Source organism: Xanthomarina sp. (genome assembly GCF_035306605.1).
GTDB lineage: Bacteria > Bacteroidota > Bacteroidia > Flavobacteriales > Flavobacteriaceae > Xanthomarina.
The window spans coordinates 1-115,343 of record NZ_DATGNR010000035.1 but is presented as its reverse complement, the minus strand read 5'-3'; the positions used below and the strand labels follow the sequence as shown (position 1 = coordinate 115,343).

General features: G+C 32.5%; 96 protein-coding genes and 1 tRNA gene (1 of these 97 running past the window's edge). 66 read left to right on the top strand and 31 right to left on the bottom strand.

Annotated elements, in window-relative coordinates:
• Nucleotides 1-1,572, top strand: the 3' portion of a protein-coding gene (locus tag VKY41_RS05650) for a S41 family peptidase (RefSeq protein ID WP_500813463.1). 66 nt of this gene lie to the left of the window's left edge; 1,572 of the gene's 1,638 nt are visible here — the last part of the coding sequence; its start codon lies off the left edge, out of view; the stop codon is at nt 1,570-1,572.
• Between the two features lie 66 nt (nt 1,573-1,638).
• Entirely contained in the window at nt 1,639-2,478 is an 840-nt protein-coding gene (locus tag VKY41_RS05645) for an OmpA family protein (RefSeq protein ID WP_500813462.1), read from the top strand.
• Nucleotides 2,479-2,483: 5 nt separating this feature from the next.
• Here VKY41_RS05645 and VKY41_RS05640 read toward each other — a convergent pair whose 3' ends face one another.
• Nucleotides 2,484-2,927, bottom strand: coding sequence for a GNAT family N-acetyltransferase (locus VKY41_RS05640; RefSeq protein ID WP_500813461.1), 444 nt, complete (start codon nt 2,925-2,927; stop codon nt 2,484-2,486).
• Between the two features lie 310 nt (nt 2,928-3,237).
• Nucleotides 3,238-3,672 (bottom strand): ribose 5-phosphate isomerase B, encoded by a 435-nt coding sequence (gene rpiB, locus VKY41_RS05635; RefSeq protein ID WP_500813460.1) that lies wholly within the window; start codon nt 3,670-3,672, stop codon nt 3,238-3,240.
• A gap of 896 nt (nt 3,673-4,568) precedes the next feature.
• Between rpiB and VKY41_RS05630 the strand changes: the two genes are divergently transcribed.
• The 3 genes from VKY41_RS05630 (at nt 4,569) to VKY41_RS05620 (ending at nt 8,315) form a co-directional block, all read left to right on the top strand.
• Entirely contained in the window at nt 4,569-6,803 is a 2,235-nt protein-coding gene (locus tag VKY41_RS05630) for a ribonuclease R family protein (protein WP_500813459.1), read from the top strand.
• Between the two features lie 34 nt (nt 6,804-6,837).
• On the top strand, nt 6,838-7,512 hold the full coding sequence (locus tag VKY41_RS05625) for a head GIN domain-containing protein (RefSeq protein WP_500813458.1): 675 nt from the start codon (nt 6,838-6,840) through the stop codon (nt 7,510-7,512).
• A 116-nt stretch (nt 7,513-7,628) separates the two neighbouring features.
• A complete protein-coding gene (locus VKY41_RS05620) occupies nt 7,629-8,315 on the top strand; it encodes a LysE family translocator (protein ID WP_500813457.1) in 687 nt (228 codons plus the stop codon).
• Between the two features lie 78 nt (nt 8,316-8,393).
• On the opposite strand, the gene VKY41_RS05615 is transcribed toward VKY41_RS05620, so the two are convergent.
• From VKY41_RS05615 to VKY41_RS05600, 4 genes are all read right to left on the bottom strand, one after another.
• Nucleotides 8,394-8,936: a lipocalin family protein gene (locus VKY41_RS05615; RefSeq protein ID WP_500813456.1), complete on the bottom strand. Its 543-nt coding sequence runs from the start codon at nt 8,934-8,936 to the stop codon at nt 8,394-8,396.
• 181 nt (nt 8,937-9,117) lie between these two features.
• Nucleotides 9,118-9,188: transfer RNA gene (locus tag VKY41_RS05610), tRNA-Cys, on the bottom strand.
• Between the two features lie 105 nt (nt 9,189-9,293).
• A complete protein-coding gene (folB, locus tag VKY41_RS05605) occupies nt 9,294-9,656 on the bottom strand; it encodes a dihydroneopterin aldolase (RefSeq protein ID WP_500813455.1) in 363 nt (120 codons plus the stop codon).
• 66 nt (nt 9,657-9,722) lie between these two features.
• The gene (locus tag VKY41_RS05600; RefSeq protein WP_500813454.1) at nt 9,723-9,932 is read right to left on the bottom strand and encodes a zinc ribbon domain-containing protein; all 210 of its coding nucleotides are present in this window, start codon (nt 9,930-9,932) and stop codon (nt 9,723-9,725) included.
• A gap of 100 nt (nt 9,933-10,032) precedes the next feature.
• On the opposite strand from VKY41_RS05600, the gene VKY41_RS05595 reads away from it, so the two are divergent.
• Together VKY41_RS05595 and VKY41_RS05590 are read left to right on the top strand one after the other, a co-directional pair.
• On the top strand, nt 10,033-12,051 hold the full coding sequence (locus VKY41_RS05595) for a glutamine--tRNA ligase/YqeY domain fusion protein (protein WP_500813508.1): 2,019 nt from the start codon (nt 10,033-10,035) through the stop codon (nt 12,049-12,051).
• Nucleotides 12,052-12,253: 202 nt separating this feature from the next.
• Nucleotides 12,254-12,463 carry a hypothetical protein gene (locus VKY41_RS05590; protein WP_500813453.1) on the top strand — a complete coding sequence of 70 codons (210 nt, stop codon included), beginning with the start codon at nt 12,254-12,256 and terminating at the stop codon, nt 12,461-12,463.
• 54 nt (nt 12,464-12,517) lie between these two features.
• Here the strand turns inward: VKY41_RS05590 and VKY41_RS05585 are convergent, their stop codons facing one another.
• The gene (locus tag VKY41_RS05585; protein WP_500813452.1) at nt 12,518-13,441 is read right to left on the bottom strand and encodes an SPFH domain-containing protein; all 924 of its coding nucleotides are present in this window, start codon (nt 13,439-13,441) and stop codon (nt 12,518-12,520) included.
• A gap of 76 nt (nt 13,442-13,517) precedes the next feature.
• Between VKY41_RS05585 and VKY41_RS05580 the strand changes: the two genes are divergently transcribed.
• Complete coding sequence (locus tag VKY41_RS05580) at nt 13,518-14,201, top strand: hypothetical protein (protein WP_500813451.1); 684 nt, start codon at nt 13,518-13,520, stop codon at nt 14,199-14,201.
• Between the two features lie 48 nt (nt 14,202-14,249).
• Here the strand turns inward: VKY41_RS05580 and gltX are convergent, their stop codons facing one another.
• Nucleotides 14,250-15,767, bottom strand: a complete 1,518-nt coding sequence (gene gltX / locus VKY41_RS05575; protein ID WP_500813450.1) for a glutamate--tRNA ligase — start codon at nt 15,765-15,767, stop codon at nt 14,250-14,252.
• A 190-nt stretch (nt 15,768-15,957) separates the two neighbouring features.
• On the opposite strand from gltX, the gene VKY41_RS05570 reads away from it, so the two are divergent.
• From VKY41_RS05570 to VKY41_RS05550, 5 genes are all read left to right on the top strand, one after another.
• Nucleotides 15,958-19,359, top strand: coding sequence for a DUF4175 family protein (locus VKY41_RS05570; protein ID WP_500813449.1), 3,402 nt, complete (start codon nt 15,958-15,960; stop codon nt 19,357-19,359).
• Nucleotides 19,352-19,771: an rRNA maturation RNase YbeY gene (ybeY, locus tag VKY41_RS05565; RefSeq protein WP_500813448.1), complete on the top strand. Its 420-nt coding sequence runs from the start codon at nt 19,352-19,354 to the stop codon at nt 19,769-19,771. Before VKY41_RS05570 ends, ybeY begins: the two co-directional genes overlap by 8 nt.
• A 125-nt stretch (nt 19,772-19,896) precedes the next feature.
• On the top strand, nt 19,897-21,768 hold the full coding sequence (gene mnmG / locus VKY41_RS05560; protein WP_500813447.1) for a tRNA uridine-5-carboxymethylaminomethyl(34) synthesis enzyme MnmG: 1,872 nt from the start codon (nt 19,897-19,899) through the stop codon (nt 21,766-21,768).
• Between the two features lie 75 nt (nt 21,769-21,843).
• Nucleotides 21,844-22,719 (top strand): class I SAM-dependent methyltransferase, encoded by an 876-nt coding sequence (locus VKY41_RS05555; RefSeq protein WP_500813446.1) that lies wholly within the window; start codon nt 21,844-21,846, stop codon nt 22,717-22,719.
• A 225-nt stretch (nt 22,720-22,944) separates the two neighbouring features.
• Complete coding sequence (locus tag VKY41_RS05550; RefSeq protein WP_500813445.1) at nt 22,945-23,457, top strand: OmpH/Skp family outer membrane protein; 513 nt, start codon at nt 22,945-22,947, stop codon at nt 23,455-23,457.
• A gap of 58 nt (nt 23,458-23,515) precedes the next feature.
• Here the strand turns inward: VKY41_RS05550 and VKY41_RS05545 are convergent, their stop codons facing one another.
• Together VKY41_RS05545 and VKY41_RS05540 are read right to left on the bottom strand one after the other, a co-directional pair.
• Nucleotides 23,516-24,436 (bottom strand): diacylglycerol/lipid kinase family protein, encoded by a 921-nt coding sequence (locus VKY41_RS05545; protein ID WP_500813444.1) that lies wholly within the window; start codon nt 24,434-24,436, stop codon nt 23,516-23,518.
• A gap of 1 nt (nt 24,437) precedes the next feature.
• Complete coding sequence (locus VKY41_RS05540) at nt 24,438-25,592, bottom strand: DNA polymerase III subunit (protein ID WP_500813443.1); 1,155 nt, start codon at nt 25,590-25,592, stop codon at nt 24,438-24,440.
• A 73-nt stretch (nt 25,593-25,665) separates the two neighbouring features.
• On the opposite strand from VKY41_RS05540, the gene VKY41_RS05535 reads away from it, so the two are divergent.
• The 3 genes from VKY41_RS05535 (at nt 25,666) to VKY41_RS05525 (ending at nt 29,650) form a co-directional block, all read left to right on the top strand.
• Entirely contained in the window at nt 25,666-26,856 is a 1,191-nt protein-coding gene (locus VKY41_RS05535) for a phosphoglycerate kinase (protein ID WP_500813442.1), read from the top strand.
• A gap of 126 nt (nt 26,857-26,982) precedes the next feature.
• Nucleotides 26,983-28,569 (top strand): LysM peptidoglycan-binding domain-containing protein, encoded by a 1,587-nt coding sequence (locus VKY41_RS05530; RefSeq protein ID WP_500813441.1) that lies wholly within the window; start codon nt 26,983-26,985, stop codon nt 28,567-28,569.
• A gap of 103 nt (nt 28,570-28,672) precedes the next feature.
• Nucleotides 28,673-29,650 (top strand): DUF4837 family protein, encoded by a 978-nt coding sequence (locus VKY41_RS05525; protein WP_500813440.1) that lies wholly within the window; start codon nt 28,673-28,675, stop codon nt 29,648-29,650.
• A gap of 74 nt (nt 29,651-29,724) precedes the next feature.
• Here the strand turns inward: VKY41_RS05525 and VKY41_RS05520 are convergent, their stop codons facing one another.
• Nucleotides 29,725-29,907, bottom strand: a complete 183-nt coding sequence (locus tag VKY41_RS05520; protein ID WP_500813439.1) for a Sec-independent protein translocase subunit TatA/TatB — start codon at nt 29,905-29,907, stop codon at nt 29,725-29,727.
• 117 nt (nt 29,908-30,024) lie between these two features.
• Between VKY41_RS05520 and VKY41_RS05515 the strand changes: the two genes are divergently transcribed.
• From VKY41_RS05515 to VKY41_RS05440, 16 genes are all read left to right on the top strand, one after another.
• Nucleotides 30,025-30,894 carry a M23 family metallopeptidase gene (locus VKY41_RS05515; protein WP_500813438.1) on the top strand — a complete coding sequence of 290 codons (870 nt, stop codon included), beginning with the start codon at nt 30,025-30,027 and terminating at the stop codon, nt 30,892-30,894.
• Nucleotides 30,894-32,396 (top strand): GH3 auxin-responsive promoter family protein, encoded by a 1,503-nt coding sequence (locus VKY41_RS05510; RefSeq protein ID WP_500813437.1) that lies wholly within the window; start codon nt 30,894-30,896, stop codon nt 32,394-32,396. Before VKY41_RS05515 ends, VKY41_RS05510 begins: the two co-directional genes overlap by 1 nt.
• A gap of 28 nt (nt 32,397-32,424) precedes the next feature.
• Nucleotides 32,425-34,113, top strand: a complete 1,689-nt coding sequence (locus tag VKY41_RS05505) for a DUF6909 family protein (RefSeq protein ID WP_500813436.1) — start codon at nt 32,425-32,427, stop codon at nt 34,111-34,113.
• Between the two features lie 15 nt (nt 34,114-34,128).
• Nucleotides 34,129-35,187: a hypothetical protein gene (locus tag VKY41_RS05500; protein WP_500813435.1), complete on the top strand. Its 1,059-nt coding sequence runs from the start codon at nt 34,129-34,131 to the stop codon at nt 35,185-35,187.
• Nucleotides 35,177-36,232, top strand: coding sequence for a dTDP-glucose 4,6-dehydratase (gene rfbB, locus VKY41_RS05495; protein WP_500813434.1), 1,056 nt, complete (start codon nt 35,177-35,179; stop codon nt 36,230-36,232). The genes VKY41_RS05500 and rfbB overlap by 11 nt, the downstream gene beginning before the upstream one ends.
• Before the next feature lie 35 nt (nt 36,233-36,267).
• Nucleotides 36,268-37,134 (top strand): glucose-1-phosphate thymidylyltransferase RfbA, encoded by an 867-nt coding sequence (gene rfbA / locus VKY41_RS05490; RefSeq protein ID WP_500813433.1) that lies wholly within the window; start codon nt 36,268-36,270, stop codon nt 37,132-37,134.
• Nucleotides 37,134-37,679, top strand: a complete 546-nt coding sequence (gene rfbC / locus VKY41_RS05485) for a dTDP-4-dehydrorhamnose 3,5-epimerase (protein WP_500813432.1) — start codon at nt 37,134-37,136, stop codon at nt 37,677-37,679. The genes rfbA and rfbC overlap by 1 nt, the downstream gene beginning before the upstream one ends.
• Nucleotides 37,676-38,533: a dTDP-4-dehydrorhamnose reductase gene (gene rfbD, locus VKY41_RS05480; RefSeq protein WP_500813431.1), complete on the top strand. Its 858-nt coding sequence runs from the start codon at nt 37,676-37,678 to the stop codon at nt 38,531-38,533. Before rfbC ends, rfbD begins: the two co-directional genes overlap by 4 nt.
• Nucleotides 38,526-39,320 (top strand): 3'(2'),5'-bisphosphate nucleotidase CysQ, encoded by a 795-nt coding sequence (gene cysQ / locus VKY41_RS05475; protein WP_500813430.1) that lies wholly within the window; start codon nt 38,526-38,528, stop codon nt 39,318-39,320. The genes rfbD and cysQ overlap by 8 nt, the downstream gene beginning before the upstream one ends.
• Nucleotides 39,320-39,748, top strand: coding sequence for a DUF2061 domain-containing protein (locus VKY41_RS05470; RefSeq protein ID WP_500813429.1), 429 nt, complete (start codon nt 39,320-39,322; stop codon nt 39,746-39,748). The genes cysQ and VKY41_RS05470 overlap by 1 nt, the downstream gene beginning before the upstream one ends.
• Before the next feature lie 84 nt (nt 39,749-39,832).
• Nucleotides 39,833-40,435: an adenylyl-sulfate kinase gene (cysC, locus tag VKY41_RS05465; RefSeq protein WP_500813428.1), complete on the top strand. Its 603-nt coding sequence runs from the start codon at nt 39,833-39,835 to the stop codon at nt 40,433-40,435.
• Nucleotides 40,428-41,333 (top strand): sulfate adenylyltransferase subunit CysD, encoded by a 906-nt coding sequence (gene cysD, locus VKY41_RS05460; protein WP_500813427.1) that lies wholly within the window; start codon nt 40,428-40,430, stop codon nt 41,331-41,333. Before cysC ends, cysD begins: the two co-directional genes overlap by 8 nt.
• A 75-nt stretch (nt 41,334-41,408) precedes the next feature.
• A complete protein-coding gene (locus VKY41_RS05455) occupies nt 41,409-42,662 on the top strand; it encodes a sulfate adenylyltransferase subunit 1 (protein ID WP_500813426.1) in 1,254 nt (417 codons plus the stop codon).
• A gap of 636 nt (nt 42,663-43,298) precedes the next feature.
• Nucleotides 43,299-44,417: a GDP-mannose 4,6-dehydratase gene (gmd, locus tag VKY41_RS05450; RefSeq protein WP_500813425.1), complete on the top strand. Its 1,119-nt coding sequence runs from the start codon at nt 43,299-43,301 to the stop codon at nt 44,415-44,417.
• Complete coding sequence (locus VKY41_RS05445) at nt 44,410-45,468, top strand: GDP-L-fucose synthase family protein (RefSeq protein WP_500813424.1); 1,059 nt, start codon at nt 44,410-44,412, stop codon at nt 45,466-45,468. The genes gmd and VKY41_RS05445 overlap by 8 nt, the downstream gene beginning before the upstream one ends.
• A 20-nt stretch (nt 45,469-45,488) precedes the next feature.
• Entirely contained in the window at nt 45,489-46,763 is a 1,275-nt protein-coding gene (locus VKY41_RS05440) for a flippase (RefSeq protein ID WP_500813423.1), read from the top strand.
• A gap of 11 nt (nt 46,764-46,774) precedes the next feature.
• Here the strand turns inward: VKY41_RS05440 and VKY41_RS05435 are convergent, their stop codons facing one another.
• On the bottom strand, nt 46,775-47,266 hold the full coding sequence (locus VKY41_RS05435) for a hypothetical protein (protein WP_500813422.1): 492 nt from the start codon (nt 47,264-47,266) through the stop codon (nt 46,775-46,777).
• 266 nt (nt 47,267-47,532) lie between these two features.
• Between VKY41_RS05435 and VKY41_RS05430 the strand changes: the two genes are divergently transcribed.
• From VKY41_RS05430 to VKY41_RS05395, 8 genes are all read left to right on the top strand, one after another.
• The gene (locus VKY41_RS05430; RefSeq protein WP_500813421.1) at nt 47,533-49,773 is read left to right on the top strand and encodes a polysaccharide pyruvyl transferase family protein; all 2,241 of its coding nucleotides are present in this window, start codon (nt 47,533-47,535) and stop codon (nt 49,771-49,773) included.
• Between the two features lie 305 nt (nt 49,774-50,078).
• Nucleotides 50,079-51,062: a hypothetical protein gene (locus VKY41_RS05425; protein ID WP_500813420.1), complete on the top strand. Its 984-nt coding sequence runs from the start codon at nt 50,079-50,081 to the stop codon at nt 51,060-51,062.
• The gene (locus VKY41_RS05420) at nt 51,046-52,329 is read left to right on the top strand and encodes an O-antigen ligase family protein (RefSeq protein WP_500813419.1); all 1,284 of its coding nucleotides are present in this window, start codon (nt 51,046-51,048) and stop codon (nt 52,327-52,329) included. The genes VKY41_RS05425 and VKY41_RS05420 overlap by 17 nt, the downstream gene beginning before the upstream one ends.
• Nucleotides 52,304-53,434: a glycosyltransferase gene (locus tag VKY41_RS05415; RefSeq protein ID WP_500813418.1), complete on the top strand. Its 1,131-nt coding sequence runs from the start codon at nt 52,304-52,306 to the stop codon at nt 53,432-53,434. Before VKY41_RS05420 ends, VKY41_RS05415 begins: the two co-directional genes overlap by 26 nt.
• A gap of 3 nt (nt 53,435-53,437) precedes the next feature.
• Nucleotides 53,438-54,169 (top strand): WecB/TagA/CpsF family glycosyltransferase, encoded by a 732-nt coding sequence (locus tag VKY41_RS05410; protein WP_500813417.1) that lies wholly within the window; start codon nt 53,438-53,440, stop codon nt 54,167-54,169.
• 1,950 nt (nt 54,170-56,119) lie between these two features.
• Complete coding sequence (locus VKY41_RS05405) at nt 56,120-57,517, top strand: UDP-glucose 6-dehydrogenase (protein WP_500813416.1); 1,398 nt, start codon at nt 56,120-56,122, stop codon at nt 57,515-57,517.
• Nucleotides 57,518-57,530: 13 nt separating this feature from the next.
• Entirely contained in the window at nt 57,531-58,517 is a 987-nt protein-coding gene (locus VKY41_RS05400; protein WP_500813507.1) for a UDP-glucuronic acid decarboxylase family protein, read from the top strand.
• Nucleotides 58,517-59,875: an undecaprenyl-phosphate glucose phosphotransferase gene (locus tag VKY41_RS05395; protein ID WP_500813415.1), complete on the top strand. Its 1,359-nt coding sequence runs from the start codon at nt 58,517-58,519 to the stop codon at nt 59,873-59,875. The genes VKY41_RS05400 and VKY41_RS05395 overlap by 1 nt, the downstream gene beginning before the upstream one ends.
• Here the strand turns inward: VKY41_RS05395 and VKY41_RS05390 are convergent.
• Entirely contained in the window at nt 59,872-61,035 is a 1,164-nt protein-coding gene (locus VKY41_RS05390) for a glycosyltransferase family 4 protein (RefSeq protein WP_500813414.1), read from the bottom strand. The two genes, VKY41_RS05395 and VKY41_RS05390, sit on opposite strands and share 4 nt — an antisense overlap.
• Nucleotides 61,036-61,096: 61 nt before the next feature.
• Nucleotides 61,097-62,407, bottom strand: coding sequence for a phenylacetate--CoA ligase family protein (locus VKY41_RS05385; RefSeq protein ID WP_500813413.1), 1,311 nt, complete (start codon nt 62,405-62,407; stop codon nt 61,097-61,099).
• Between the two features lie 90 nt (nt 62,408-62,497).
• On the opposite strand from VKY41_RS05385, the gene purD reads away from it, so the two are divergent.
• Complete coding sequence (gene purD, locus VKY41_RS05380) at nt 62,498-63,769, top strand: phosphoribosylamine--glycine ligase (RefSeq protein WP_500813412.1); 1,272 nt, start codon at nt 62,498-62,500, stop codon at nt 63,767-63,769.
• Here purD and VKY41_RS05375 read toward each other — a convergent pair.
• The gene (locus tag VKY41_RS05375) at nt 63,764-63,991 is read right to left on the bottom strand and encodes a DUF6341 family protein (RefSeq protein WP_500813411.1); all 228 of its coding nucleotides are present in this window, start codon (nt 63,989-63,991) and stop codon (nt 63,764-63,766) included. The genes purD and VKY41_RS05375 overlap by 6 nt on opposite strands.
• Before the next feature lie 164 nt (nt 63,992-64,155).
• On the opposite strand from VKY41_RS05375, the gene VKY41_RS05370 reads away from it, so the two are divergent.
• Entirely contained in the window at nt 64,156-65,082 is a 927-nt protein-coding gene (locus tag VKY41_RS05370) for a DUF6427 family protein (RefSeq protein WP_500813410.1), read from the top strand.
• Here the strand turns inward: VKY41_RS05370 and upp are convergent.
• Nucleotides 65,071-65,730, bottom strand: a complete 660-nt coding sequence (gene upp, locus VKY41_RS05365; protein ID WP_500813409.1) for a uracil phosphoribosyltransferase — start codon at nt 65,728-65,730, stop codon at nt 65,071-65,073. The two genes, VKY41_RS05370 and upp, sit on opposite strands and share 12 nt — an antisense overlap.
• Before the next feature lie 70 nt (nt 65,731-65,800).
• Here upp and VKY41_RS05360 point away from each other — a divergent pair, with 70 nt between their 5' ends.
• The 3 genes from VKY41_RS05360 to VKY41_RS05350 all read left to right on the top strand — a co-directional run bounded on the left by VKY41_RS05360 (nt 65,801) and on the right by VKY41_RS05350 (nt 68,030).
• Nucleotides 65,801-66,409 carry a DUF4254 domain-containing protein gene (locus VKY41_RS05360; RefSeq protein ID WP_500813408.1) on the top strand — a complete coding sequence of 203 codons (609 nt, stop codon included), beginning with the start codon at nt 65,801-65,803 and terminating at the stop codon, nt 66,407-66,409.
• Between the two features lie 74 nt (nt 66,410-66,483).
• The gene (locus tag VKY41_RS05355; RefSeq protein ID WP_500813407.1) at nt 66,484-67,464 is read left to right on the top strand and encodes a glycosyltransferase family 9 protein; all 981 of its coding nucleotides are present in this window, start codon (nt 66,484-66,486) and stop codon (nt 67,462-67,464) included.
• 374 nt (nt 67,465-67,838) lie between these two features.
• Nucleotides 67,839-68,030: a PID-CTERM protein-sorting domain-containing protein gene (locus tag VKY41_RS05350; protein WP_500813406.1), complete on the top strand. Its 192-nt coding sequence runs from the start codon at nt 67,839-67,841 to the stop codon at nt 68,028-68,030.
• Here VKY41_RS05350 and VKY41_RS05345 read toward each other — a convergent pair.
• Nucleotides 68,027-68,614: a riboflavin synthase gene (locus tag VKY41_RS05345; protein WP_500813405.1), complete on the bottom strand. Its 588-nt coding sequence runs from the start codon at nt 68,612-68,614 to the stop codon at nt 68,027-68,029. The genes VKY41_RS05350 and VKY41_RS05345 overlap by 4 nt on opposite strands.
• 62 nt (nt 68,615-68,676) lie before the next feature.
• Here VKY41_RS05345 and pdxA point away from each other — a divergent pair, with 62 nt between their 5' ends.
• The 6 genes from pdxA (at nt 68,677) to accC (ending at nt 73,724) form a co-directional block, all read left to right on the top strand.
• Nucleotides 68,677-69,723 carry a 4-hydroxythreonine-4-phosphate dehydrogenase PdxA gene (gene pdxA / locus VKY41_RS05340; protein WP_500813404.1) on the top strand — a complete coding sequence of 349 codons (1,047 nt, stop codon included), beginning with the start codon at nt 68,677-68,679 and terminating at the stop codon, nt 69,721-69,723.
• 74 nt (nt 69,724-69,797) lie between these two features.
• Entirely contained in the window at nt 69,798-70,337 is a 540-nt protein-coding gene (locus VKY41_RS05335; protein ID WP_500813403.1) for a YceD family protein, read from the top strand.
• Between the two features lie 10 nt (nt 70,338-70,347).
• On the top strand, nt 70,348-70,551 hold the full coding sequence (rpmF, locus tag VKY41_RS05330; RefSeq protein WP_007647175.1) for a 50S ribosomal protein L32: 204 nt from the start codon (nt 70,348-70,350) through the stop codon (nt 70,549-70,551).
• A gap of 180 nt (nt 70,552-70,731) precedes the next feature.
• A complete protein-coding gene (locus VKY41_RS05325) occupies nt 70,732-71,727 on the top strand; it encodes a beta-ketoacyl-ACP synthase III (protein WP_500813402.1) in 996 nt (331 codons plus the stop codon).
• Nucleotides 71,728-71,760: 33 nt separating this feature from the next.
• Complete coding sequence (gene accB / locus VKY41_RS05320) at nt 71,761-72,249, top strand: acetyl-CoA carboxylase biotin carboxyl carrier protein (RefSeq protein ID WP_500813401.1); 489 nt, start codon at nt 71,761-71,763, stop codon at nt 72,247-72,249.
• A 122-nt stretch (nt 72,250-72,371) separates the two neighbouring features.
• A complete protein-coding gene (gene accC, locus VKY41_RS05315; protein WP_500813506.1) occupies nt 72,372-73,724 on the top strand; it encodes an acetyl-CoA carboxylase biotin carboxylase subunit in 1,353 nt (450 codons plus the stop codon).
• Nucleotides 73,725-73,757: 33 nt separating this feature from the next.
• Here accC and VKY41_RS05310 read toward each other — a convergent pair whose 3' ends face one another.
• Complete coding sequence (locus VKY41_RS05310) at nt 73,758-74,276, bottom strand: hypothetical protein (RefSeq protein WP_500813400.1); 519 nt, start codon at nt 74,274-74,276, stop codon at nt 73,758-73,760.
• A gap of 112 nt (nt 74,277-74,388) precedes the next feature.
• Here VKY41_RS05310 and VKY41_RS05305 point away from each other — a divergent pair, with 112 nt between their 5' ends.
• Entirely contained in the window at nt 74,389-77,352 is a 2,964-nt protein-coding gene (locus tag VKY41_RS05305; protein WP_500813399.1) for a zinc-dependent metalloprotease, read from the top strand.
• 222 nt (nt 77,353-77,574) lie between these two features.
• On the opposite strand, the gene VKY41_RS05300 is transcribed toward VKY41_RS05305, so the two are convergent.
• Entirely contained in the window at nt 77,575-79,134 is a 1,560-nt protein-coding gene (locus VKY41_RS05300; RefSeq protein WP_500813398.1) for a T9SS type A sorting domain-containing protein, read from the bottom strand.
• Nucleotides 79,135-79,352: 218 nt separating this feature from the next.
• Between VKY41_RS05300 and VKY41_RS05295 the strand changes: the two genes are divergently transcribed.
• Genes VKY41_RS05295 through VKY41_RS05285 form a run of 3 tightly spaced genes read left to right on the top strand, consistent with a single transcriptional unit; the run spans nt 79,353 to nt 81,619 of the window.
• Nucleotides 79,353-80,468 carry an NAD(P)/FAD-dependent oxidoreductase gene (locus VKY41_RS05295; RefSeq protein WP_500813397.1) on the top strand — a complete coding sequence of 372 codons (1,116 nt, stop codon included), beginning with the start codon at nt 79,353-79,355 and terminating at the stop codon, nt 80,466-80,468.
• A 1-nt stretch (nt 80,469) separates the two neighbouring features.
• The gene (mtgA, locus tag VKY41_RS05290; protein WP_500813396.1) at nt 80,470-81,168 is read left to right on the top strand and encodes a monofunctional biosynthetic peptidoglycan transglycosylase; all 699 of its coding nucleotides are present in this window, start codon (nt 80,470-80,472) and stop codon (nt 81,166-81,168) included.
• Complete coding sequence (locus tag VKY41_RS05285; RefSeq protein ID WP_500813395.1) at nt 81,158-81,619, top strand: 3-oxoacyl-ACP synthase; 462 nt, start codon at nt 81,158-81,160, stop codon at nt 81,617-81,619. Before mtgA ends, VKY41_RS05285 begins: the two co-directional genes overlap by 11 nt.
• On the opposite strand, the gene VKY41_RS05280 is transcribed toward VKY41_RS05285, so the two are convergent.
• The 3 genes from VKY41_RS05280 to amaB all read right to left on the bottom strand — a co-directional run bounded on the left by VKY41_RS05280 (nt 81,603) and on the right by amaB (nt 86,467).
• Nucleotides 81,603-82,517 carry an ABC transporter ATP-binding protein gene (locus tag VKY41_RS05280; RefSeq protein ID WP_500813394.1) on the bottom strand — a complete coding sequence of 305 codons (915 nt, stop codon included), beginning with the start codon at nt 82,515-82,517 and terminating at the stop codon, nt 81,603-81,605. The two genes, VKY41_RS05285 and VKY41_RS05280, sit on opposite strands and share 17 nt — an antisense overlap.
• 82 nt (nt 82,518-82,599) lie before the next feature.
• Nucleotides 82,600-84,741 carry a prolyl oligopeptidase family serine peptidase gene (locus VKY41_RS05275; protein WP_500813393.1) on the bottom strand — a complete coding sequence of 714 codons (2,142 nt, stop codon included), beginning with the start codon at nt 84,739-84,741 and terminating at the stop codon, nt 82,600-82,602.
• Between the two features lie 172 nt (nt 84,742-84,913).
• Nucleotides 84,914-86,467 carry an L-piperidine-6-carboxylate dehydrogenase gene (gene amaB, locus VKY41_RS05270; RefSeq protein WP_500813392.1) on the bottom strand — a complete coding sequence of 518 codons (1,554 nt, stop codon included), beginning with the start codon at nt 86,465-86,467 and terminating at the stop codon, nt 84,914-84,916.
• Nucleotides 86,468-86,592: 125 nt separating this feature from the next.
• Between amaB and VKY41_RS05265 the strand changes: the two genes are divergently transcribed.
• The 3 genes from VKY41_RS05265 to pbpC all read left to right on the top strand — a co-directional run bounded on the left by VKY41_RS05265 (nt 86,593) and on the right by pbpC (nt 95,814).
• Nucleotides 86,593-87,663: an isoaspartyl peptidase/L-asparaginase family protein gene (locus VKY41_RS05265; protein WP_500813391.1), complete on the top strand. Its 1,071-nt coding sequence runs from the start codon at nt 86,593-86,595 to the stop codon at nt 87,661-87,663.
• 117 nt (nt 87,664-87,780) lie between these two features.
• A complete protein-coding gene (locus tag VKY41_RS05260; RefSeq protein WP_500813390.1) occupies nt 87,781-93,351 on the top strand; it encodes an alpha-2-macroglobulin family protein in 5,571 nt (1,856 codons plus the stop codon).
• A 111-nt stretch (nt 93,352-93,462) separates the two neighbouring features.
• On the top strand, nt 93,463-95,814 hold the full coding sequence (gene pbpC / locus VKY41_RS05255; RefSeq protein ID WP_500813505.1) for a penicillin-binding protein 1C: 2,352 nt from the start codon (nt 93,463-93,465) through the stop codon (nt 95,812-95,814).
• 2 nt (nt 95,815-95,816) lie between these two features.
• Here the strand turns inward: pbpC and VKY41_RS05250 are convergent, their stop codons facing one another.
• From VKY41_RS05250 to VKY41_RS05240, 3 genes are read right to left on the bottom strand one after another with little or no spacing between them, the layout of a single operon-like run.
• Nucleotides 95,817-96,380 carry a YciI family protein gene (locus tag VKY41_RS05250; protein WP_500813389.1) on the bottom strand — a complete coding sequence of 188 codons (564 nt, stop codon included), beginning with the start codon at nt 96,378-96,380 and terminating at the stop codon, nt 95,817-95,819.
• A 1-nt stretch (nt 96,381) separates the two neighbouring features.
• Nucleotides 96,382-96,849, bottom strand: a complete 468-nt coding sequence (locus VKY41_RS05245; protein ID WP_500813388.1) for a CYTH domain-containing protein — start codon at nt 96,847-96,849, stop codon at nt 96,382-96,384.
• Between the two features lie 25 nt (nt 96,850-96,874).
• Entirely contained in the window at nt 96,875-97,537 is a 663-nt protein-coding gene (locus VKY41_RS05240) for an NAD(P)H-binding protein (RefSeq protein ID WP_500813387.1), read from the bottom strand.
• 41 nt (nt 97,538-97,578) lie between these two features.
• On the opposite strand from VKY41_RS05240, the gene dinB reads away from it, so the two are divergent.
• Both dinB and VKY41_RS05230 read left to right on the top strand, forming a co-directional pair.
• Entirely contained in the window at nt 97,579-98,688 is a 1,110-nt protein-coding gene (dinB, locus tag VKY41_RS05235; protein WP_500813504.1) for a DNA polymerase IV, read from the top strand.
• A gap of 127 nt (nt 98,689-98,815) precedes the next feature.
• Nucleotides 98,816-100,411 (top strand): sensor histidine kinase, encoded by a 1,596-nt coding sequence (locus tag VKY41_RS05230; RefSeq protein ID WP_500813386.1) that lies wholly within the window; start codon nt 98,816-98,818, stop codon nt 100,409-100,411.
• A 159-nt stretch (nt 100,412-100,570) separates the two neighbouring features.
• Here the strand turns inward: VKY41_RS05230 and pyk are convergent, their stop codons facing one another.
• The 5 genes from pyk to VKY41_RS05205 all read right to left on the bottom strand — a co-directional run bounded on the left by pyk (nt 100,571) and on the right by VKY41_RS05205 (nt 104,841).
• On the bottom strand, nt 100,571-102,013 hold the full coding sequence (gene pyk / locus VKY41_RS05225) for a pyruvate kinase (RefSeq protein WP_500813385.1): 1,443 nt from the start codon (nt 102,011-102,013) through the stop codon (nt 100,571-100,573).
• A complete protein-coding gene (locus VKY41_RS05220) occupies nt 102,013-102,498 on the bottom strand; it encodes an IPExxxVDY family protein (protein ID WP_500813384.1) in 486 nt (161 codons plus the stop codon). Before VKY41_RS05220 ends, pyk begins: the two co-directional genes overlap by 1 nt.
• 96 nt (nt 102,499-102,594) lie before the next feature.
• Nucleotides 102,595-103,332, bottom strand: coding sequence for a ribonuclease III (gene rnc / locus VKY41_RS05215; RefSeq protein WP_500813383.1), 738 nt, complete (start codon nt 103,330-103,332; stop codon nt 102,595-102,597).
• 9 nt (nt 103,333-103,341) lie between these two features.
• Entirely contained in the window at nt 103,342-104,592 is a 1,251-nt protein-coding gene (gene fabF, locus VKY41_RS05210; RefSeq protein WP_500813382.1) for a beta-ketoacyl-ACP synthase II, read from the bottom strand.
• 12 nt (nt 104,593-104,604) lie between these two features.
• The gene (locus tag VKY41_RS05205; protein WP_007137004.1) at nt 104,605-104,841 is read right to left on the bottom strand and encodes an acyl carrier protein; all 237 of its coding nucleotides are present in this window, start codon (nt 104,839-104,841) and stop codon (nt 104,605-104,607) included.
• A gap of 283 nt (nt 104,842-105,124) precedes the next feature.
• Here VKY41_RS05205 and purN point away from each other — a divergent pair, with 283 nt between their 5' ends.
• The 4 genes from purN to VKY41_RS05185 all read left to right on the top strand — a co-directional run bounded on the left by purN (nt 105,125) and on the right by VKY41_RS05185 (nt 109,530).
• Entirely contained in the window at nt 105,125-105,703 is a 579-nt protein-coding gene (purN, locus tag VKY41_RS05200) for a phosphoribosylglycinamide formyltransferase (RefSeq protein WP_500813381.1), read from the top strand.
• Nucleotides 105,704-105,818: 115 nt separating this feature from the next.
• Nucleotides 105,819-106,460, top strand: a complete 642-nt coding sequence (locus tag VKY41_RS05195; RefSeq protein ID WP_500813380.1) for a ribonuclease H1 domain-containing protein — start codon at nt 105,819-105,821, stop codon at nt 106,458-106,460.
• 157 nt (nt 106,461-106,617) lie between these two features.
• Nucleotides 106,618-107,544 carry a PfkB family carbohydrate kinase gene (locus tag VKY41_RS05190; protein ID WP_500813379.1) on the top strand — a complete coding sequence of 309 codons (927 nt, stop codon included), beginning with the start codon at nt 106,618-106,620 and terminating at the stop codon, nt 107,542-107,544.
• Nucleotides 107,545-107,631: 87 nt separating this feature from the next.
• Complete coding sequence (locus VKY41_RS05185) at nt 107,632-109,530, top strand: amidophosphoribosyltransferase (protein ID WP_500813378.1); 1,899 nt, start codon at nt 107,632-107,634, stop codon at nt 109,528-109,530.
• Nucleotides 109,531-110,071: 541 nt separating this feature from the next.
• Here the strand turns inward: VKY41_RS05185 and VKY41_RS05180 are convergent.
• Nucleotides 110,072-110,680 carry a superoxide dismutase gene (locus VKY41_RS05180; protein WP_500813377.1) on the bottom strand — a complete coding sequence of 203 codons (609 nt, stop codon included), beginning with the start codon at nt 110,678-110,680 and terminating at the stop codon, nt 110,072-110,074.
• A 126-nt stretch (nt 110,681-110,806) separates the two neighbouring features.
• Between VKY41_RS05180 and VKY41_RS05175 the strand changes: the two genes are divergently transcribed.
• Both VKY41_RS05175 and kbl read left to right on the top strand, forming a co-directional pair.
• The gene (locus VKY41_RS05175) at nt 110,807-113,956 is read left to right on the top strand and encodes a UvrD-helicase domain-containing protein (protein ID WP_500813376.1); all 3,150 of its coding nucleotides are present in this window, start codon (nt 110,807-110,809) and stop codon (nt 113,954-113,956) included.
• A gap of 21 nt (nt 113,957-113,977) precedes the next feature.
• Nucleotides 113,978-115,171 (top strand): glycine C-acetyltransferase, encoded by a 1,194-nt coding sequence (gene kbl / locus VKY41_RS05170; RefSeq protein WP_500813375.1) that lies wholly within the window; start codon nt 113,978-113,980, stop codon nt 115,169-115,171.
• Nucleotides 115,172-115,343: the final 172 nt, after the last annotated feature.

Below are 115,343 nucleotides of genomic sequence, written 5' to 3'. Positions count from 1 at the left end.
TCTGCCTTTCAAAACGATTTTTTTGAAATAGCTAAGCAAATTGAAATTTTCACCACGCTTTTCAAAGAACTTAATATGAATTATGTGGATGAAACCAATCCTGCAGATTTAATGGATACGGCTATAAAAAGCATGTTGAAAGATTTAGATCCTTACACCAACTTCTATAACGAACAAGATGTAGAAGCAGAACGTATTAGACGTACAGGAGATTATACCGGAATTGGAGCCAAAGTAAGAACTCTAAAAGATAGATTGGTAATTGTAGAACCATATAAAGAATATCCAGCAGATAAAGCAGGATTAAAAGCTGGAGACGAAATTATTAAAGTAGGAGAGGTGGTTCTATCTAATTATAAAGATGATGCTGGCGATTTACTTAAAGGAACCTCAAACTCTTCAGTAGAAGTCACCTATTTACGTCAAGGAAAAGAATATAAAGCAACTATTAAGCGTTCTGAAATAGAAATTGATGCTGTACCGCACTTTTCTATGATAGACGATAAAACAGGCTATATTGTATTGAGTACGTTTAATAACAAAGCATCCTCTCAAACCGGATATGCCTTAAAAGATTTAAAAGCTCAAGGAGCTAATCGAATTATTTTAGATTTACGCAACAATCCCGGAGGCTTACTGCATGAAGCAGTAAATGTGGTAAATCTATTTGTACCAAAAGGACAACTAGTGGTAACAACAAAATCGAAAGTAAAAAAATATAATAGAACCTATTACACACAAAAAGATGCCATTGACAGCGAAATTCCATTAGTGGTTTTAATTAATGGAGGAAGTGCATCTGCTAGCGAAATCGTTTCAGGTTCCTTACAAGACCTTGATCGTGCAGTTATTCTAGGTTCTAGAAGTTTTGGTAAAGGATTAGTGCAACGTCCTAAACCATTAACTTATGGCACCCAATTAAAAATTACAATTTCTAGATACTATACACCTTCAGGACGTTGTATACAAGCATTAGATTATGCCAACAGAGACGCAAAAGGAAATGCTATAAGAATTGACAGTAAAGAACAACATGAATTTAAAACTAAGAATGGGCGCCCCGTTTTTGATGGAGGAGGCGTACAACCAGATCAAAGTTTCGAAATATCAAACAATACAGCTATAACAGATGCTATAATCAACGATTTTCTACTTTTCGATTATGCAACAGAATACTATTACAAGCATTCAAATTTAACAGATATAAACAATTTTAAATTAAAAGATTCCGATTTCAAAGACTTTAAAAACTACCTAAACTCTAATAATTTCTCGTTTATAACCGAAACCGAAAAGTCCTTAAAAACTGTTTTTGAAAATGCTAAAAAAGAAGAATTAGACGATAATATAAAAACAGATTACACTACGTTACTTAACAATTTAAAAAACTCAAAAGAATTAGCTATTAACGAAAATAAAGAACAAATTTTAAACTTGTTAACAGACGAAATTGTAAAACGTTATGTTTATAGAGAAGGCTTGTACGACTATTATAAAACTCATAATTTAGAAATTATGAAAGCCACTGAAATTTTAGCTGACCCTAGTAAATATATGGATTATCTAAGGTAATTTACGTTTCTTTGAATTATTGAATGTAAATACATATATTTACTATATATATTTCATTAACCTCTTATGAAAAAGCTTTTTGTATTAATGATTTTAAGTCTTGGGTTTAGTGTAACTGCCCAAACAGAATTAATACACGAAGTCTATTTTGAAACAGATAAATTTGAAGTCCCATCAACCGAACATAATAGATTACTTTTATTCCTCTCAGATATTGAAAGCCTAGACATTGAAAAAATAACTATTTACGGTTTTACGGACGATAGAGGTAGCGATTCTTATAATCTTATTCTCTCTCAAGAGCGCGCCAATGCTATAAAAACCATTTTTTCCAATAATGAATTTGATGAGTCCATCATTACAAATGTGGATGGAAAAGGCAAAGTTTTAATAAAAGTTGTTCAAGAAGAAGACCTAAATAAAATTAGAGGTTTAAACAGAAAAGTAGAAATTATAGTTCACCCTTTCAATCCTCCAAGAGAAATTAAACTTCCTGAAAAGAAAGATATTTCCGATGCTTTATTAGATGAAAATTTAAAAGCTGGCGACAAAATCCGATTAGAAAATATTTTATTTAAAACAGGTTACAGCATTTTACTACCAGAATCTAAAAAAACCTTGGAAAAAATGGCTGATGTGCTAGTTAAAAGAAAAGACATATATTTTACCATCCAAGGTCATGTATGTTGTACACAATACAGTAGAGATGCTATTGATAGAAAAACTAAACAACGAAATTTATCGGTAGCTAGAGCTAAATATATTTACGATTATTTAGCGAAAAAAGGAATAGATAAAAGACGTATGAAATATGTTGGAATGCGTAGAAAATTTCCACTTGGGGGTGAAGCCAAATTCGACAGACGAGTAGAAGTTTTAATCACGTATGTTGGTGAATCTAATTAATGAAATTAACTTTTTATCATGGCCATATGTGGAATACCATCTTCAAGATATTCCTCTCCAGTTTCTATAAAACCTAAATTATTATAAAACTTTTTTAAGTAACATTGCGCTGAAATTTTAATGGTTGTTTCATTAAAATTCTCTTTTATCGCAGTTATAGAAGCTTCCATAATATCATAGCCATATTTATGTTTTCTTTGATTTTCTACAACCAAAACTCTTCCAATACTAGCTTCCTTAAAATAATCTCCTGGTTTAAAAAATCGCGTATAAGCAACTAATTTTTTGTCCTTATAAGCTAAAATATGCCAAGCTTTTTGGTCCTTACCATCAACATCTTGATAAGCACATTCCTGTTCTACCACAAAAACTTCTGCCCGTAGTTGTAACAAGTCGTAAAGTTCTTGCGTACTTAATTCCTCAAAAGTTTTTGTAAATATTTGAAGCATATTTATTTTTTTGTAGTTATTAACATCCTTTATTAATAAGAGATATTTACTTCCAAATATTAAAATCCTCAAGTTACTTTAGTATCCTATTTATGGTAAAGAAGTGGAAGAAAAATAACAATTTAAAAATTCATTTCTAATATAAACTTCAAGCTTTTTGCTGACGCAGTATTATTTTCTATGATGTTATCAACAACTTCATAACAAAAAAATAGATCGGATAACTACTAATATCATTCGATGTAGTTTCAAAAATTATCTATTTATCTTAAGAAATAATAGCTCTAAAATTTCATTAAATTTCAATCAATTAACAAGACACAGGTATTTTATTAACCCGATTTTCATGTCTTCCACCTTCAAAAGAAGTTTCTAAAAAGGTATCTACCATTTCTATGGCTTGTTGTAAAGCTGTATAACGTGCAGGAATACTTAAAACATTAGCATTGTTATGCTGCCTTGCAAGTGCAACAATTTCCTTACTCCAGCAAAGTGCAGAACGCACACCTTGATGCTTGTTAGCTGTCATATTAGCACCATTTCCACTACCACAAATAATAATACCAAAATCTGCTTTGTTAGTTTCTACATCTTGGGCTACAGGATGTACAAAATCTGGATAATCAACACTATCATTTGTGTCCGTCCCATAATTTGTAACGGTAAAACCTTTAGCTTCTAAATGTTTAATTACAGCAAATTTATACTCTGTTCCAGCGTGATCGTTTCCGATAGAAATTTTCATTGGTTATATTTTATGCGTATTTCCGAGACTTCGGAATACTATATTTTTATCAGGTAAAGTTACTAAATTATAAAAGGAATTTTTATTTTTTATGATATTCTATTAATCTAGAATATCAATCTTAAATTTTTAAGCATACTTATCGGATTATAATACAATTTTAAACATTCTAACATCATAATATGATACTTTTGATTTTGGATTTTAAAGAATAAAAAGTACTTATACGTATCTATAAATACCTAAGCAATTCATAATCAACCCCAGTAGCTCTTCATCTTGAAAGCCTTGTTAATAAAGGGCTCAATTGTTAATAGCTGCCAAAAACTAAACTCATAACTTGTTAATAACTGTTTATAAATATTGACAACTAAAATTTGCTTTATCCAAGAATTTTTCCAATCAAAAATTGACTTTTAAAAACCTAAATATAACTCACCTATTTTTTGACAACTTTTCATCATTCATTTTTGGTTTATGAACACTGAAATTAAAAATACTTATGACAAATTAACATCAATAAACAGTTATCAACAGTTGTTAATAGCTATCAAAACATTACTATAAATGAAGCCTTTAAAGCTAAAAACCTATGTTAATTACTTATTGATAGAGCACCAACAAGTACATTTCAAAATAAAACTTGAAAAAGTTATACCTACTATTAACAAGCTATCATAATCATTATTATTTTTTTAAATTTTAAAAGAAAAAGATGATTATATATATATATGTGGATAACTGTTTTAATTTTAATTTAACCATAAGTAAATGTTCGTTTAATTTTAAAACCGTAGCTTTGTATTAAATTTATAACCAGTACTTCACTTTTATTAGGTTATAAAAGCACAGATTCCTATCTTTATTAGGAATAAGATAATGATTACAATTAATACATGACAAAAAAGAAACACAGGAAACCTTCTAATAATAAGATTTCCAACCTTACAAATACTATTCTAAGTATTTTAAAAAAAGATAGAACACAATCCTTTAATTATAAACAAATAGCTGCTAAAATTGGTGTCAATGATGCTAGTAGTAGAAATCAAATTATAAAAAAACTTCAGCAATTAAAAGCGAAGCAAGAGATAGAAGAAGTTGAACGTGGTAAGTATAAGGCCATAGTTAATACCGAATACTACACTGGTAGAGTAGACATGGCTTCTAGAGGTGCAGGATACATTATTTCCGACGATTTTGAAGACGATATTTATATTGCTTCAAATAATATGAACAAAGCGCTTCATGGTGATGAAGTTGAATTTTATGCCTATAAACGTTTAAAAAATGGAAAACGCGAAGGTGAGATTACGAAAATTATAAAACGTGCTAAAAGCGAATATGTTGGTGTAATTCAAATTCATAAAAGCTATGCATTTGTAGTAGCCGATGGAAATAAAATGTACACAGATATTTTTGTTCCTATTAACAAAATAAATAATGCTGAAGATGGTGATAAGGTATTAGTTTCCTTAGAAGATTGGCCAGAAAAGGCAGATTCACCTTATGGTAAAATACTTAAAGTTTTAGGAAAACCAGGAGAGCACAACACGGAAATACATGCTATTTTAGCTGAATATGGTTTACCTCATGACTTTCCACACGAAGTTGAAGAATTTGCTAATAAGTTAGATACTTCTATTAGTCCAGAAGAAATTGCAAAACGTCGCGATATGCGAGATGTTTTAACTTTTACCATAGATCCAAAAGATGCTAAAGATTTTGACGATGCGTTATCGTTTAGAGTTTTAGAAAATGATTTATTCGAAATAGGAGTTCACATTGCCGACGTTTCGCATTACGTACAGCCTGATACCATTTTAGATGATGAGGCCTATGAACGTGCCACCTCGGTGTATTTAGTAGATCGTGTGGTACCTATGTTGCCTGAAGTATTATCAAATAATGCTTGTTCTTTACGACCAAACGAAGAAAAATATACTTTTTCCGCAGTTTTTCATTTAAATAATAAAGGGGAAGTTAAAAAACAGTGGTTTGGAAGAACAGTTACTTATAGTGATGCAAGATTTGCCTACGAGGAAGCTCAAGCAATTATTGAAAATAATGATAACCCAACGTCAATTGACGTATCAAATTTAAAACAAATAAATACTACTATTCCAGCTGAAGTTTCTCTTACAGGAAAAAAATACAATACAACTCCAGAAATAGCTTTTGCTACTTTAAAAATGAACGAGCTTTCAAAAATCATGCGTTCTAAACGTATGGGAGAGGGAGCTATTTCATTCGATAAAGTAGAGGTTAAATTTGATTTAGATGAAAAAGCAAATCCAGTTGGTGTTTTCTTTAAAACCAGTAAGGATGCTAATAAACTTATTGAAGAGTTTATGTTATTAGCTAATAGGAAAGTAGCTGAATTTATAGGAAAACAATCTCCAAAAAAGACTTTTATTTATAGAATTCATGACGAACCAGATGTTAGTAAATTAGCAGCTCTACAAAATGTAGTGGAACGATTTGGTTATAAATTAAATTTCAAGGATAAAAAGAGTGTTTCTTCATCGTTGAACAACTTATTAAAAGATGTTGAGGGTAAAAAAGAACAAAATTTAGTTGATACTTTGACTATTAGAACCATGAGTAAAGCTGAATATTCTACTGATAATATTGGGCATTATGGTCTAGCTTTTGATTATTATAGTCATTTTACTTCGCCAATTAGAAGGTATCCAGATATCATGGCTCATAGGTTGTTGCAACATTACTTAGATGGAGGAAAATCGGTAAACGAACAAGTTTATGAAGATAAATGTAACCATTCTAGTAATATGGAGAATCTGTCAACCAAAGCTGAAAGAGATTCAATTAAATACATGCAAATTAAATTTATGGAAAACCATAAAGAGGAAGAATTTGTAGGTGTTATTTCCGGTGTTACTGATTGGGGAATTTATGTAGAGATTATTGATAATAAATGCGAAGGAATGGTTAGTGTAAGAAACATGAAAGATGACCATTACATTTTTGATGAAGATCATTATGCACTTATTGGAAAAAATAATAAAATCATGTATCAACTTGGTGATGAAGTAATTGTTAAAGTAAAAGATACCGATTTAGTAAAAAAACACCTAGATTTTACTTTAATAGGAAAACATAAGGAATAGTTTTTGTTGGTACTATTAAAATAAAATAACAATCATGATAAAACATATAATTTTAGCAAGCTTTTTATTTGCTGCTACTGCTATACATGCTCAAATTGAAAAGAACTTAGGCGATTTTAACAAGCTAAAAGTTTACGATAGAATAGAGGTAGAGCTTATAAAATCGGACCAAAACAAAGTTATAATAAGCGGGAAAAATACAGAAGATGTCGTTTTTGTTAATAAAAATGGAGATTTAAAAATTAAGATGTCTTTTAGAAAAAGTTTCGATGGTGATCAAACTACCGTCCAATTATATTATAAAACTATAGATATTATTGATGTAAACGAAGGTGCTTTTGTAAGTTCCAATGATGTTATTAAACAGTTTGAAATAGATACACGTGCTCAAGAAGGTGGTAGTATTAAGCTTATGGTTAACGATGTTACTTTTGTTGAAGCTAAAGCTATTACTGGTGGTGTCATTCGAATTTCTGGACAAGCTAAAAATCAAAATATCGATTTATCAACAGGCGGTTCTTATTTAGGGAAAGATTTAGAAACCGAAAAAACAAAAGTTAATATAAGAGCGGCTGGTGAAGCCCATGTAAAAGCATTGAAAGAAGTGGATGTAAAGGTAAAAGCAGGTGGTACAGCTTATATTTATGGAACCCCTGAAACAGTAAAAGAAAACATTGTTTTGGGTGGTAAAGTAATTCGTAAAGAATAATCCCAAAATACTCCTTATTTCTATACTTTTTATATAGGTTTAAAATCACTTACATGTAAGTTTATCTTTAAATCGCTAAATAAATTATGTAGTTTTGTAGAAAACACCTCATTTGTATGCAAGATGCTATTCTTACAGCAATTCCTTTTGGTATAATTTTATCGTTCACTATTGGACCTGTATTTTTTGTACTGTTAGAAACCAGTGCAACTAAAGGACTTAAAAGTGCTTTAATATTTGATTTAGGTGTTATTCTAGCAGATATTTTCTTTATTATCGTTGCCTTTTATAGTACCAGTAAACTTTTACATAAAATAAAGGACGACCCGAGTTTTCTAATTTTTGGAGGTGTGTTACTGGCTGTCTACGGTTTTATTTCCTTCGTAAAAACTTCAAAATCCTTTCGTGAAATAGTTAGGGAATACCATACAGTTGAAATTAAAAAGAAATTTGGAAAACTCTTTATCAAGGGTTTTCTATTAAATTTTATAAATGTTGGAGTATTATTGGGCTGGTTGGGATTTATAGTAATTGGTAGTTCCTTAACTGAAACTACACAAGAACTTTTTGTATTTTTAGGAACCATTCTTGCTGTCTATTTTTTAGTAGATTTATTAAAAATTCTAGCAGCAAAAACCCTTAAAAGTAAATTAACTCCACGACGTATTTTTAAAACTAAAAAAATTGTAGCCTTAGTTATTTTAGGTTTTGGTTTATTACTCTTAATTCAAGGATTTTTTCCTAAAGAAAAGGAACTTATTAAAGATAAATTAGAGCAAATAAATCCTATTAAAAGCAAGTAGGTTTCTTCTCTAAACCTATTTATACTTTATAGAATTAGAGAAGATCTACTATCTTATTTTGGAAGGTTAAATAAGTTGTTATTGTACCCTTTCAAGTTTCATTTTAATAATCATATCCATACTTTCTAATGTAGGATTAGGCTCTCCGGTGTTCATATCTTTTAAATTACTACTTAATTCTAGCACATTTCCATTAAGATTATCAATATGATATTTAATAGTTGTTCCATTCTCATTATGTATTTTTAATTCTCTCCCGTTTACTTCCCAAGTTCCTTGGCCAAAAAAATCGCTCCCTTCAAAAGATTGAGTTTGATTTGTGCCCATAATAGTCATATTCATTTCTAATGACATACTTCCTGTAACCGAAGTAAATGTGTTGTTTTCTTGAAAATTTAATCTGTTATTTTCTTCAATATCTATAAAACTTCCAGAGTATTCAACAGGTACCGTCATTTCACCTAAATTAAGATTCATAGAACCAGGTACAATGTATCCTTCTGTCATTGTCCAGCTACCAACAACATTAAACGATTCGTTATCATTGTTATCGTCGTCGGATGAACATGATAGGTTTGCAATAATTAAAAAACTGAATAAAACTAATTTAATTGCTTTCATAATTTCAATATTAAATTTATGGTTATAGTATATTAAACTTAATACAATTTTATTATAAAGGTTAACCAGTACTAAATTAATTTTAGTTCAAAACTTGGTATTTGATGCCATTTATTTGTTGAACTTTTGATAATACTTTAAAACAAAAAAAAACCTCCAAGTATTACTTGAAGGTTTTTAGAGGTGTCGAGCGGATTCGAACCGCTGTAGATGGTGTTGCAGACCACTGCCTAGCCACTCGGCCACGACACCCAATATTCTCTGTATTTCAGCGCTATAAAAGCAAAACTTAAATAAAGGGCTTATTTTTAATGACTGCAAATGTAAAAAATTTTATCCTCATTCGCTATTTACAAGCTATTTTTTACGTTTTTCGCTCATTTTTATCGTAACCATTTCAACGTCACCACCAATAGGAGGATTTAATTTACTCACGTAAACGCTCGCTTTCTTAATTGTTTTGTCTTCTTTAAAAATTCTATCCAGAATACGCTTAGCTACGGTTTCTAATAGTTTTGAAGGAATAAGCATTTCTTCTCTCACAATTCTATTTAGAAAAACATAATCCACCGTATGGCTTAATTCATCGGATTTGGCTGATTTTTTTAAGTTTGCTTTTATTTCTAAATCTACACGATAGTCAGAACCAATTTTTGTTTCTTCTTGTAAACATCCATGATGAGCAAAAACCCTGATATTTTCTACTTTTATTATTCCCATATTGCAAAAATACTATTCAAAACGTCACTTTTATAAAATACCTAAAAGAATTTTTTTAGTGATTACTTAATTAGTGAAGAAATCGAAAACATTGCTTATGGTGCTTGTTTTTGATTTATAAAACTCTGTATAAGTACATTTTTGGCAGGTTACAGATGTGAATTTCTTATTTTGAATGTTAAAAAGCTTCGTAAAAAGTCCACCTGTTGCTTGCATCTGATCCAATTTGAAACTTCTGTTTTGGCATTTTGGACATTCGTAATTTCTATGTTCCATGGCTAATGTTTTATTTGTAGGTATGAAATCCTATTCAGATGTTACAATTAGTCTAAAATTAACTAATTTTGTTCCTCATATTTTGAATAAAGAATACTTTATGTCTGAAGAAACAAAATCACTCAATTTTATTGAGCATATTATAGAAGAAGATTTAGCTAATGGTCTAGATAGAGACGCTTTGCGCTTTCGTTTTCCACCAGAGCCAAATGGTTATTTACATATTGGTCACACAAAAGCCATTGGAATTAGTTTTGGTTTAGGTGAAAAATATAATGCACCTGTAAACCTTCGTTTTGACGATACCAATCCAGCAAAAGAAGAACAGGAGTATGTTGATGCTATTAAAGAAGATATTTCTTGGTTAGGTTATAAATGGGCTAACGAGCTGTATTCGTCAGATTATTTTCAGCAGCTATACGATTGGGCTGTTCTATTAATAAAAGAAGGAAAAGCCTATGTTGACTCTCAGTCTAGCGAAGCTATGGCTGAACAAAAGGGAACTCCAACACAACCTGGAATTGATGGACCATATAGAAACAGAACCATTGAAGAGAATTTGGAATTGTTTCAAGGGATGAAAGATGGCAAATTTGATGAAGGGTCTCACGTACTTCGTGCCAAAATAGACATGCAACATCCAAATATGTTGATGCGAGATCCGTTGATGTATCGTATTTTAAAGAAAGCGCATCACAGAACAGGTACAGATTGGTGTATTTATCCAATGTACGATTGGACCCATGGTGAAAGCGATTATATAGAACAGATTTCGCACTCACTTTGTTCTCTTGAATTTAAGCCTCATAGAGAGCTTTACGACTGGTTTAAGGAACAAGTATACAAATATCAGTCAGAAGAGCTTCCAATGCTTCCTAAACAGCGAGAATTTGCTCGTTTGAACTTAAGTTATACCATTATGAGTAAACGTAAATTACTTAAATTGGTAGAAGAAAAGGTAGTGGCTGGTTGGGACGATCCAAGAATGCCAACTATTTCAGGACTTCGCCGTCGTGGTTATACCCCAAATTCAATTAGAAAATTTGTTGAAACCGCAGGTGTTGCAAAACGTGATAATGTGATTGATGTGGCCTTGCTAGAGTTTTGCATTCGTGAAGATTTAAATAAAACAGCTCCAAGAGTAATGGCTGTTTTAGATCCGGTTAAGGTAGTAATCACTAATTATCCTGAAGGAAAAGTAGAATGGTTAGATGCTGAAAATAATCAGGAGGATGAGTCTGCTGGCTATAGAAAAGTACCTTTTTCTCGTGAAATATACATTGAAAGAGACGATTTTAAAGAGCAAGCAAACAGTAAGTATTTTAGACTGACTTTAGGAAAAGAAGTTCGCTTAAAAAACGCCTATATAATTAAAGGTGAAAGTGTTGTAAAAGATGATAAAGGAAATATAACAGAAATTCACTGTACTTATACTGAGGATACATCAATTAAAGTAAAAGGAACATTACATTGGGTTTCTATTGCTCAGGCTATAAAGGCTGAAGTTAGAGAATACGACAGATTATTTTTAGATGAAGCACCAGATTCACATCAGGATAAAGATTTTATGGAGTTTGTAAATCCTGAATCTTTGAAAATAGTTGAAGCTTATTTAGAACCTAGCCTAGCAGATGCAAAAGTAGGAGAGAGGTTTCAATTTCAACGAATTGGTTATTTTAATGTGGATAACGATTCAACTTCAGAAAAATTAGTGTTTAATAAAACAGTAGGTTTAAAAGATTCTAGGACTAAACAATCTAAAAATTCTGGAAATGAGGGGAATAAGAATCAAAATCAGCAACCCAAACAAAATCAACCTCAAAGAAAAGCAATTGATGTCATTCAACAGTTAGGTAAAAAATACACCAATTTACCTGAAGCGAAGCAGTTAAAAGTAAAAGCTGAAATACTGGAATTAGCTAAAAACGTGACTTACGAAGAGTTAAATCCCTTATTTAATACTGCAGTTAAAAAGGTTGGAACACGTATTGCCGCTATGTTAACATTAAGTGTTTTAATTAAAAACGGTCAAGATAAAAACGCGGAAATCAATGAATTTATTGATAAAGCATTGGAAGATAGTAATGAACTTTTGGTAGCTGAAGCAAAAGCTATTTAAGTAAATTAGACACAAAAATTTAAAACCCTCGAATTATTTATTCGAGGGTTTTCTTTTTTATTACACTTGATTTTAAAATGGTAAAGAGTAGTAATAGGCTTATTTTTTAATGACTATTTTTAGCTAAATAGTTAATATTAAGTTATTTATTTTGAAAATACCTTTTAACTTACTATCTTATATTAACTAATATAATTTTAATATGAAAACAGTGAAAGAACTACTCTCAGAAATATCGAACCTATTACTTCGGATTAAAAAGGAATACCCAGCGCTTTATAGGCATTTAGATGAAGATCCTATTACCATTCCAAATGTGGAACATCCGGAGATTTCAACTGTGGAATTACAAAAATATTTATCTATTTTAAATAATTTAATAGATAAACATAAGCTAAGTCATATAAATTAAAAACCTCCAATTTTAAAATTGGAGGTTTTTTTATGTAATTGGTTTTAGCAAAAATTACTCTTTATTCTTTTTATTCGAATTCTTCATAGCTTCTCCAATTTGATTGCTAGCTGTAAAACTAGCTACCATATCGTTAAGCATATTGCTTCCTGCTTGAGGCGAGTTTGGCAATAAAATTAAATTACTGTTTGTTTCACTTCCAATAGCTTGTAAAGTATCGTAATGTTGCGTTACAACAATTAAGGCGGAAGCTTCTTGGCTGTTAATTCCAACTTTGTTAAGTACTTCTACAGATTCCTCTAAACCTCTTGCAATTTCACGACGTTGATCGGCAATACCTTGTCCTTGTAAACGTTTACTTTCAGCTTCAGCTTTTGCTTTTTCAACAATTAAAATCCGTGCAGCATCTCCTTCAAATTGAGCAGCAATTTTTTCACGTTCAGAAGCATTAATGCGGTTCATGGCTTGTTTTACTTGAGCATCTGGGTCAATATCAGTAACTAAAGTTTTAATAATGTCAAACCCGTAATCGGACATGGCATCATTTAGTTCGGCTTTAACGGCTAAAGCAATATCGTCTTTTTTAACAAAAACATCATCTAATTTCATTTTAGGAACTTCCGCACGAACTACATCAAATACATAACTTGTTATTTGTTCGTGTGGATAATCTAATTTGTAAAAAGCATCATAAACTTTTTGGCTAATAACTTTGTATTGAACAGATACTTTCAATCTTACAAATACATCATCTAAAGTTTTAGTTTCAATAATAACATCTAATTGCTGAATTTTTAAACTTAATCTTCCGGCAATTCTATCTACTAACGGAATTTTTAAATGTAAACCAGATTGGCGGATACTATGGAATTTTCCAAAGCGCTCAACAATAACCGCAGTTTGCTGTTTAACAATGAAAAACAGGGAAATAAAAATGAATAAACCAAGTATTAAAATAGGTATGGATAAAATAGACATAATAGGATTTTTTAGGTTTGTAAATTAGATAAACACGAATTTAAGTTATATTTGTTAGAATCACACCAGATAACTTATGCAAAATAAACAACTTATACTATTAGTAGCAATCTGTATTGGCTTTGTTACACTGTCCTATGGACAAAAAGGTAACTATAATATCAGAAATGGTTTTGGTATCTATGGTGGAATTACACAATACGATATTTTAACTGATAATTTTACTACTAAAAAAGGGAACGGTTGGCAAGTTGGAGCCTCTGCAACCGTTGATATACCACATAAATGGTATAATGTTAGTTATACTATCCAGTTAGCTGAAAACAATGTAGGAATTGCTGCAAGACCTTTTGAAATAAGTTCTGGAGAAGAATTTGTAGACTATAAAATATTTACAGCTCAAGTTGCACTTTTAATGCATGTTAAGCTAATTCAAAGTTTTTTAACTATTGATTTGGGTCCTATGATTCAGTACAATGGCGATATGGAAATAGACGATAAGGCATATGAAAATTATATAGTAAATTCATATAATAAATTAATAGCAAAGGATTTAAGAGATATTACCAATTTTAATGTGAACGGTGCCATTGGAGCTTCAGCTGGATTTGGTTTTATTAGACTGAAAGCTCAGTATATTTATGGTTTTACCAATATGCTAAGTAAATTAAATGATGGAAATTTAGACTTAAGCGGAAATAATAATAAAATAAAAGGAAACCAATCCATGTTGGCTTTTACAGCTATGATTACCTTTTAGAAATTTTAAGTATAAAAACAAAAAAGCGACCAACCGGTCGCTTTTTTGTTATGATAGGGTGTTGATTAAATTTTCTATTCGTCTAACACTTTCATCTTTACCAATTAAGTACATAATATCAAAAACCTCTGGACCTTGTAAAGCTCCAACTAAGGCTAATCGTAATGGCATCATTACCTTTCCAAAACCAATTTCTTTTGAAGTAATCCACCCTTTAATGACTGTTTGAAGGTTTTCAACTGTATAATCATCAATTGAAGTAATTACAGTTATTAATTCTTTCATAATTTCAGGAGAATCTTCTTTCCAAGCCTTTTTAGTAGCTTTTTCATCAAGATTTGATGGTGTTACGAAGAAAAAATGCCCTAAATCCCAAAAATCTGTTACAAATGTTGCTCGTTCCTTAATTAAATTAATAACCATGGAAATGTATTGAACATCAATATCATTTAATTCTTCTGGAAATAAAATTTTAAATTGTTCTGCAAGTTCATCGTTATCCTGTTCTTGCATATAATGATGGTTAAACCATTTTATTTTATCTGGATCAAAACGAGCTCCAGATTTATTTACACGACTTAAATCGAAAGCTTGAACTAATTCATCTAAACTAAAATTCTCTTGTTCTGTACCAGGATTCCAACCTAAAAAGGCTAAAAAATTGATTACAGCTTCAGAAAAATACCCATCTTCTCTATACCCACGGGAAATGTCTTCAGTTTTTTCATCTTTATAGGCCAATGGAAATACCGGGAAACCTAATTTATCGCCATCACGTTTGCTTAATTTTCCTTTTCCTGTAGGTTTTAAAATAAGTGGTAAATGTGCAAATTCAGGAGCTTCCCATCCAAAAGCTTGATATAATAGATAATGCAAAGCTAAAGATGGTAACCATTCTTCACCACGAATTACGTGTGTAATTTCCATTAAATGATCATCTACAATATTCGCTAAATGATAGGTTGGCATACCATCGCTTTTAAATAAAACCTTATCATCTAAGATGTTTGTGTCAATTGTAATGTTACCACGAATGATATCAGTTAGGTGCAAGGTTTCATCTTGTGGCGACTTAAAGCGTATAACATAATCTTCACCAGCATCTAGTTTTGCTTGTGTTTCTTCAGCAGAAAGTGACAAAGAATTGTCTAATTTTAAACGATTATGCCAGTTATAGATAAAAGTTTTACCTTTTTCTTCATGGTCTTTTCTATGAAAATCTAATTTTTCAGCTGTATCAAAAGCGTAGTAAGCATTACCTGAAGCTATTAATTTATCAGCAAATTCTTTGTATAAATGTTTGCGTTCACTTTGTCTGTAAGGACCAAATTTTTCATTTTTTCCTGGGCCTTCATCATAAGGAATATGACACCAATTTAATGATTCTATAATATAATCTTCGGCACCTTCCACATATCTATTTTGATCGGTGTCTTCAATTCTAAGAATAAAAGTTCCGTTGTGTTTTTTAGCAAACAGATAGTTGAAAAGTGCTGTTCTAACACCTCCAATATGTAAAGGTCCTGTTGGACTTGGTGCAAAACGCACTCTTACTTGTTTAGACATTTTATTAAGTTTGAAGTTGCAAAGATAGAGTAGAGTTGTAGAAAGAGCAAAGAAAATAGAATAAAGAGAAAGGAAGTTACTTCATTGAGATTGAATTGCTGAAATTAACTAAGTTTTACAATTGAGAAACATATAAGAGTAAAAATAAAATTGTAGTTTTAGTGGTTAGGAAACTGGCAACTTAATTTACATGACAAAATTTAAGGACATACAATTAAAATTAGAGCAATTTATAAGGCGATTTTATACCAACGAGTTATTAAAAGGAGCCATATTATTTTTTGCTTTAGGCCTTTTGTATTTTTTATTTACTCTTTTCGTTGAGTATGTGTTGTGGTTAAATCCAACTGCAAGAACAATTTTATTTTGGGTTTTTGTTGGAGTAGAGTTGGCTTTGTTTTTTAAATTTATTGCTATTCCGTTGGCTAAATTATTTAAGCTTCAAAAAGGAATAGATTATAAGGAAGCTTCAAAAATTATTGGTAATCACTTCCCTGAGGTGAACGATAAATTATTAAATGTGCTTCAGTTGAAAGAAGAATCTTCTGAGTCTGATCTTCTTCTTGCTAGTATTGAGCAGAAATCTTCCGAGTTACAACCTATTCCATTTAAATTGGCTGTTAACTTTAAATCGAATTTAAAATATCTTAAATATGCTGCAATTCCAGTTGTTATTTTAGTTTTAACCTTTATTACTGGTCATTTTAATTGGTTTAGTGATAGTTATGAACGCGTTGTAAACTATAAAACCGCCTACGAGCCACCAGCACCGTTTCAATTTTTTATTTTGAATGAAACTTTAAATACAAACGAAAACAAGGATTTTAAATTATTGGTTGCAACCGTTGGAGATGTGGTTCCAGAAACTGTTAAAATTTCCTTTAACAACCAGTCGTATGTGTTACAACAATTAAGTCCAGGGAATTTTGAATATGTTTTTTCTAGACCTAAATCGGATGTTGAATTTGACTTATCTGCCGCTGGTGTCCGATCTAAATCTTATGTTTTAAATGTGGTGGAAGTGCCTAGTTTGTTAAACTTTGAAATGCATTTGGATTATCCTTCTTATACCAAAAGAACAAACGAAGTTTTAAAAAGTAATGGAAACGCCATCGTTCCACAAGGAACAAAAATTACTTGGAAACTGGGAACTAAATCTACTGATGAAGTTCATTTAGTTTCAAAGGACACTCTTCAATTTGAAAAATCCGGTAGGAACACTTTCGAGGCCACAAAACAAATTTCTAAATCCTTAAACTACAGTTTAACCACAAGTAATTCAAACCTTAAAAATTATGAAACCTTGTCGTATGCTATTGATGTAATTTCAGATGAATATCCTGAATTAACTGTAAAAATGGCTGTGGATAGCTTAGATCAGCAATCACTTTATTTTAAAGGACAAGCAAGTGATGATTATGGATTAACTAAATTGCAATTAGTATATTATCCTATTGATAATGAAGAAGATGTAAAATATGAACCTATTTCAATTTCAAATGCTAATGTGGCTGATTTTATTACTGCATTTCCAAATCAGTTACAATTAAAGGCTGGAGTTAGCTATAATTTATATTTCCAAGTATTTGATAATGATGCTTTAAACAATTTTAAAAACACAAAAAGTACTGTTTATTCTTATCGAAAACTAACTAAAGAAGAGGAGGAAGACAAGCAATTGCAACAACAAAATGAAACTATTCAAAACTTAGATAAATCTCTTGAAAAATTCCAAGAAAGAGAAAAGGAATTGGAATCTCTTTCAAAAATTCAAAAGGAGAAATCTGAATTAAATTTCAATGATAAACGTCAGTTAGAAAATTTCTTAAAGCGTCAGAAACAGCAGGAAGAAATGATGCAAAATTTTAATAAGGAACTCAAAGATAATTTAGAAAAGTTTCAAAAGGATAATGAAGAGTTTGATCCGTTTAAAGAGGATTTAAAAGAACGCTTAAAGGATAATGAAGAACAATTAAAAAAAGATGAAAAGCTTTTAGAGGAATTAGAAAAACTTCAAGAGAAAATTAATAAGGAAGAGCTTTCTGAAAAGTTAGAACAACTTGCAAAACAAAATAAAAATAGAAAGCGAAGTTTGGAGCAATTATTAGAATTGACTAAGAAATACTATATAACAAAAAAGCTTGAAAAACTTCAAAAGGAATTAGATGATTTGGCTAAAAAGCAATTAGATCTGTCTAATGAGTCTAAGGATAACAACACGAAAGAGAAACAGGAAGAATTAAATAAGGAATTTGAAGGTTTTCAAAAGGAACTGGAAAAACTTCAGAAGGAAAATGAAAGCTTAATAGATCCGTTAAAAGTACCAAACGATGAAAAATTAAATGAAGATATAAAAAAGGATCAACAAGAAGCCACAGATGAATTAGGTAAAAAGGAAAAGAACGAAGAACAAAGTCAGGAACAAGACGCTCAAGAAAATCAAAAAAACGCCTCGAAAAAACAAAAACAAGCGGGTCAGAAAATGAAAAATATGAGCGAGAAAATGCAAGCTGGAATGGAAATGATGGGTGGTGGTGCGGAGCAAATGCAAGAAGATATTGATATGCTTCGCCAGGTTCTCGATAATCTTATTTTATTTTCTTTCGATCAAGAGGATTTAATGAATCAGTTTAAAAGTATCGAAGTTAATCATAATAAATATGCTGAATATTTAAAAAAGCAGCACACCTTAAAGGAACACTTTTCTCATATTGATGATAGTTTATTTTCCTTATCCTTAAGGCAACCTAAACTTTCAGAATTTGTAAATAAAGAAATTTCTGAAGTGTTCTATAATATTGATAAATCCTTGGATCAATTTTCGGATAATAATATTTTCAAAGGTGTGTCTAATCAACAATACACTATTACTGCGGCTAATAATTTGGCTAATTTTTTAAGTGATGTAATGGACTCTATGCAAATGCAAGCTAGTGGTCAAGGTTCAGGTGGACAGGGAAAACCAGAACAAGGCTTACCTGATATTATTATGAGTCAGGAGGAATTGAATAAACAAATGGGAGAGGCTATGAAACAAGGAGAGGAAGGCCAACCTAAAGATAAGGGAAAAGACGGAGAAAAGGGGGATAAGGGAGACAAGAATGGTCAAGATGGAAATGATGGGAAACCGGGTAGTGGGGGTCAAAAGCAAGGAGAAGGAGAGGGTTCTATGTCAGATGATTTGCACGGAAAATTATTCGAAATTTATCAACAGCAACAACAAATAAGACAGGCCTTGGAAAACCGTTTGGCTAAGGAAGGAATGAATCCAGCTGGTAACAATTTACTAAAACAAATGGAGCAGGTGGAAATGGATTTATTGAATAAAGGTTTCACTCAACGAACGCTTGAAAAAATGATGAATCTTCAACATCAATTATTAAAAATGGAAAACGCTACTTTTCAACAAGGGCAAGATACCAAGCGAAAGGCCGAGACGAACACCACCGATTTTGATAATAATACTAATAATGTAATCCCTAAAGCGAAAGAATATTTTAATACTAACGAAATATTAAACAGACAAAGTTTACCTTTGCGCCCAGTTTATAATAAAAAAGTCAAAGACTATTTCAAACAAGATAATGATTAGTTATAATTCAGAAAACGATTTTCAACTTAATAATGATGCTGAGATTTCCTCTTGGATAGAATCAGTTATTTTAGAAGAGAATTTCAAGTTAGGGGAAATTAATTATATTTTTTGCAACGATGATTACTTGCTTAAATTGAATCTAGAATTTTTAGAGCATGATACCTTAACGGACATTATTAGTTTTGATTATACAGTAGGTAAAATGATACAAGGTGATATATATATATCTACTGAAAGAGTTGAAGATAATGCAAAGGATTTTAATGTTTCTTTTAATGAAGAGCTACATCGTGTTATGGTACACGGCGTATTACACTACTGTGGTTATAAAGACAAATCTTCTGATGAAGAATTGTTAATGCGCGAAAAAGAGAATTATTATCTACAATTACTTGCTAATAAGCAGTAAATCAACGTATATTTGCAAGTTATTTTATTTTAAAGCCTCTATTATTGAGGGTTAATTCAGAAATTGTTCCACGTGGAACAATGATTTAGGAATTATCGAATCCAATTAAAGATTAGAAGAGAATTATGTTTAATTCAATATATGATGTTGTTGTAGTAGGAGGTGGTCATGCCGGTAGTGAAGCTGCTGCGGCGGCTGCTAACATGGGTAGTAAAACTTTACTTATTACCATGAATTTGCAAAACATTGCACAAATGTCTTGTAACCCTGCAATGGGTGGGATTGCAAAAGGACAAATAGTAAGAGAGATTGATGCTTTGGGTGGTTATAGTGGAATTGTTAGTGATACATCGGCCATTCAATTCAAAATGCTGAATAAATCTAAAGGTCCTGCAATGTGGAGTCCGAGAGTTCAGAGTGACAGAATGCGTTTTGCTGAGGACTGGAGATTGATGTTAGAGAATACTAAGAATTTGGATTTTTACCAAGATATGGTTTCTGGATTGTTGATAGAAAACCATAAAGTTGTAGGTGTAAAAACATCTCTTGGAATTGAAATAAAAGCTAAATCGGTAGTCTTAACTAATGGAACTTTTTTGAACGGTTTAATTCATATTGGTGATAAAAATTTCGGTGGAGGTAGAGCTGGTGAAAAAGCTGCTACTGGAATTACCGAACAATTGGTTAGTTTGGGTTTTGAGTCTGGTAGAATGAAAACAGGAACACCTCCAAGAGTGGATGGAAGGTCTTTAGATTTTTCTAAAATGATCGAGCAGCCTGGAGATGAAAAACCTGAGAAATTCTCTTTTTTGGATGTTACTAAACCGCTAACAAAACAACGTTCTTGTTATATGACCTTTACTAGTCCGGAAGTTCACGATCTACTTCGTGAAGGTTTTGATAGGTCTCCAATGTTTAATGGTAGAATTAAAAGTTTGGGACCAAGATATTGTCCTTCTATTGAAGATAAAATAAATCGTTTTGCTGATAAAGATAGACATCAAATATTTGTGGAGCCTGAAGGTTGGAATACTGTTGAAATGTATGTCAATGGATTTTCAACTTCCTTACCAGAGGATGTTCAGTTTAAAGCTTTAAGTTCTGTAGTGGGATTTGAGAATGTGAAATTCTTTCGTCCAGGTTATGCTATAGAGTACGATTATTTTCCACCAACACAATTACAGCATACTTTAGAAACTAAATTAATTGAAGGTTTGTATTTTGCAGGGCAAATTAATGGTACCACAGGTTATGAGGAAGCAGCTTCACAAGGATTGATGGCTGGTATTAATGCATCTTTAAAAATTCAAGAGAAAGATCCATTTACTTTAAGTAGAAGTGAAGCATATATAGGTGTTTTAATTGATGATTTAATTACTAAGGGTACAGAAGAGCCATATAGAATGTTTACTTCGCGAGCGGAATACAGAACTTTGCTTCGTCAAGATAATGCTGATTTTCGTTTAACCCCTATGTCTTTTTCTATTGGTTTAGCTTCTGAAAATAGAATGGGCCGTATGGAAGAAAAAGAAAAAGAATCTAAAGCATTTGTAAAGTTTTTTGAAGACACTAGTGTTAAACATGAAGAAATTAATCCAATTCTTGAAGCTAAAGGGTCTGCTTTGATGAATCAATCAGATAAGATGTTTAAAATATTTTCTCGACCGAATATTACTATTGATGATATGCGTCAAGTTGTTTCTGTGAATGAATATATAGAAACACATGATCTGGATAATGAAGTTATAGAGCAAGCTGAAATTCAAATTAAGTATTCTGGTTATATAGAAAAGGAAAAAAATAATGCGGATAAACTTCATAGGCTGGAGAATATAAAAATCCCTAAGAATTTTGATTATTCTAAATTGAAATCTATGAGTATGGAGGCTAGAGAAAAATTAAATCAAATTCAACCTGTAACTATTTCTCAAGCATCTCGAATTAGTGGTGTTTCTCCAAGCGACGTTTCGGTGCTTTTAGTTTATATGGGCCGATAAATTTAAGTTATTTTTACATATGTTCCACGTGGAACAGAAGGCGATTTATTATTTCGGATAGACGGTATTGGTTTTATGAAGGATAGAAAAGTGTATTTAAAAGTTAAAGATTATTCTGTTTCTGGCGAGGAGTTTCAATTAATTGAAAATGAAATTTACGGGTTTCTAGAAACAATTCCGCAACCAAACGAAAACCAACTTCCGGAATATTATAAAACCGAAGACTATATTTCGCATACAGATTCCAAAAGGAACTTATTGGAAAATGTGTATCACTTAGTGAGGAACGTTTCATTGAAACGCAAGCTAAAACTGATAAATTCTGTTTTGATTCAAAATGGAATAAAGGAAAATCTTAAAGAGAAAACATTATTAGATGTAGGATGTGGTACAGGCGATTTTTTGCAAACTGCTCAAAAAGATAATTGGAGCGTTCTTGGAATCGAACCTAATGATCATGCAAGGAAAATTGCAAATCAAAAAACAAATGAATCTGTATATAATATTGAGCAACTTTTAAAATTTAATGAACATAGTTTCGATGTAATTACTCTTTGGCATGTTTTAGAACATTTACCAAATTTAGAAGATCAGCTTGCAATTTTTAAGCGATTACTGAAACCTAATGGTTCTTTAATAGTTGCTGTTCCAAATCATAAAAGTTATGATGCGTTGCATTACAAAAATTTTTGGGCTGCTTTTGATGTTCCAAGACATCTCTGGCATTTTTCTAAAGAATCTATTTCAAAGTTGATTTCAACAAAAAATATGAAAGTAGTAAAAATCCTACCAATGGTTTTTGATTCATATTATGTGAGTATGCTTTCAGAAAAATATAAAAAGGGCTCTTTAAATGTTTTTAATGCTTTTAGGGTAGGGTTCATCTCAAATTTGAAGGCTAAGCAATCTGGTGAGTATTCTTCGCTTATTTATGTGATAAAAAACAAGTGATTCTTTATTTAAAGCGTTTATTTGAGAGATTTTCATCTTAAACAACCAAGAACTACTAAAATTTATAAAACACGCGTAAAACGCGTCTAATTAAGCTGTTTTTAATCAATGGAATTTATTTAATAGGGATTTCTAATAGATAATTATTATGGTGTAAATTTTTAGGTATTTTTTAACACTATACACTTTACTTTTCTACATTTGCGCAAAATTAAAAATCAAATAATGAAAAACATATTTTTAGTTGCTTTGGCAATTGTTACTTTGTCTTCGTGTGAATCATCCTTAAAAACAGGATTTGTAGATAACGGAGAATTAATCAATAAATATCAAGAGAAAATTGATATTGAGGCAAAATTCAAAACAAAGGTTGAAACATTTCAAAAAAGAACAGATAGTATTGGTAGAGCTTTCCAAGTAGAAGCACAAGCTTTTCAAGAAAGAGCTAGAAAAATGACTGATGCTCAAGCACAGCAAGAATACCAAGTGTTGAGTCAAAAACAACAAATGTTACAACAACGTATCCAATCTGATGAGTTAGAAATTCAACAAGAAAGTCAAGCTCAAATCGATTCTTTAATCTCTAAGGTTAAAAAATATGTAAAGGAGTATGGTGAGAAAAATGGTTATACTTATATTTTTGGAAGTAACGATGCGGGAAGTGTTATGTACGGAACAGAAGCTAATGATTTAACTCAAACCATTTTAGAAGCTTTAAATAACGACTATAAAAAATAGTAGTTACAAGATTTAATGGAATTTAAAAGCGCCAAACGTAAGTTTGGCGCTTTTTTGTTTAACAGTAAAATGAAAATGCATTTTTTATTATCGAAATATGGATATTTCCAGTCCCAATTATTTCTCCGTCCGTTTCAATAAATGGTTTTGTATTATCTAAAACTTCTATATAAATAGAATCGGTTTTAAAGGATTCCACTTTTTCATGGCTTGTAAGCTTACCATTAAATAGTTTTGAAATGTTTTTTATAATATCAGCCTTGCTAATGTTTTTTACAATGCTAACATCAAATAGGCCATCAAACGGATTTGAAGCTTGTGTTAATTGCATTCCACCACCAGCGTATTTACCTATTCCAATTATAATCATAAGGGATTTATTTTCAATTACTTTTGAGTTTATTATTACTTTAGAACAAAAATTTTTAAATGAGAATAAGCCCCAAAGTGCACCAATTAGATAAGCTAGAGCTCCAAATTTCTTGTATTTATTAACCTTGCTTACTATGTAACCATCAAAGCCAATTCCCGCAAGATTTATAAAATATACAGGCTTTTTAGCCTTGTTTAGAACTTCTAATTTTCCAACATCTTGTTGTGTTATATTCCCCTTTTTAATAGTCTGAATGGCTTTTTTAAAGTCGGTGGAAATGTGATGTGTTTTAACCCAATCATTTCCTGTGCCAATAGGAATAACACCTACATGAATATCTGTTGTAGTAATACTTTTTTGAAGCATTATACCATTAAGCATATTGTGTAATGTTCCGTCTCCACCAATACAAATAAAATTCCTAAAACCTTTTTTTATTGCATATTGCACTATTTCTGAACTATGGTTAGCATGCTGAGTAAATGAAAATTCAAAATTGAAAAGGTAATTTCTTAGAAGATTTTGAATTTCAGGCCATTTCCTCTTACTTAAGCCATTTCCGGAAGTAGGATTTATAATAACAAACCAGGTTTTTGGGTTTGCCATTTTAATTGTCCTTTTTATGTAAAAGTCGAGTTAGTTTTATGGAAAGATCGGTAAGAATAATTTTAGAACTTCCGTTTCGCTCAATATGATATATAGCATCTTGCAATTCTTGTGTAATTTCAAGAATGTTTCCACCATGGACAAACGGAGCAAATTTTTGCAATTCAAAGCCTTTTGTTTTAGTTTCTATATAAACCAAACTGTCGGCTTGATAATTTAATAAAAGTGCTTGTCTAAATAGAACCATGCAAAACTGTAAAAATTGCTTTTGGGTTTCACGACCCGTTTTAGAAATATCATCGCTCCATGAAATCAAGTCGTGAATGGCAGCTTTGTTTCCTTTTGCTTTAAATGCACTTCTAATCCAAAAAATAAACCAAGTTTCAAACGTAGTATCTTCGCTGTCTTGATAAACTAAGTCGCAGGCTTTATTATAGTTTCCATTTGCTTGAATTGCAATTCTTGTAGCTTCAGCCTGTTCTAAATTGTAATTTCGGATAAGCGCTTCTTTAATAACATCTTCTGCTAAAGGAGGAAAATGTAATGCTTGGCATCTAGATCTTATCGTATTTATAATTTGTTCTTCATCCTCTGTTATAAGAATGAATATGGTTTTGTTAGGTGGTTCTTCAATTAGCTTTAAAAGTTTATTCGATGCTGCAGTGTTCATTTTTTCTGCCATCCATATAATCATTACTTTAAACCCGCCTTCATAAGATTTAAGGGATAATGACTTTAAAACCTCTGTAGCTTCATCTACACCAATTTGCCCTTGCTTGTTATCTATACCTAGCTTTTTGTACCAATCGTATAAATTTCCGTATGGCTGTTCGCTTAATAATTCGCGCCATTCTTCTAGAAACAGATTGGAAACAGGATGTTTTTTAACCTTATCGTTAGTTGCAACTGGAAAAGCAAAGTGTAAGTCTGGGTGTGAAAAATTCTTGAATTTTATATTACAAGATTCATTTCCACCAGTATTCTCGCCTTCAGTATTTTTGCACAACAAGTACTGCGCATAAGCAATGGCCATAGGTAAAGTTCCTGAGCCTTCTGGACCAACAAAAAGTTGCGCGTGCGGTACACGACCGTTATCAGCACTTTGAATTAAGTGGTTTTTTATATATTCCTGACCTAAAATTTCACTAAACAGCATGAAGCAAAGATAAAAGAATTCGGCTCTTTTTATGAAATGAAAAATTTATATTTGTCAATTAAACTCTAAACTTATGAAAACGCTAAACGACTTCAATTTTAAAAATAAAAAAGCGCTAATACGCGTAGATTTTAATGTACCCTTAAATGACGACTTTAAGGTAACTGATGATACTAGAATTAAATCGGCTAAACCAACCATTATTAAAATTCTTGAAGATGGTGGAAGTTGTATTTTAATGTCTCATTTAGGACGACCAAAAGCTCAAGAAGAAGAGTTTTCTTTAAAGCATATTGTAGATAAGGTAGAGGATATTATGGGAGTTGAAGTTAAATTTGTTTCCAATTGTATTGGTGAAGAAGCACAGAATGCAGCTAAAAATCTACAAGCAGGTCAGATTTTATTATTGGAGAACTTACGATATCATGATGAAGAGAAATCGGGAGATGATGCTTTTGCAAAAAAACTTTCAAGTTTAGGAGATATTTATGTAAATGATGCTTTTGGTACAGCACATAGAGCGCATGCATCTACAGCAGTGATTGCTCAATTTTTCCCAGAGAAAAAATGCTTTGGATTCTTATTAGAACAAGAAATTAAGAGTATTGATAAAGTAATGCAAACGGGTCAGAAGCCTGTTTGTGCTATTCTTGGTGGAGCAAAAGTGTCCTCTAAAATTACTATTATCGATAATATTTTAGATAAAATAGATCATTTAATTATTGGTGGAGGAATGACCTTTACTTTTATAAAGGCTCAAGGTGGTAAAATTGGTAACTCCCTAGTTGAAGATGATAAATTAGACTTAGCTATAGAGATATTAGAGAAAGCTAAAGCAAAAAATGTAGTGGTGCATTTACCTGTTGATGCTATAATTGCTGATGCATTTAGCAATAATGCACACACAAATACTTGCAATGTTAATAATATTCCTGATGGATGGATGGGGCTAGATATAGGTCCAAATACCGAAGAACTTTTTGCACAAGTTGTTTTAAAGTCTAAAACTATTTTATGGAATGGGCCTTTAGGAGTTTTTGAAATGCCAAACTTTGCTAAAGGAACTATTGCTTTAGGTTACGCCATTGCAGAATCAACTAAAAACGGAGCGTTTTCACTAGTAGGAGGAGGAGACTCTGTTGCTGCTGTTAAACAATTTGGTTTTGAAAACAAAGTAAGTTATGTTAGCACGGGTGGTGGAGCCATGCTTGAAAGTCTTGAAGGAAAAACTCTTCCTGGAATTGCAGCTATATTAGAGAATTAACCCCCTCAAATTATAATATGAACAGTTTTAAAAAGACTTTCTTATAAGTGAATTTTGGAATTATAAATCATGATCAAGCAAGAAATGAAGTATTAAAACGTTAATCATATTGAAATAAGAAAAAATATGTATTTAAATAGAATCTGTAGCTTTTTAATGTTGTTTAGTGTAAGTATTTCCTACGCTCAGGACTCTTTGGAAGTGAAAAAACTGAATGAAAAGTTAAGCAAAGCAGAATTAGTTGAAGGTGAAAACTATGTTGTTGATACCATTATTGATGGGAAAAACCATTATGTAAAAAAAATTGAGGCAGTTCCTAAACTATCAGAATTAGATTCACTTAAAGACATTGAGTTAGCTTCAGAATTTGATAAAAAATGGTTAGAAGAATTATATAATAACACCCTGTTTGATACCATTTATAAAACGGTTTCAGATTTAGATTATAAGACCGTTGAATATCCAGAATTAACTACAGATACTTTAAAAGCAAGGCTTGCTAGGTTAAATGCTAGAACTCCGTTTAATGTTGAATATAATGCGTCTTTAGAAAGCGTAATTAAAAACTTCCTAAAAAATAGAAGAGCTTATTTTGAGCGAATTATGGGTTTAAGTGCATTCTATTTCCCAATGTTTGAACGCGAAATGGACGCCTATAACATTCCTTTGGAAATGAAGTATTTAGCCATAGTGGAATCGGCCTTAAATCCTCGTGCAAAATCTCGAGTAGGAGCAACAGGATTATGGCAATTTATGTATGCTACAGGAAAACAATATGGCTTGGAGGTTAGTAGCTATGTAGATGAACGTAGCGACCCAATAAAATCAACCACTACAGCTGCTGTATATTTATCCAAGCTTTATGAAATATTTGGCGATTGGGATTTAGCTTTAGCAGCTTATAATTCTGGTCCTGGTAACGTGTCGAAAGCTATCAGACGATCTGGTGGCTATGAAAATTATTGGAACATTCGTCACAATTTACCTAGGGAAACTGCAGGATATGTACCGGCATTTTTAGCTACTATGTATATTTTTGAATATGCTGAAGAACATGGATTTGTATCGGAAAGACCAAGATTTCACGGCGTGGAAACAGATACGATAAGAATCAAACAAATGATAAGTTTGGATCAGGTTGCTGAAGCTACAAAATTGCCAATTGAGCAATTACAGTTTTTAAACCCATCGTATAAATTAGATATTATTCCAGTTATTGAAAACAAGAATTATTATTTAAGGTTGCCTCGCACTTCTATTGGAGCATTTGTGGCAAATGAATCTACTATTTACGAAGCTGCTAAAGCTGAATTAAATACTCGTGAAAAACCATTACCACAATTTTTTGAATCAAAATCTAAAATAACCTACCGCGTAAAAAGTGGAGATAATTTAGGATATATAGCACGAAAATATAGCGTTCGTGTAAGTCAATTAAAACAATGGAATGGATTGCGTAGCAATAATATAAAAATAGGGCAGCGCTTAACTATCTATCCTAGAAACCCTGTAACTTCGCAACAAGCAAGCAGTACTCCAGTAAAATCGGCTTCTTCGGGGAGTCAAAAAATTTATACAGTACGAAGTGGCGACTCACTTTGGAGCATATCACAAAAGTTTCCAGGAGTTTCTGTTCAAAATATTCGAGATTGGAACGGTATTAGCGGTAATAATCTAAAGCCTGGAATGAAACTTAAAGTTTCTAAAGGATAAACTTAAATTGAAACCTAGAATTTCATAAGTATAATTTTCTTCATATTACACTATATATTTGAAGGTTAATCTATGAAATTTCGTGTAAAAAACTTTATAACCAATGAAACAAACACTGATATTCTTTACATTTTTGCTCATATTAAGTTGCGGCAATAACTCGAATTCTAATCAAAAACTTTTACCAAGTTCTTCTGGAAACATCAATAATTTATCCATTGTAATAGAAAACGATTTATGGGAAGGATCAGTGGGTGAAGCAATAAGAAACACTCTTGCAGCACCAGTAGATGGTTTACCACAGGACGAACCCTTGTTTACAATGAGCCAAATTCCCCCAGTTGTATTTAATGGCTTTGTAACTAAAAATAGAACAGTTTTTAAAATAGAAAAGGGGGCTGAGGCAGCAGTGAAAATAGTGTCAGATGTTTATGCTCAACCACAAAAAGTTGTTTTGGTTTCCGGAAAAACAGACAAGGAAATTATAGAGCAAATTGAAGCTAATTCACAGAAAATAATTGCATCTTTTAAAAGCGAAGAAATTAAAGAAAAACAACGACGTATTTCTTTATCGCTTCATACAAGCAACACGATAGAAGAAAAGTTGGGAATAAATATTAAATTTCCTTCGGCCTATAGAATAGCTAAAGAAGAAGATCATTTTTATTGGATTAGAAAGGATATAACTACTGGAACAACCAACTTGATGATTTTTGAATTACCATTTAATGCCATTAAGAAAGACGACAGTTTAGTAGATCAGATAATTAAATTACGAGATTCTATTGGTAAAGCTCATATTCCAGGGCCAACCGAAGATGCCTTTATGATTACAGAAGAAGCCTACGCTCCAGCCATTTTTGAGACCATTATAGATAATAAACCAGCAATTGAAACTAAAGGTCTTTGGGATGTAAAAAATGCGTTTATGTCCGGTCCTTTTATTAACTACGTTATTGAAGATAAAATTAATAATAGACTATTGGTAATAGAGGGCTTTGCTTTTGCACCATCTGTAGAAAAGCGTGACTATATGTTTGAATTGGAAGCAATCATCCGTTCGCTTAAAATAAAAGAATAATTAAAGTTCAATTCAGACAACAAAAAAACCCAACATTGTTAATATGTTGGGTTTTTTTGTGTTACAAAAGCACCTTATTCTTTAGGTTCTTTTGTTTTATCTTCTTCTTTACTAGCGTCTTTAAACTCCTTAATGCCGCTTCCTAATCCACGCATTAATTCTGGAATTTTTTTACCACCAAATAATAATAACACAATAACAACAATAAGTGCTATTTGCCATGGTCCAATAGCTAAAGGTAGGATATATAAAGTCATATAGATTTATTTTAAAAAGCAAAGTTAATAATTAAAGTTTAAATATATCGTTTTAACAAGAACTTTAGCATATTGCATATCGGCTACTGAGATATTTTATTTAATTTTGTTAGAAGAATGGCAAAGAAAAACAAGGAAACCAAAAAGTTTAGAAAGAAACTACTTCATAAGTATCGATTGGTGATTCTTAATGAAGATACTTTTGAGGAGAGATTATCGTTTAAATTAACGCGTTTAAACGTGTTTGTAGTCATGTCATTATCGGCAATTCTTTTAATTACGGGTACAACCTTATTAATTGCGTTTACTTCTTTGCGCGAATACATTCCTGGGTATTCATCAACTAGTTTAAAAAAACAAGCTGTAGAACTCACTTATAAAACAGATTCCTTACAACAGTTAATTGCTGTAAATGAAAGATATTATTCATCAATAAAAAAGGTTCTTCAAGGAGAAATAAGTTCAATAGATTTTAATAGAGATTCAATCTTGGAAGAAGCTCGAATTAATGTTTCTGAAATAGATTTAAGACCATCCAAAGAAGATTCACTTTTAAGAGAAAAAGTTGCAAAGGAAGATAAATACAATTTATTTGAAACAGCCACTTCTAAAATTAATTTCGTATTATTTCCTCCCGTTACAGGTGCTATTTCTGAGCCGTATAATTTTGAAGAAAAACATTATGCTGTAGATATTATTGTTGATACAAATACGCCTATAAAAGCAACAGCCGATGGTACTATAATTTTCGCAGAATGGACAGTTCAAACAGGAAACGTTATCATTATAGAACATAGTGATGGATTAATTTCTGTTTACAAGCACAACGCCTCTTTAACGAAGTTACAGGGCGAATTGGTTAAAGCAGGAGAGGTCATAGCTATGTCAGGAAACACAGGCGAACTTACGTCAGGTCCACATTTACATTTCGAACTTTGGAAAGATGGTTATCCAATAAACCCAACTAATTTTATAGATTTTAACTAATGTTTTCACTTAAAGCGGCCTTAGCCAAACCTTTTGCAAAACACGTTTCTAAGTCCATTTTAAAATGGGCCAATAAACCTATTGAAACTCAGGAAACGGTATTTCAATCCTTGATTAGTACGGCTACTACAACCCAATTTGGAAAGGATCATGATTTTTTAAGTATCAAGTCGCATGCAGATTTTGTGAAACAAGTTCCAGTAAGGGATTATGAAGATTTGAAACCTTACGTTGAACGTGTGGTGGCAGGAGAAAAGGATATTTTATGGAAAGGAAAGCCTCTTTATTTTGCAAAAACTTCAGGAACCACTTCGGGAGCTAAATACATCCCGATTACTAAAGAAAGCATGCCTACACATATCGATGCGGCTAGAAATGCTATTTTAATGTACATTGCAGAAACTGGAAACAGCAAGTTTGTAGATGGAAAAATGATTTTCTTACAAGGGAGTCCAATTTTAGAAAAGAAAAACGGAATTCAATTAGGCCGACTTTCAGGAATTGTTGCTCATTATGTGCCCAAATATCTTCAAAAAAATAGAATGCCATCATGGGAAACCAATTGTATTGAAGATTGGGAAACCAAAGTAAGTGCAATAGTTGATGAAACGTTACCAGAAAACATGACAGTCATTTCTGGAATTCCTTCTTGGGTTCAAATGTATTTTGAAAAAATTCAAGAGAAAACGGGTAAAAAAGTAGGTGATGTTTTTAAAAACTTCAATTTATTTATTTTTGGAGGAGTTAATTACGAACCATACAGAGCCAAATTTGAAAAATTAATTGGGAGAAAAGTTGATAGCATTGAATTATTTCCTGCAAGTGAAGGATTTTTTGCCTTTCAAGATAAGCAAAATGAGAGAGGAATGTTGCTCCAACTTAACTCGGGTATTTTCTATGAATTTATAAAAGCAGATGAGTTTTATACACAAAACCCGAAACGCCTTACGATAAAAGATGTTGAGCTTGGAGTAAATTACGTACTAATTGTATCTACAAATGCAGGGCTTTGGGCCTATAATGTGGGAGACACGGTAGAGTTTACATCATTAAAACCTTATCGAGTAATCGTATCGGGAAGAATAAAACATTTTATTTCAGCCTTTGGAGAACATGTTATTGGCAAAGAAGTAGAACAGGCCCTAGAAGCAGCTGTACTTGGCACTGATGCTCAAATTACAGAGTTTACTGTAGCTCCACAAATTAACCCAGAACAAGGGTTGCCGTATCATGAATGGTTTATAGAATTCGAAAAAACACCTGCTGATATGGCGGTATTTTCAAAAATTATGGATGATTCCTTGCAAAAACAGAACAGTTATTACTTCGATTTAATAAAAGGAAAAGTCCTTCAGCCTTTAAAAATTTCTCAAGTAAAGAAAAATGGCTTTCAAGATTATATGAAATCTATTGGAAAACTAGGTGGACAAAATAAAATAGCAAGACTTGCTAACGACAGAAAGATTGCTGAGGTTTTAGAATCTCAAAATCTGATTAAATAATACTATATTTGTTAGCTAAACTATTTTTATGAATAAAATTAAACATCATGATAGAACGAGAGCTCAAGAAAGCTCGAATGCCATAGAAAGGATGTATATCACTATGAGGCATCTGTTTAACAGAGGTTTTTACAAACCTATGGGAGTTTCAGGTGAGACCCTTCGTGAGTCTTTATTGCAATTAAAGCCAGAGATTTATGGATCAATTGGAGAGGAAAAAGCCGAATTAGAAGGTTTGTTATATGTTGTGGATAGGTTGCCTCAAGGTATTGAAGAATGTACATTTATAAATTTAACCAGTGATGAGGGGTATGCAAACTCTCATTTTAAAGTTATCATTCCACCAAAAAGAAGACGTAACTGTTATCGTATTGATGAGGAGCAAATGAATATAGAAATTACTCGTGGACGCTCAGAAATATACGACATACTAACTCATCTTACTTTTGTGTTTATTGAATCTCATAAAATCAGTAAGCGTGTATTAATAGACGAAACAGGAAATACTACTAGAGATTGGAAAAAACTTGAGAAAGCAGTTTTATCTAAAAAGAAACTTACACTAGAAGAAAGAGAAATAGCAATTTCGCATACTGCAAATATTTTAGGCAGAACTTTTAATGAAATACTTACGGTTTACGATCAGTTTGCGTTAGATTCTCAACCAGAGAGATTATTGCACATAGTCTACTGGTTAGGTAAGTTAGCCATTGAAGAAGTGGTAAACGATAATAAACGTACAGTTACTTTTAGTCCGGTGCTTAGAGAGCGTCTTGGACATCATATTCATGGTGAAGTTTGGTCTAATAACATAAAGGAAATTCTTTATAAAAACGACTTGTTAGAGCGACCAATCCATATCATTAGTGCTAATATGCACAGTGTAATGAATTCAATTTTCGCTCCAAATGCCTTAAAAACTTTTGCAAAAAAGAAAAACATATTTGAGGTTTATGAAGCTATAAGCCACAAAAGCAATCAAGAATTACGTAATAAAGTAACCAAAGAAGCATTGCAGAACGGCATGATTTATATTCCAGACAGTTCTGGAACTAATATCGATGTACAAATTTTTGATACGGCCAAAATTGATTTTTCAACTGTAGATATTGAAGTAAGTGAGCGTTTCAAAAAAGAAGAAAAGCCAGTAATATTTGTAATGGATTATGCTTTTGGAGAACAAGCCTACGAAACCATTGACGAACTGTTAAAGCCTATCCAAATTAATGGAAATAAAATTCACTTAAACGTAGAGTCTATTTCAATTATGGGGAAAGCTGGAATTCTAGAAGGTGGTAAAGGAGATATTATGATTCCTTCAGCGCATATTTTTGAAGGGACAGCAGATAATTATCCATTTAAAAACGAATTAAGCAAAAAAGACCTAGAAGGTAACGACGTAGACGTTTATGAAGGAACCATGATTACGGTTTTAGGAACTTCTTTACAGAATAAGGAGATTTTGAAATTCTTTTTTAATTCCACATGGAACGTTATCGGTCTTGAAATGGAAGGTGCCCATTATCAGAAAGCTATTCAAGCGGCGTCAAAGGTTAGAAGAAGCATCAATCCAAAAGTGAAGGTACGATACGCCTATTACGCTAGTGATAATCCGTTAGAAACAGGAAGTACTTTGGCGTCTGGAGGTCTTGGAACTACAGGTGTTAAACCCACATATTTAATAACAAGAAAAATATTACAACAAATATTTAACTAACATCTTAACCTCAAAATGAGTAAAAATTTACCAGAACAAAACAAAAACACCGAAGAAGTAGACGTTCTAGTTCTATTCGATTATTTTGGAAAAAGTATCAACAAGGTTTTTAATTTTTTCCTTAGCATTTTTAAAGGCATATTTTCCTTCTTTATTTATGCATTAAAGCCTCTAGTTAGAAACTTCAAGTTAATTGCTATAATCATGTTAGTTTCTGCTATTTTAGGTTATGTACTTCAAAGAACCCAACGAGAAGTGTACACCTCTCAAATGCTTGTAAAGCCTTATTTTGATTCGAAGTATCAGTTGGTTACTAACATCAAGTATTATAATGCCTTAATAAATGAAAAGGATTATCATCAAATAGAAGAGATTTTTAACCTTAATGAAGAGGAGGCTAAACAAATTATTAGCTTCGGCATTAATGCAGGTCCAGAAAATGAGAACGATAAAATAGTTCAATATGATAGTTTTTTAAGATCTATTGATAGTACAAGAGCTCAGAACATTAGTTTTGAAGAGTTCGTAGAAAATAGAAGTATTTATTCTGGCGATGTGTTCGAGATTGAGGTTTTTTCATATAAGAAGGATATTTTTAGGTCATTAGAGGAGGGGTTAAATAACACGTTCACAAATACTTATTCTGTGAAGAAGATGCAAAAAAGGGATTCCTTGATTTCCATTGAAAGGAATCGGATTTTGTCGTCTATTAGACAAGTTGATTCTTTACAAAAAGTTTATATAAATGTTATGGCTGAAGAAACAAGTTCCAATCAAGGTTCCTATACTACCAAAGATGGAATGACTTTTATTCAGGAAAGAACAAAAACTAGGGAATATGATTTACTTAAGGAAAGTATGCAATTAAGAGAGGCTTTAGGTGAATTGGATGCTCAGAAGGTAGAAGAAGATGTTTATTTTGACACACTTTCTAGCTTTCAGGATACAGGAGCGAAATATACTTCTATATGGAGTAAGTACTTAATTATATTCCCTTTAGCTAGTTTCGTTTTACTTTGTTTAGGCTTTTTATTTAGAAATATAATTAGATTTATTTCTAGATATGAAGCATAATAAATCTATATTAATTACTGGTGGAGCTGGTTTTATTGGTTCTCATGTCGTTAGGTTATTTGTAAACAAATATCCAGATTACCATGTTTTTAATTTAGATAGTTTAACCTATGCTGGGAACTTAGAGAATCTTACAGATGTAGAAAACGCTTCTAATTATACATTTATAAAAGGAGATATTACTAACGAAGGTTTTATTAATGCCCTTTTTACAGAGCATCAATTTGATGCTGTAATTCATTTGGCAGCAGAATCTCATGTTGATAGATCTATTACAGATCCTTTAGCATTTGTAAAAACAAATGTTATTGGAACCATGGTTTTATTAAATGCGTTTAAAAATCTTTGGAAAGATAATTTCAATAATAAACTATTTTATCATATTAGTACCGATGAGGTTTATGGAACCTTAGGAGAAACTGGTTTGTTTACAGAAACAACTTCATACGATCCAAACTCTCCGTATTCCGCTTCAAAAGCAAGTTCCGATCATTTTGTAAGAGCCTATGGTGAAACTTATGGCCTGCCTTACGTAATTACAAATTGTTCTAATAACTATGGGCAAAATCAATTCCCAGAAAAACTAATCCCGCTATTTATTAATAATATAATTCATAATAAGCCATTACCTGTTTATGGTGATGGAAATTATACTAGAGACTGGCTTTATGTTGTAGATCATGCCATAGCTATAGATTTAGTTTTTCATAAAGGAAACCAAGGAGAAACATATAATATCGGAGGTTTTAACGAGTGGAAAAACATCGATCTTGTCAAGTTGCTTTGCCAACAAATGGATGTTGCTCTAGGGAGAGTAAAGGGTTCTTCAGAAAAGTTGATTACCTACGTTAAAGATCGTCCTGGACATGATTTAAGATATGCCATTGACGCATCAAAAATTAATAAAGAATTAGGTTGGAAACCATCCGTAACTTTTGAACAAGGATTAAAAAAGACCATCGATTGGTATTTAACTAACAAAGATTGGTTAGATAACGTTACAAGTGGCGCTTACCAATCGTACTACGAAAAACAATATAGTTAATTACCACCTTCGTAGTAATAAAAATATAGCTTTCTATGAAAGGAATTATACTAGCAGGAGGATCAGGAACGAGACTTCACCCATTAACTTTATCAGTAAGTAAGCAACTAATGCCTATTTATGATAAACCAATGATTTATTATCCACTTTCAACCTTATTATACGCAGGTATTAGAGAAATTTTAATAATTTCTACTCCTAAGGATTTACCTCTGTTTAAGGATTTATTAGGGGATGGTAAGCGCTTAGGGTGTTCCTTTTCTTATGAAGTTCAAGAAAACCCAAATGGTTTAGCAGAAGCCTTTATTATTGGTGAAGAATTTATAGGAGATGATAAGGTTGCTTTAATATTAGGAGATAATATTTTTTACGGAACCGGTCTATCCGAGTTATTGCAAAGTAATAATGATCCTGACGGAGGAATTATTTATGCTTACAGAGTTCATGATCCAGAACGTTATGGTGTAGTAGAGTTTGATAAAGAAGGTCATGCAATTTCTATAGAAGAAAAACCTGAGAGTCCTAAATCTAATTATGCGGTTCCTGGTATTTATTTTTACGATAATTCCGTTGTTCAAATAGCTAAAAACATTAAACCAAGCCATAGAGGAGAACTTGAAATTACAGATGTAAATAAAGCTTATCTAAGCAAAGGAAAACTAAGCGTTAGCATACTAGATAGAGGAACAGCTTGGTTAGATACGGGGACATTCCAGTCACTAATGCAAGCCTCACAGTTTGTTGAGGTTATTGAAGAGCGTCAAGGGCTTAAAATAGGCTCTATTGAAGCTGCAGCTTTTGAAATGGGTTATATCTCAGAAAAACAATTTAAAGAGCTTGCAGAGCCTTTAATGAAGAGTGGATACGGTAAAAATTTATTAGGCCTTTTGAATAAAAAATAATGAATGTACTAGAAACAAAATTAGAAGGCTGCTTTATAATTGAACCAAAGATATTTGAAGATAAAAGGGGATATTTTTTTGAATCTTTTAACGAAAGTAAGTTTAATACATTAACAGGTACTTCTTCAAAGTTTATTCAGGATAATGAATCTTTTTCTACTAAAGGTGTATTAAGAGGTTTACATTATCAAAGAGGTGTTCATGCACAAGCTAAGTTGCTAAGAGTTATAAAAGGAAAAGTATTAGATGTAGCAGTGGATGTTAGAGAAAATTCTTCAACCTTTGGCCAATATGTAACCATAGAGCTTTCTGAAGACAATAAGAAACAGGTATATGTGCCAAGAGGATTTGCACATGGCTTTGTTGTTTTAAGTGATACTGCTATCGTTTCATATAAATGTGATAACTATTATAATAAGGAATCTGAAGGAGGAATTATTTATAATGATCCAACTCTAAATATAGATTGGCAGCTGCCTAATAATGAGTTGATTGTTTCTGAAAAAGATATAATTTTACCTACATTAGACAATGCTGAATTATGATAAACATCTTAGTCACAGGAGGAAATGGTCAATTAGCAACTTGTATAAAAGATATAGAATCTAATTATTCTAATTTAAATATTATTTATACAGATTCTGATACTTTAGATATTACCGACTTTAAGGCTGTTCAGAATTTTTTTAACAATAAAACAATTCATTATTGCATTAATTGTGCGGCATATACAGCTGTAGATAAGGCAGAGACTGAGCAACAAATAGCGAAGGAAATAAACACTCTAGGTCCTAGTAACCTTGCAAGAGTCTGCAAGGATAATAATACCACATTGATACAGATTTCTACAGATTTTGTTTTTAAAGGAGATAAATCAGTAGCCTATACGGAAGCAGACACAACCATTCCAACCGGCATTTACGCTTTAACAAAGCTGGAAGGAGAACAAGAGATAGTAAAATATTTAAAACAACACTTTATAATTAGAACGTCTTGGTTGTATTCTGAAAACGGGAATAATTTCATGAAAACCATGATAAAATTATCACACGACAGAAATGAATTAAATGTTGTGGCAGACCAAATAGGCACACCAACGTATGCAACAGATTTAGCAGAAACTATTTTAAAAATCATCACAACAAATCATCATGAATACGGAATCTATCATTATAGTAACGAAGGTGTTGCTAGTTGGTACGATTTTGCCAAAGCAATTTTTGAAGAGGCTCATATTAACATAAAAGTATTACCAATAAAAACCAAGGAATACCCAACACCAGCTAAAAGACCTCATTTTAGTGTGTTAGATAAATCCAAAATAAAAACCAGTTTAAATATCGAAATTCCTTATTGGAGAGATAGTTTAAAAAAAGCCCTATCAAATTATAATGGATAAAAATTTACAAATAGCCATGGAGGCTTCATTAGCAGCAGGAAAAGTTATCATGGAAGTTTATGATACGGCTTTTAATGTAGAAGTTAAAGATGACAAATCTCCTTTAACTGAAGCTGATACAAAAGCGAACGATATTATTAACTCTTTTCTAATTCCTACGGAAATTCCAATTATTTCTGAAGAAAATAAGCAAACAGATTATTCCGTAAGAAAAACATGGGAAACTTGCTGGGTTGTTGACCCGGTTGATGGAACAAAAGAATTCATTAAGCGTAATGGAGAATTTACCGTTAATATTGCTTTAATTACCAACGGAAAACCTCTTTTAGGTGTTATTTATGTGCCAGCTACAAAAACTATATATTATGCAGATGTTGAATCCAATAAAGCTTTTAAAGCAGATTTAACTTCTCATGATGTATCAGTTAAGCAGGTTTTAGAAGTATCTCAAACAATACAACCAAAAGAAGGAAATACAAAATTAGTTCAGGTTGTGGGTAGCCGTTCTCACATGAATCAAGATACATTAGACTTTATTGAAAGTATAAAAAAGCAAGGGAATAATGTTGAGGTAGTTTCAAAAGGTAGCTCTTTAAAATTTTGTTTAGTTGCAGAAGGAAATGCAGATGTTTATCCACGATTTGCACCAACGATGGAGTGGGATACAGCCGCCGGACAAGCTATTTGTAATGCTGTTGGCCTTGAAGTTATTTCTCAAGAAACAAAAAAACCATTAACTTACAATAAAGAAAATTTACTTAACAGCTATTTTGTAGTTAGTAAATAATGCGAGATAAATCCTATAAAAGACATATAGCAAAAACCATTACTTGGAGGTTTATAGGTACCTTAGATACTATTATATTATCTTGGTTTATTACTGGCGATCCTTATGCTGGATTAAAAATAGGTTTAGCTGAAATTACTACAAAAAGCATTTTATATTATTTACACGAACGGGTTTGGTTTAAAATTAACTTATCTCAAGAGGGGGTAACCCTAGAAAGTAGAAAGCGTCATCTTGCTAAAACTGTAACTTGGCGAATAGTAGGTACACTAGACACAATGACTTTAGCATGGATAATCTCTGGTAACCCTTTTACCGCTTTACAAATTGGTTTAGCAGAAGTTGTTACAAAAATGTTATTTTATTACCTACATGAGCGTGCATGGTATAGAGTTGATTATGGGTTAAGAAATCGTAATAAAATATAGTTAATAATTAGGAATTCTTAAACCAAAATACTTTGACCAATGATTGTTTATAATTTTATTTATATTGTAAACAATAATTAGTTTATGAAAGAAAATATTACCTCCTATAACTATCAGATTTCCCATCAAGATAGGATAAAAGCGAATAACCATAACACACTTTTATTGTGGTTTACAGGGCTTTCAGGCTCTGGAAAGTCTACTATTGCTAATGTTGTAGAACAGAAACTATTTCAGCAAGGTATTAAAACCTATACCTTAGATGGCGATAATATTAGAAAAGGTATTAATAAGGATTTAACTTTTTCGCCAGAAGATAGAACGGAAAATATTCGAAGAATAGCAGAAGTTTCAAACTTAATGATTGATGCCGGCTTAGTGGTTTTAGCGGCATTTGTTTCGCCTTATAAAAAAGATCGTCAGAACATTAGAAGTATCGTTAAAGATGTTAACTTTGTTGAGGTGTACATAAATACTAGCGTTGAAGAGTGTGAAAGACGTGATGTAAAAGGGCTTTATAAAAAAGCTAGAGCAGGTGAAATTAAAAATATGACTGGAATTTCTGCTCCTTTTGAAGTACCAGAAAACCCAGATATAGAAATTAAAACGGAAAGCGAATCCGTTGAAGCAGCAGCTCAGCGTATCGTAGATTATATAATTCCAAAATTGTCCATGATCAATGAGTAAGTATTATTTAAATTATTTAGACGAATTAGAAAGCGAAGCCATTTTCGTATTACGTGAAGTATGGGCGCAATTTGAAAATCCCGTTATTTTATTTTCAGGAGGTAAGGATTCTATTTTAGTAACACATTTAGCTAAAAAAGCATTCTATCCAGCCAAAATTCCATTTTCTTTAATGCATGTAGATACTGGACATAACTTCCCTGAAACCATTCAATTTAGAGATAATATTATAAAGGAATTGGGTGTACAACTTATTGTAGGATCTGTTCAAGAATCTATTGATGAAGGGAGGGTAGCAGAAGAAAAAGGTAAAAATGCGACGCGAAATGCTCTTCAGACGACCACTTTATTAGATGCTATTGAGGCAAATAAAATAGACTGCGCTATTGGTGGTGGAAGGCGAGATGAAGAAAAGGCTAGAGCAAAAGAACGTTTTTTCTCACATCGAGATGATTTTGGACAATGGGATCCTAAAAATCAACGTCCAGAATTGTGGAACATTTTTAATGGCAAACATTTTCAAGGAGAACACTTTAGAGTATTCCCAATAAGTAATTGGACAGAAATGGATGTATGGAATTATATTAAACGCGAAAATATCGCTATACCATCTCTTTATTTTGCACATGAACGAAAAGTGATACGACGTGATGGCACTTGGATTCCATATTCAGACTTCTTAATTTTAGAAGACCATGAAGAGGTTGTAACGAAAAAAATACGTTTTAGAACCTTAGGAGATATTACTATTACTGGAGGTGATGAATCTGACGCAGATACACTTGATAAAATTGCTTCTGAGGTAGCAGGAATGAGAAGTACAGAACGCGGTAATAGAAGTGATGATAAGCGCTCTGAATCTGCTATGGAAGACCGTAAGCGTCAAGGATATTTTTAAATACTACAACTAATATTGAAAAAGCACCTTTAATGTTGATATAAAGGTCCTTTGTTAAAATTTCACAATCTAAACATGATAGATAATAATCAATTATTACGTTTTACAACGGCGGGAAGTGTAGATGATGGAAAAAGTACCTTAATTGGGCGTTTACTTTATGATTCTAAATCTATTTTTGAAGACCAATTACAAGCCATTGAAAAAACAAGCAAAAAAAGAGGCCATGAAGGGGTAGACTTAGCATTATTTACCGATGGCCTTCGTGATGAACGAGAGCAAGGGATTACAATTGATGTTGCTTACCGATATTTTACAACCCCGAAAAGAAAATTTATAATTGCCGATACGCCAGGACATGTTCAATATACACGAAATATGGTTACGGGAGCCTCGACCGCAAACGCAGCTATTATTCTTGTGGATGCCAGACACGGCGTGGTGGAACAAACTAAAAGACATTTATTTATAGCGTCTTTATTGCACATTCCACACGTAATAGTATGTATTAATAAGATGGATTTAGTGGAATATTCGGAAGAAGTTTATAACAATCTAATTTACGAATTTGAAGGGTTTTCATCTAAAATGCTTATCAAAGACATTAGATTTATACCAATTTCGGCTTTGTTGGGCGATAACGTGGTAAATAGGTCCGAGCACATGGATTGGTATCAAGGGGCTCCTCTATTACACACCTTAGAAACTTTGCATATAAGTAGCGATACGAATAAAATTGATGCACGTTTTCCGGTACAAACGGTTTTAAGACCACAGAACGAAAGTCATAGAGATTATAGAGGTTATGCAGGACGCATAGCGAGTGGTGTATTTAGACCTGGCGATGAGATAACGGTTATGCCTTCTGGGTTTACGAGCACCATAAAAACTATCGATATATATAATGGGACACTTGAAGAAGCCTTTGCACCTATGTCTGTATCCTTAACCTTAGAAGATGATATAGATATTAGTCGAGGCGATATGATTGTACGCTCTAATAACAAGCCTCAAGCCCTTCAAGATATTGAGGTTATGTTGTGTTGGTTAAATAACAACCCAGCAAAACCAAGAGCAAAATATACTATTAAGCACACCTCTAACGAGCAAAAGGCTATGATTAAAGAGGTGATTTATAAAATTGATATCAATACTTTAGAGCGCAAGTTTGACGATGTGAGTATTGGAATGAACGATATTTTAAAAGTGAAAATACGCACAACAAAACCTTTAATGATAGATTCCTATAGAGATAATCGAACCACTGGAAGTGTGATTTTGGTTGATGATGCTACGAATGAAACTGTAGCGGCTGGGATGTTGGTTTAAAATAATATTTTATGTGTTCATATAAGCTTTAAACATTTTACAATACTTAATTTAATAAGTCTAATTATATTTCTTGCCTAAAATGATGTGATTAGATGTTGATTGCAAAAAAAAAATAAAAGGTAATTATGCTATGCCATTCCATAAAGTTTGAGCCTATTTTAAAAGAGGTGTTTACGGAAGCGACTGATGATATCAAGTCATTGTTAACTCATTTCATCCAGTATCCCTAATAGTTTCAGAAGAAAAACAAACTAGTTAATTATAAGAATAGAAATGATTAGGAAGTCTTTTGATTATCTATCTATTAGATGACAGCAAAGAGCTTATAAAACACAGTGGATAGTTCACCGTAAACATTACTTTAATAACCAATGAAAAATTAGTTTTAAAATCATATATTTCTCACCTGTAAAAAAGAGTGAGCCTTTAGAGTGGATTTAAAATATCATAGTATAGTTGTCTACAACGATATTATACTAATTTAGATGTGTAATATTCTAGAAACAAATAAAATTATTTCTAACCTAATTAAAATTACGAAGTGCAACAAATTAGGGATAAATGTATTTCTTATTGAATTAAATGAGTTTAGAATAAATCAAATGCATACTTTTGCAACAAATTTTATTAATTATGCAAAAAAAAGTTGCACTAATTACAGGGGTAACAGGACAAGATGGAGCTTATTTGAGTGAGTTCCTATTAAAAAAAGGCTATGAAGTTCATGGTGTTAAACGGAGGTCATCTCTGTTTAATACAGATAGAATAGATCATTTATATCAGGATCCTCATGTTGAAAATCAAAGATATTTTCTTCATTATGGTGACTTAACTGATAGCACCAATTTAACCAGAATTATTCAAGAGGTTCAACCAGACGAAATTTATAATTTGGCTGCTATGAGTCATGTACATGTTTCCTTTGAAATGCCTGAATATACTGCAAATGCGGATGGAATAGGGACGTTAAGAGTTCTTGAAGCAGTTAGACTTTTAGGGCTAGAAAAGAAAACAAGGGTATATCAGGCTTCAACTTCTGAATTGTATGGAAAAGTGCAAGAAGTACCACAAACAGAAACCACACCCTTTTATCCTAGAAGTCCTTATGCTGTGGCAAAAATGTACGCTTATTGGATTACAGTTAATTATAGAGAAGCGTATGGGATTTTTGCTTGTAATGGAATTTTATTTAATCATGAATCACCAATTCGAGGTGAAACTTTTGTTACAAGAAAAATTACGAGAGCTACTTCTAAAATTGCAATGGGATTACAGGATAAAATATACCTAGGAAATCTTGATGCTCAAAGGGATTGGGGCCACGCTAAAGATTATATAAGAATGATGTGGATGATTCTTCAAGCTGAGGAAGCTGAAGATTGGGTAATTGCGACAGGAAAGACAACATCCGTTAGGGACTTTATTAAAATGTGTTTTACGCATGTTGGTATTGAGTTAGAGTTTAAAGGTGAGGGTTCAAATGAGAAGGGGTATGTTAAGGCTTGTAATAATCCAGAATATCAATTAGAGATTGGAAAAGAAGTAGTTTCTGTAGATGAAAAGTATTATAGACCAACTGAAGTTGAATTGTTGATAGGTGATGCAACAAAAGCTAAAGAAAAATTAGGTTGGGTTCCTGAATATGATTTGGCTGGTTTAGTTGAAGATATGATGACCAGTGACTTAAAATTAATGGGGAAACAACAGTATTTAAAAGACGGAGGGTATAAAATTAAAAATTATTTTGAATAAAGATTCTAAAATTTATATTGCAGGTCACAGAGGCTTGGTGGGAAGTGCTATTTTAGAAAACCTTAAGAATAAAGGGTATTCTAACATTATAACGCGTACTCACAAAGAATTAGATTTAACAAACCAAGTTGATGTTGCTAATTTTTTTTCAGAAGAAAAACCTGAATATGTGTTTTTAGCGGCTGCAAAAGTTGGAGGAATAGTTGCCAATAACGTTTATCGCGCAGAATTTATTTATGAAAACATGATGATTCAAAATAATGTGATTCATGAAAGTTATGTAAATAGTGTAAAAAAACTTATGTTTTTGGGGAGCACTTGTATTTATCCTAAAAATTCGCCACAACCCATGCGCGAAGAGTATTTATTAACAGATACATTAGAATATACAAATGAACCCTACGCTATTGCAAAAATTGCGGGTATTAAAATGTGCGAAAGTTATAATTTGCAGTATGGCACTAATTTTATTTCGGTAATGCCAACTAATTTATATGGTCCAAATGATAATTTTGATTTAGAAAAATCACATGTGTTACCAGCTCTTATTAGAAAAATTCATTTGTCTAAACTATTGTCTGAAGGTAAATACAACGAGGTTACAAGTGATTTAAACTTAAGCACTATACAAGAAGCTAAAGCTTATTTGAAACAATTTGGCGTATCTACTAACAGCGTAGAAATTTGGGGTTCTGGAAAGCCTAAAAGAGAATTTTTATGGAGTAAAGATATGGCTGATGCTTGTGTATTTTTAATGGAAAACAGAGATTTTTCTGACACTTATAATAAAGAGGCAGAGGAAATTAGAAATACTCATATTAACATTGGAACAGGTAAAGATATTTCGATTAAAGAATTGGCAGAAACTATACAAGAAATCATTGGTTATAACGGGAACTTGGTATTTAATTCAGATAAACCTGATGGAACAATGAGAAAACTAACAGATGTATCTAAATTAAATGATTTAGGATGGAAACATAGTGTTGAGTTAACTCAAGGTATTAAGGAAATGTATCACTGGTATACTTCAAAAGCAAAAATATCATAAATGCGTAATTCGTAGGCTTAATGAAGAAGCTAATTAAAGATCCTGTTTTTACTAACATCTTTTGGCTTTTTTTAGACAAGGGCTATGGAGCCATACTTACATTATACATTTATGCCAAAATGGCAACTTATTTTGGCGCGGAAGTTTTTGGTATATGGAATTACATAGTTTCATTTGGCTCTATATTGCCAGCTGTTGCATCATTAGGCCTAAATTACATTATAGTAAAGCGGTTAGAAAAAAACCCACTTATATCAGATAAAATATTATCAATTTCATTCTATTTAAGGTTATTTACTGGTGTTATTACAGCTATAATTCTTTTTATTAGTTATGTCATACTGAACATTAATTTTACCAATGATTTACTTTTAGTAATTATTTTATTGTTTAGCTCGCAAATTGTATTAAACTCCAATATATATATTCAAAAAAACGAAGCTAACTTACGAAATAAGAAAACAGTTATTGCAAGAAATATTTCCTTGACATTTTTCTTTGTTTTAAAACTTATAGCAATTGAAAAGGGGCTAGATGTTGTTTATTTTGCTTTATTTACATTATTGGAATATCTTTTATTTTTTGTAATAATCAAAATCCGAGAAGATCACAAATTAAACTTACCATCCACATATTTCAGAAAAAAAATAGCACCTTCGCTTCTTAAGGAGGGATTTCCATTAATGTTAGCCGCAATAACAACAACTTTATACCTTAAAATTGATCAGCTTTTTATTGCCTCCTTTACAAATAATGAGGATGTTGGTATTTATGCAGCCTCGTCAAGAATTTCAGAGTTTTTATATGCTATTCCAGTGATAATCTCTAATGTTTTTTTTCCGAAAATAATAAAAGCATTATCTAAATTTGAAGTAGATAAGCTACTTAATAAAATGTTTGCATTAGCGTTAACCATTGCTGTGTTATGCGTGTTATTCATTACAACATTTTCTGACACTATAATTGAAATCGTATATGGGACTGAATATAAGCAGGCTTCTCAAGTATTAAAAGCTCATGCCTGGACTATTATTTTAATGACTTTATTAGTTACAAGTAGCAAATATTTATTAAAAATAAATAGACAAGACATTATTTTTAAACGAGAATTAATGGGTTTAATAACGAATATTGCTCTTAATTTTATACTTATACCAAAATATGGTATCATGGGAGCTGCTTGGGCTACATTGATTTCGTACTCGGTATCGTCTTTCTTTTCAAACCTTTTATTTAAAGACACGCGATCATTAATAAAAAAACAAATTCTATCAATCTATTATCTAACTAAATAGGTTTTGTTGCCCTAGCCTCCATAAATAGCATTAATTTGATTTTTGGAGGAACTATAATCTTCAATGATTTTAAAAACACGTTTTTTAATATCATCAATCGATATGTTTTCTTTACCCAATAAATTTCTTAAATCTGAAACAGACTCACCTAAAAGATATAATTTTCTCTCAAATAAATGAGTTTGTAATTTTGTAGGGAATTGGGAATTCAATAGTTTACTAATTAAATCATCCAGCTCATCTAACTGCTCATTCAGTTTCACTGTATCTGTGTTTTTTAAATCATATACTTTTTTTTGCACATCAATATATTCTTTCCAATTAGAAATAATTGGTTTGGCTTTTGGGCTTAAATAAATAGGGGCATAGTCTATATTAATTTCTTGTTTTAAAATCACTTCACTAGTTGAGCTCCCATTTATAGGGATGGTTTTAGTCTTGTCCTTGCAAGATGTAAACAGTACAAATGTTATTAAAAAGATATTCAAAAAGATATTTTTCATGGTATTCTTATTAACTAGTTTAACGAATATATAGGATTATAATTTCATATTATAATGTAATATGATAAAAAATATTTTTTTTAAAAAATAAAGTATAGCCTAATTTTGGTTTCTAATCAGAACCAGAAGTTTTTCGGTTATAATGTTACATAATTGGATATAAACAAAGGAGTTCGTAAGATGTTTCAATCTAAAACATTATTACAAACAAGCACACGTTTTTAAGTAATTATTGTTTTACCTTTGTACCTAAATTTTATTTAGAAATGCCTTTCAAAAAAGCCCTAAAGTACTCATATCAGTATTATATTAATCCAGGTTTTGGTAAGTCAAAATATATTTTACCCACCCATGTTAATTTTCCCATCACAGACAATTGTAATTCAAAATGTCGTATGTGTAATGTGTGGAAGGATAAATCTGAAAATGAATTAACACCTATTGAGATTGAAAACTTATTTTCAGATAAACTTTTTAAAAATACAAAGCATTTAGGTATTTCGGGTGGAGAACCTACATTAAGAAAGGACCTTATAGATTGCATTAAATCTATCACTACTTCCATTAAAGGATTAGAGAGTTTATCAATTACAACACATGGCTTTCACCCCACAAAATGGAATAGGCTTTTGCCTATAATAAAGGAGATGTGTGATGAAAAGCAAATTAACTTTAGTCTTAATGTAAGTGTTGATGGTATAGGTGAGTTGCATGAAGAGGTAAGGCGTGTTGAAAATGGCTGGAAAAAAGTACTAGATACTATAAAGATAGTTAAAGCAAACAACATTAAACTCCAGATTCAGAGTACCATATCCAAACATAATATTTATGGTATAAACGAAATTTTGCATTATGCAAAGCAAAATGATATTGATGTTGTTTTTAGAAAAGCAACAACTATTGAAAGACTTTACAATAAAGATATAACCGATGAGTTTTATACAGCTAATCCAGAGAACTCATTCTTTGCAGATTTCTTAAGGTCGAATAGTTTAAAAAACATTACAAGAAATCCTGCCCGTAAATTATTTTATAAAGACTTATCAAAAAGATTAATTAGTAATTCAGATAGAAAAGCTCCATGTCATTTTCAAAACAATGGCATTTTAATTTCTGCTCATGGTGAAATGTTTCATTGCTCTATTGATAATAACGTTTTGGGCGATTGTAGGAAAGAAGCTCCTTTTGATATTTACTTTAAGGAAGAAAGTATTAAATTATTAGATGATCTTATTACAAATAAATGTCCTAAATGTATACATGACCAGTCTGGATCGTGGAATCCAATAACTTTAATAAAAGAAGAGTTATCCGCAAAACTTGCCTTTTTAGATTTTATAGGAAAGGCAACATCATTTGGGTTAAGTAACATTAAAAGTATTTTAAATATATCTAACAAAAATGTTGTAATTAATAATAGTCAATCAAAGGGTAGGAGAGTTCATATTATTGGTGCTTATGGTGGGGAACACGTTGGAGACTCTGCAATTTTGGGCGGTGTTATTTTAAGGTTACAACAACGATATAAGAAAATTGATGAATTCATTGTATACAGTAAACGTACAGACCGAACCCAATTTTGGGTAAAAGGTTTAGACTTTGAGCAACCTACCAACATGAGAACATTAAATTCTGTAGAGTTAAAAAATGTAATAGCGGGAGAAAATGATTTACTAGTATGGGCAGGCGGTCCCATTATGGAAATGCCTATAGATTTATTAGAGCATTATACAACCATAAAAGCTTTTAAGGACAAAAATTTAAATTTTGAGGTTGTAGGTTGTGGCTGGGGACCATTTAAAACGCAATATTCAAAAAGGTTAGCTTTAAAAGTACTAAAAAGTGCCAGCTATGTGGAAATGCGAGATGAGTATAGCCAATTATCCGAAATCAAACACGATGTAAATAGAGATCCTGCTTTTGATTATTTATATCAAAACTTTACAATCAAGCAAGAATGGAATTGGAACGCTCATAAATCTAACGAGTTTATTGAAAAAATAAAAGAAAAGGGTTTTGAAAAACTTTTTTTATTAAACTTGAGACCCATGTGGGCTAAGTACAATAAGTCAGATTATTCCATAGACGAGTTACATAATATAATAAATGACAAAATAATTAGTGTACTAGAAAAACTACCCAAAAACTTTGCTGTTGTTTCTGTTCCTTTTAATACGGATCATTACGGTTTCTCTGATATGGAACCAGCCCTGAATATTAAAGATTTATGCGATTCTAAAGGAATTGATAATTACTTTGTTTTTAATAGAGAGTTGCATGCACGAGATATGATTAACTTCTTGAAGAATTTTGATTACGGATTATGTATGAGGTTTCATGCCTGTATATTTTTGAAGAGTTTGAATATTCCAGTTTATGGATTAGATTATACAGCAGGAGAATTAGGTAAAGTTGGCGGGCTATTTGAGTCTTTTCAAGATAAAAATTATAGTAATATTCTATCAGTTGATGTCAATAAGATTATAGATTTTACTAAAAATAATTAAAAGAAAAATTCTTGGGAAAAAAAATTTTCTTATTCTTTGTTGCAGTAATGTTATTTACTTTTTTGCGAGGGTTTTTAATCCTTGTTGCCCCTTTCTTTTTAATAGTTTTAATTTACTTATTCAAGTTAAAATTAACAAAAAACTTATTGGTTTCATTGCTTTTGATGCTAGTTGGTCTAGGTGTAAATTTATTATTTTATGAAACGTTTTTTATTAATAACATATTTTCTATTCTTTTAATGTATTTACCTATTTTGGTTTTGCTTTCAAAACCCAATAGGCACTTTTTTTCATTAGATTTATGGATGAGCATTTCATCAATAGTATTAATAATAGTGAATATAACGGCATTTTTAAATTTTATATATGTTTACATAACCGGTGTTGGTATATTAGATGATGGTTTTAATGGGCTCTATGGTAGGAGTGGGTTAAGCATGCACACCTTTAGTTTAATAAACTTTATTTACACCATATTTTATTTTACCAAAGCCAACTATAAAAAAGCTGTGTTTTTTTTAGTCTGTGGTTTTATGTGCTTTTATGGTTTAGGAAACTTATTGTTTATAGGCGCTTTAGGTATTATATTTTTAAGTAGTTTAAACAAAAAGTATCTCAAGTATTTAATTTTATTGCCCATATCTTTATGGCTAATTATATTTATAACTACAAAACTTGACCCTACAGCATTCTCCTATATGAATGAAAATATTTCTAGAGCTAAATATGCCATAAATAATAAAATTCCTTATGAAAGTGAGTTAAAAGACGTAAAAGTGTTTAAAACAGTAAAGACACCACGAAAAATTATGGCTTATGAAGGGGGAATTAGAGTTTTAGCTAATCCTGTGGTTTTTTTGTTTGGTGTATCTCCAGGGACTTATAATTCGCGAGTTTCATTTTTATTAAATGGAGAGTATACTAGAAATAGTTTATTTAAAAAGATTAAAAATAGACCCTTTTATGCAAATTATCATGTCTATCCTTTATGGAATAATAATATAACTTTTCAGTACAATGATGGAACTAGAAATGAACCATTTTCTTCAATTTTAGCATTACTAGTAGAGTATGGTGTTTTACAAACGCTCCTAATAGGTTTTTTACTTTGGAATAGTTTTAAACGATTAAAATCTAGTAATGAGGACTATAAGTTTTTCATTCAGTTTATATTTGTTTTTCTTGTTTTAAATCTTCTTACCGAAAACTATTTTGAATACCCAGAGTTCATTTTTCTAATAATTATAATATATAAATCTTTAGAGTCTAGAAATGTTAAAATTGCTTAAACCCAATGTTATTTATTCTAATAAAACAATCAACAATTTAATTGTTTTATACGCGCTGGTATTACCGTTAGGGCATGCTATAGCAAATATAATTTTGGGAGTTATGCTCTTCTTTCTCATTACATATTCTGTTAAAACTCGAAAATTATTTTCAGGAAATCTAATTTTCAATATTTTTTGGATTTTTATTTTTTCTATTTTATTTTTTCTTTATGCTATAAGTTTATTTTATTCTACGGATCTTGAAAATGGGTTTATTCAGGTATATAAAAAATCACCCATACTAATTTTAAGTTTTTTTATCTTTACTTTTAGGTATAGTATTAGTAAAAGCACGATTCTTCATTCAATAAAAGTATTTGCCTATGCAGTAACCTTTGTTTGTTTAACATCTATTGTATTAGCCGTATATAATTGCTATGATTACGAATATAATATTTTGCTCCACTGTACATCCGATCAAAATTTGGCAGAAGCCTTTATTTCTTATCACAAATTATATTTATCGCTATATATTACAATCGCCATTTTTTTTATTTTACACTCACTTGTTTTTATAACTAAAAAATTTCGCTTTTTTAGTTTAGTAACCCTACAAATATTGGTGTTATTTTTTACTCTAGTTTTACTTGGTAGCCGAAATTCTTTGTTGCTTAGCACTCTGTTTATTATAGGTTATCCGTTAGTTTATCTACTGAAAAATAAATTATTTGTAAAACTAACTATACTTATTTCTGCAGTATTAACAATAATCATATCTAGTATTTATTTTAACCCTCCCTTACAAGAAAAGATTAAAGAAGCAATAAATTATGAAAACCAATATAATATTAACAAGCGTTGGGGAGGTGTTTCCGTAAGAAAACTTATTTGGGAGTATGGTTATATTGCTTTCAAAAAAAAACCAATAATTGGAACAGGCGTGGGCGACACTCAAAAGGAACTAAACACCTCGTATTTGAAATGTACACAAACAACTGCACTTAATGCGCAGACCTATAATGCACATAATGATATATTGCAAATTGCTGTTACGGTTGGATTAATAGGTTTATCCTTATATTTGTTTAGCTTGTTTTATATTTTTTATACCTCATTCCTAAAAGGTAACTATATCCATTGTATTTTTATTCTTTTGTTTTTAGTTTCAGGTCTAACAGAATCACTTTTAGAAAGAGACATGGGAATAAGAGTGTATTCATTTTTTACAATTTTATTATTTATATATAGTACTCAAACTTATGAAAATACTTCAAATACACAATAAATACAGGCATTACGGTGGCGAAGATGTTGTGGTTGACAATGAATATAAATTACTTATAGATAAGGGCTTTGAAGTAAATCAACTATTTTTTAGTAACGATAAAATTTCAGCTTTAAAACTGTTCAACAACAAGGAGGCGTTTCAAATAACCCTAAATAAAATAGACCAATTAAATCCAGATATTATTCATGTCCACAATATTTTTTACACTGCCTCGCCAAGTGTATTAAAAGCGGCTAAAAAAAGAAATATACCTGTAGTTATGACGCTTCATAACTACAGACTTTTATGCCCTGGCGCACTTTTTTTAAGAGACTCTAAAGTTTGCACTAAATGTAAAAATATTTCTCTACCTTATCATGGTATAAAACATAAATGTTTTCAAGATTCTTATATAAAAAGTGCATTATTAGCGTCATTTATTGGATATAATAACATGACTAAAACATGGACGAATAACATTGATAAATTTATTGTACTTACGCCCTTTATAAAAAAATTAATTACAGATTCAAGTTTGAATATAAACGACGAAAACATAATTGTAAAGCCAAATAGCACAGATGACTTATTCGATGTTAATGGGATTATTAGGGAAAATAGGTATTTATTTATTGGTCGCTTATCCAAGGAAAAAGGGGTGGAAACTTTAATAGATGCCTTTAATAAAATGCCTGATATACAGCTTGATGTAATTGGCGAAGGAGACCTGTTGTATACCTTAAAAAATGAGGCCAAACAAAACATTAAGTTTCATGGTAAACAGAATAAAATGTTTATTAAAAACCAGTTAAATAAAGTTAAAGCTTTAATTTTCCCTTCAATTTGGTATGAGGGTCTACCTAATACCTTAATTGAAGCTTTTTCTACGGGAACACCTGTTTTAGCATCAAATATTGATAATATTAATGATATTGTAATTTCTGGGTATAATGGAGAAACATTTATCCCAAACAATTCAGAGGATTTAATAAAAATCGTTTTAGAATTTTCGAACAAAAACACTGAACAGTATGGTATAAATGCCCGAAAAAAATATAATGAATTATACACACATCAGAAGAATTTTGAAAATCTTAATGATATTTATTCCAATTTGAAATAAATTATGAAGAAGAGAATAATTAGTATTGATATTAATGAGGGGAGTAAGGATTTTTACGAAAAAAAAATTATAAATTTAATTGAAAATAAAACAAGCTCATATGTGTGTTTTTCTAACGTACATATGCTTATTGAGGCTTATGACAATAGTGAGTTTGCTAAAGTTGTAAATAGTGCTACCTTCGCCTTTCCAGACGGTTTTCCTATAGCCAAAAGTTTTAATATTTTATATAAAATAAATCAACCAAGAATAGCTGGAATGGATTTTTTGCCAGATTTTTTGGATACATGTGAAGAAAGAAAATATAGAATAGCGGTTGTTGGATCAACGGATACAGTTTTAAGTAAATTTAAAGATAAGATTAAACATTGTTATCCTAATATTGTCGTAACAGCTTTGATTTCGCCTCCTTTTAATAAAGCATGGGAAAATGAAAAATATATTAAAAAATTAAATGATACTGAAACGGACGTGGTTTTTGTTGCTTTAGGATGCCCTAAACAGGAAAAATGGATGTACGACCATTACCTTCAGATAAAATCTATTCTATTTGGAATAGGTGGTGCGCTTCCTACATTCGTGGGAGATGTTAAAAGAGCTCCCTTTTTTGTTCAAAAATGTGGATTTGAATGGTTATACCGATTAATACAAGAACCTAAAAGAATGGCAAAACGTTATTTTTATACCAATTCTAAATTTATATTTTTATTTTTCAAAACATGGGTTCGTAATTAATAAATTATCTATTTTTTATTAAATCATGAGTTTAATTTTCCTAAAAAAAACGAGTAACTTATTATATCTAACACTAATTACGTTTCTTTTAGGAGATGTTTTAAGAAAATTCGCGATTTTTTTTCATTTGGACTTTGTAAGGTATACAGCGGTTTCCAAAACTATTGTTATGCTAACTTATTTTATATTTTTAGGTATTTACATTAAGGAGTATATTAAATTTAAAATAATTAGAAAGTTCATTGTCTTATCTGTATTACTATTGGTGGTTTTTTTTCTTGGTCAAATTTTGCTTAATTCCAATTTGAGCTTAATAAATATTCTTAAAGGAAACCTGTTGTACTTAAGTAGATATTATTTTTGGCCACTAACACTAATATTGTTTTTACCCTTAATCACCTCTTCTAATTATAAATCTCATCACCTACAGTTTTTTACTGTTTTATTTATATTTAACATTGGTTTTATATTATTGGGCTTATTTTTCAATATTGATATTTTTAAAACTTATACAAATGAACAGCGCTTTGGATTTATGGGGTTGTATAACACAAGTAATCAAGCTAGTTACTATTTTATACTATTTTTACTTTTTTTTTATTATCAAGTATTTTTTAAGTTTAAAAGCTGTATTCCGTTCATATTTACACTTCTAATTTCTTTCCTAATTGGAACTAAAAAAATTTATTTTTTCCTTGTCATTTTACTTTTATATCATATTTTTAAATTTAAACTTTATAAAAAGTTTAAATTTTATTTAGTACTGACTATCATTTTGGTTCTGGTAAGTCTGTTTTTTGCAAAAATAAAAGCATTTTTCTTTTCGAAATTTAAAATTTTTGTAAATATCTATAATGAAGATGGATTAATAACTAGTATAACCTCATTTAGAGATCAACTGTTGTTAAAATCATACAATAACCTTATTTTGGAATCATGGACATTACCTAATTTTGTGTTTGGGGGTCCTATATTTCCTGAATACAGAATCGAATTTGGAATTTTTGATTTATATATTTTCTTTGGTATCATCGGGATTTTTGCGTTTTGGTTTTTTTTTAAAACACTTTATCAATTTACAAATTATAATAAGTTTTATTTATTTGTATTGATTTCCATTGGCTTAACCACTTTTTTCTCGAGCGGATTTCTATCTGACCCTAATCAACCAATATTATTTGTTCTAATAAGTGGGTATTTTATTTCAGAAGGAAGTCAATATAAAACTGAATACAAACCATGAATATGTTACCTATTTATCGTCCGTTCATTCGCGGAGCTACTAAAAAATATAATTCAAAAACATAATATAACCCATTTAAATTCTTTCACTTTTTATATTAACATCCAAACCATCTCATTCCCATCCCCAAAAAGTAACCTACCTCAGTTATCTCATTTAAAATGCCAATTCCTCAACTTATTCATAAGGTAACCCCCAATTCTATGTAAAGAGCTATTTTTATGGTATTCTTTGTTTGGGTTAATTCCCTAACCAAAAGCTATTCTAATTTATAAGTATAACGTATCAAAGTTATAGATTACTAATGGGTGAGTTGAGTGAGCGGTATGTCTAATGCTTATTTTCTTTATCAATAAAGCTAATCCAGTCTTATTACTTCAGGAAAGTGAAGTAATTAAACACTAAAGAAATTCAAACCAAGAGTTAATTAGTCTGCTTGAATCTTATATGAAAATACAGGATATGAGGTAAAACAGTAAAAATAAGTTTGAATCTAATTATATAATTTTTCATATTGTTTTATGCAATAAAATCATTGGTTAACAAATTAAACATTATAACGAAAGCTTTAAACTAAACATATTTTAAGAATTTAATGGGAGTATAGTAGGTTTCTTCTATATTTGCTATTACTTGAAATCAATTAAATACTATATTTTGTTTTTGTAAATAAATATTTCGGTTTAGAGTATATAAATGAATAAAACATGAAAATTAAAAATATCTGCTGTATTGGAGCTGGTTATGTTGGCGGACCAACCATGGCAGTAATTGCTCAAAAATGTCCACATTTAAGAATCACTGTAGTAGACATTAATGAAGAACGAATTAATGCATGGAATAATGAAGATTTAAATAAATTACCAATTTTCGAGCCAGGTTTAGATAACATTGTTAAAGAAGCTAGAGGCAGAAACCTATTCTTTTCAACCGATGTTGATAAGGCCATAGATGAAGCTGAAATGATTTTTATTTCGGTAAACACGCCTACCAAAACTTATGGAAAAGGCAAAGGTATGGCTGCCGATTTAAAATATATTGAATTATGCGCACGCCAAATAGCAAAAGTTGCCAAACAGGATAAAATTATAGTTGAAAAGTCAACACTACCAGTGAGAACAGCTTCTGCAATAAAAAGTATTTTGGATAACACAGGAAATAATGTGGCATTTCAAATTTTATCAAATCCTGAGTTTTTAGCAGAAGGTACTGCTGTTAAAGATCTTTTAAATCCGGATAGAGTTCTTATTGGTGGCGATACAACTCCTGAAGGTGAAAAAGCCATTCAAGTACTGGTCGACATTTATGCAAATTGGGTGCCAAAAGAACGAATTTTAACTACCAATGTATGGTCATCGGAATTATCTAAACTTACAGCAAATGCATTTTTAGCACAACGTGTATCTTCAATTAATGCGATGTCCGAACTTTGTGAGAAAACAGGAGCGGATGTAAATGAAGTTGCCAAAGCTATTGGTATGGATAGTAGAATTGGACCAAAATTTTTAAAAGCATCTGTTGGCTTTGGAGGTTCTTGCTTTCAAAAAGATATATTGAACCTTGTATATATTGCAAAAAGCTATGGCTTAAATGAAGTTGCAGATTATTGGGAACAAGTTATACTAATGAATGAGCATCAAAAACAACGGTTTTCAGATAATATTGTAAGAACACTCTACAATACAGTATCTGGTAAAAAGATTGCTTTTTTAGGATGGGCATTTAAAAAAGACACGAATGATACGCGAGAATCTGCTGCAATAGGAGTGGCGGATAATTTACTAAATGAGCAAGCTGAAATAGCAGTTTTTGATCCAAAGGTCGTGGAAGAACGAATTTATTTAGATTTAGAGTTTTTAAATACTAGAGACACAGAGGAAAATAGAAAACTTTTAAAAGTAAAAAAGAACCCTTATGAAGCCTGTGAGAACGCACACGCTATTGCTGTGTTAACGGAGTGGGACGAGTTTAAAACTTACGATTGGAATAAAATTTACAAGAGTATGCAAAAACCCGCTTTTATCTTTGACGGGAGAGGAATTCTAAACAAAACGGATTTAGAAGATATTGGGTTTGTATATTATAAAATAGGTACTGGCAACTAGACGATATATAATGATGGAAAAAGTATTGATTACAGGAGCAGCTGGTTTTTTAGGTTCTCATTTATGTGATAAATTTATAAATGAAGGATTTCATGTCATCGGGATGGATAATTTTATTACTGGGGAAATAAAAAACATAAGTCATTTATTAGATAATCCTAGTTTTCAGTTTATTGAACACGATGTTACTGAATTCATTGAAATCGAAGGGAACTTAGACTATATCTTACATTTTGCTTCGCCTGCTAGTCCTATCGATTATTTAAAAATACCTATTCAAACCCTGAAAGTAGGGTCATTAGGAACTCATAATTTGCTTGGACTAGCCAAAGCAAAGGATGCTAGAATTTTAATAGCTTCTACTTCTGAAGTTTATGGAGATCCCTTGGTGCACCCTCAAAACGAAGAGTATTACGGAAATGTCAATGCTATTGGTCCAAGAGGGGTTTACGATGAAGCGAAACGATTCCAAGAATCTATTACCATGGCATACCATAGGTTTCATGGTTTAGACACAAGAATTGTGCGTATATTTAATACGTATGGACCAAGAATGAGACTAAACGATGGACGTGTTATTCCGGCCTTTATGGGGCAGGCGTTAAGAGGAGAAGATTTAACAGTCTTTGGTAATGGCCAACAAACAAGATCATTTTGTTACGTAACAGATTTGATAGATGGAATTTATAAATTGTTGTTTAGTGATTATTCTTATCCTGTAAATATTGGTAACCCTCACGAAATTACTATTAAGGATTTTGCCGAGGAAATTATTAAACTTACAGGAACTAATCAGAAAATAATTTATAAGGAGCTTCCTAAAGACGATCCATTACAACGACAACCAGACATTTCATTAGCGAAAAAACTCTTAAATTGGGAGCCTAAAGTGGGTAGGGAAGAAGGTATGCATAAAACTTTTAACTACTTTAAAGGATTAACTGAGGATGAGTTGTATAAAAGCGAACATAAAGATTTTTCTAAGCATATAAGGAAATAGTGACAACATTCAAGCAAGGGAGATATTCAGGATATTTAAAGCACATTTCTTACTTAATAGATTTAAGTATTATTAATGGCCTGGCTTTGCTGTATTTTTTCATAGAGGTCAATCCAATAAAATTTGTGCTGACAATATCAATAGCATGGGTTGTTTTATCTATATATTCTAAATTTTATGAGGTTTATAGATATTCTAGAGAAATAAATATTGCGGCCTTACTCTTGAAACAATTTGCTTTATTTACCTTATTAATGCTAGCATTTTCAGGTTTCAACCATGAATTGGATATTCAGCCTTTAACAATTTTTAAGTATACCTTACTAACACTCTTTTTAATAGGACTTTCTAAGTTTGCTTTATATTACCTGCTTCAAAAATACCGAACCATTTTTGGAGGTAATTATAGGATTACAGCCATAATAGGGAAAACCAGACAGACAACTGCTTTGGAGAGTTTTTTTAATAACAACCCAGAGTATGGGTATATTCATAAAAGGACATTTAACACCAAGGACAAGGAAAAGTTTAGCTTAGAAGCTTGTTTTGAATTCATTACTAAAGAAGCTATAGACGAGATATATTGTTCTATATCCGAATTGTCTAACTCCCAAATCCATAAAATCATTGATTTTGCTGATAATAACCTTAAAATTCTAAAATTTTTACCAGACAATAAGGATATCCATTCTAAAAAGTTGAAATATGAATATTACGACTATATTCCTATTCTTTCGTTAAGAAACATCCCATTAGAAGATCCTGTGAATCAGTTTATAAAGCGCGCGTTTGATATTTTATTCTCATCTTTAGTTATTATTTTTATATTATCCTGGTTAACCCCATTAATTGCCATTTTAATTAAGTTGGAGTCTAAAGGCCCTGTGTTTTTTAAACAGTCGAGAAATGGATTTAATTACAAAGAGTTCGATTGTTATAAATTCCGTTCTATGATGCCTAATAAAAATGCACATCTACACCAAGCTACTAAGGGTGATCAACGGGTAACTAAAATTGGTAAATTCATTAGAAAAACTAGTATAGATGAACTTCCACAGTTTTTTAATGTCCTTTTTGGAGATATGTCCGTGGTAGGTCCAAGACCTCACATGGTTAGTCATACATACATGTACGCCAAAAGAATCGATAAGTTCATGGTTAGGCATTTTGTAAAACCAGGAATTACTGGACTAGCACAAATTAGTGGCTATAGAGGTGAGGTAGAAACAGATAAAGATATTATTGGACGCGTTAAATACGATATTTTCTACATAGAAAGTTGGTCGTTATTGTTAGATCTTAAAATTATTTTTAAAACCTTTATTAATGCTGTTAAAGGTGAAGAAAAAGCATATTAAATATAAGCTTTTAACGATTTTAACTGCTTGTTAAAATCGAATTGTTCTAGAGCTATATTTTTAATCCGTTCGTTATTTTCTAAAGTTAAAGTTTCCTTATCGATTGTATTTATTACTTGATTTAATGCCTGATAGTTTCCCGGCTCTGCCGTCCAACCTAATTTATGGGTTTTAACTAAACGCTCTCCTTCACCACCGCCAAAATAAAGCATAGGGAGGCCTAATCTAGCGTATTCAAATATTTTAGAGGGTACAGAACCGTAAATCCTATTTAGCAAGGGGATAATGGTGATATCGTATTGTAAAAGCTCTGCGTGAAGTCTGTCTCGGCTAACTTCTCCATGATAGGTTATTGGTAAGCTTGGATTATCCATAATAAATTTTTCAATCTGGCTTTGTTCTGCTCCAGCTCCGTAAATATGGAATTCTAGTTTTGAATAATTTAAATTCTTACATAGCTTATAAATCCCTTGAGCAACACCAAGCAACCCAGCATAAACTAATTTTATTTTACCTTCAGATAGAGGTTTAGCTATTATTTTTGGAGGTTCAAAATCTGGGTAATTTCTATATAAACAAGAAACTGTATCTGGACTAATTGTTGAAATGTGGGTGAGTATTTCTTCACTTTGACCCCAGATAACATCAGCTTTTATATAATTGAAACGCTCTATTTTTTCTAATAACGAGTAACTTAAATTCTTTTTAAACGCGCCAAGTTCTAAACCGGCAATCGGCCATAAATCGCTAACATTTAAAATAAGTTTTCGTTTTTTTGAACCTAAGAAAAACATGTTGGTGAAAGCTACCAATAATGGAGGAGATTGTACAATAACAGTTTCCGGAATTCGATTCCATATAAAAAACCAAATCAAACTAAAACTGTAGGAAAACATAGCAAATAGACGTAGAAATTTGTTTTTAGAATTGCTAGCATACAACCACAGTCTATAAATAGTCACATTATTTTCAATGCGTTTATGTTGGAATTTCCCTTGGTATTCAGGAAATATTTTCCCTGTTGGGTAGTTAGGCAGGGGTGTAACAACAGATACCTTGTAGCCTTGCTTTTGTAAGCCCATAGCCAAATGAAACATCCTGTTGGATGCGGCTCCAATTTCAGGAGGGAAATAACTGGTTATTATTAAAATATCCTTCACTTTAAGCTATTAAATTTTATAAAGATTAGTGGAGTGTTAGCTGTATATAATGTCATTTAAATTATTTTAATTGAGATGTGAATTGCTTCAATTTACCACTTTTGGAGCGTTTTAGCTGATTTTGCCTTTCAAAGTTAATATGAAGCCCTTTTTCTAAATAATGAGCCATTTCCTTCAAAATAAGATTTCTTTTTTCATTAGAAAGCACGTCACTGCTAACATATTTTATCGTAAAACTATCCTTTTTATTTTGTTCTATTATAAACTCTTTAACATTTCCATCCTCTTCAATAATGCTTTTGGTAATATAGTAAAAGGTTAAACCCGAAGCCTTTTTGCCACTTGGTAAAACAGCCATATCGTTAGTTCTTCCAATCAATTTTTCTAAAACAGGTGTCTTAGTTGTACTTTGTTTTGAAAGTATGCCTATATCTCCAATATCATACCTTATAAATGGATGTGCTTGGTTGTAAAACGATGTAATGACAATTCGCCCTTCCTCACCATAAGGTAAGACTTCGTTGTTTTGTCCTAAAATTTCTATTAAAAGAGTTTCACTAGTTACTTGCCACTCGTTTTTAGTATTTTGAAAAGCAATAATATCAAGTTCCGAAGCGCCATATTCATTAATCACAGGTACTCCAAATTGTAGTTCCATAAGTGCCTTATCGTCATCAAAGAGCATTTCAGAAGTTACAACACAAGCTTTTAAACTAGGGCATACTTGAGTTAAAATGATGTTTTTCTTTTGAAGGTATTTTGCAAACTGCACGATGGAACTAGTGTATCCGTTGATGTAATCGAATTGAACTGATTTAAATTTTTCCAAACAAATACTAAGAGCATCATCGCTTAAATCAAATACTGAAAATCTATAACGATTACCTAAGGCATCTTTAAAGCGTTCTTTATAGTATCCTTTTTTGTCTAAAGGAATACCATAAAACCGTGCCTGTTTAGAGCTATTAAAATTTAATCCGTACCAACCAAACCGATCTTTAATTACAGCCCAAGTTAAGGCATGGCAATATTTGTCTTTGGCAAAAACAAAAGGATTTCCTGAAGAGCCAGAAGTTTTATTTATATAAACATTTTTACGAGAGTAGTTTATAGCCAAGCGGTTCTCTAGTTGCTGTTGTAAATCGTGTTTGGTCATAACTGGAATGGAATTCCAATCAGTAGGAACTGCATGTTTTGCAAGCTTCTTATAAAAAGCTGTATGTTCTAAATGATGCTTAACAATCTCTTGTTTTTTCTCTTGAACATAAGCTTCAAAATCTGTTTTATTTTTATTTTGGATTTCCCGTAAAGCAAGTTCTGCCTTCTTAATTGGAAAGCCACTTAGTTTTAAAGAAAGATCAAATAAATTCAAAATAGAATAACATATTTTTATGTAAAGTAAACAAAAATAATTCGTGTATTCGAAGCATTAGTTTTATTTTTGTACCAAACAACTCACAACATGAACATTTTAATTCTTGGCTCTGGTGGAAGAGAGCATACATTTGCTTGGAAAATTACTCAAAGTCCTTTATGTAATTCACTTTATGTAGCCCCTGGAAACTCAGGAACTTCTGAAATTGCAACTAATTTAGATATTAAGGTTACCGACTTTCAGGCCATTAAGAAAGCCGTGTTGGAACATGATATAAGTATGGTTGTGGTAGGACCGGAAGATCCTTTAGTGCAAGGGGTTCACGATTTCTTTTTAAATGATAATGAAATTAAGCATATTTCGGTTATTGGCCCTCAAAAAGCAGCAGCCGAACTAGAAGGAAGTAAAGAGTTTGCTAAAGAGTTTTTAGTACGACACAATATTCCTACAGCAGCTTATAAAAGCTTTAATGCTTCAAATGTTGAAGAAGGATACTTGTTTTTAGAAACTTTAAAACCACCATATGTGCTAAAAGCAGACGGTTTAGCAGCAGGAAAAGGTGTGCTGATTTTAAACGATTTAAACGAAGCAAAATCCGAATTAAAAAGTATGTTAGTAGATGCTAAATTTGGTGAAGCTAGCAACAAAGTAGTTATTGAAGAGTTTTTAGATGGGATTGAGTTAAGCTGTTTCGTGTTAACCGATGGTGAAAACTATAAAATACTGCCTACGGCCAAAGATTACAAACGCATTGGTGAAGGTGATACAGGGTTAAATACAGGTGGAATGGGAGCTGTTTCTCCAGTACCTTTCGCTACAAATGAATTTTTAAATAAAATAGAAGAACGCATAGTAAAGCCAACTATTGAAGGACTGAAAAAAGACAATCTTCCTTATAAAGGTTTTGTGTTTATCGGATTGATTAAAGTAGGTGATGACCCAAAGGTAATTGAATATAACGTTAGAATGGGAGATCCTGAAACCGAAGTGGTTTTACCTAGACTTAAAACCGATTTGGTTGAAATATTCCAAGCTATAGCCAATAAAACCTTGGATAAAATAGAAATAGAAATAGATGAACGAGCTGCAACCACGGTTATGCTAGTGTCTGGAGGCTACCCGGAAGCTTACAAAAAAGGTATGGAAATTACAGGTTTAGAACTAGTTAAGGGCTCTATCCCGTTTCATGCTGGAGCTATTAAAAAAGACGGGAAAATTATAACCTCTGGCGGGCGAGTTATGGCAATAACTTCTTTTGGAGATACTTATCAAGAGGCCATAAAAAAATCTTATCAAAATATAGAAAAACTACATTTTGATAAGATGAATTATCGAAAAGATATTGGATTTGATTTATAAATAAGAATGAGATGTGATGCTTTTATCATCATCATTTCTGTCATTGTATCCTTTTAGTTCTTTCATCCAATATAAAAAGGCAACAAAACCAATAAGGATAAATATCCAGGATACAAGATTCGCTGCAAACCAATTTTCTAATTCCAAGGCTCTTAGAGCATCTAATGGAGCAAATAATACATTAACAAATAAATCCTGAATGGCGTTAAAAAAGTCTTTCATTTTAATATAAATTTAAACTCGTTAAGAGTGTATAAGCTATTTTCAATATAATTACCAGACAAAATTACATATTTTTTCAATTTAAAGCGGAATAAATACAAAAGAAAGTTAGTAATTTACCGTATCGTATGAATTTTGTAAGTGAATTTTAAACAAATCAATTTATGATTTCTAGTTTTTTTAGTAAGGCGAAACCCATACATTTTGTAGTTGTTACTTTGTTGTTGTTTGTTGCTTTCACTTTTACTAAAATTTATAATTTAAATGAAGCTGTAAGCGGTTTGTTGATTGTTAAACAACTGCTGCTTTTTGGAGTATGCTTTTTATCAATTTTTGTTTTCGATTTCCTTTCAGGAAAGAATGATCTTACCAAAAGCAATAGCTATAAAATATTGTTTTTTAGTTTGTTTATGGTTTTAATGCCACAAACCTTTTTAAATTCTAAGTTATTAATAGCCAATTTGTTTATTCTGTTTGCTTTAAGAAGAATTATTAGCATTCGGTCTAAGTTATTCGTCAATAAAAAAGTGTTCGATGCGGCTTTTTGGATAAGTTTGGCTTCTTTGCTTTGTTTTTGGGCATCACTCTATTTTATTTTACTGTTTGCAGCTCTATTGCTTTTTGCAGTTACAGATGTTAAAAATTGGATAATTCCCTTAGTTGGAGTCTTAACGGTTGCCGTTTTAACCACAAGCGTTTTGTTGATTACAGGCACGGATGTGTTAGGTTATATTTCTAGTATTGATACCACTGTTAGTTTCGACTTTAGTTCCTTAAACTCGACCCAAATTATTGTTTCTTCAACAGTTATTCTCACGTATTTTGTGTGGGCAATCTTTTTCTATATTGTCAATATAAAAACTAAATCTAAAAGCTATAAGGCTTCATATATATTAGTTCTTTTAGGTGCATTAATAGCTATTACTATTATAGTTATTTCACCACAGAAAACAGGAGCAGAGTTTATTTTCTTGTTTGCTCCTTTGTCAATTATTATGGCAAATTATTTAGAAGTTATTTCAGAAAAATGGTTTAAGGAAATTTTAATTTGGTTATTAATACTTGTTCCAGTGATTAATTTAGTTTTGTAGTTTTTGACCAAAGGCTAAATCGCCAGCATCACCTAAACCAGGAACTATATACCCTTTTTCGTTGAGTTTGTCATCAACTGTGGCTACCCATAAATGCGTGTCTTTTTCAAAGTGCTTCTCTACAAAGTCAATACCTTCCTGAGCGGCAATAACACTAACTAAATGAATGTTTTTTGGCTTTCCAAAAGGTTTTAAAGCTTCAAAAGTGGCAACCATAGATTGTCCAGTTGCGAGCATGGGATCTGCTAAAATTAAAGTTTTGCCTTCTAAATTCGGACACGCTAAATATTCGACGATTATTTCAAAGTTTTCTGGTTTTTCTACATGATGTCTGTAGGCCGATATAAAAGCATTTTCAGCTTTATCAAAATAATTTAATAATCCATCGTGTAGCGGAACTCCAGCTCTTAAAATGGAACACAGTACTATGTCGTTATCTATTTTTTCAAGCTCGCAAACTCCTAATGGGGTTGTAATAGTTGTTGGTTTATAACTTAAAGTTTTGCTTAATTCATAACCTAAAATCTCACCAATACGCTCTATATTTCTTCGAAACCGCATACTGTCTTTTTGAATGTTAACATCTCGCATCTCAGCGATAAAGGTGTTTAAGATGGTTCGTTGATTGGAAAAGTTATGAATGTGCATATCGGACTTTATTAATGAGATGGTAAAGTTAATTAATTAGACTTATATTTGTGTTTTAAAAATAAAAATCATGTTTACAGACAAAGCCAATAAAATTTTCCAAGACGTAATTGAAAAATATCATGTTATAAATACGGTAGATCAATCTTTTGAAAATCCTTATAATAAGGAGACCAATCTGCTAGAACATTTACTTTATAGAAAGTGTTGGATTGATACAGTTCAGTGGCATTACGAAGATATTATTCGTGATCCGCAAATAGATCCTGTAGCCGCTTTAAAATTAAAACGTCAAATTGATGCTTCTAATCAGGATAGAACAGATATGGTGGAGTATATTGATAGTTATTTTTTAGAAAAATATAAAAATATTACGCCTAAAGCAGATGCTACAATCAATACAGAAAGTCCTGCTTGGGGAATTGATAGGTTGTCTATTTTGGCTTTAAAAGTATATCATATGAACGAAGAAGCAACCCGTACAGATGCTTCAGAAGCTCACTTGGCTGCTTGTAGAAAAAAATTAGACGTGCTATTAGAACAGCGTGTGGACTTATCTACTGCTATTGATACCTTATTAAGCGATATTGAAAAAGGTGATAAGTACATGAAAGTTTATAAACAAATGAAAATGTACAATGACGATGAGTTGAACCCAGTTCTTCGTTCACAAAAATAATTTCTGCAAGACAGGATTTTATCTTAGTTAAGGTGCCAAAACCAAAACATATTCTAGTAATACGTCTCTCAGCAATGGGAGACGTTGCTATGTCAGTTCCAGTCTTAAAAGCATTTACTACGCAATATCCAGATGTAAAATTAACCGTTTTAACTAAAGGTTTTTTTACCGCATTTTTCAGAAATTTGGAAAATGTAACAATTTATCCTGCCGATTTAAAAGGTAAACACAAAGGTGTTTTTGGGCTATATAGGCTTTCTAAAGAATTAAAAAGTTTGCATATTGATGCCGTTGCAGATCTCCACAATGTGTTAAGAACTAATATTTTAAAAATATTTTTCCTAGGGAAACCTTTGGTCCAAATCAACAAAGGAAGAGCGGAAAAAAAAGCATTGGTTACAGGTAAAACTTTCCGTCAACTAAAAACTACTCATGAGCGTTATGCTGATGTTTTTAGCAAACTTGGTTTCCCCTTAGATTTATCAAACGTGAAATTCCCCAATCAAGTTGAATTAAATTCAAAAACTTTAGAGGTTATTGGTGTGACTTCAAAAAAAATGATTGGAATAGCTCCCTTTGCAGCTCACGAAAGTAAAATGTATCCATTAGATTTGATGGAAAATGTAATTGAAGCACTTTCAAAGAGCTACCATGTATTATTGTTTGGAGGAGGTGAAAAGGAAGTTGAGATTCTTAGCGGTTTTCAAAGTAAATATGAAAACGTCATCAATTTGGCTGGAAAATTATCTCTTAGTGAAGAATTGGATGTAATTTCAAATCTAGACATCATGCTTTCCATGGATTCGGGAAACGCTCATATGGCTGCTATGCTAGGGGTAAAAGTAATTACAATTTGGGGAGTTACGCATCCTTTCGCAGGTTTTGCTCCTTATAATCAACCAGAAGATTTTGCTTTACTTTCTGATAGAGCTAAGTTTCCCCTAATTCCTACTTCTATATATGGAAATAAATTTCCTGAAAGTTATAAAGAAGCCTCAAGAAGTATTGCTCCAAATATAATTATTACAAAAGTAAATTCTGTTTTAAATAGTTAAACATGATATTGGTAACCCAATAATATAAAGAGGTTTATACCAGCGTTTTAATTACGGTTTTTATAATAAATACAAATTAAAGGACTGTATGTCTGTAATAAAATTATTTGACTCAAAAAAAATAATAATTAGCTTTAGGTTGTAATTAGAAAAAATTCTATTATATTTAAATCCAGCTTTTGAATTTCAGCTTTAATTTTTAAGCTATTTTAATAAGAAAATGTGAAACAAACGATAAAAGAAAAGGTTATTCACCACTATTAAAACAAGATAAATCTCATTATATAAATCGCAATTTATAAGTCTATTGCGTTTTTATATAGTGCTTTGTTTTATTGTTTTGAAGAGATGTTTTTTTATACATTTACAAACTAATGAAAATACAAAACAAAAAAACTTTTGCCTCAATCTTATTTGTATTAATAAGTTTTGTTTGTGTTGCTCAAGGAGGTATGCCACCACCACCAGCACCACCACCACCACCAGGGCTTCCTATAGACGGAGGGGTTCTTGCGGGTTTATTTATTGGTGTTGTTATAGGAGTAAAGAAATTGTTAAAGCGTTAATTAATGCTAATCAACCTACTAACATATTTCCCTATTACATCAAATTCTAAATTCACAATAGTTCCCTTTTTAAAATCTTTAAAGTTTGTGTGCTCATAGGTATAGGGAATAATGGCAACGCTGAAGGCGTCGTTTTTGGAGTTTACTACGGTTAAACTAACTCCGTTAACGGTTATTGAACCCTTTTCAATGGTAAGATTGTTAAGTTTGGAATCATATTGAAATGTGAATTTCCAACTTCCTTCTTCGTTTTCAATATGGGTGCAAATTGCAGTTTGGTCCACATGACCTTGAACTATATGTCCATCAAGTCTGTCTCCAAGCTTCATGCCTCGCTCTAAATTTACACAATCACCAACTTTAAGTTGATTTAAATTTGTTTTTGTTAAAGTTTCCTCAATGGCAGTTACCGTGTATTCATTCCCTGAAATATTTACAACTGTTAAACAAACACCATTATGTGCTACGCTTTGATCTATTTTTAATTCATTCGTAAAATCGCAGGCCACAGTAATATGGAGGTTGTTTAATTCTTTTTTTAAATCTTTAACTATTCCTAAACTTTCAATGATACCAGTAAACATATTTGTCGATTATTTGGTTAAATTTGCATGTGTAAAATTACAAACAAAAGTTATCTTATTTAATGAAGAACGAAGAAAATATAATTGTAGGGATATCTATAGGAGACTTGAACGGCATTGGTGGCGAAATAGTTTTAAAAACTCTAGAAGACCCGAGAATGTTGGAGTTTTTTACACCAGTAATTTTTGCATCTGTTAAAACTATTAGCTTTTTAAATAAACATTTCGATCTGAAATTAAATTTTAATGGTATTAGTAATTTTAATCAAATTATTCCAGGTAAATTAAACGTTTACAACGTATGGAACGATAGATGTAATATTGAATTTGGAAAAGAGGATCCAGAAATAGGTACATACGCTATAAAATCACTTCAGGCTGCGACTAAAGCTTTAAAAGATGATCAAATCAATGTCTTAGTAACAGCTCCAATAAATAAACATAACATCCAGTCGGAAGAGTTTAATTTTCCTGGTCATACAGATTATTTAGCTAAAGAATTGGAAGGTACTAGTTTGATGTTTATGGTTTCTGATGATTTAAGAGTAGGTCTACTTACAGATCACGTTCCTGTAAAAGACGTATCAAAACACATTAACAAAAAACTTATTAAAGATAAGTTGGATATCATTTTTACATCTCTTGAAAAGGATTTTAAAATTAGAAAACCCAAAGTAGCCGTATTAGGAATTAATCCACATTCTGGCGATAATGGTGTTATTGGAAAAGAGGATGATGAAATTCTTAAGCCAACACTAGATGAAATAAGAAAAAAAGGAAGGTTGGTTTATGGACCCTATGCTGCTGATAGCTTTTTTGGTTCTAAAAACTATAAAAACTTTGATGCTATTGTCGCCGCTTATCACGATCAAGGTTTAATTCCATTTAAAACCCTAGCTTTTGGTCAAGGAGTTAACTTTACGGCAGGTTTAAATAAAGTTAGAACTTCGCCAGATCATGGTACAGCCTTTGAAATTGCGGGTAAAGGTGAAGCGGACGAAAGTTCATTTAAAGAAGCTGTTTTTACGGCAATTCAAATTTATAAGAATAGAAAAGAATTTGAAGAGTTAACACAAAATGTACTAAAAACCCGACAAAAAAAGATATAAACAAAAAAATGTTTATAAGTTGCTTTGAGTAAATAATTATTTGTTATATTTGCAAGCTTAAATTAAATGCGAAAATGAAGCGATTGAAGGAGTTTACAATTCCATTTGTAGGATTAAAACTTGGGAAGCATCATTTTGAGTATCAAATTAATAAAGCGTTCTTTGAACATTTTGAGTACGAGGAGTTTAACGATTCTTCGGTAAACGTTGAACTAATTTTAGACAAAAAAACAACTTTGTTGGAATTAGAATTCAATATTTCGGGATCGGTTAATGTTAATTGTGATTTAACAAATGAAGCTTTCAATCAAGAAATTACGAACCAATTTAACTTGGTAGTAAAATTCGGGGAGGAATATAATGACGATGATGTTGACATTTTAATTTTGCCTCACGGTGATTATGAAGTTAATATTCAACAATATATTTACGAACTGATTGTCCTTTCAGTGCCAATCAAAAGAGTTCATCCAGGAGTTGAAGACGGAACATTAGATTCAGAAATACTCAAAAAATTAGAAGAATTAAGCCCAAGGCTTGAAGAAAACAAAAAAACTGAAGAGGAAATTGATCCTCGATGGAATACATTAAAAAAACTATTAACGGATAAATAAAATATAAAAAATGGCACATCCTAAAAGAAAAATCTCGAAAACAAGAAGAGATAAAAGAAGAACACATTATAAAGCAACAGCACCTCAAATTGCTACGTGTCCTACAACAGGAGAAGCACACTTATACCACAGAGCTCACTGGCATGAAGGTAAGTTATACTATAGAGGACAAGTTCTTATAGATAACTCTGAAGTGGAAGAAAATTTAGCATAATACTATGCATGCATATAATAAAACGCTCACTTGTGGGCGTTTTTTTTGTTTTAAATTTTTATAGAAGTCAAAAACGACTTAATTTGCACCAAATTAATCCAAAATGAACATTTTTTACGTTTTTTTAGAAAATTTGATTCAATTTGTAATAATTTTGAGGTCAAATTAACTTTATAAACTATGGGTAAAATCTCAGCAGCAATTACAGCTGTAGGTGGATATGTTCCAGATTATGTGTTAACCAATCAAATGTTAGAAAACATGGTTGATACAAATGATGAATGGATTGTCACTAGAACAGGTATAAGCGAACGTAGAATTCTTAAAGACGAAGGTAAAGGCACATCATATTTAGCAATTAAGGCAGCCCAAAACCTCATCGATAAAAGTGGTCTTGATCCTAAGGATATTGAGCTAGTTATAGTAGCAACAGCCACACCAGATATGAAAGCCGCTTCAACTTCTGCGTATACAGCTACTCAAATAGGTGCAGTAAATGCGTTTTCATTCGATTTGGAAGCTGCATGCTCAAGTTTTCTATATGGAATGTCAGTAGCTGCTAGATACATAGAATCTGGAAAATACAAAAAAGTACTTTTAATCGGAGCAGATAAAAACTCTTCCATGATTAATTATGAAGACAGGGCAACTTGTATTATTTTTGGAGATGGTGGTGGCGCGGTACTTTTTGAGCCTAACGAAGAAAACTTAGGGTTACAAGACGAATATCTAAGAAGTGATGGATCTGGACGAGAGTTTTTACAAGCAACTTACGGTGGGTCATCATATCCATCTACTCCAGAAGCTATTGTAGAACACAAACATCAGGTTTATCAAGACGGAAAAACCGTTTTTAAAAATGCCGTTTTTAATATGGCAGATGTGGCGGTAAAAATACTAGATAGAAACAAATTAACAGTTAAAGATATTTCATGGTTAGTAGCTCATCAAGCAAATAAACGCATTATTGATGCTACCGCCAATAGAATAGAATTGGAGGAAGATAAAGTGATGATGAATATTCAAAAATATGGTAATACCACATCAGCAACACTTCCTTTATTATTAAATGATTACGAATCTCAGCTTAAAAAAGGCGATAATTTAATATTCGCTGCTTTTGGAGGAGGATTTACATGGGGCTCTATTTATTTGAAATGGGCTTATAACTCCTAACTAACTACTAATATATTTTTAATATCTAAAATTATGGATTTAAAGGACATTCAAAACTTAATTAAATTTGTTGCCAAATCTGGAGCAAGTGAGGTTAAATTGGAAACAGAAGATGTGAAAATTACTATCAAAACTGGTGGTGATGATAAACACGAAACTACAACTTATGTACAACATATTCCTGTAGGTGCCGCACCTGTAGCACAGCCAGCAGTACCAGTTGCGCAACCAGCAGCTCCTGCAGCAGCTACACCTACTAATGAAGCAGTCGAAGATTCAAAATATATAACAATAAAATCTCCTATTATTGGAACTTTATATCGTAAACCTGCCCCAGACAAACCAGTTTTTGTTGAAGTAGGTCAAACTATTAAAGAAGGTGATGTTCTATGTATAATTGAAGCCATGAAACTTTTCAATGAAATAGAATCTGAAGTTTCTGGAAAAATAGTAAAAGTACTTGTTGACGATTCATCTCCTGTTGAATTCGATCAGCCATTATTTTTAGTTGATCCATCATAACAATTTAATCCCAATTATTTTAGGAGGCAATAGCCTTCTGAAAATAGGAGGAATTAAATCCCTTATTATGGAATTTAAACTCCGTCCTTTTATCTCGGGGTGAAATTTTAAAACCAAAAATGATGTTTAAAAAAATACTAATTGCCAATAGAGGGGAAATAGCATTACGTGTTATTAGAACCTGTAAAGAAATGGGCATAAAAACAGTAGCTGTATATTCTACAGCCGATGCCGAAAGCTTACACGTTAAATTTGCGGATGAAGCTGTCTGTATTGGACCTCCACCAAGTAATTTATCTTATTTAAAAATGTCCAATATTATTGCAGCTGCAGAAATTACCAATGCAGATGCGATACATCCAGGATATGGTTTCTTATCAGAAAACGCTAAATTTTCGAAAATCTGTGAAGAGCATAACATTAAATTTATTGGAGCTTCAGCAGAAATGATCAATAAAATGGGAGACAAAGCTTCGGCGAAAGCTACCATGAAAGCTGCAGGAGTACCTTGTGTTCCTGGAAGTGATGGAATTATTGAAAGTTTTGAAGATTGTGAAAAAATAGCTAAAGAAACCGGTTACCCAGTTATGCTTAAAGCTACCGCTGGTGGTGGTGGAAAAGGTATGAGAGCCGTGTGGAAACCTGAAAAGTTAAAAGAAGCTTGGGAATCTGCAAGACAAGAAGCTAAAGCAGCCTTCGGAAACGACGATATGTATATGGAGAAGCTTATTGAAGAGCCAAGACATATCGAAATTCAAATTGTAGGAGATTCTAATGGAATGGCATGTCATCTTTCTGAAAGAGATTGTTCCATCCAAAGAAGACACCAAAAACTTACAGAAGAAGTTCCTTCACCATTTATGACAAACGCTTTGCGTAAAAAAATGGGAGAGGCAGCCGTAAAAGCAGCTGAATATATTAAATACGAAGGTGCTGGAACGATAGAGTTTCTTGTAGATAAACACAGGAATTTCTATTTCATGGAAATGAATACACGTATTCAAGTGGAACACCCAATTACAGAACAAGTAATCGATTTCGATTTAATTCGTGAACAAATTCTTGTTGCAGCAGGTGTGCCAATCTCTGGTAAAAACTATACTCCTAACTTACATTCTATAGAATGTAGAATTAACGCAGAGGATCCGTTTAACGATTTCCGTCCATCTCCAGGAAGAATAACAACTTTACATGCACCAGGTGGTCATGGGGTGCGTTTAGACACACATGTTTACGCTGGCTATGTTATTCCTCCACATTACGATTCAATGATCGCTAAGCTTATCACAACAGCTCAAACACGTGAAGAAGCAATCAATAAAATGAAACGTGCTTTAGACGAATTCGTAATTGAAGGTATTAAAACAACAATTCCATTCCACAGACAATTAATGGACCATCCAGATTATTTGGCTGGAAACTATACAACAAAGTTTATGGAAGATTTTGTGATAGAAAAACCAAAAGAAGATTAAATAATGTAAAAGCTCCTAATTTAGGAGCTTTTTTTATAGTCTTTCTTCAAAGGATTTTATTATCTGTGGTACTTCATTAATCTTAAAGTCTAGCTTATAGGTCTTAAATCCACTAGGATTAGAAACAATGGTAAGCACCCCTTCTTTTACATAAAAATACCCTGTTTCTCCTCTACAAAAACATAGCCTTCCAAATAATACCTTTGCTTGGTTAAGTAATTCGTTTTCTAAATTCATCTCTTGTAGGTTTGGATCAATTTCCGCATAAATAACCTCCGAATAACCACTGTCTGCCGTATTTGGAATCTCATGTCGTTTGTATTCAAACTTAATTACTGTTTTATTACCATCTAATATCTCTGGATACAAAGCACCTATGCCATCGGGTTTAATGTTTAAAATTTTATTTGTAAATACTTCAAAAGTACAAACGCCATCTTCGGGACAGACTGTGGATTTTAAAGCAGTTTGGTCTGGTTTTTTTACAACAGTTTTGTTTGGATGGCATCCTAAAAACAGGAGTAAAATAATAATTGAAAAGCTTTGTTTCATGATTAATATCTTATAAACAAAGTTATTACAATTTTAAATAAATTAAGAAAAAGTTAAATTTTTTAAAAATATCGAAGTAAATTTAAAACGAATAAATTCTTAACAAACACCGATGAAAAATAATTACTTAAAAAATTCCTTACTGTTAATAGCCATCGTGTTGTTTTCTGTTACGGGTTTTTCACAAAACAAACCTTCCTTTTGGAGTAAGGCCAACACTAATAGAATAGATCAAAAGGAAATTGTTTTTCCTAAAGCTTTACCTCAAAAATCTTCAATTATGAATTTAGATTTTGAAGGCTTAAAAAGGGCTTTAACAACTGTTCCGAAAAGAGAAGAAATCAATAGAATTTCCGATGTTATTGTACGTTTTCCAAATGCAGAAGGGAATTTAGAAGCTTTTAGAATTAAGGAAGCCTCTGTAATGACACCAGAATTACAAGTCCAATTTCCAAATATTAGGTCTTTTGTTGGACAAGGAATAGACAATCCTAGGGCTATAGTCAGATTTAGTTTCTCTCCGGAAAAGGGGTTAAGCAGTATGGTATTATCTGATCAGAAAACAGTGTTTATTGAACCATATTCGTCAGATTTAAGAACTTATATCTCTTTTGTGAATTCTGAAATGGACATTCGTACTGGTGATTTTGTTTGTGAAACGGAATATATGGAGCAGCAATATAATATTTCAGATGAAGAATTTGCTGCCTTAAGAAATGCCAACGACGGACAACTTAGAACCTATAGGTTGGCTTTGGCCTGTACGGTTGAATACGCTCAGTTTCACGGTGGAACAATGACTAGTGTTATGGCTGCTATGAATGCAACTATGACTCGTGTTAATGGTGTTTACGAAAGAGATATGTCGTTAACTATGGTTATGGTGCCAAATTCAAGTATTATTTTCTTAGGACCTAATGTTAATTCGGATCCCTATACAAATAATAATGGAAGTGCCATGTTGAGTCAAAACCAAACTACTTGCAACACGAATATTGGGTCAGCTAATTATGATATTGGCCATGTGTTTAGCACTGGAGGTGGTGGTGTGGCATACCTTAACTCTCCTTGTACTAATTTGAAGGCGGGTGGAGTTACAGGTTCAAGTTCCCCAATGGGAGATAGTTTTGATATAGATTATGTGGCTCATGAAATGGGGCACCAATTTGGTGGAAACCATACTCAAAATAACAACTGTAATAGATCTAGTAAATCGGTAGAACCTGGTAGTGCATCTACTATTATGGGCTATGCAGGTATTTGTTCTCCTAACGTTCAAAATAATAGCGACGCTTATTTTAATGGAGATAATTTAAAAGAAATGTGGTTGAATATTTCGGTTGGAAATAGTACTTGTAGCGAGAATACTCCAACAGGAAATACGGCTCCCACAGCAAGTGCTGGCCCTGATTACTCTATTCCAAAATCAACAGCTTTTGTTTTAAGAGGTGTTTCAACTGATACTAATTCAGATACGCTTACCTATTGTTGGGAACAAAGCGATCCGACCCCTGCGCAAATGCCTCCAGTTTCAAGCTCTACGGTTGGACCGGCTTTTAGGTCCCTTACTCCATCGGCTTCACCAGATAGATATATGCCGGCATTTAGCACGGTTCTTTCAGGTTCTCTTGCTTCAACTTGGGAAGTTGTTCCTTCTGTAGCAAGAACCATGAATTTTTTACTTACCGTTAGAGATAACTCTTCTGTTGGTGGAAACACAGCTTCAGATAATGTTGTTGTTACAGTTGTTGATGCTCCTCCTTTTACAGTTTCTACACCTCCAACTTGGGCACAAAATAGTACGCAAACCGTAAATTGGACTGTAGGACAATCCAATATGGCGCCAATAAACTGCCAAACAGTGAATATTCTATTTGCCGCTAACGGAGTTGATTTCGATACCACTTTGGCTTCTGGAGTTCCAAATACAGGAACGGCAAGTATTACTGTTCCAAACATTGCAAATTCAACCAATGCCAAAATTTTAGTGGAGGCTGCAGATAATCTTTTTTACGCAGTTTCTAATGCTTTCGCAATTAATGGGAATTCAGATTTTAGTATAAGTAATATGTCAGGAAGCCAAACTATTTGTAACCTAGATGAGTTAAGTTACGACTTCAATTATGTAGTTTCCAACGGGTTTTCTGAATCGACTACTTTCTCGGCAACTATAACACCGGAAATTACTGGAGTTAATTACACTTTTACACCACCAACATTAAATGCTGATGGCACATTTACAATGAATGTTACAGGTCTTTCAAATGCAACGCCGGGAGATTATATGATAACTGTTACCGGAACATCGGCATCTATTGTTAAAACTGTAACAGCGAATCTTACTATTACTAATGGACATTGCGCATCTGTTCCAGAGTCATCAATTTCAGATTGTGTGACTGGAGTTGTTTTCAATGACATTAATAATATAAATATGGCTTCGAGTAGTACACCTTATGTAGATTTTACATCAATTTCTACGGATGTTGAAATAGGATCAAGTTATAATCTTAGTGTAAATCTAGATACAGATGGCAATTTCTTTTATGTTGTAAAAGCTTGGATAGATTGGAATCAAAACTGCAGCTTTGACGATCCAGGAGAAGAATACGATTTAGGAGACATTATTAATCAAGCTAACCAACCAAGTTCGGAATCTCCATTAACTATTACTATTCCAAATGACGCGATTCTAGGGACAACAACAATGCGTATAGGAATGAAAAACACGAATTCAGTAAATAATGATTTTGGCCCATGCGAAAATGGGTTTTATGGTCAGGTTCAAGACTATTCGGTAAACGTTGAAACAACTATAAATGTTGACGAATTTAATTTAGAAACATTCAGTGTTTACCCAAATCCTACCACAGGAACACTAAATGTTAAACTAAATAATACGGAAGATGTAAATATCTCAATAATAGATATTAGAGGCCGTCGTGTTTATAGTCAATTTAATAACAGTAAAACATTGATTAGAACGCTTGATGTTAGTGCTTTAGCTTCAGGAATGTACTTGCTAAATATTGAAAGAAAAGGCAACATGCTAACTAAGAAAATAATAATTGAATAGGTTCCTTTTTTATAAGAATTCCGAAAGTAGTTTCGGAGCTTTTTTAGGTATCAAAATCACATATTTTGATCAAGCCTATTGTTTATAGAAAACACCGTTTAATAAGCATAAAAAAACCTCGAAATTATTTTCGAGGTTTTTCTTTATTCAGAACATTTTGTGGTACTCTTTTTTACGAGTCTTATAAATTAAATGTTTTGTTAGTTTTAAAATAGTGTACCCTTATTGTTTAACTATTCTTTTTATAAACTGGCCATTTTCTGTTTGCACTTTCACCATATAAATACCATCAGCTGTATTTCCAAGATCCAAACTATATTCTTTACTAATATTTGTAATTGGTTTAGAAATAATCTGTTGTCCAGTAATTGAATATACTGAGATTGATTGTACAGGTGTAGCTTGAGCAAAATTAAGAGTTACAATACCATTTGTTGGGTTTGGATACATACTGAACTTTGAGTTTTCAAATTCTCCAATGCTTAAGGCAGGTGTAATTTCAACTGCATAGTCTTCCATTTCTCCAAAAGGATTGTTTGAATCAGTTGGTCCACATTTATGTTGAGGTCCAAAACCAGTTGCGGTAGAGGCAGAAACAATTACACGCATTCTAGTAACCCCTATAACGGCATCAGCAGGAATTACAATATTCCCTGATAAAGCTTCATTTAACCCTGTTCCTACATACGTAAATTCACTATCATCAAAAACTCCATTTTGGTTAAAGTCTATAAATACACCAACAGATTCATATTGCCAGCCATCACCAGAAGGACCTACAGTTACCGAAATGTTTTCAGAAGTCCCAGCCTCTATTTGTGCAGGTGTAACTGAATTTGTAAAATCGCTGTAGCCTGTTGGCTCAGAACATGTAGAATCATTGTTTATAGATCCGAAAGTTACATTAAGAATTAAATCTCCATCATTACAAACATAATTGATGGCATTCGTACAATAACAATCCGTAAATGGTGATTGAGCCACATCTACAGCTGCAGACGTTGCAGATAGATTGTCTGTTGTACAAGTTACAACTAATCTATAAGAAGTTGCTTGAGATTGCGATGCAACAATATAAGTAACTGTTGATTGAGGGCTTCCAAGCGCTACCCATGTAGAACCATTATCTGTAGAAGACTCCCATTGATAGCTATATCCCATGGTAGGTGTTACATCAGCAGAAAGTGTCAAAGGAATGCCTGTACATATAGTAGTTTCACTAGCAGTTACCGCACCCACAGTAGGTGTTCCGTTACATGGAGCTCCTGCGTTTACCACAATAGTATAATCCTGTGCTTGCCCATATCCCGAATTGTTACAAGGAATAGCTGGTGAACTGAAACGCTTTGTTACTCGCATTCGAGTAGCTCCAGGGGCTGCGTCTACTGGAACATCTATAGTTCCTGTAACGGGAGTTCCATTACCAGGGTTATTGTAAATTGACCCTAATTGAAATGTTTCATTAGGACCATCAAAATTGCCATCTTGATTCCAGTCAATAAACACAGTTATGTGATTCGTGAAAGCACCATCTGTGTTACCATTAACGGTAACAGAATATGGAGTTCCAGGGATAACAGTGCCAGAAATATTGGTGAAATCAATGTGAGCTACGGCACCAGATGTAGCTGCAGGGTTTGTATTGTTAATATCTGCTAGTTCAACCAAGGTAATAGGCTCCACTCCATTTGGGAATGTTACTGGGCAGTAAGGTGCTGGAAACTGTGCATAAACTGAGCATGCGAATCCAAAAAATAATAAAAAGGCGTAATTTTTTTTCATAATTAGACAGGTTTGAATTTTACGAAACATATTAAATTAAATGAATATTTAAAAATTTTCACTTTAATGCTAATGTTTTAATCGATTAACTGTTAAATAAATACCTATTGTTTATAATTTAACCAAGTAGGTGCTAATAGATAATGAATAAATAACATCTCTTTTTTCAGTGAAATCATTAAGTTTACCAAAGTGTTTTACATTTCAACCTATATATAATGAATCTTTCATATTGGGAATATAAGTCTTGGTTTACTAACGTAGACTACACCATTGTTGGAAGTGGTATCGTTGGGCTTAATTGTGCTTTACATCTAAAACGACGTTTTCCAAAGGCTAAAATCTTAATATTAGAAAAAGGCATGCTACCGCAAGGAGCAAGTACTAAAAATGCCGGCTTTGCTTGCTTTGGAAGTTTGAGCGAAATTTTGGATGACTTAAAATCCCATTCTGAAGATGAGGTCGTTGACCTAATTAAGAAACGAATGGATGGCTTGCTACTTTTAAGGCAAACCTTATCAGATCAGGATATTTATTATCAGCAATTAGGCGGTTATGAACTATTTACAAACGAAGATTCTCAACTTTTTGAAACATGTTTATCGGAAAGAGAAAGGGTAAATAAATTGTTGAAACCTGTTTTTAAAGAAAATGTTTTTGCGTTAAAGAAAAATGAGTTTCATTTTAAGAATATTCAAGAAACATATGTCTTTAATTCATTTGAAGGTCAAATAGACACTGGAAAAATGATGGAAGCTTTGCTTCAAAAGGCACAATCTGTGGGTATCAAAATTTTAAATAATATTTTGGTTGAGAATTATGTGGATCAGGTAAATAGTGTACAGGTGAAAACCAAGCATTTAGAATTTCAAAGTAAAAATCTTATTTTCACAACTAACGGCTTTGCTTCACAGCATATTTCAGAATCGGTAAAACCAGCTAGAGCACAGGTACTAATTACAAAACCTATAAAAAATCTTCATATTGAAGGCACTTTTCATTTAGATAAAGGGTATTACTATTTCAGGAATATTGACGATAGAATTCTTTTTGGAGGAGGAAGAAATCTCGATTTCAAAACTGAAGAAACTACGGAATTTGGCCAAACAGAACTTATTCAAAATAAATTAAAAGAACTTTTAAAAACAGTAATTTTACCCGATACCGATTTTGAAATAGACTATAGTTGGTCTGGTATTATGGGAGTTGGATCCAGTAAGGAGCCAATTGTAAAACAACTCTCAAATCATGTGTATTGTGGTGTTAGATTAGGTGGCATGGGTGTGGCCATTGGAAGTTTAATTGGTAGAGAAATAGTGGATTTAATAGATTAATATGCTAAAAAGATTCTTCAAGTTTATTTTAAAAATTCTAGTTTGCTTAATTATTCTTTCCGTAGGCTTTGTGTTTTTGTACAAATGGGTTCCTGTTCCAATAACTCCTTTAATGCTTATTAGAGGGGTTGAAAACCATCAAAATGGAAACAAATTTGGTTGGAAGCACGATTGGGTTTCTTTAGACAAAATTTCTAAAAATATGCAACTGGCAGTTATTTGTAGCGAAGACCAAAATTTTTTAAAGCATAATGGATTTGATGTAGAAGCAATAGGAAAAGCTTTTGAAAACAACAAAAAAGGAAAGCGTATTAAGGGTGGCAGTACCATTAGCCAACAAACCGCTAAAAATGTGTTTTTATGGCCGGAACGAAGTTGGTTAAGGAAAGGGTTGGAAGTGTATTTTACTTTTTTAATTGAAAGTATTTGGACAAAGGAACGCATTATAGAAGTGTATTTAAATAGCATTGAAATGGGGCCTAGTATTTATGGAACTGAAGCGGCGGCTGTTTATTGGTATAATAAACCTGCCTCAAAATTATCGCAATATGAAGCGGCATCAATTGCGGCTATTTTACCAAACCCCTTAAAATTTAAAGCCCGTCCAGCTTCTAATTATATAGAGCGTAGAAAAACATGGATTGTAAGACAAATGGGGTATTTTGGTAAGCTAGATTACAATAAGGAAGATGGAAAATAATTTAGAGTTAAAGCAACAATTATATCTTCAATGTAAAGAGTTTAGTAATAATAGATTTAATAGCATTCAAAAAACCATTGAAGAGATACAAGAGTCCTTAACATCTGAAACCAAAAGTAGTGCAGGAGATAAACATGAAACGGGAAGAGCCATGTTGCAATTAGAACGGGAAAAAGCAGGAAATCAATTGGCTGAAATAAAAAAAATCCTAGAGATACTTTCTAAAATAGATATATCTAAAACTTCGGATACAGTTTGTATGGGCTCCCTTGTATTAACAACGTCTTCCAATTACTTTATTTCTATTAGTGCTGGTGAATTACAATTCTCGGGACAGGTGTTTTACGCCATTTCCCCAATAACTCCCATAGGAAAATTGTTGCTTGGTAAGCAAATAGGAGCTTCCATTAGATTTCGAGAACAGGAATTTAAAATTATTGACATTCTATAGCCAGATAAATTTCTGTATTTTTGTTTATGTATGTTGGATGTTCTAAAAATACAGTTTGTCCATTTATATCTGCTTCAATTAAATAAAAGGAACCTTTAAAGTAGCAGGTTTTTACAATTGCCTTTAAATTTGACTTGTTTACACGTTGTATTTGATGTGCATAAACAAACTTCTTGTCAATGATATTAAATTCGCCAAAGAACGCTGCAATTAATGGAGTCCCAGGATTTTTATACAAATAGGTTGGACTGTTGTTAGCCACGATTTCATGATCGTTTAAAACAATCATTCTATCTGAGTATGGTAAAACATCTTCTTTATCATGTGAGGCAACGATACAGGTAATTTTATTCTCTTTTAAAAAATGAAACAAACGTCGTCTTAAACTTTGTTTCTTAAAGTTATCTATATGGCTAAAGGGTTCGTCCAATAAAATAATTTCCGGCTTATTGGCTAAGGCTCTAGCCAAGGCCACACGTTGTTTTTGTCCGCCACTTAAAAGTTTTACTTTGGTGTTGGCAAAAGGAGTGAGCTCCACCACTTCCAACAGTTCGTTTATGCGCGTCTGTTTTTTTTCAGGATAAAAATTAGATAAGTATTTACCAATATTTTCAGAAACGGTAGTAAAAGGCATTAAATCGAATTCTTGCGAGACATATTTCATGAAATCGTAACCAACCACTAAGTTGTATTTTGGTCCTAGTACTTCAGTTTCATTCCAAAAAATAGAGCCGTTGTCAACATCTAATTCTCCGTAAATTAGTTTTAGTAAAGTACTTTTTCCGGATCCGCTTTCACCAATAATGGAGGCATGTTCTCCAGCCTTTAATTCAAAATTTATGTTTTGAAGTACTGGTGTTTTTTGGTATTTAAAAGAGAGGTTTTTTACTTGTAGCATAGTACAAAAATAGTATAAAAAAAGCCGTTTGAAATTTCAAACGGCTTTAAATTTATTAGAGAGAATATAAGCCTTTTATAGCTTAATCTATCTTTTTAGGTAAGGTTTTAAAACCCATATTATAAAGTGTAAACCCAAAAATATCAGCATTTTGCTCGATGGTTTTGCTCACAGGAGTTCCTGCTCCGTGACCAGCATCTGTTTCAATTCGGATTAGTGTCGGATTTGCTCCTGTTTGTTTGCTTTGTAACTCAGCGGCAAATTTAAAACTATGTGCAGGAACCACACGGTCGTCATGATCGCCAGTTGTAATTAAAGTGGCAGGATATTCCACCCCAGCTTTAATATTGTGTAAAGGCGAATAGTTTTTTAAATAATTAAACATTTCCTTACTGTCTTCAGCTGTTCCATAGTCGTATGCCCAACCAGCTCCTGCTGTGAAAGTATGATAACGCAACATATCTAAAACACCAACTGCTGGTAATGCTACCTGAAATAACTCTGGACGTTGTGTCATAACCGCACCAACTAATAAACCTCCGTTAGATCCACCTTTAATAGCTAAGTATTTTGATGAGGTGTATTTGTTATCAATTAGGTATTGAGCGGCTGCAATAAAATCGTCGAATACATTCTGTTTTTGCATTTTTGTTCCTGCGTCGTGCCATTTTTTACCATATTCCCCACCGCCACGTAAATTAGGAACAGCATAAATTCCGCCTTGTTCCATCCATACTACATTAGCAATACTAAACGCAGGGGTTAAACTAATATTAAACCCGCCATACCCATATAGAATAGTTGGGTTTTTACCGTTTAATTCCAATCCTTTTTTATGAGTAATAATCATAGGTACTTGGGTGCCATCTTTAGAGGTGTAAAATACCTGATTGCTTTCGTAATCGTTAGAATTAAAGTCAATTTCTGGTTTGCTGTATAATGATGAAACCCCTGTCTCTATTTGAAAATTGTAAATGTTTCCAGGAGTAATATAATTTGTGAATGAATAATATAATTCTGTTTCATCTTTTTTTGCTGAAAAACCTCCAGCAGTTCCAAGTCCAGGAAGTTCTACTTCACGAACCTTTGTACCATCGTAGTTATATTGATATACTTTTGAAACAGCATCTACCATATAAACGGCAAATAAATAGTTTCCTGCTTTTGAAGCAGATAATACATGTTCAGTTTCTGGAATAACATCTACCCAATTTTCTGGTGTCGGGTTTGAAGCTGATACTTTTACCACTCTTCTATTTGGAGCATTTAAATTAGTTATTAAATAAAGCGTATCTCCATCATTAGTAATAACTCCCGTGTCACTATCTGTATGCCCTAAAATTTCAACAAAGGATGAATTCGGTTTACTTAAGTCCTTTACATATAATTTATTTCCAGAAGTAGAAACCTTAGGCTCTAAAAATAAAAATCTGTCATCTTCACTAACTTTTCCTGTAATGTATCTGTGTTTTTCATCTTCAGTACCTCCATAAACAAGGAGATCTTCTTTTTGAGGAGTTCCTAATTTATGATAGTACACTTTATGCTGATCTGTTTTAGCTGATAGTTCGCTACCCTCAGGTTTGTCGTAACTAGAGTAGTAAAATCCTTCGTTTTTATACCAAGAAGTACCACTAAATTTTATATCAACTAAAGTGTCTTCAATAATTTCTTTGGTTTCTGTATCCATAAGGATTACTTTTCTCCAATCGCTTCCTCCTTCTGAAATTGAATAGGCAAGCATCTTGCTGTTTTTTGAGAAAGATAGACCGCCTAAAGAGGTCGTTCCATCTTTACTAAATGTATTTGGATCTAAAAACACCTCTTCTCCAGTTCCATCTTTTTTCTTTCTATAAAGAACAGATTGGTTTTGTAATCCATCATTTTTAAAGAAATAATTGTAATCTCCTTCTGATGAAGGTGCTCCAATTTTTTCGTAATTCCATAAGGTTTCCAAACGATTTTTCAAGCTGTCTTTGTATGGTATGGATTCTAAGTATCCATTGGTTAGCTCGTTTTCTATTTTCACCCATGCAGCAGTTTCTGCACTTCTATCGTCTTCTAACCATCTGTATGGATCTTTAACTTCTGTTCCGAAATAAGTGGTTACAGTGTCTACTGTTTTAGTTTTAGGATAATTCAATTCTAGTTCGGTGTTTTTTGTGTTTGTTTCGCAACCTAAAATGAATGTTGCACATACACATGAAATAATAATTTTTTTCATAAAAATGTTATATAGATGGTTTTAATACTTGACTTCGATAAAAAGATAAGTTTCAAAAATAAGCAAAAGCAATTAGTATAAATGCAAAGGCTTTGTTAATTAATTATATGTAAAAAGACCGTTCTCGAATGGGAAAACGGTCTTTTAAAAAATTAACACTAATAGTTATATACTATAAATCGAATTTAATTCCTTGGGCTAATGGTAACTCATCAGAATAGTTTACTGTGTTTGTTTGACGACGCATATATACTTTCCAAGCATCAGATCCAGACTCACGTCCACCACCTGTTTCTTTTTCACCACCAAAAGCACCACCAATTTCAGCTCCTGATGTTCCTATATTTACGTTTGCAATTCCACAATCAGAACCTGCAAATGATAAGAATTTTTCAGCTTCTTTTAATTCATTCGTCATAATAGCTGATGATAATCCTTGAGCAACACCATTTTGTTTTTCGATAGCATTTTCAACCTCACCTGAATATTTCATTAAATATAAAACAGGAGCAAAGGTTTCGTGCTGTACAATTTCAAAATGGTTTTCAGCTTCAATGATCGTTGGTTTTACGTAGCATCCGCTCTCGTAACCTTCACCTTCTAAAACACCACCTTCAACCAATACGTTTCCGCCTTCTGCTTTTGCTTTTTCAATAGCTGCTAAGTATGTATTTACAGCATCTTTATCAATTAATGGTCCAATATGATTTTTCTCATCCAATGGGTTTCCAATAGTTAATTGACCGTATGCACCAACAATGGCGTCTTTTACTTTATCGTAAACTGATTCGTGTATTATTAAACGACGAGTTGAAGTACAACGTTGTCCAGCTGTTCCAACCGCACCAAATACAGCTCCTGGAACTACTACTTTTAAATCGGCTGTTGGAGTAATAATAATTGCATTGTTTCCTCCTAACTCTAATAGCGATTTTCCAAAACGTTGTGCAACAGTTACACCAACAATTCTACCCATTCTTGTAGATCCTGTAGCAGAAATTAAAGGTATTCTTGTATCTGTAGTCATCATTTCACCAACTTTATAATCGCCAGTAATAATGTTTGAAATACCTTCTGGTAAGTTGTTTTCTTTTAAAATTCCGGCAATGATATTTTGACAAGCAATAGAGCAAAGTGGAGTTTTTTCCGAGGCTTTCCAAACACAAACGTCACCACAAACCCAAGCTAAAGCCGTATTCCATGCCCAAACAGCTACTGGAAAGTTAAACGCTGAAATAATACCAACTACTCCTAAAGAGTGCCATTGCTCACGCATAACGTGTCCTGGACGTTCAGATGGTATGGTCTGACCGTTTAATTGTCTTGATAAACCAACTGCAAAATCACAGATGTCAATCATTTCTTGAACTTCACCGTAACCTTCTTGTAAAGATTTTCCCATTTCATAAGAAACCAATTTACCTAATGGCTCCTTTAATTCACGTAATTTATTTCCAAACTGACGTACTATTTCACCACGCTGAGGCGCTGGCATAGCTCTCCAAGTTAAGAACGCTGATGTTGCAGTAGTAATTACTTTTTCGTAATCTTCCTTGGTAGTTGTTTTAACTTTTCCAATTAAATTCCCATCAACAGGAGAATAACTCTCAATAACATCACCGTTAGCGAAGTTTTTTGAACCTGTTGAAGTTCCTTCATTTATATCCTTAACCCCTAATTGTTTTAGAGCCTTATCAATCCCGAAATCGGTAGCAATTGCTTCCATATTCACTTGTTTTTTTTACTGATTATTAAATAGAAATACAAAGATAGGAATAAAAAGTCGTTTTAGCTTGAGATGGCTTTTCTAAATAATGTAACTTTAAGTCTTCTATTTTAATATGTGTTTTTATGAAAAATTCGATATACTTATTGTGTTTATACCTTGTTTTTTTTAGTTGTAAAAACGAAGAGGAACTGAAAGGTTATTCAAAATCAAAAGCGATTGAAACAACTCAAACCAATCAATATGCTATTGTAATACATGGTGGAGCAGGAACTATTTTAAAGGAAAACATGTCTGCTGAAGATGAAGCAGCTTATAAATTAAAATTAGAAGAAGCTATTCGGGTGGGTCATAATATTTTAAAAAATGGAGGTAGTAGTTTAGACGCTGTTGAGCAAACCATTCACATTATGGAAAATTCACCTTTATTTAATGCTGGTAAGGGAGCTGTGTTTACCAATGCAGGTACAAATGAATTGGACGCCTCTATAATGGATGGAAAAACTTTAAACGCAGGAGCTTCGGCCGGCACCAAAACAGTTAAAAACCCTATTAGTTTGGCAAGAGCTATTATGGAACGTTCTCCACATGTGATGTTGGCTGGGTATGGAGCGGATATGTTTGCTAAAGAACAAGAATTAGAAATTGTTGACTCAACGTATTTTTATACAGAGGACAGAATGAACTCATTGGAACGCGTAAAAAACTTTGAAGCAAACAAAAAAGCAGGCCATAAATCCGCTTTTTATGATGCCACTATTAAAGATTCTAAATTTGGAACAGTGGGGTGTGTTGCTTTAGATAAACACGGTAATTTGGCGGCAGGAACTTCTACAGGAGGAATGACCAACAAGCGTTGGGGAAGGGTAGGTGATTCACCAATTATTGGAGCGGGAACTTATGCTAATAATAATACTTGTGCGGTTTCAAGTACGGGTTGGGGCGAGTTTTTTATTCGTGCAATGGTTGCCCATGACATTTCCGCACTTATGGACTATAAAGGGCTAACACTTCAAGAGGCTGCAAGGGAAGTTATTCAGAAAAAAGTACCAGAACTTGGCGGTGATGGTGGAATTATTGCAGTTGATAAAAACGGAAATATGGTTATGGAGTTCAATACGGATGGTATGTACCGTGCTACGATGAACGATAAAGGCGATTTAACCTTAGGAATTTATAAAGAAAATGAAAATTAGCATACCCTTTTATTTTAAATTAAATTGTCTCTAAAATCCGCTTTTTTATCCTTATTTTACATAATTGGATATCGCTTAAATTCTCATAACTTTTTGTCATTGAAAAACTGTTGAAATATGTCTTTTAAAAAACTCATAACCCTTGTTGTTATCTTAACTTTTATAGCTTCTTGTAAAAAGAAAGAAGTAGAAACAGATAATATTTTTAAATTCCGAGAGTACATAAGTTTTACTACATCGGGTTTGAGTTCTATCGAGGATCCTATTCAAATTAATTTAGCAAAAGATGTTGAAGGTTGGGAAATGGGTCAGGAGTTGACAGATAATATAATTTCTATTACCCCTCATGTATCAGGTAAATTAATAATAGTTAATAAACACGCACTAATTTTCAAACCAGATGAAGCTCTAGATCCAGGTACTGAATATAGCGTTACAGTTAAGCTAGATAAAATCTATAAGGATATCCCGAAAAACTTAGGAAGTTATAGTTTTCAATTTAAAACCATTACCCCTAATTTTTCTGTTTCCATTAACAATTTACAATCCTACAGTAAAAAATGGCAGTATGTTGAAGCTGTTTTACGTACGTCAGATGTTATTTCTTTGGAAAAAGCTAAGCAATTGGTTGAAGCTTCTCAAAATGGTAAAAAATTGTCTATTGTTTTTAATGAATATAACGAAAAGGCAAAAGTATTCGATTTTAAAATAGATAGCATTCACAGAGAAATTGAAGATTCTGAAATACTTGTTAAGTGGCAAGGAAAAGCAATAAGTGCAGATAATACGGGTGAAAATAAATTTACAATTCCTGGAATTAATAATTTCACAATCACTAAGGTTGAAGTTACTCAGTCACCAGAACAATTTATTTCTATTAACTTTTCCGACCCATTAAAAAAACAACAAAATTTTGAGGGGTTAGTTACTATTGAAAAAGTAATAAATCCAAAGTTTATAGTTGATGGAAATATCTTAAAAGTGTATCCTGAAAGTAAATTAGTTGGCAGCATTCAAGTGGATGTTTTCCAGGGGATTTCAAATACCGATGGTTTTAAACTCAAAAAACCTTTCTCAGAAAAACTCACATTTGAAGACCTTAAACCACAAGTCCGATTAATAAGCAATGGAACCATTCTTCCAAACTCTAAAGAGCTTAAATTTAATTTTGAAGCGGTTAATTTAAAAGCCGTAGATGTTCGGGTGATTAAAATTTACGAGGACAATATTCTTCAATTTTTACAAGATAATTCTTTGTATAGCGACGATGAGCATTCTGTTAAACGAGTGGGACGTCGAGTTGCTAAAAAAACCATAGAATTACAAACTAATGCTGAAAACACAGGGAAATGGCGAGCCTATAGTATTGATCTTTCAAAGTTTATAAATGCCGATCCAGGTGCCATTTATCGTGTAGAATTAAGTTTTAATAAGGACTATTCTTTATATGACTGTACTGCTAACTCAAGTTCTTCAATAAGCGACGACGAATATGAAGATTATTACGAAGACGATTATTATGGTGGCGATTATTCTGAAGAAGCCTATACCGAGGACGACGATTTAAAAGAAGAAGCGTATTGGGATGGATTGATTTATCGTTATAAAAACTACTCCTATAATTGGAGCGAACGCGAAAATCCCTGTCATGATGCATATTATAACGAAAATCGCGTAGTATCACAAAATATATTGGCATCCAATTTGGGTGTTATTGCAAAACGCAGCGAACATAATTCCTATTATTTTGCGGTTACTGATATTTTAACCACGAATCCAGAAGCAAATGCTGCAGTAACACTCTATAATTTTCAACAACAAGCATTAGCTACGCTTTATACGGATTCTGATGGTTTTATCACATTCGATATCGATAAACACGCAGCTTTTGCCATAGTTAAAAAAGGAAAAAGCACCAGCTATGTAAAATTAAACGACGGAAACTCGCTATCCTTAAGCAAATTTGATGTTTCTGGTAATAAATTGCAAAAAGGGCTTAAGGGGTATTTATATGGCGAAAGAGGTGTTTGGCGTCCCGGAGACACCTTACATTTAACTTTTATGCTGAATGATAAAGCCAATCCGCTTCCAAAAGGACATCCTGTTAAATTGGAAATTACAGATCCAAATGGAAAATTGACCTATAAAAATATAACCACAGACCATCTTAACAACTTTTATAAATTTATTGTTCCAACCAATAGAGAGGATAAAACAGGTAATTATACTGCGAAAGTATCTGTTGGTGGCGCTACGTTTCATAAGACTTTGAAAATTGAAACGGTAAAACCGAACCGCTTAAAAATTAAAATCGATTTCGAAAATGAAATCCTAACCAACAACGAACCTTTAAAAGGAACTTTAGACGTAAAATGGCTGCATGGTGCACCTGGTAAAAATTTAAAAGCTGAAATTAAAGCGAAAATAAGCAGCTCGAATACTGGTTTTAAAAACTATAAGAATTATGTTTTTTCCGATCCAACTAGGGAGTTTGATACAGAAGAAATTAATGTGTTTGAAGGAAATGTCAACCCCGAAGGTATCGCACAAATTAATAATAAGCTAAAAGTTGGAAAGAATGCTCCTGGCATGTTAAATGTTCAGTTTTTAGTACGTGCTTTTGAAAATGGCGGAGACTTCTCTATGGATGCCTTTACAATGCCTTATGCTCCTTACAAATCTTTTGTAGGTCTTCGTTCTCCAGAAGAAAATGCTTATGGTTCTTTTTATACAGATGAAAACCAAACCTTTGACGTGGTTGTGGTGGATAAGGATGGAAAGCCCGTTCAACGCAAGGATTTGGAAGTAAAAATTTACAAAATTGAATGGCGTTGGTGGTGGAATTCCTCTTATGATAACCTTTCAAGCTATGTTTCAAGCAATTATCATCGACCATATTTCGATACTAAAGTTAGTACAAATACGCAGGGAAAAGGAAGTTTCAATTTAAATATTCCAGATAATGAGCGTGGACGTTACTTAATTCGAGTAGTGGATCCGGAAAGTGGACATGCTACTGGGCGCACGGCTTATTTTTATAAAAATTGGTGGGAAAAAGCGCCTTCAAACGATAAGGAAGCTGCGAAAATGCTAGTATTTTCAGCAGATAAAAAAACTTATAATGTAGGTGAAACAGCTACGATTACTTTTAATTCAGGAAGTGAAGGTCGTGCTTTAGTGAGTGTTGAAAACGGTACAGAAGTTTTGGAATCCAAATGGGTGAAAACTCAACAAGGTGAAACCATTGTTAATATTTTAATTACGCCAGAAATGGCACCTAACGTTTTTATTAATATTTCGCTTTTGCAGCCTCATGCCATTACAGCAAACGACTTGCCAATTCGACTGTTCGGAGTTATTCCAATCATGGTTGAAGATCCAAATACTATTTTAGAGCCACAAATTAAAATGCCGGATGCGCTTCGTCCAGATCAAGAATTCAAAGTAACTGTTTCAGAGAAAACTAACAAAACAATGACCTATACTATTGCCATGGTAGAGGAAGGTTTGTTGGATTTAACACGTTTTAAAACTCCAAATGCTTGGAATGAATTCTATGCTCGTGAGGCTTTAGGCGTTAAAACTTGGGATGTTTTTGACGATGTAATTGGAGCTTATTCCGGTAGTATAGACCATGTGTTTGCCATTGGAGGAGACGATAGTGCGGAAGCCGGTAAAAACAAAAAAGCCAATCGCTTTAAACCTGTAGTTACCTATTTAGGACCATTTAAGCTTAAGGCAGGAGAAAGCAAGACCCATACTTTAAAATTACCAAATTATATTGGTGCTGTTCGTACGATGGTAGTTGCTGGTAATGCCGAAAATGAAGCCTATGGTAGTACCGATAAAACTGTTGAGGTTAAAAAGCCTTTGATGGTTTTAGCCTCGCTTCCTCGTAAGTTAAGTCCAGGCGAAAAAGTAACCCTACCTGTGACCGTTTTTGCAATGGAAGACAAAGTGAAAAATGTTGCAATTAGTTTAAACTTAAGTAAAGGTATTACAGTGGTTGGCGACAAAACTAAAACTTTGAGTTTTGCTAGACCCGATGAGCAAATGAGTTATTTTGAACTAGATGTTAGTCAGGCAAAAGGTTTCAATACCATTGAGGTTATCGCTACTGGAAATGGCGAAAAGTCGACTTATAAAGTCGAAATTGATGTAGTGAATCCAAACCCGATTTCATCAAAATTAATTGATAAATCGGTTGCAGATAATGCTGAAGAAACACTTACATTTTCAACTTTTGGAGAACAAGGTACAAATTCGGCAACTGTGGAATTTTCAACTTTACCTCCAATGGATTTTACACGTCGTTTGCAATTCTTAATACAGTATCCACATGGATGTTTGGAGCAAACAACTTCAGGACTGTTTCCTCAGTTATACTTGAATGATATTTTTGATTTAGACTTGGATAAAAACCAAGAAATTCAAAAAAATATCGAACGAGGAATTAAGCGTCTCGCTCAATATCAATTACCAAATGGAGGGATGAGCTATTGGTTGGGAGAAAACTCCGCTAACGATTGGTCTACCTCTTATACAGGTCATTTTATGTTGGAAGCCGAAAAGAAAGGTTATGTTTTACCTTTAACTTTTAAGAGTAATTGGTTAGCATACCAAAAACAAGCTGCTCGTGAGTGGCGTCCAAGCTATAAAGCTTATAATGCTGATTTAGCACAAGCTTATCGACTTTATACTTTAGCTCTAGCGGGAAGCCCAGATTTAGCAGCTATGAATAGACTTCGAGAATTTAGTGAAATATCTAATGAAGGGAAATGGCGCTTGGCTGCAGCTTATGCCTTAGCAGGACAGAATGAGGCAAGTTCAGCCATTTCAAAAACAGCTAATATGGATTTTCAAGCACTAGAATACAATTATTACACCTACGGATCCGTAGATAGAAATCGCGCTATGGCTTTAGAAACAATGGTGCTTACTAAAAATCCAAAACAACGCGAATTAGCAGAATATATAGCAAAAAGTTTGTCAAGCAATCGTTGGATGAGTACACAAACTACAGCTTATTCGTTATTGGCAATGACCAAAATGGTTGAAGTTAATGGAGGTAAAGACCTGAATTTGGAATATACTATAAATGGAAAGCCTGAAAATATCACTTCTAAAAAAGCCATTGCACAACGCAATTTACCAATTAAAGAAGGCTCTAATGAATTAATAATTAACAATAAAAACCAAAATTTAGTGTATGTACGTGTACTGAGCTCTGGAAAATTGTCATTAGGAGAAGAACTAGTTGAACAACGTGGATTGAGCGCTTCGGTTGTTTATAAAGATTTGCATGGTAATAAAATAAATATTTCAAATTTAAAACAGGGTCAGGATTTTATTGCGACAATTAACATAAGCAATCTGAAGAGTGAAAATATTAACGACGTGGCACTAACGCAATTATTTCCATCTGGATGGGAAATTGTCAACACTCGTTTTACCGATTTTGGTGAAGCAACAACTAGTCAAGCCCGTTATACAGATATTCGTGATAATGAGGTTAATTTTTATTTCGATTTACCTAAAAAAGGAAATCAAGGAAGTAAAACATTTAATATCATGTTAAATGCTTCTTTTTTAGGAACCTATTATTTGCCGGGTATTCAAGCAGAAGCTATGTACGACAATGATTATTTGGTTCGTAGTAAAGGGCAATGGATTACTATAGAAAAATAATGAATGTAAAAACCAGGTCTAAATTACCTTATCCGTATGTCAAAATAAAATAAACTGATTTTAGTTTTGAATCGAAAAACAATGAGATTCCTGACAACATCGGAATTGGGCATGAAAAAAATAATCACCTACATAAAAACCCATAAAATTAAATCGGGAATAGTATTTACACTACTTGTTATCTACTATTTCTGTTTACCGAATCAGCTTTTTACCGATCCAACTGCTACGGTTATAACTAGTAAAACCAACCGACTGTTAGGAGCTCAAATAGCAAGTGATGGGCAGTGGAGGTTTCCTCATAACGAAAGTATTCCGGAGAAGTTTAAAACCTGTGTGATTCAGTTTGAAGATGCTTATTTTTATAAACATCCAGGATTTAATCCTATATCTATTTTTAAGGCCTTTAGAGATAACTTAAAATCAGATAAAATCAAACGTGGAGGAAGTACCATTACACAGCAAGTAATTCGTTTATCTCGAAAAGGGAAACATCGCACGTATTTTGAAAAATTTATTGAAATTATTTTAGCCACACGATTGGAGTTAAGTGAAAGTAAAAATCAAATTTTAGCTTATTATAGCAGTCATGCTCCTTTTGGTGGAAATGTGGTTGGATTGGATGCAGCGGCTTGGCGTTACTTTAACCGCGATGCCAAACAACTGTCTTGGGCTGAAAGTGCAACTCTTGCCGTTTTACCTAATGCACCAAGCCTTATTTATCCTGGGAAAAATCAGAAACTATTGCTAAAAAAACGCAATCGTTTACTTCAAAAGTTATTGGAAAATAAAATTATTGATACTTTAACTTACCAACTATCTATAGCTGAAAATTTACCTCAGAAACCTTATGCCTTACCACAAATAGCACCTCATTTATTACAAAAAGTAGCACAAACACATGTAGGAAAGCGGGTTCAAACGACTATTGATAACCACTTGCAGGAACGGACTAACCAAATTGTAAAATCACATTACAATCAATTAAAACAAAATGATATTCATAATGCGTCTGTTTTAGTTTTAGATGTTAAAACGCGTGAAGTCCTAGCTTATGTTGGTAATACGCCCACTGATAAGTTACACCAAAAAGACGTGGATGTTATTGATAAACCACGAAGTCCAGGGAGTATTTTAAAACCATTCTTATATGCAGCAATTTTAGATGCAGGAGATATGCTGCCAAACACTTTGGTTGCCGATGTCCCAACGCAATTTGGCAGTTATAACCCTGAGAATTATAATAAAAGCTACGATGGCGCAGTTCAGGCCAGTCAGGCGTTGTCACGCTCTTTAAATGTGCCTTCAGTTAGAATGCTTCAAGAATTTGGACTAGACAGATTTTATCAGTACTTAAAAAAACTAAATTTAAAAGACATCTCTCAAACGGCAAACTACTATGGTTTATCACTTATTTTGGGTGGAGCCGAAAGTAGTTTATGGGATTTATGTAAAAGCTATGCCGGACTTTCTTCAACTTTAAATCATTTTTCAGAAACATCTAGTGAGTATTTTACAAACGAGTTCTGTGAACCCACATTTTTTGCTTCTGAAACGGTTGACTTTGGAAAAAAAACAAAAGAAAAAACTCTGTTTGACGCTGCTTCCATTTATCTTACTTACGAGAGCTTAAAGGAAGTGAATAGGCCAGAAGGGGATGATAATTGGGAGTTTTATGATGGTTCAAAACAAATAGCATGGAAAACCGGTACAAGTTTTGGTTTTCGTGATGCCTGGGCCATTGGAACTACCCAAGATTATGTAGTTGGTGTTTGGGTGGGTAATGCCGATGGTGAAGGTAGACCTGGTTTGGTTGGTGTGCAAACTGCAGCTCCTATATTATTTGAAGTTTTTAATCTGTTACCTAATAGCAACTGGTTTGCTAAACCGTTTGATGAGATGCAGGAAGTAAGTATTTGTAAAAAAAGTGGACATCGAGCCTCGGTAAATTGTGATGTGGTTGAGAACAAGTTTATCCAAATATCCGGATTAAAAACCAGAGCTTGTCCGTATCATGTTTTGGTACATGTGGATGCTTCAGAACAATATCAAGTGAATTCTTCCTGTGAAGCTATTTCCAATATTGTACATAAATCGTGGTTTGTACTACCACCATTGATGGCATATTATTACAAGACTAAAAACCCATTTTATAAAGTTCTACCACCATTTAGAACAGATTGTATGGGCAATCATACTATTTCTATGCAATTTATTTATCCCAACGAAAACAACAGTGTTTTCCTTCCTAAAAATTTTGATGGAAGTACCAATGAATTAATTTTACAAATAGCTCATTCAAAACCTGAAACCACCGTATTTTGGTACTTGAATGATAAATTTCTAGGAAGCACTCAAGAAATTCATGAGTTTGCTATAATTCCTGAAAAAGGAAAACATTTAATTACAGTTGTAGATGGATTTGGAAACGAAGCCAAACGATATATCACTATTTCAGAATAAATTTATCTTAACGAATAGCCTTTAGCAACCCACCACGGGTGTATTTCAATTTCCAATCTACCCGCTTTTACCATGGGATCTAATTTGGCTAAACTATCTGCCATCTTTAGCGTGGGTACATTGTAAACCGTAATACCACGAATTTTTCCATCATCACCAAAAGGTCCAATTAAGTCGGCAAAACCTTCGTCATACATTCTTCCTAAATGAGATAAATGGGCTTCTTGGAGTAATGCTGCTTCTTCTTCGTTTTGTGAACGGATTGGACCGCTTTTTAAAAAGGCCATAAAATATTGCTGCATTAAAATGGTATCCTTGGTTTTTTCATCTACATAATCAAAGGTTTTATAACCTTTAGCAGTAAGTTCTTCTTTTAATTCCTTAGTAGTTTTCTTAATAGGAACAACTGCTACATCTTCATAAATAGAGTCTATTTCCTTCTCTACCGTTTCAATAGAAGGTGATGAGTCTTTTAAATCCTCGACCGTAGCTGCTTTATCATTTTTACAACCTACAAATGCAAATGAACAAATGAGAGCAAAAATTGAAATTTTTATAGTTTTCATATTACCAATTTTTATAAGGTTGTTTACTTAATTGCGAATTATAATATTTAGTCATTCCAGTTACCTCTTTTCCTAACCACTCAGGTTTTATAAATATTTCTGTGGTGTGATTTAATTCAATTTCAGCAATAATTAATCCTTCGTTGTCACCGTAAAATTCATCAACTTCAAAGGTATGATTTCCTTTTTTTACTAAGTATCTAGTTTTTTCAATTATTCCTTCTTCACATAATTTAAAAAGTGCTTCAGCATCGGTTTTACTAATTTCTTTTTCCCACTCAAATCGGGATAATCCATTTTCGTCCGATAAACCTTTAATGGTTAACATCCCATGACTATTCGTTATCCTTATGCGTACAGTTCTTTTTTTATCTGAATTTAAAAAGCCTTGTTTTATATAAATTTGTTCGAATGCTTCGTCTTTAAAAGCTTCATTTTTTACTAAAAATTTTCTTTCAATTTCAATCATATTCATATCCCAAGAAAATGGAAACTTATTTGTTGGTTGCTAATTTTTTAATGTAATCTGATGGAATTCTAACTTCTGGATATAAATTATTTGCTAAAAATATCATGCATCTTACAATGCTTATTGGATGAATGGATTTGTACTTAGAAAGAGAACCCAATAAAAACGGATTGACAAGTTTCATAAATATTTTGGCTAGATCTTCACCCATTCTTTTTTCGCTTCTATCTCCACTAATTAACGCGGGTTGAAGAATATAAGTGTTTGTAATTTTTTCTTTTAAAACAGCTTCTTCCATTCTACCTTTTGTCCGGTTATAAAAAAGTTTGCTTTGTTTATCTGCGCCCATTGCTGATATAACAATAAAGGTTGGTATATTATTTTCCTTACAAAGCTGAGCAGCCATCACGGGAATACCATAATCTATTTCAAGGTATTGTTCTTGGTTTGGAGTTTTCGCTTTTGTAGTACCAATGCAACAGAAAACTTCGTTAGCGACAAACAGGTCCTTTTGCTCTTTTAAATCTAATAAGTCTAGAAGATGTTCTTCAATTTTATTATGTGTTATACCACAAGTTTTTCTCGAAAACAATTTAATTTTCTCGTATCGGTCATCTATTAGAAGATGCTCTAAAAGTAGGCCTCCTGTCAAACCGGTCGCTCCTAATATGATTGCTGTTTTACCCATTTTGAGATGTAGTTTCGATAAAGATATTATAAATTTACATGATGCAAGACAATTTACCTATTAGAAAGATTATTCATGTTGATATGGACGCCTTTTATGCGTCTGTTGAACAAATGGATAATCCCGAACTTAAAGGAAAACCAATTGCAGTGGGAGGAGGCGGGACAAGAGGGGTGGTGGCAGCCGCTAGTTATGAAGCAAGAAAATATGGCGTTAGAAGCGCTATAAGTGGAGCTCAGGCTAAACGTAATTGTCCAGATCTTATTTTTGTAAAACCACGATTCGATAGATATCATGAAATCTCAAAACAAATAAGAAAAATATTCCACGAGTATACCGATTTGGTAGAGCCGCTTTCTTTAGACGAAGCTTATTTAGATGTTACCGAAAATAAAAAGGGAAATCCGAGTGCCAGTTTAATTGCAAAGGAAATTAGGGAACGCATTTTTAACGAAGTAGGTTTAACAGCCTCTGCAGGAATTTCCATTAATAAATTTGTGGCTAAAATAGCTAGTGATTTCAATAAACCTAACGGCCAAAAAACAGTAAATCCAGAAGAAGTAATAGACTTTTTAGAGGCCTTAGATATTAGAAAGTTTTATGGGGTAGGAAAGGTAACTGCTGAAAAAATGTACCAATTGGGAATCTTTACTGGAAAAGATTTAAAACTGAAATCTATAGAGTATTTAGAGGAACATTTCGGAAAATCTGGAAGTTTTTATTATCATATTGTTCGAGGCATACACAATTCGGAAGTGAGACCTCATAGAACCAGAAAATCTTTAGCAGCCGAACGGACGTTCCACGAAAATTTATCGAGTGAAATATTTATGCTTGAAAAATTAAATCATATAGCAGAAGAGGTTTCTAAACGCTTAGTGAAAAGCGACGTTTCAGGGAAAACAGTCACCCTAAAAATTAAGTACAGCGATTTTACATTACATACACGAAGTAAAACTTTACCTTATTTTATTAGAGATAAAAACTTGATTTTAGATGTAGCTAAGGATCTGCTTTATCAAGAAAAATTAAGTAATTCCGTTCGATTACTAGGTATTTCTATGTCGAATTTAAACAACGAAAAATCTAAACCAAGGACTCAAGAGGAGTTGTCTAAATATGTAGATGTTCAATTAAAGTTTGATTTTTAGTTCGCCTGGGAATAGAAACACGACGATGTATTCAAAATTAACGAGTAATTTAGGTGAGTTTTTTTTCATTTTTAATTATCTTGTATGCTAGAGTTCTAATAAGTCATAGTGTTAAGTCAAAATGTGAATGCTCAAAACATATAAATATTATATCGTATTAATATTTGCAATTATAATAGGAGCAGGTATTATACAATCTCTTCTTCAGGATTATAGCAACTCACTTAAAACAAAAAATAGTAACGAATTATTGAAATTCCACTCAGATGCTGTTATTAGGGCAAAAGCAGGAATCGATGTTTATTCTGTTTTAGTTTCTTCCATCCGGTCTCATATTGAAAATGTTAAGGTGTTTCCTAATGAAACGGAGTTTCAAGGTTTTTTAAACGATCTATTACGAGATTTGAACTTCAAGGATTCTATTGTTGTTGATTATATTAATACCAACCACGAGTTTAAATTTGTTGTTTCTCCAACCGAATTGGATGCGCCTGGATTAGTAGGGCTTAATGTGAAAGATTTAAGAACAGAGGAAGAAATTCAGGAGTTAAACAAGTTAATGGAGACAGATAAAATTAGATTATATGCTCCTATTAATTTACGCGAAGGATGGACTGGATTCCCTTTTAATTTTAGAGTTAAAAATTCTGAGAATGAAGTGGTAGGCTACTTCTCGTCTATTTTAAATGTAAAGTATTTATTAGAGTATTTTTATAATGGACTCAATAGCGAACATTTTATGCACAGCTTTGTAGTGAACGACTCTATTGACATTACGCGTGAGGTTATTTATGATAATACGGAAATATTCAATACATCTCGGGACGATTCTTACTATAAGAATTTTAATGTGGCTGAAGAGCATTTTATCTATTCAGATTTAGATGTTTTTGGTTTAAAATTAACAGTAGGCAGCGCCTATAAAATTCCGCCTAAAAGTCCAAAAATCGTATATATAGTAACCTATATTTGGTATGGTTCACTGTCTCTTTTTTCTTTTATTGTATTGATGCAAATTAAAAAAAATAGAAGCCTAAATAATCGGTTGATTTTAGCTAATGAAGAAATTGAGGAAAAGAATAACCGACTAAAGTATAAACTGGATAAAATAAATACTTTAATTAAAGAAATACATCATCGTGTAAAAAATAACATGCAAATGATAGCCAACTTGCTAACCTTACAAGAAGGTGAATATGAGGACCCTAAAATTTTAGCGGCTTTAGAACAAAGTAGGAATAGAATACAATCCATGGCTTTGGTGCATGAGAAATTATATGGAAGCACAAATTTGCAAGATGTAAATACCTTTGAATATGTCAATCAGCTGATTGAATTTATTGAAGAAATAATTGGTAATAAGGATATTCTACCAAAGAAAACAATAAATATTTCAGAGGATATTATTCTCGACTCAGAGACGATGTCTTCATTTGGGTTGATTTTAAATGAATTAATTACAAATTCATATAAATACGCTTTTAAACCTAATAGATCCAATAGTCTTGAAATAAACATTACACCTAATAATGGCTCGTATATTCTAGTCTATTCAGATAATGGTCCTGGATTACCAAAGGATTTTGTTTTAGAAAATTCCGATTCTCTTGGGATGCAATTAATTTATATACTTACCAAACAATTAAAGGGTACGGTTAGCTATAGTAATGAAGGTAAAAGTATGTTCACAATTGAATTTAATAATGCGGAAGCGGTTGATTGAAACTCGGCACTCCTTGTGAGTTGTGAAAAATAAAAAAAGCCTCTGAGAACGGCTTATATTAAAAATTGAAAACACGAATACTTATTTATAAGGTGAAATAAGTATTCGTGTTATTTAAAAATTTTTGGGTATTAAAGAATAACAATCTTTGTATAATTCTTAAAAGTTATTGTTTGTAATTTCAGTAATACGCAACGTATTTACCATTCCTTTTTCTTGAATTGGCATAGCTGCTAAGCTTACTAACATATCTCCAACTTCTAAAAACCCTTTTTGACAAGCTATCGTGTTAACATCCTCTATGGTTTCGTCTGTACTAACAAATTTATCATAATGAAATGCTTCAACTCCCCAAAGTAAACTTAATTGAGTTAAAATGCGTCGGTTAGAAGTAAATACTAAAATATGGGCACTTGGTCTCCAAGCAGAAATTTGAAATGCGGTATATCCACTATTCGTCAAGGTAGAAATAGCTTTAGCATCAATTTCGTTTGCCATATTAGCCGCATGGTAACATATAGATTTTGTTATAAATCGTTTGGTACGAATATGAGGTGGAACCTGTGGGACTTTAATTAAAGGCGAATCTTCCACGCTTTTAATAATATTAGCCATTTGTCTAATTACTTGAACAGGATAGCTTCCTACAGAAGTTTCACCTGAAAGCATTACCGCGTCTGCACCATCCATCACCGAGTTAGCAACATCGTTTACTTCGGCTCTGGTAGGAGTAAGGCTGGAAATCATGGTTTCCATCATTTGTGTAGCTATAATTACAGGAATTCTAGCCTGTTTCGCTCTTAAAACGAGTTGTTTTTGAATTAATGGAACTTCTTCAGCTGGAATTTCAACCCCTAAATCACCACGAGCCACCATCAAACCATCGCAGTAAGCAACAATTTTGTCGATATTTTCTACCGCTTCAGGTTTTTCAATTTTAGCAATAATTGGAATTTTATGATCACTATGCTTACTTATTAATTCTTCTAATTGCATTAAGTCTTCAGCATGACGTACAAAGGAAAGGGCTATCCAATCTACTTTTTGTTCTATAGCAAAAAGGGCGTCTTCTATATCTTTTTCCGTAAGTGCTGGTTGTGAAATGTTCGTATTAGGAAGATTAACTCCTTTTTTAGAACGTAAAGGACCACCTTGTATTACACGAGCTACTACTTCAGTTTTTCTGTCGGAAGATACTACTTCAAAAATCAGTTTTCCATCGTCTAAAAGAATTCTTTCACCAGGCTGTGCGTCTTCTGGAAACTTATCGTAAGTCATATAAACACGCTCCTTGGTTCCTTCAAATCGTTTGCCAGTGGCAAAAACTATTTCATCTCCTTCATTAACAAAAACCTCTCCTTTCATGGTTCCAACTCGTAATTTTGGACCTTGTAAATCGGCTAGAATGGCAGCGTTATATCCGTATTCTTCGTTTAATTCACGAATCATTTTAATGCGCTCCTTTACATCGTCGTAGTTGGCATGCGAAAAGTTAATTCTAAACACGTTAGCTCCTTCATCTAACATTCCTTTTAGAACTTTCTTCGTGCTAGTTGCTGGGCCTAAGGTGGCTACAATTTTAGTTTTTTTTCTTTTTAACATTAATTAAATATTAAATTGTTTTTAGATTTAAGTGTATCTATATCAATAGAATATGCAGTTACAATTTGAGGTATGTCCTGAATATCATTGATTAATCTTTGGGTTTCACTGAATGCTAATTGCTCATCTGATATTTTTAATAAAAAATTCACTTTTTTCAGTTCAGGAAGTAAATAGAATGTTTCTGTAAAATTTCCAGAATCTGAAAAAAGGCTGTTGCTTATTTCTGAATTGGTAGTTTCTAATTTGCATATATTGGAAACTAAATTCCATGTTACCAATTGTTTTTCATCGTCCCACTCGTATATAGAATACCAAGCGTTATTACTAAAATCTATATCGTGTTTTTTCCTCTTTAAATGGATTTTTAATTTTGAATTTAGTAGATAAGCAAGCCTGTAATCTTCTAGAGATGTATGAATTCCGATTAAGGTAAAACCTTCATCATCAAAAAAATCGTCCAAGCTTAGTTTTTTTATTGCCATGATAATTTCAGCTATGTAAAGATATAATATATCGCCTATAATACGTTAAGTTTTTATTAATCTTAACAGTATTGTATTAAATAAATGGTAGCGGTATTATTCCTTTGAGATTTGTTTTTGAAACACGAAAAAAGCGCGTTTTGAAGCCTTTTCTTCTGCTTTCTTTTTGGAGGTAGCTCGTGCTTTGGATACCACTCGGTTATCTATGGATAGTTTTACAGAAAAATGTCTTACTTCATCTTTTCCTGTGTCTTCATATACGTTGTAATCGAAGGTTTTCTTTTCTTTTTGACACCATTCTATCAACAAACTTTTATAGCTGATGACTTTTCCTTCGAGAGTTTCAATATTCACATAAGGAATAATGACAGTTTTGAAGATGAATTTTTCGCAATATTTATATCCTCTATCAAGGAAAATAGCGCCTATTAATGCTTCAAATAAGTTCCCGTGAATATTATCCCCAAATTGTCCTTTTGGTATTTTACTTTCAACGCGGTCTATAAGATGGAGGCCTTTGCCTAATTCGTTTAAATGTTCACGACTTACAATTTTAGAGCGCATTTTGGTTAAGTAACCTTCGTCTCCACTTGGGACTTCTGAATACAAATGGGAAGCTATAACAGCACCCAACATAGCGTCTCCTAAAAACTCTAAGCGTTCGTAATTAACGGTATTACCTTGACTATCCTTAATGTTCATAGAACGATGTGTGAACGCCGTTTTATAGTAATTTAAGGTTTTGGGCTTAAAGCCAAGGATTTTGTGAATAAACACAAAAAAATTCCCGTCACTTTTAGAACGGGAATTTAATATGTTTCGAATGCGTTTCATTCGTAGTTTTTAATCTAGTTTTTTGAACAATACACAGGCATTGTGTCCTCCAAAACCGAAAGTATTGCTCATAGCTACTTTAACGTCGCGTTTCTGTGCCTTGTTTAATGTCAAATTCAATTCAGGATCAATATTTTCATCTGCAACCGAATGATTGATTGTCGGAGGTACGATACCATGCTCTATAGTTAAAATAGCAGCAATAGATTCAATAGCTCCAGCAGCTCCTAACAAATGTCCAGTCATGGATTTTGTAGAATTAATATTGATGTTTTTAGCATGCTCACCAAACACTTCAGAAATGGCCTTTAATTCAGCTACATCCCCAAGAGGAGTAGAGGTACCATGTGTGTTGATATGATCAACTTCTTCAGGTTTGATTCCAGCATTATTTAAACAATTCTTCATTACAGCAATAACGCCAATTCCTTCAGGATGTGGTGCAGTCATATGATAAGCGTCGGAAGATAAACCTCCTCCAACAACTTCGGCATAAATTTTTGCACCTCTTGCTTTGGCGTGCTCATATTCTTCAAGAACTATTGCTCCAGCACCTTCACCTAATACGAAACCATCTCTGGTTGCATCAAAAGGTCTTGAGGCTGTTTCTGGACTTTCGTTTCTTGTTGATAAAGCATGCATGGCATTAAACCCACCCATTCCTGCAATGGTTACAGCTGCTTCACTTCCTCCGGTAACGACTACATCACAATGTCCTAAACGTATATAGTTTAAAGCATCAATCATAGCGTTTGCGGCCGAAGCACAAGCAGATACAGTTGTATAGTTAGGCCCCATAAATCCATGTTTAATGGAAATATTACCAGGCGCTATATCTGCAATCATTTTTGGAATAAAAAATGGGTTAAACCTAGGGGTCCCATCTCCAGCTGCAAAGTTTAAAACTTCCTCTTGAAATGTTTCCAATCCACCAATTCCTGCTCCCCAAATAACTCCAACCTTAAGTTTGTCTACAACGGAAAGGTCTAACTTAGAATCTGCAATGGCTTCATCTGAAGCCACCATAGCATACTGAGTAAACTTATCCATTTTTCGAGCTTCTTTTCTATCAAGAAAATCAGTTGCGTTAAAGTTTTTTAATTCACAGGCGAATTTGGTCTTGAACTTTTCAGTGTCAAAATATGTTATAGGTGCAGCACCACTTTTACCACTTACAAGCGCTTCCCAAAATTCATCTTTGGTATTGCCTATAGGTGTAAGTGCTCCTAAACCAGTAATTACAACTCGCCTTAATTCCATAAGTTTTGTGAATTATTTTTTAGCTTCTTCTATATAAGAGATAGCTTGACCAACTGTTGCAATGTTTTCAGCTTGATCATCTGGAATTTGGATATCAAATTCTTTTTCGAATTCCATTATTAATTCAACAGTGTCTAATGAATCTGCTCCTAAATCGTTTGTGAAGCTAGCTTCAGTAACAACTTCGTTCTCATCAACACCTAATTTGTCTACGATAATCGCTTTTACTCTTGATGCAATGTCTGACATAATCTTTTAATTTTAAGTTTTAATTAGTTGGCAAAAATAAAAAACTTTATTCTTATAACACACCTTTACTATAAAAATGTGCATGTAATTTAGTAAATAACCCTGAAGTAATTTAATTTTACCTTCTAATTGTTAATATTTAATCTTTTTTGTTTGAATAACGGCGCAATTTAATTTGTAAATAAAGCAAGTATCAACCATATTCGCAAACATTCTTTTAAATTTGAACACTATTTTCACCAATCTATATATTAAACTATTATAGATTTATTAATACTAATAGATGAAACGTATTGTAATTTTTGCTTCCGGAAGTGGAACTAATGCTGAAAATTTAATCACTTATTTTAAAAACAGTTCTTTTGCTTCTGTTATTCTAATTCTGACTAACAATCCCCATGCCAAAGTTTTAGATCGGGCTAAAAAATTGGAGGTTAGCGCCTTGTCTTTTAATAGAATAGCCTTTACTAAAACGGATAATATCCTAGACCTTTTAAAGGCGAATAAGCCCGACTTAATCGTGTTAGCTGGTTTTTTATGGAAGTTTCCAGAAGCTATTTTAAAAGAATTTCCGAATAAAGTGATAAATATTCACCCGGCTCTTTTACCTAAGTACGGCGGAAAAGGGATGTATGGTAATTTTGTACATGAAGCGGTTGTGGCTAATAAAGAGGTTGAAACAGGTATTACTATTCATTATGTAAATGAGAATTATGACGAGGGAGCCATTATTTTTCAGGAGAAATGCGAAGTACTTGATTCAGATAGTTCTGAGGATGTAGCCGCAAAAATCCATAAATTGGAAATGGAACATTTCCCGTTAGTAGTTGAAAAAATATTAAAAAATAAAACTCATAATTAAGAGTTTCGAACCTGTTTTTAAACAAGACCAACCTTGTTGGCTATACTTAGAATGATTAGGAGTTAATCTGCCCTTGAACTAAAAAAAATGATATTCACTTTTGTGGTTGCTAAAAATGAGTAAAAAGAAAAACAAATATTACACCGTTTGGAAAGGTAAAAAAACAGGAATCTTTGAGTCCTGGGCCGACTGTAAAGCCCAAATAAAGGATTTTGAAGGAGCTCAATACAAATCTTTTGAAACTTTTGAGGCTGCTAAAAAGGCCTATAATGGTAATTATAAGGATTTTATAGGGAAAGCTAAAAAGTTTAGTTCAAACCTTTCAACGGATCAACTTAATAAAATTGGGCAACCAAACTATAATTCTATTTCGGTAGATGCGGCTTCAAGTGGAAATCCTGGAATTATGGAATATCGTGGAGTGGATACTAAAACAAAAAAACAACTTTTTATTCAAGGGCCTTTTGAGGAAGGAACCAATAATATTGGGGAATTCTTAGCCTTAGTACATGGCCTTGCATTTTTAAAACAAAATAATAGCGACAGGATTATTTATACAGACTCTAAAACAGCTATGAGTTGGATTGCTAAGAAAACTTGTAATACCAAACTAGAGCGTAACGAAAAAAACAAACCTGTATTCGAATTGGTTGATAGAGCGGTAAACTGGCTAAAAACAAATACCTATAAAACTGTAATAGTAAAATGGGAAACCAAAGCTTGGGGAGAAATTCCAGCCGATTTTGGTAGAAAGTAAAATAAACAGTTTTTAACAGAGCTTTTCGAATATTTTCAGATTTCTATAAGAAATAATTAAAAAAATCTTTCGTCTAATAGCTGTTAAATAGCTTATATTTGCACCCTTATTAGTCGAAGCTTTGAGTGCACAGACAAACAAAATTTAGAACCTCAGTATGAGCAAATTAGTAATAGTAGGAACAGTAGCTTTCGATGCTATTGAAACACCTTTCGGAAAAACAGATAAAATTCTTGGAGGCGCAGCCACATTTATTGGGTTGGCAGCTTCGCAATTTAATGTGGATGCCGCAGTAGTATCCATAGTTGGAGGCGACTTTCCTAAGGAATATTTAAACTTATTATCAGACAGGAATATCGATATTTCTGGTGTAGAAATAGTAAAAGAAGGGAAAACTTTCTTTTGGAGCGGAAAATATCATAACGATATGAATACACGCGATACTTTAGTGACAGAACTAAATGTACTTGCCGATTTTAATCCTATAGTTCCTGAAGATTATAAAAATTCTGAAGTAGTTATGTTAGGAAACTTGCATCCAAACGTCCAAATGAGTGTATTGGAACAAATGAACAAGAAACCTAAACTAGTAATTTTGGACACCATGAACTTTTGGATGGACTGCGCTTTAGAGGAGTTAAAAGCAGTTATTGCTAAGGTAGATGTGATTACTATTAATGATGAAGAAGCTAGACAGTTAACTGGAGAATATTCATTAGTAGTGGCAGCAAGAAAAATCCATGAAATGGGGCCTAAATATGTAGTAATTAAAAAAGGAGAACACGGCGCTTTATTATTTCATAAAGACAATGTGTTTTATGCACCAGCCTTACCACTTGAAGAGGTTTTTGATCCAACAGGAGCAGGTGATACCTTTGCAGGAGGATTTGCTGGGTATTTAGCAAAAACAGAAGATGTTTCTTTTGAGAATATGAAAAAAGCAGTTATTTACGGATCTACTTTGGCATCTTTTTGCGTTGAAAAATTTGGAACATCACGAATGATTGGTTTAAATAGCAAGGAGGTACATCAACGCCTGCAACAGTTTAAGAGTTTAACACAATTCGATATAGAATTAACATAAAAAAACGCGCTCTTATTTGAGCGCGTTTTTTGTTCCTATTCCTTGTTTTACAAGTATATGAATTAATAAACATAACACAACAAACCCATGAGCGACGCTTTAAAACACGAATGTGGAATAGCACACATTAGACTTTTAAAACCTTTAGAATATTACCATAAAAAATATGGAACAGCATTTTATGGGGTCAACAAAATGTATCTTTTAATGGAAAAACAGCATAACCGAGGACAAGACGGTGCGGGTTTTGCAAGCATTAAACTAGATACCAAACCTGGCGAACGCTATATTAGCAGAGTTAGGTCTATCGCCCAACAACCTATTCAAGATATTTTTGCGCAAATTAATGAGCGTATCAATAAAGAAATGGTGAAACATCCTGAATACAAAGATAATGTGGCACTTCAAAAAAAGGAATTGCCGTATATAGGAGAAGTTTTGCTTGGTCATGTAAGATATGGGACATTCGGAAAAAATAGTGTCGAAAATGTACATCCGTTCTTACGACAAAATAACTGGATGCATAGAAATTTAATTCTAGCAGGAAACTTTAACATGACAAATGTTAATAAGTTATTTGAAGAATTGATTAGAATTGGACAGCATCCAAAGGAAATGGCGGATACCATAACTATCATGGAGAAAATAGGACATTTCTTAGATGATGCCGTTTCCAAAAAATACAAGCAGCTTAAAAAAGAAGGATATAGCAAAAATGAATGCTCCCCATTAATAGCCGAAAGACTTAATGTGGCTAAAATATTGAAAAGATCTTCAAAAAATTGGGATGGAGGTTATGCAATGGCTGGACTTCTGGGTCATGGAGATTCTTTTGTTTTAAGAGATCCAGCAGGTATCCGTCCTGTGTATTATTATAAAGACGATGAAGTTGTAGTGGTGGCATCAGAAAGACCCGTAATACAAACAGTATTTAATGTGGCTTTTGAAGATGTGAAAGAATTGGAACCAGGACACGCCATTATTACCAAGAAATCTGGTGAGATGAGCATTCATAAAATCATTGAACCATTAGAAAGAAAAGCTTGTTCTTTTGAGCGAATTTATTTTTCTAGAGGTAGTGACGCAGAAATATATCAAGAACGAAAAACTTTAGGAAAGTTATTAATGCCGAAAGTTTTGGAAGCCATTGATAACGATACTAAAAATACCGTGTTTTCATATATTCCAAATACGGCCGAAACGTCGTTTTTTGGAATGATAGAAACTGTGGAGGATCACTTAAATGAAAAGAAAACCCAAGCGATTATAGATGGGAATGGAATGCTTTCTGCTGAAAAAGTTACCCAAATTTTATCGGAACGTCCTAGAATAGAAAAAATAGCAGTTAAAGATGTTAAGTTAAGAACATTTATAACAGAAGACAGCAGTCGCGACGACTTGGTTGCTCACGTTTACGATGTTACCTATGGTGTTATTAAACCAACAGATAACTTAGTAATTATAGACGATAGTATAGTGAGAGGTACTACTCTTAAAAACAGTATTATTAAAATGATGGATCGTTTGCATCCTAAAAAGATTGTTGTTGTGTCTTCTGCTCCACAAATCCGTTATCCAGATTGTTACGGGATTGATATGGCTAGACTAGAAGATTTAATTGCTTTTAGAGCTATGTTGGAATTGTTGAAAGAAATCGACAAATATCACATGGTGGAGGATGTTTATAAAAAATGTAAAGCACAAGTTGAGCTAGCCGATAAGGATGTTAGAAACTTTGTTAAAGATTTGTACTCGCAATTTTCTGCTGAACAGATTTCTGATAAAATAGCTGAATTAATATGTGATTCGGAGGTTAAGGCAGAAGTTAAAACAATTTTCCAGCCTGTTGAGAACTTGCACAAAGCTTGTCCTAAAAATTTAGGTGATTGGTATTTTACAGGGAATTATCCAACGGCTGGTGGAAATCGCGTAGTTAATAGAGCTTTCATTAATTTTTATGAAGGAATTAAGGACCGTGCTTATTAGTTAAAACTAATTCTAAAACATTAATAATTAGTTGTTTGTCTAGCAAAATATTCTTTTTAACTAATTTATATGCTGTTTGTCTAAATAATTGAAATAGATATATAAAATAAAAGTACATTAGAAGTACCATAACATAAGTAGGTTAAGTTCATGGTAGATTTGGGGCAAAAAAAGGTGAACTCTCGTTCACCTTTTTTTATTTTCTTCTTTTCCAAAATTCCTAATAGAACATAGTTAAGAGCGGACTGCTTCGTAATTTACCACTCTGTTATATTTGATAGATTCCATTGTTCGAATTTATTGGTAGTTCGTCTAATTATTTTTTTTTAGAGTAAGGCTAATTATACATTTGGGGTTACCATAAGATAAGTAGGTTAAGTTTATGGTAGATTTGGGGCAAAAAAGGTGAGCATTCGTTCACCTTTTTTCATTTTATATCTTCAGTATAAGTAATCTTACCAAGTATAAAAATTAGATGTATTGTAATAAAAAAAGCAAACCTTTTCAGATTTGCTTTTTTTATAAAATATAAGTGTTTTACTTATTTTGCTTCAGCATAACGCTTTTCAACTTCGTTCCAGTTAATAACATTAAAGAATGCATTAATATAATCTGGTCTTCTGTTTTGGTAGTTTAAATAGTAAGCGTGTTCCCAAACGTCTAAACCTAAAATTGGCGTACCACCACATCCAACGCCTGGCATTAATGGGTTGTCTTGGTTTGGCGTAGAGCAAACTTCTACTTTACCACCTTTGTGTACACAAAGCCAAGCCCAACCTGAACCAAATTGTGTAGCTGCTGCTTTGCTAAAGGCATCTTTAAAAGCGTCAACCGATCCATAAGCCGCTTCAATAGCATCTTTTAAAGGACCTGACAAACGACCTTTACCTTCAGGATTCATAACATCCCAGAAAAGTGAGTGGTTGTAAAAACCTCCACCATTATTTCTAACAGCCTTATTATTCATATCTAGATTAATAAGAATGTTTTCAATAGATTTTCCTTCTAAATCTGTGCCTTCAATAGCGTTATTTAAATTGTTTGTATACCCTTGGTGGTGTTTAGAGTGGTGAATTTCCATTGTTTTCGCATCAATATGAGGCTCTAAAGCATCATAAGCGTATTTTAATTTCGGTAAATCGAAAGCCATAATATGTATGTATTTAATTGTTAAAAAATTAATTAAGCCAAATTTACGAATAAAAGCCAGCAATTAAAAATAATTAATACCTATCAAATCATCGATAGTTTTTATCTTGTGTCAAATTTTCAGTATATGGTCAATAAAAGTGCTTTTTTGGTGTATAATGCTTCGGCAGGGAGTGGAAAAACCTTTACGCTTGTAAAAGAGTATTTGAAGATTCTTTTAAAGTCGCCGTTTAATGATGCTTTTAAAAATATACTAGCAATAACCTTCACTAATAAGGCTGCTAGTGAAATGAAGGAGCGTATTGTTGAGACCTTAACAGCGTTTTCGTCAGAAGATATTTTAGAGCAACCAAATCACATGTTTTTAATTATTTGTGATGAATTGGAAATGGACGCAGAGGCACTCCATAAGAAATCTGTAAAGATTTTAAATTCAATAATTTACAATTATGCCGCATTTGATATATCTACTATAGATGGCTTTACTCATAGAATTATTAGAACGTTTGCATACGATTTAAAATTACCTTTAAATTTTGAAGTAGAGCTCGATCAAGACGCTTTGCTTAATGAAGCTGTTGACCGATTAATTGCAAAGGCAGGAGCCGAAAAGGAACTAACTAAAATTCTGGTAGATTTTGCTATTGAAAAAGCCGACGATGATAAAAGTTGGGACGTTTCTTTCGATTTTAATAAAATATCAAAACTTCTTGTCAGTGAAGATGATATCCCATTCATTAATACATTAAAAGATAAAACCCTTGACGATTTTAAAGCTCTTAAAAAACAAGTAAAAACCGACCTGAAAGCAACTCAGGATGTAATGGTTCAACAAGCGAAAGAGGTTTTAACGCTTATTGAAGAAAGCAGTTTACAGTTTGGTGATTTTTCTAGAAGTTACTTGCCTAAACATTTTCAAAAGTTAGCCGAAGCGAATTTCGGTGTTAACTTCGATTCAAAATGGCAGGAGGATTTAGAAAATAAAACCTTGTATCCTAAACGGGTTTCACCAAATGTGGCATCCATTATTGAAAGTATTCAACCTCAAATAGCATTAGCTTTTAACAACACCAAAAAAGCATTTTTTCATTATAAATTCTTAACTGCTTGTTATAGAAACATCACGCCATTATCTGTGTTGAACGAAATAAATAATGAATTAATTAATTTAAAAGAAGAACAGAATAAGGTGCTTATTTCGGAATTTAACGCCCTAATTAGCCAAGAAATTAAAAATCAGCCAACTCCCTTTATTTATGAACGTTTGGGAGATAAATTTAAGCATTATTTTATTGATGAATTTCAAGACACTTCTGTTTTACAATGGGAAAACTTAAAACCTTTAATAGATAATAGCCTGTCTCAAGAAAATAATAACGAGCAGAATGGTTCTGTTATGTTGGTGGGAGATGCCAAACAAGCTATTTATAGGTGGCGAGGCGGAAAAGCCGAACAGTTTATAAATTTATTTAACAAAGGGAATAATCCGTTTCAAGTGCTACAAGAGGTTATTAATTTACCTCGAAATTTTAGAAGTTATCAGGAAATTTTAAATTTCAATAACGGTTTTTTTGAGTTTTTATCTCAATCAAAATTAAGTGATTCGGATTATGCAGAGTTGTATCAGAAATCCTATCAAGAACCTACCAAAAAAGAAGAAGGATTTGTAAGCTTGGAGTTTTTGGATATTGAAAAGGAGGACGATAAATTTCAGCTATATACTGAAAAAACTTTGGAACGAATTCAGTCTGTTTTAGAAAACGGCTTTAGTTTTAGTGATATTTGTATTCTTGTAAGAAAGAAAAAACAAGGAGTTGCCATTGCTAACTATTTAAATGAGCAACAAATTCCTATTATTTCATCGGAAACATTGTTGTTGAAAAATTCTCCTGAAGTCGGATTTATGGTTAATTTTTTAAAACTCCTACAAGAACCTAGAAACAACGAAATTAAAATTGAGGTTCTAAATTATTTGGCTGGGGTTTTTCAGGTTGAAGACAAACACGCCTTTTTTGAAACCTATCTTCAATTAGAGTTGGTGCAAATGCTAAAGCATCTAGAAACGTTTAACATCTATGTAAACCATAATCAGTTGTTGCAACTGTCTTTGTTTGAATTAGCAGAAACCGTAGCTAGAGATTTTAACTTAGTTAAAACTTCCAATGCTTACGTCCAGTATTTTCTAGACTTTGTATTTGAGTATTCACAGAAAAAACTTTCAGACTTAGCAGGGTTTATCGAGCATTTTGAGAAAAAACAAGATAACCTGAGCATTGTTTCGCCATCAGGACAAGAAGCTGTTCAAATAATGACTATTCATAAATCCAAAGGATTAGAATTTCCGGTGGTTATTTTTCCATTTGCAGATCTTGATATTTACAAAGAAATCGAACCAAAAGAATGGTTTCCATTAAATGAGGAAAGTTTTCATGGTTTCCCGTACACTTTATTGAATTTTAATAAAGATTTCGAGTCTTTCGGAGAAATTGGAGAGCAGATTTACACAAAACATCGTGCAGAACAAGAGCTAGATAATATAAATTTGATATATGTGGCTTTAACTAGAGCAGTGGAGCAATTACATATTATATCTAAAAAAGATCTAAATGCTAAAGGTGAAATCAATGATAAAACTTATTCAGGATTTTTAATTGATTACCTTATTCATCTAAATTTATGGGATGCCAATCAATTAGTTTATTCTTTTGGAAACCCTTTAAAAACCTCTGAAACTAAATCTGTCTCAAAAGATACAATCGAGCAAACGCTTTTTATTTCAACCCCAAAACACGAGCACAACATTAAAATTGTCACTAATTCTGGATATTTATGGGATACAGCTCAAGAAGACGCCATAGAAAAAGGAAATTTGATACATAATATCATGTCTCAGATAAAAACACATGTAGATGTAGATTTTGTTTTGGACGATTTTCTGAATGCTAACATGATTTCTGCAAATCAGGCCGAGACCTTAAAGAAAATTGTATTCGATATCGTTAATCATGATCAATTAAATTCTTATTTTAACACGGAAGCTATTGTTTACAATGAACGAGATATAATAGCAAAATCTGGAAGTATGCATCGCCCAGACAGATTAATTTTTGAAACTGATAATTCCGTGGCTATAATAGATTATAAAACGGGATCAGAAGATGAAAAACACAGAATACAATTAGAGGAATACGAGAATATTTTAGAAGAAATGGATTTAAAAGTGACCAAAAAAATACTTGTATATATAAATGATGGTATTGAAGTAAAAGAATTTTAAATTTGTAAAAAACAAGAACACATGTACGGAAAAATTAAAGAACATTTAGAAAAGGAAATTCAGGACATAAAAGATAATGGTTTATATAAAACCGAACGAATAATTACTTCGGCACAAGGTGCAGAAATTACCTTGGACACAGGAGAAACTGTCTTAAATTTTTGTGCGAATAACTACTTGGGCTTATCATCCCATCCAGAAGTTGTTAAAGCAGCTCAAGATATTATGGATACTCACGGATTTGGTATGTCATCTGTTCGTTTCATATGTGGAACACAAGATATTCATAAAGAGTTAGAAAGAAAAATTGCAGAATTTTACGACACCGAAGATACCATTTTGTATGCGGCGGCTTTTGATGCGAATGGAGGTGTTTTTGAACCATTATTTGGAGCAGAAGATGCTATTATATCAGATTCATTAAATCACGCGTCAATTATTGATGGGGTTAGATTATGTAAAGCAGCCAGATACCGCTATGCAAATAATGATATGGCCGATCTAGAAAAGCAATTAATCGAGGCTAATAAAAATAACGCTCGATTTAAAATTATTGTTACTGATGGCGTTTTCTCTATGGACGGCTTAGTTGCGCCATTAGATAAAATTTGCGATCTGGCAGATAAGTATGATGCCTTGGTTATGATTGACGAATGCCATGCCACTGGATTTATAGGGGCAACAGGAATAGGAACCTTAGAAGAAAAAGGAGTTTTAGGTAGAATTGATATTATTACAGGAACTCTAGGAAAAGCTTTAGGTGGAGCTATGGGTGGCTATACCACTGGTAAAAAAGAAATCATTGATATCTTGCGTCAGCGCTCAAGACCGTACTTGTTTTCTAACTCTCTAGCGCCTGCAATTGTTGGAGCATCTATTAAAGTTTTCGAGATGTTAAAAGGAAATACGGCCTTAAGAGATAAATTGGAATGGAATACCAATTATTTCAAAAAAGGAATGAAAGAAGCCGGTTTTGATATAATAGATGGAGATTCTGCAATTGTGCCTGTGATGCTTTACGATGCCAAATTAGCGCAAACCATGGCAAATTTACTTTTAAAAGAAGGAATTTATGTTATTGGATTCTTTTTCCCAGTAGTGCCAAAAGAAAAAGCAAGAATACGAGTACAGTTGTCGGCTGCGCACGAAAAGGAACACCTCGACAAAGCTATACAGGCCTTCATAAAAGTGGGTAAAACTTTAGAAATAATTTAAAAAAAAAAGACAAACTGGCAGATTTTAGGTGAATTATTCAATATTTTTCTATATTTGTCTTTGTTAATAATATTTAACAACTTACTTTTGCTTACAATTAACACTTAAAAATTAAATATTTGAATATGAAAAATCTTAGCAGATTATTGTTCGCAATGTTGCTTATGTTAAG

Bases quoted from the DNA above. Each gene is read 5' to 3' on its own strand.
- rnc (WP_500813383.1), bottom strand. From the start codon at position 103,332: ATGAAACGCATTCGAAACATATTAAATTCCCGTTCTAAAAGTGACGGG.
- VKY41_RS05405 (WP_500813416.1), top strand. From the start codon at position 56,120: ATGAAAATTAAAAATATCTGCTGTATTGGAGCTGGTTATGTTGGCGGA.
- cysQ (WP_500813430.1), top strand. From the start codon at position 38,526: ATGGATAAAAATTTACAAATAGCCATGGAGGCTTCATTAGCAGCAGGA.
- VKY41_RS05545 (WP_500813444.1), bottom strand. From the start codon at position 24,436: ATGGCAAACCCAAAAACCTGGTTTGTTATTATAAATCCTACTTCCGGA.
- rpiB (WP_500813460.1), bottom strand. From the start codon at position 3,672: ATGAAAATTTCTATCGGAAACGATCACGCTGGAACAGAGTATAAATTT.
- accC (WP_500813506.1), top strand. From the start codon at position 72,372: ATGTTTAAAAAAATACTAATTGCCAATAGAGGGGAAATAGCATTACGT.
- rfbB (WP_500813434.1), top strand. From the start codon at position 35,177: ATGAAGCATAATAAATCTATATTAATTACTGGTGGAGCTGGTTTTATT.
- fabF (WP_500813382.1), bottom strand. From the start codon at position 104,592: ATGGAATTAAGGCGAGTTGTAATTACTGGTTTAGGAGCACTTACACCT.
- VKY41_RS05510 (WP_500813437.1), top strand. From the start codon at position 30,894: ATGTTTTCACTTAAAGCGGCCTTAGCCAAACCTTTTGCAAAACACGTT.
- folB (WP_500813455.1), bottom strand. From the start codon at position 9,656: ATGGGAATAATAAAAGTAGAAAATATCAGGGTTTTTGCTCATCATGGA.
- kbl (WP_500813375.1), top strand. From the start codon at position 113,978: ATGTACGGAAAAATTAAAGAACATTTAGAAAAGGAAATTCAGGACATA.
- mnmG (WP_500813447.1), top strand. From the start codon at position 19,897: ATGTTTAATTCAATATATGATGTTGTTGTAGTAGGAGGTGGTCATGCC.
- pbpC (WP_500813505.1), top strand. From the start codon at position 93,463: ATGAAAAAAATAATCACCTACATAAAAACCCATAAAATTAAATCGGGA.
- VKY41_RS05285 (WP_500813395.1), top strand. From the start codon at position 81,158: ATGGAAAATAATTTAGAGTTAAAGCAACAATTATATCTTCAATGTAAA.
- cysD (WP_500813427.1), top strand. From the start codon at position 40,428: ATGAGTAAGTATTATTTAAATTATTTAGACGAATTAGAAAGCGAAGCC.
- VKY41_RS05220 (WP_500813384.1), bottom strand. From the start codon at position 102,498: ATGGCAATAAAAAAACTAAGCTTGGACGATTTTTTTGATGATGAAGGT.
- VKY41_RS05515 (WP_500813438.1), top strand. From the start codon at position 30,025: ATGGCAAAGAAAAACAAGGAAACCAAAAAGTTTAGAAAGAAACTACTT.
- VKY41_RS05435 (WP_500813422.1), bottom strand. From the start codon at position 47,266: ATGAAAAATATCTTTTTGAATATCTTTTTAATAACATTTGTACTGTTT.
- dinB (WP_500813504.1), top strand. From the start codon at position 97,579: ATGCAAGACAATTTACCTATTAGAAAGATTATTCATGTTGATATGGAC.
- VKY41_RS05630 (WP_500813459.1), top strand. From the start codon at position 4,569: ATGACAAAAAAGAAACACAGGAAACCTTCTAATAATAAGATTTCCAAC.
- ybeY (WP_500813448.1), top strand. From the start codon at position 19,352: ATGATTAGTTATAATTCAGAAAACGATTTTCAACTTAATAATGATGCT.
- VKY41_RS05600 (WP_500813454.1), bottom strand. From the start codon at position 9,932: ATGGAACATAGAAATTACGAATGTCCAAAATGCCAAAACAGAAGTTTC.
- VKY41_RS05440 (WP_500813423.1), top strand. From the start codon at position 45,489: ATGAAGAAGCTAATTAAAGATCCTGTTTTTACTAACATCTTTTGGCTT.
- VKY41_RS05370 (WP_500813410.1), top strand. From the start codon at position 64,156: ATGATTTCTAGTTTTTTTAGTAAGGCGAAACCCATACATTTTGTAGTT.
- VKY41_RS05585 (WP_500813452.1), bottom strand. From the start codon at position 13,441: ATGTCTATTTTATCCATACCTATTTTAATACTTGGTTTATTCATTTTT.
- VKY41_RS05500 (WP_500813435.1), top strand. From the start codon at position 34,129: ATGAGTAAAAATTTACCAGAACAAAACAAAAACACCGAAGAAGTAGAC.
- VKY41_RS05430 (WP_500813421.1), top strand. From the start codon at position 47,533: ATGCCTTTCAAAAAAGCCCTAAAGTACTCATATCAGTATTATATTAAT.
- rpmF (WP_007647175.1), top strand. From the start codon at position 70,348: ATGGCACATCCTAAAAGAAAAATCTCGAAAACAAGAAGAGATAAAAGA.
- VKY41_RS05305 (WP_500813399.1), top strand. From the start codon at position 74,389: ATGAAAAATAATTACTTAAAAAATTCCTTACTGTTAATAGCCATCGTG.
- VKY41_RS05295 (WP_500813397.1), top strand. From the start codon at position 79,353: ATGAATCTTTCATATTGGGAATATAAGTCTTGGTTTACTAACGTAGAC.
- VKY41_RS05625 (WP_500813458.1), top strand. From the start codon at position 6,838: ATGATAAAACATATAATTTTAGCAAGCTTTTTATTTGCTGCTACTGCT.
- gltX (WP_500813450.1), bottom strand. From the start codon at position 15,767: ATGTCTAAACAAGTAAGAGTGCGTTTTGCACCAAGTCCAACAGGACCT.
- VKY41_RS05620 (WP_500813457.1), top strand. From the start codon at position 7,629: ATGCAAGATGCTATTCTTACAGCAATTCCTTTTGGTATAATTTTATCG.
- VKY41_RS05240 (WP_500813387.1), bottom strand. From the start codon at position 97,537: ATGGGTAAAACAGCAATCATATTAGGAGCGACCGGTTTGACAGGAGGC.
- pdxA (WP_500813404.1), top strand. From the start codon at position 68,677: ATGAAGAACGAAGAAAATATAATTGTAGGGATATCTATAGGAGACTTG.
- VKY41_RS05425 (WP_500813420.1), top strand. From the start codon at position 50,079: ATGAGCATTTCATCAATAGTATTAATAATAGTGAATATAACGGCATTT.
- pyk (WP_500813385.1), bottom strand. From the start codon at position 102,013: ATGTTAAAAAGAAAAAAAACTAAAATTGTAGCCACCTTAGGCCCAGCA.
- VKY41_RS05470 (WP_500813429.1), top strand. From the start codon at position 39,320: ATGCGAGATAAATCCTATAAAAGACATATAGCAAAAACCATTACTTGG.
- VKY41_RS05175 (WP_500813376.1), top strand. From the start codon at position 110,807: ATGGTCAATAAAAGTGCTTTTTTGGTGTATAATGCTTCGGCAGGGAGT.
- VKY41_RS05300 (WP_500813398.1), bottom strand. From the start codon at position 79,134: ATGAAAAAAAATTACGCCTTTTTATTATTTTTTGGATTCGCATGCTCA.
- VKY41_RS05230 (WP_500813386.1), top strand. From the start codon at position 98,816: ATGCTCAAAACATATAAATATTATATCGTATTAATATTTGCAATTATA.
- VKY41_RS05275 (WP_500813393.1), bottom strand. From the start codon at position 84,741: ATGAAAAAAATTATTATTTCATGTGTATGTGCAACATTCATTTTAGGT.
- VKY41_RS05410 (WP_500813417.1), top strand. From the start codon at position 53,438: ATGAAGAAGAGAATAATTAGTATTGATATTAATGAGGGGAGTAAGGAT.
- VKY41_RS05455 (WP_500813426.1), top strand. From the start codon at position 41,409: ATGATAGATAATAATCAATTATTACGTTTTACAACGGCGGGAAGTGTA.
- VKY41_RS05415 (WP_500813418.1), top strand. From the start codon at position 52,304: ATGAAAATACTTCAAATACACAATAAATACAGGCATTACGGTGGCGAA.
- VKY41_RS05595 (WP_500813508.1), top strand. From the start codon at position 10,033: ATGTCTGAAGAAACAAAATCACTCAATTTTATTGAGCATATTATAGAA.
- VKY41_RS05265 (WP_500813391.1), top strand. From the start codon at position 86,593: ATGAAAAATTCGATATACTTATTGTGTTTATACCTTGTTTTTTTTAGT.
- VKY41_RS05420 (WP_500813419.1), top strand. From the start codon at position 51,046: ATGTTAAAATTGCTTAAACCCAATGTTATTTATTCTAATAAAACAATC.
- VKY41_RS05205 (WP_007137004.1), bottom strand. From the start codon at position 104,841: ATGTCAGACATTGCATCAAGAGTAAAAGCGATTATCGTAGACAAATTA.
- VKY41_RS05345 (WP_500813405.1), bottom strand. From the start codon at position 68,614: ATGTTTACTGGTATCATTGAAAGTTTAGGAATAGTTAAAGATTTAAAA.
- VKY41_RS05530 (WP_500813441.1), top strand. From the start codon at position 26,983: ATGTATTTAAATAGAATCTGTAGCTTTTTAATGTTGTTTAGTGTAAGT.
- VKY41_RS05335 (WP_500813403.1), top strand. From the start codon at position 69,798: ATGAAGCGATTGAAGGAGTTTACAATTCCATTTGTAGGATTAAAACTT.
- VKY41_RS05260 (WP_500813390.1), top strand. From the start codon at position 87,781: ATGTCTTTTAAAAAACTCATAACCCTTGTTGTTATCTTAACTTTTATA.
- VKY41_RS05540 (WP_500813443.1), bottom strand. From the start codon at position 25,592: ATGCTGTTTAGTGAAATTTTAGGTCAGGAATATATAAAAAACCACTTA.
- VKY41_RS05325 (WP_500813402.1), top strand. From the start codon at position 70,732: ATGGGTAAAATCTCAGCAGCAATTACAGCTGTAGGTGGATATGTTCCA.
- VKY41_RS05580 (WP_500813451.1), top strand. From the start codon at position 13,518: ATGCAAAATAAACAACTTATACTATTAGTAGCAATCTGTATTGGCTTT.
- rfbC (WP_500813432.1), top strand. From the start codon at position 37,134: ATGAATGTACTAGAAACAAAATTAGAAGGCTGCTTTATAATTGAACCA.
- amaB (WP_500813392.1), bottom strand. From the start codon at position 86,467: ATGGAAGCAATTGCTACCGATTTCGGGATTGATAAGGCTCTAAAACAA.
- VKY41_RS05375 (WP_500813411.1), bottom strand. From the start codon at position 63,991: ATGAAAGACTTTTTTAACGCCATTCAGGATTTATTTGTTAATGTATTA.
- VKY41_RS05355 (WP_500813407.1), top strand. From the start codon at position 66,484: ATGGGAGACGTTGCTATGTCAGTTCCAGTCTTAAAAGCATTTACTACG.
- purD (WP_500813412.1), top strand. From the start codon at position 62,498: ATGAACATTTTAATTCTTGGCTCTGGTGGAAGAGAGCATACATTTGCT.
- mtgA (WP_500813396.1), top strand. From the start codon at position 80,470: ATGCTAAAAAGATTCTTCAAGTTTATTTTAAAAATTCTAGTTTGCTTA.
- VKY41_RS05310 (WP_500813400.1), bottom strand. From the start codon at position 74,276: ATGAAACAAAGCTTTTCAATTATTATTTTACTCCTGTTTTTAGGATGC.
- VKY41_RS05250 (WP_500813389.1), bottom strand. From the start codon at position 96,380: ATGAAAACTATAAAAATTTCAATTTTTGCTCTCATTTGTTCATTTGCA.
- VKY41_RS05550 (WP_500813445.1), top strand. From the start codon at position 22,945: ATGAAAAACATATTTTTAGTTGCTTTGGCAATTGTTACTTTGTCTTCG.
- VKY41_RS05360 (WP_500813408.1), top strand. From the start codon at position 65,801: ATGTTTACAGACAAAGCCAATAAAATTTTCCAAGACGTAATTGAAAAA.
- VKY41_RS05350 (WP_500813406.1), top strand. From the start codon at position 67,839: ATGAAAATACAAAACAAAAAAACTTTTGCCTCAATCTTATTTGTATTA.
- VKY41_RS05525 (WP_500813440.1), top strand. From the start codon at position 28,673: ATGAAACAAACACTGATATTCTTTACATTTTTGCTCATATTAAGTTGC.
- accB (WP_500813401.1), top strand. From the start codon at position 71,761: ATGGATTTAAAGGACATTCAAAACTTAATTAAATTTGTTGCCAAATCT.
- VKY41_RS05555 (WP_500813446.1), top strand. From the start codon at position 21,844: ATGAAGGATAGAAAAGTGTATTTAAAAGTTAAAGATTATTCTGTTTCT.
- VKY41_RS05590 (WP_500813453.1), top strand. From the start codon at position 12,254: ATGAAAACAGTGAAAGAACTACTCTCAGAAATATCGAACCTATTACTT.
- VKY41_RS05520 (WP_500813439.1), bottom strand. From the start codon at position 29,907: ATGACTTTATATATCCTACCTTTAGCTATTGGACCATGGCAAATAGCA.
- gmd (WP_500813425.1), top strand. From the start codon at position 43,299: ATGCAAAAAAAAGTTGCACTAATTACAGGGGTAACAGGACAAGATGGA.
- VKY41_RS05535 (WP_500813442.1), top strand. From the start codon at position 25,666: ATGAAAACGCTAAACGACTTCAATTTTAAAAATAAAAAAGCGCTAATA.
- VKY41_RS05185 (WP_500813378.1), top strand. From the start codon at position 107,632: ATGAGCGACGCTTTAAAACACGAATGTGGAATAGCACACATTAGACTT.
- upp (WP_500813409.1), bottom strand. From the start codon at position 65,730: ATGCACATTCATAACTTTTCCAATCAACGAACCATCTTAAACACCTTT.
- purN (WP_500813381.1), top strand. From the start codon at position 105,125: ATGAAACGTATTGTAATTTTTGCTTCCGGAAGTGGAACTAATGCTGAA.
- VKY41_RS05180 (WP_500813377.1), bottom strand. From the start codon at position 110,680: ATGGCTTTCGATTTACCGAAATTAAAATACGCTTATGATGCTTTAGAG.
- rfbA (WP_500813433.1), top strand. From the start codon at position 36,268: ATGAAAGGAATTATACTAGCAGGAGGATCAGGAACGAGACTTCACCCA.
- cysC (WP_500813428.1), top strand. From the start codon at position 39,833: ATGAAAGAAAATATTACCTCCTATAACTATCAGATTTCCCATCAAGAT.
- VKY41_RS05640 (WP_500813461.1), bottom strand. From the start codon at position 2,927: ATGCTTCAAATATTTACAAAAACTTTTGAGGAATTAAGTACGCAAGAA.
- VKY41_RS05280 (WP_500813394.1), bottom strand. From the start codon at position 82,517: ATGCTACAAGTAAAAAACCTCTCTTTTAAATACCAAAAAACACCAGTA.
- VKY41_RS05195 (WP_500813380.1), top strand. From the start codon at position 105,819: ATGAGTAAAAAGAAAAACAAATATTACACCGTTTGGAAAGGTAAAAAA.
- VKY41_RS05505 (WP_500813436.1), top strand. From the start codon at position 32,425: ATGAATAAAATTAAACATCATGATAGAACGAGAGCTCAAGAAAGCTCG.
- VKY41_RS05400 (WP_500813507.1), top strand. From the start codon at position 57,531: ATGGAAAAAGTATTGATTACAGGAGCAGCTGGTTTTTTAGGTTCTCAT.
- rfbD (WP_500813431.1), top strand. From the start codon at position 37,676: ATGATAAACATCTTAGTCACAGGAGGAAATGGTCAATTAGCAACTTGT.
- VKY41_RS05645 (WP_500813462.1), top strand. From the start codon at position 1,639: ATGAAAAAGCTTTTTGTATTAATGATTTTAAGTCTTGGGTTTAGTGTA.
- VKY41_RS05570 (WP_500813449.1), top strand. From the start codon at position 15,958: ATGACAAAATTTAAGGACATACAATTAAAATTAGAGCAATTTATAAGG.
- VKY41_RS05245 (WP_500813388.1), bottom strand. From the start codon at position 96,849: ATGATTGAAATTGAAAGAAAATTTTTAGTAAAAAATGAAGCTTTTAAA.
- VKY41_RS05615 (WP_500813456.1), bottom strand. From the start codon at position 8,936: ATGAAAGCAATTAAATTAGTTTTATTCAGTTTTTTAATTATTGCAAAC.
- VKY41_RS05190 (WP_500813379.1), top strand. From the start codon at position 106,618: ATGAGCAAATTAGTAATAGTAGGAACAGTAGCTTTCGATGCTATTGAA.